Consider the following 115,343-nt stretch of genomic DNA (forward strand, 5'->3'; position numbering starts at 1 on the left):
TTCGGGGAAAGCACCCATCGGCATCGCAAATGCAGCAAAAAAATTGCAAATACCAGTTGCCTTAATTTCGGGTTATGTTGATGAGGATAGTCGCGCACAGCTATCTGAACATTTCTTAGCAATCGGAAGCGTAGCAAATGAAACAGTTACACAGCAAGAATCAATTCAAAATGCAGCGATTCATTTAAGAAGGAGGACGTTTGAAACGGTGCAACAAATCATAAAAGAAATATAGGGTGTAATACAGATTATTTCTAGTAATTTTTTTAGGTATTCTCTTTATCTTACTTAAGATTATTTTCTGGCTTATAAAATTTAATGGTATATAGATATTGGAATAAAAAAGATTAATCATGAATAGCGCCGCCAGTGAATATGTTAATGAAAGAGAATTATCACTAAAGGTGGTGTAGCTATGAATGAGGAAGAAGTAAAGAGTCTACTATTAGAGTTGCAAAGTGGTCAGAAGAGTTGGGCAGAAGTGGCTGAGCATCGTTATGTGTTTTCGATGATGGAGCATATTGGGTCAATAGATGTAGAACTTCGTGATGACTTAATTTATCAAGTATTTTGGAGACTAATTCATAACAGGCATTTATCAAACGAGCTAATGATAGATATGCTTAATACTGCTCTAAGTGACATTTATTTATTTGATGAAATTGGTGGAAATGGTGTGGATAGTGTATTTAAACGCTCCTACACAGCATTATTAATTGCTTTACTATTAAATCAAGATTTACAGCATCCATTTTTGACAGAAGAAATGATTGGAAAAGTGAAGGACAAGTTAGTTACATATTTAGATTTGGAAGAAGATATAAGGGGCTATGTTACAGATAAGGGGTGGGCTCATAGTGTTGTAAATACTGCATATGCAGTTGATGAATTAGTAAAGAACCCAAAATTAAAAGTAGCAGATTATGATGAAATCTTTCAGTCATTAGTGAATAAAATTTTTACTTCAAAAGCAGTGTATCTTTCGAGTGAGGATGAGCGAGTAATCATGCCCATACTTACGATGCTTGAAAATGGATTATCTATTGATATAGCAAAAGGATTTTTTGAGAGGATTCCTCCTTTTTTAGCCAAACAAAAAGAGAAAGCATCTACTAAAAAGTTTGTTATTCTACAAGCCAATTGCAAGATGTTTTTAAAAAGCTTCTATTATATAGCGTCTACAGATAAAAAGTATGCTTTTATCGAAAGAAAGATTGAACGCTGTTTGACAGAAATTAGTTGAGTAATTTTTCATGTAGTAGTTTGTATTGTATTTTAAGTAGAATAATAACTGCATAAATGGTTTGAACAGAAAGCTACTACCTTACATGAACATTTTTCTTATGTGAGATAAAATGCCCATAAGTAAGCGAATACTATCAAAATTAATATAATTAACCTAAAATGCCTACCTGTAATATGGTACAATTATTGAGAAATATATGTTCGGAAGGTAGGGAGTTATGGATTTCAAAGTTTTACTAGCAGGCGGAATAATCGCTAGTACATTAGTGATTTCAGGCTGCTCATCTGGTGAGATAGCAGAGAATAAACAGCAAGATAAAAGTGACGTTGCAGTAAATCGAGACTTAATGAATATCGAAATAAAAGTCCCAGCTTCATTTTATGAAGGTGAAGATATAGATGCAATTATTGCAGATGCAAAGGAAAAAAACAAATATATAAAAGTTGAAAAGAACGGTGATGGTTCTGTGACCTACATTATGTCACATGAGCAGCACGATACTTTGATGAAGGAAATGAAGGAGAATACAGCTTCAAATGTAAAAGAAATTGAAGAAGATTCGGAAATACCTTCAGTTCTTAAAATTAGCTATAACAGTAATTTCTCTGAGTATATAGTAACAGTAGATAAAAAAGAGTTTGAAAATAGCTTCGATGGTTTTGCGGTATTCTCTTTAGGGATTGCGAGTATGTTCTATCAAGTCTTTGACGGAACAGCCGAGGAAGATTTGAAGGTTACTGTCAAAATGAAAGATGCTAAAAATGGTAAAATATTTAATGAAACAATTTATCCAGATGCATTAGATGATATCGGTGAAGAAAATTGAAACCCTTTATAATAGGTCATTAGCAAAGAATTTCAAGCTAATGATCTTTTTGTATTATTGAGATGGAAATGTCGACTTATTTTGAAGAATTCTCATTGGATGTAGTTTGAAATATGCTAGGATAGTAATAATACATAAACTTTTTTTGTGAAAAGGGAGACGATTATTTTGACGATTCGAACGGTAATATTTGATTTAGATGATACTTTACTTTGGGATAAGAAAAGTATTGCGACTGCATTTGAACTTACTTGTAAAAAGGCAGCAGATCAAGTGACAGTAAATCCTTTTGAGCTTGAAGAAACAGTGAGAGAAGCCGCACGTAATTTCTATGCATCTTATCCTACATATGAATATACACAAATGATTGGCATTAACCCATTTGAAGGTCTTTGGGGGACATTTGATGATCCAACAGATGAATTTCAACAATTAAAAAGAGTAGTTCCAACTTATCGTAAAGATTCTTGGACAATAGGTTTAGCTAAATTAGGTATAGATAATGAGGAACTTGGTGCAGAATTAGGGGATTATTTTATCGATGCGCGTAAGCAAAGTCCTTATGTTTATGAAGAAACATTTGAAGTACTGGATACATTAAAAGGGAACTTTAAATTAATTTTATTAACAAACGGTTCACCTAGTTTACAGCACACAAAATTGGAAATCACACCTGAAATCGCTCCTTACTTTGATCATATTGTTATTTCTGGTGATTTTGGTCGTGGCAAACCGGATGCTTCTATTTTTGAACATGTCTTAAAAGTTGCTAACATTCAAGCGGATGAAGCTATTATGGTTGGTGATAATTTGATGACCGACATTTTAGGCTCATCGCGTGTTAATATGCGTTCAGCTTGGATTAATCGTGAAGAAAAAACACCAATCGAAGGCGTTACACCAAACTATGAGATTAAATCATTACGTGAATTAATACCTCTAATTAAAACAATCTAATACTTCAAAAAAGCTGTCTATATTTTATATTAGACAGCTTTTTTGAAGTTCTTTTTAAATAAACAAGTAAAAAAACAACCTGATCCTTTAAAGGGTCGGGTTGTTTTTGAGTTACATGTGAAGTGATTAAATAAGATATAGGAACAAGTGTATCTATGTTTTAAATGTGGATTTCTTTAAAGTAAGAAGTTCAGTTGCAGCCGCTAGACTCTCGGATCGTTTCAGTTGGGCGCACAAAGTCAAAGAGCGACTTTGGCTTCCGTCTTCCAACGACCTCGCAGCTAGACGAGCGTCTTCAGCATTTATTATAAATCAATAGTTTTTGCGTCAAAGATGTTTTCTTGTGCTTTTAGGAAGTCTACGTTTTCGATGTGATTATCTACTGATAACATCATGATGGCATCTCCACCTTGGTTTGAACGACCAACTTGCATTGTTGCGATGTTGATATTTTTTTCTGCTAACAGTGTTCCAACACGGCCAATGGCACCTGGTTTATCAGTATGTTTGATAAATAGTAAGTGGCCTTCTGGTACTACATCGATTACATAATCATCTACTTTTACTATACGAGCACCAAGGCCGTTTAATAGAGTTCCTGTTACTTTATGCGTTTCAGTAGCAGTAACTAATTCCACAGCGATTGAGTTTAAGAAGCCCTTTGCTGTAGTAGTTTTATGTTCGTTAATTTTAATTGTGTTACGTTCCGCTAAGTAACGAGCATTTACGTTATTTACGTGGTTACCTAAATTACGTTTTAATAATCCTTTAATAGTATTATTTGTTAATGGACGAACGTCGAAGTTAGCTAACTCACCAGCGTAGTATAGATTGATCTCTTCAACTGCCGCATCTGATAGGCGAGACACGAAAGCACCTAATTTTTCACCAAGATCGAAGAAAGGCTCGATTTTTGCAATAATGTCTTTAGGAATAGAAGGCATGTTTACTGGATTACGAACTGTACCAATGTTGAAGTAGCTTAAGATATCATGACTTACGTCAACTGCAACTGATTCTTGTGCTTCAATAGTCGATGCGCCTAAGTGTGGTGTTGCAATGACTTGTGGTAATTTTAACAGGCGGTTTCCTACAAATGGTTCTTCCTCCATTACGTCAAGAGCAGAACCAGCTACTTTACCTTCAACGATTGCATCATAGAGGGCTATTTCATCAATGATTCCACCACGAGCACAGTTGATGATACGAACGCCGTCTTTCATTAATGAAAAGATTTCTTTGTTGATCATATGTTTTGTTTCTTTTAATAGGGGTGTATGGACTGTGATAAAGTCAGCTACTTTAACTACATCTTCAACTGAACCGAAGTCTACTCCTAGTTTTTCAGCTTTTTCAGCAGTTAAGAATGGGTCGTAAGCAATAACATCCATGCGATTACCTTTTGCACGGTGCGCCACTTCTTGCCCGATACGTCCGAAACCGATAACACCTAATGTTTTATTTTTTAATTCAACGCCTACGAATTTTTTTCGATCCCAGCGACCCTCTTGTAATGACATATGTGCATGTGGGATATGACGAGCAAGAGCCATAATCATTGCAGTTGTATGTTCAGCAGCAGAGTTAGTATTACCATCTGGTGCATTTACTACGATTATTCCCTTTTCTGTAGCAGCATCAAGGTCGATGTTATCTACGCCAACACCAGCACGGCCGATTAATTTTAAATTATCAGCAGCTTCTATGATGTCACGAGTAACCTTTGTTTGGCTACGAACTAATAATACATCGAAGTCTTTAATTTTAACTTTTAACTCGTCTGGAGTTAAGCCAGTATCAATAACGATATTTAAATCTAATTTTCTTTCTTGGCGAAGAGGGTAAATACCATCTTCGCTTAGTGAATCACTGATTAAAATGTTAATAGCCATAATTAGTTGTTCGCTCCTTCAAGATAAACTTTTTGTGCTGCTGCTATACCTTTTCCAAGCTCAATCTCTTTACCAACTTTAACAAGTGCAATTTCGATTGCTGCCAATGTTTGTAGAACATCTGTTGGTGCACAGTAGCCCATATGACCAACACGGAAGATTTGCCCTTTTAAGTGTTGTTGACCGCCTGCTACAGATAGATTGAAATCAGTTTTTAGTACTTTACGGAATGCTTCAGCATCAAAATCAACTGGTTTCACTGCTGTTACTGTTGGAGAAGCATCAGCATCTGTTGTAAATAATGGAATATCGAGTGCTTTAAATGCTGCACGTGTCATATCACGCATTAATGCATGGCGTTTATATACTTCTTCAAATCCTTCAGCTTCAAGGTTTTTAAGTACTTGTTCAAGACCAAATAGTAAAGATAAAGCAGGTGTGAACGGCGTTGTATCTTTTTCTAAGTTGTCGCGGTATTTTGTTAAGTCTAAGTAGAAGCCCTTTTTAGGGTTAGCTTCGATGACTTTCCAAGCGCGATCACTCACACCGATAAAGTTTAAGCCTGCAGGAAGCATAAATGCTTTTTGTGAACCGGTTACTAGAACATCAATACCCCATTCGTCCATTTTTGTTTCAATGCCGCCCATGCAAGATACACCATCAACGATTACTAGCGCTTCAGATACTTCATGAACTGCTTTTGCTAATTCGTCAACTGGGTTGATAACACCTGTTGATGTTTCACAATAAGTAGAGAATACAGCAGTAATATCTTGGTGTTCTTTTAAGTAATCTTTTACTGCAGTTGGATTTAACGATGTGCCCCATTCAACTGCAAATTCTTCAACATCAATTTGATATGCTTGGCAAATTTTTGTGAAACGTTGACCGAATACACCAGTTGCTACGACTAACACTTTATCACCAGGTTTTACAACATTAACGATTGCAGCTTCTAAACCAGATGTACCGCTACCTGTAATCATAAGAACATCTTGTTCTGTACCGAATACTTTTTTCAAACCCGGTTTAATGTTTTGGATCATTTTAGATGTTTCTGAACCTCGGTGACCAATCATAGGCTGTGCCATAGCGCGCTCTACGCTTGGTGGAATTGGAGTTGGACCTGGAATTCTTAATAATTGATAATCTTGTAACATGTTAAATCTCCTCTCTTATTTGAAAAACAATTAAAGTATTTGAAAATATAAAAAGCCTTCCGTCCCTTACATAAGATTATGTAAGGGGCGAAAGGCTAAATTAACAGACGCGGTACCACCCTTGGGTTACTGTCCACTCTAAAAGGACAGTCTTTGCTATATGCGTAACGTGCATGATTCGTATAGGCATACTTTGGAATGTTCAACCTATCTATTCGGGAGTGGAACCTGCCGCTGAAACCGCTAATTTTCACCAACCATTAGCTCTCTAAAGATTTCAAAATCGGGAAGCATGTCTCCGTCATTATATTTTTTCTGTGTTTTAAATTTAAATCAATATTAATGCTATATTCGGGTAATGTCAACATTGTTTTGAAAAATTAATATAAAATCGATTTAAACGAGGTATAAATTAACCTAAAACCGAATAAATTATAAATATAATAAAGAAAAAGTTCGTGTTACTGGAGAGGACATGTTGATGTGAGAAATTGTGTTTTTGGAACTGATTATAGTGGGGGATTCATTTTAATATGGCGAAGTCATTTTTTTATAAATCTTTACAGAATGCATATTCTAGAAGATTTATGATAGTAGTGTAATAAAGTGAAGCGTTTTCATGAAAAGACATGTCTTTTTAAATTATTGTTCAAAAATAGTGAACTATAGTTTGAAAATTAATTTCTGAAATAGTCAATCGTTCGGAATAGAGTTAATAAAGAAAATCATGAAACTTATAAAATAGGGTGATAGAAACAGCGGATTTATAAAATGATTCTTGACTTTAGTTTTTTGGAATTCTAATTTCTAAGCAATATCTATTGTAAATAGAGGTGTTTAAACATTAGGTGAAGAAATACAATGAAACGAAATATTATTTACTTTATCAGTGGGGGAGGGTGAGAATTATGACTTATGATGTAATAGTCATAGGAGCAGGATTGGCTGGACTCGTTGCTACAGCAGAATTATCGGATCAAGGAAAGAAAGTATTATTACTTGATCAAGAGCCAAAAGCTTCTCTTGGCGGTCAAGCTTGGTGGTCTTTTGGTGGATTATTTCTTGTTGATTCACCGGAACAAAGGCGACTTGGTGTAGAGGATTCAAAAGATTTAGCCTGGAGAGATTGGCTAGGCTTTGCAAAGTTTGACAGAGAGAAAGACGAAGATTACTGGGCTATAAAATGGGCAAAAGCGTATGTTGATTTTGCATCAGGGGAGAAACGCGAATGGTTGCATAGTTTAGGTATAAGATTTTTTCCTGTTGTAGGGTGGGCAGAACGTCAAGGTAACTCAGTTCCTCGCTTTCATATAACATGGGGAACTGGCCCCGGGTTAGTGAAGCCATTTGAGAAGAAGTTAAGGGCCGCTATTAAAGCTGGGCTCGTAGACTATAAACCACGTCATCAAGTAGATGAATTGATAACTTCTATAAATGCTGTAACTGGAGTAAGGGGAAAGATTTTAGTACCTAGTAGTGCTAAACGTGGAGAAGAAAGTGCACGAGGTTCAATAGGCGATTTTGAATATAAAGCGAAAGCAACCATTGTCACGAGTGGTGGAATTGGGGCCAATATCGAGTTGGTACGCAAAAATTGGCCCCAACGTTTAGGGAAGGCTCCTGAACGAATGATTTCTGGAGTACCCGCACATGTAGATGGGAGAATGTTAGGCATTTCTGAACGTGTGGGAGGTCGCATCGTCAACAAAGATAGAATGTGGCATTATACAGAAGGAATTCAAAATTGGAATCCCATTTGGAATAACCATGGAATTCGTATTCTACCAGGTCCGTCATCACTTTGGTTAGATGCTGAGGGGAACCGTTTTAAGGCTCCGAATTTCCCGGGTTTTGATACCCTTGGTACGTTGGAAGCTATTCAAAAAACAGGCTATGATTATTCATGGTTTATATTGACAGAGAAGATTATTGAAAAGGAATTTGCATTGTCAGGTTCAGAGCAAAATCCAGATTTAACTGAGAAAAGTGTAAGGAAAGTGCTCCAACGTATATTACCTGGTCCGACAAAACCTGTAAAAGCATTTATGGAGAATGGAGCAGATTTTGTGGTAGCTAATAATTTAAGAGAATTAGTGGATGGTATGAATAAAATTGCAGGAAATGATCTAATCCAGTATGAACATATTGAAGAACAAATTAAAGAACGAGATGACGAGATAAAAAAGAAATTTACGATGGATTTGCAAGCAAAGGCAATTCAAGGAGCTAGAAATTATATAGGGGATAAAGTCGTTCGTGTTGCTAAACCACATAAACTATTAGACGCCAGTAAGGGGCCGTTGATAGCGGTGCGGCTAAATATTCTAACACGTAAAACATTAGGCGGTTTACAGACAGATTTAGATGGCCAAGTATTAGATGAATCGATGAAGCCGATTGAAGGGTTGTATGCCGCTGGGGAAGTGGCTGGATTTGGTGGCGGAGGCGTTCATGGCTATAGAGCATTAGAAGGGACCTTTTTAGGGAGCTGCTTATTTAGCGGTAGACAGGCAGGGCGTGGAGTTTTGAAAGATATAAAAAATAATAATTTTTCAAAAAATAAAGGTGTTCTGGAGGAAGTAGAGAATATTACTATATGAATAACTGTTCATTTTTAAACAAAGGGGTGTTTTTAATGACATTTGAAACATTAAAACTAGAGAAGAATGGTAGATTGGCGACGTTGACTTTGAACAGGCCAGCCGCTATGAATTCTATGAATGAAGTGATGATGAGAGAATTAGCTGATTGCTTTGAAGCGTTAAATGATGATGGGAATATACAAGTACTTATTATTAAAGGGGAAGGGAAAGTATTTTCAGCTGGTGGAGATATTAAAGCGATGCTGAATGAGGACAACCCGATGGATATTGATGAAGTTATGGTTGATATTACACGCTTTGTGAAGGCAATATATATGTTGCCAATGATAACAATTGCAGCAGTTCACGGGGCATCTGCAGGATTAGGCTTTAGTTTAACACTGGCTAGTGACATTATTATTGCTGAAGAAACTAGTAAACTAGCGATGAATTTCATTGGGATTGGTCTTATACCAGATGGTGCAGGGCATTTCTTCATGAAGGAGCGTTTAGGCACTCCGCTTGCTAAACAGATGATTTGGTCAGGTGACGTATTGACAGGCACTGGAGCAAAAAAACTAGGCTTGGTAGATGAAGTAGTACCTGAAGGGAAAGCTTCTGAACAGGCAAATTTTATAGCACAAAAATTGTTACAATCACCAGTTGCTGCAATGATTGCATCAAAGGAGATCTTGCATACGCAAAAGTGTACAGAGCTAACGAATGTTCTCAAAATGGAAGCAGTTGCTCAATCTAAAATGCGTAAAACAGTAGATCATTTAGAAGGTATTCAAGCATTCGTACAGAAACGTACACCCGCTTTCAATGGACAGTAAAAAAATGCCTTTCACAATTTAACTTTTGTGAAAGGCATTTTCATTATGAATGGAACAATATTAATTTGCCAGCAGCATTTACTAAGCGATGTGTTTGATCTGCCAAACCTTTTTCTTCAACTTGTTGTTGCCCTTGAGTTTTGGCAGTTACATCATCAGCAAATTCCCATGCTTCGTCAAAAAGTGTTTTACCTGATTTTTCGAACGCTGTAAATCGATACGTTTTCATATTCATCACCCTTTTTTATGAATGTGTATTCATTATACTAGAAGAGTCAGAAAAAACATACAAATCAGTAATGGGATTTTAATAGTAATCTATGAGTTATGTTAGAGCTTTTGCTATAAATTACCGGAATTTTGTGATAAAATAAGAACAAATATTCGTATCTGTTGAAGGAGGAAATCATGTCTACTATTCGATTTTTTCATACTGCCGATTTACATTTAGATAGCCCATTTAAAGGGATGTCGGCACTCCCAAAGGAGCGTTTACAGGAACTTCGTAATAGCACATTTGCAGCATTTGATCGATTCATCCAATATGCAGTAAAAGAACGGCCAGATTTTATTGTCATTGTTGGAGATATATATGATGGAGAAGACCGTAGTTTACGTGCACAAGCTCATTTCCAAAAAGGTATGGAACTACTTTGTGACAAGAATATACCAGTCATTTTGAGTTATGGAAATCATGATCATTTGAATGGAAAATGGACACGCTTCGAATTACCTCCCAATGTCTATGTACTACCTAAGCAAACAAAGCAAGTGACTTTACAAATTCGCGAAACTGAGGTTCATATATATGGCTTTAGTTATCCTAATCGGCATGTGACAGAGCCTATGATAAATACATACCCAGTTGCTACAGATAAGGATGCCTTTCATATTGGTATGCTCCATGGAAGCTTGATGGGAAATACAACTCATGATGTCTATGCACCTTTTACAAAAGAAGCTTTACTTTCGAAACAATATGATTATTGGGCACTAGGGCATATTCACTTACGTCAAATAATAAATGTACATCCACCGATTGTTTATTCAGGTAATATTCAAAGCCGCCATCGTAAAGAGCAAGGTATAAAAGGGTTTTATGATGTAGAGATGGAAAAGCATAGCACAAATCTGGATTTTGTACCGACATCGGTGATTGTTTATGATGAATTTGAAGTTAATTGTGAGGGTCTTATACATGCCAATGAAATTTTACAAGCATGTGAAAAGGTGTTGCAGCAATTTCGCGATATTAATGGTGCAGGAGTTGTAGAATTAAAGCTTGAGCAATTAGAGCCTAGCGCAAAGATGTTATTTGAAGAGAGTACTATAGAAGAATGGCTTGAACTGATACGAGAGAAAGAAGAGTTGAAATCTCCTTCCATCTGGGTACAGTCTGTTCACGTCAATTGGCAAGACTTCATAGAATATGAAGCAACTGTTGCGACAGAAGCAGTACTTCATGTTATTGATAATTGGGACGAAATGCAATGGAAGGAAAAGCTAAAAGATCTCTATCAGCATCCTAAAGGTGGCCGTTATTTAAAACCTCTATCTGATTTAGATTTAGAGCAAATCTCAGCGCAAACAAAAGACTTATTTAAAAACTTAGTATCAAAGAAACTTTAACTTTGAAGTAAAGAAGGGAGTGAACAATATGTATATCCACAAATTGGTTATTTTTGGATTCGGGCAACATGAGAATGTAACGATTAATTTGAAACAAGGTATCAATGTATTCTATGGGCTCAATGAAGCGGGGAAAACGACGATTCAGCAATTTATACTTCATATATTATTTGGTTTTCCTCAAAAGAATGCGCAACAGCTCCGCTACGAACCGAAAGCAGGCGGTAAATATGGTGGCCAAGTGCATATAATAGACGATGAATTTGGAAATTGTATTATTGAACGTGTGAAGGGGAAAGCAATAGGGGATGTTACGGTCTATTTTGAAGATGGTACAAGAGGGTATGAGGAGGCGCTAGCGAAAATAGTACATGGCTATAATCGCGAAGGCTTTGAAGCCATTTTTTCATTTTCTGTTCATCAATTGCAACAGCTAGAGTATATGTCTGAGGATGAATTGAGCAAAGTATTATTAGCTTCAGGAACAACAGGTGTTGATCAATTAACTAAACTTGAAAAGGATCTAGATAAGAAAATTGGAGAGCTCTTTAAGAAATCTGGTAAAAACCCAACGATAAATAAGCAGATTGAAGAACTTCGTGAAAGTGATCAAATTCTAAAAGAAGAGCGTAAAAAACTTGAGGAATATGATCCTACTATTTTAAGATTACAGCAAATTACAGCAGAATTAGATGATATTAAATCAACCGAATCTATGCAATTGAAAGAACAGCAGAATTTACATATATTCCGTCAACTCTATCCTCTACTACAAAAGAAGGAACAGTTAGAACAAGAGCTTCATTCTATTTTACAGAAAGGATTTCCGACAAATGGAGTGTATCGTTATGAGTTGTACAAAGACAAAAAAATCGAAGTACAAGCTATATTAAACCAAGTTCAGCAAGAAAAAGAAATAATCCAAAAGCAACTCAAAGTAGGTTTTGATGATGAACGATACCAAAGATTAAAGAACCTCAATGATCAAGACAGTGAATGGCGTGAGTGGAACTCTAAGGTGAAAAGTTTAGAAAATGATATTGAAATACTACAACAAGAAAAAATAGCTCAATATCGATTATTGGGCATTACGGATTATGAACAGCAACAAGCTTTAGAGCAAACGGAAGTTTCTCTTGAACAGGAAGATTATTTTCGTCAATTGGTAAAGCAATTGGAAGAAAACGAAGAACAGTATCGATTTGGTCAACGTACTTTAGAACAGCTTCAAAAGGAGTTAGCAACAGATGAACAAAAATTAGATAATCTTTTTGAACAGCAACCGTCTGACTATGAGATAGAACGAGCAGCCAATTGGTCAGCAAAAATACAAAGAATAGCTGAAGTGAAGGCTACCTTAAATCATGAAGTAAAAGTAACTAAAAGTACAAAATCAGTAAAACTCTTCAGTGTAGCGATTGCAATAATAGCTATTCTAATTGGCATTAGTCAATCTAATTGGCTTGTAATCGCAATAGGTATTATTGTAGCTTTTGCACTATGGTTTATTTTGGACAATGGTACAGTGACAAATGAAGATAATTCTGTAAATAAAGAAGCTCTGCTACGTGAAATTCGCGAATTTGAATCACAGCAATCTGAGATGGAACAACTACTGACAAAAATTCGCCAATTTGAAGATCGTATTACTCTGTTACAAGAACAGTATGATGATAAAAAAGTACAAATGAAAGAAGCTCAACAAGCTGTATCTAAATTCAATATGTATGTCGAACAAAGTGAAGAGCAACTTCAACTTTTTTTAAAGCGTTTTCAAATAAGCGGCTCATTACAACCCGAACTTCTAACAGAGTTATTCAGGCAAGTACGTGAGTTCCAACAAAAAAGCTCAAGTATAATGATGAAAGAACATCAATTAGAGCAACTTTCTGCGCTAGTAAATGAGCGTATAAAGGATGCCTCAGCAGCTTGCGAAATAATCTGTACGAGAGAAAATTTATCAGCTACCGTTCAATCAGTCTATTTCAATATGACTGAACAACAGCAGCTTGTTGTAACAGCTAAAGAAAAACTACAACAATTAGAAAATATTATTGATGAGAAGACGAATTTGCATAAATCTTATACGAATGAAATCTTACATTTATTTGAAGAAGCTGATGTTGAAACAGCCGAGGATTTCTATAGGGCTGACGAACAATTTCAACTTTATAAAGACAATTTCCTATCATTAAAACAAGTAGAGGAACAATTGGCAATGTTCGATGAGGCATCAGTCAACGTTCAATTAAACGATATAGAATCTCAAAATCTACTTGAGCAGATATCAGCTACGCTGCTATCTTTACAAGAGAAAAAAGATAAGTTACTCAGTGAACATGCGGAGCTACAAGCGAAAACAATAGGTCTATTATCAGATGAGAAATATGGTATTCAGATTCAAAGGTTTGAAGAGCAAAAAGCCGCTTTAGCGGAGCAAGCTCGTGAATGGGCTATTAATCAAGCAATTGCAACAGCAATACAAGAAACTATGCGTAACTTAAAGGAAAAAAGACTGCCAGCAGTTTTGCAAAATGCAGAACGATATTTTATACAGTTAACAGGTGGCCGCTATGATACATTAGAGATAAACTCAGAAAGTATTTTTGAAGCAGTTGCTGAGGATGGTATGCGTTATACAATAGATGAATTGAGCCAAGCGACGAAAGAGCAAGCCTATATAGCATTACGATTTGCATTGGCGGATTCATTACAACAATCTGCACCATTTCCGATTATTATGGATGATCCTTTTGTTCATTTTGATCGTTTGCGTATTGGTAACATGGTACAATTAGTTGATAGTATTCAAACGAAACACCAGATACTTTATTTTACATGTCATGAAAATATGATAGATCAATGGTCAAAATCATTCGTCATTCATGTTTCAAATTTAAAAAGTGAAAGGAGATTGACTTCCATATGAATGGTATAGCATCACTTCAAGTCGGAGAGCCAGTCGATCATTATTTATTAATTAAGCAAGCTACAAAAGGCGTTACAACAATGGGGAAACCATTTATGACGTTAATTTTACAAGACAAGAGCGGTAGTATTGAAGCAAAATTATGGGATACAGGCGAAGAACATGAACAACTATATCAATCTGAGGGCATTGTACGTGTTGGTGGAGAGATCCATGATTACCGTGGTAAAGCTCAACTACGTATAAAAGCAATCCGTCCAGTAGCGAATGATGAGGGAGTTTCAGTAGTGGATTTAGTACCATCTGCAGAAACACCAAAAGAGGAATTATTTGAGCAATTGATGCAGTTCTTCTTCGAAATTAAAAATCCACAAATTTCACGCATTACTAGACATATATTAAAAGAAAACCAAGATGAGGTTATGACGTTCCCAGCTGCGACAAAAAATCACCATGATTATGCATCTGGTTTACTAGATCACGTTGTATCGATGTTGAAATTAGGTCGAGCAATTGCTGATTTATATCCGACTTTAAATAAGGATTTATTATATGCAGGTATTATTTTACATGATATCGGTAAAGTAGTTGAGTTATCTGGACCAGTTGCAACATCATATACTGTCACGGGTAATATGCTAGGGCATATCTCGATTATGGTGACAGAAATTGCGAAAGCCGCAGATACACTTCAAATCGAAGGTGAAGAAGTCATGTTGTTGCAACATATGGTATTATCTCATCACGGTAAAGAAGAATGGGGAAGCCCTAAAAAGCCAATGTTGCAAGAAGCGGAGATGCTTCACTACATCGATAATATCGATGCCAAAATGAATATGCTAAAACGTGCATTAGGTAAGACAGCATCTGGTGAATTCACAGAAAGATTATTCCCATTAGATAATCGTGCATTCTATAAACCAACAATTGATTAATAAAATAAAGAAAAAGGACCTTTCAGCGATGCTGAAAGGTCCTTTTTACATACTAAAGAGTATTACTGTTAACAGTTACGGAACAGTCCATGGAATGGTTTATGACATGGCTTATTCATATTGCAGTGACCTGGTCTACCTGGATCACCTGGATCAACTACTACGTTTTCAGTAGATTGTGTGTAGTAATGACGCGGTACATTAACAATGTGTTTTCTGTTTACAGTAACTATTGGATGAATAACGGGAACTTCTCTCTCAACGTAGCAATCATTGAACTGATATTGTGTAGGGCATACGATGGGTTGTTGGCCGTGATTGTGGCAATGACCATGACCATGGCCGTGACCGTGACCGTGACCAAAACCATGTCTGTGGTGATGGTTGTGACATTTCAAAGGAATCACCTCCGTTCTAACTTGTTAACTCTATAACATGCGACAAAGTAAAACATTAAGAGGACAGAGGCCCGTAAAAATAAAAAAATACCTGATCCATCGTAATGGATCAAGTACTTTAATGTTGCTACTTATTTTTCAGTAGTAGTATTTTCATTTAAAAATTGGCTTAGTGCGTCTTTTAGATCTTTGTCTTTAATCTTCACGTCAGCTTCTTTAATTAATTTAGTAGTTGTTTCAATGAATTTATTTTGAGCTGCCTCAGTTGCAGCAATTTTTTGTTTAATATCATTTTTGCTATCTTCTAGAGAAGGAAGGTCTTTAACATCACGCTTGTCCTCTAATTTAATAATGTGATAGCCATGAGTAGATTTAACTGGTTCACTGATTTCGCCTTTTTTAAGAGCGTATGAAGCATCTGTAAATTCAGCAACCATTTTATCTGGGCCGAACCAACCTAGTTCACCGCCTGCTTCTTTAGAACCTGGATCTGTAGAGTACTTTTTAGCAAGTTTAGCGAAATCTTCACCTTTATCTAGTTTAGATTTTACTTCTTTAGCTGTTTCTTCATCAGCAACTAGGATATGGCTTGCTTTTACTTCTGTTTTCATACGATCGTAGTATGCTTCGATTTCTTTTTCAGAAATATTCATAGCTTTTTCTTGTAATAAAAGAATACGGATATAATCTTCTTTGAAATCTTTTTCAGTTAAGCCTTGAGCAGCTAGAGTTTGTTCGTAGCTTTCACCCATTGCTTCTTTTTGCTTTTTGAATTCTGCATCTACTTCTTTATCAGTTATTTTGTATTTATCTTCTAATACACTTTTGATAACTAATGTTTGAAGTGTTTGTGTACCAGCCGCACTCTTCATTTCCTGGTACAGTTGTTCTTTTGTAATATTACCTGCTTTTGATTCTACTACTACTTCGTCACTTGAATTATTTCCACATGCAGCAAGAGCAAGAACAGATGCTGCTAGTGTAAGTGATAATACTGTTTTCTTCATCTTTAAAATCTCTCCCAACTTTAGTTACTTCTAACTAATGTATTTGTAACTATAACACAAAACGATAAAAAAAGAAAAAGGTTCCATATTCATTTAGCCTAAAACCCTAAAACATATATGCATAAGATAGCAAAGAGAAGGGAGGTGTGGGTAATGGGTAATGGTGGTGGATATTCTAATGGTTCAGGATTTGCTTTAATTGTCGTGTTATTTATTTTGTTAATTATTGTTGGCACGGCATTTATTTGCTGAATTTTGGCAATAAGAAAGTCCATTTGCAGTCATGCGAATGGACTTTTTTATTTATTAAATTCATTAATTTGAGGACGGAAGAACTAACTTAATGTTGATAGAACTTAACTTATCCAACAAGCTATTTTCAATGATATAAAATGAATATTGCTTACACAGTGAACAGAATCTCCAAGTAAAATGAGATTAACAAAATAGTAATCAATACATTTATAGTTCGATATATTTTTGGTTGTTTTTCTTCAGGAATTTCTTTTTGCGCACAAAGTGCATACGTCATCCGGTTGATTTGAAATAAATAAAACACCGAGAATAGGACGACAATGGCAATCATCAAGTCTTTTCCTCCCCTCTATCTACATCATAAGCATAACAAACAAAGAACAGAAATGACAAGTTAATCATCATTGGTTAGATGATGGAACTAAAATTTCAAACCCCTTATCTGTTTCTTCAATTAATGCCGTTTTAGGCGAATGTATAAGATGTTTGACATACAATAGGTCAATTAAGCAAAGTCCACAGTGATAAGCCAACAAAATCGAAAAGTAATGTCTAAAGGGTGGAAACATTATTGCGCCAATTATTAAAACTAAGTTCAGTAGAATAAATGGTACGAGCAATGCAAAAACATAACGACTTTTTAAAATGGGCTCATGGATACGCATCGACAATACAGGTAAAAAGCTATATTGTTTCTCAATGGAAAAGCGCAAACTTTTACGATAACTAAATAATGGCATAAAATGTAGCAGCTTATGAGCAGGGTAAATCATAAAAAAGACCAGTAAAAAGAGCGGGAATAAGTGATCTGATAACGGATCTTCTTTAAATATATTTAAAACTATATAAAAAACAGAAAATACGCTAATGACGATTATAGTAGACAATAAAAAAATACGATCATGGCCGTATTGTTTCTGTACATTAATTGTTTTCCAGCAATGCAAGGTTTAGCATCTCCAATTTCAAAATATGATAATCTTCGAAACCTAACATTAATGCTTTTCATAAGGAAAATCAAGTCATTTTATATTAAAAAAAAGATAGCGTTTTCATCCCTGAGTATTGAACATTTGGAGCAATACTCAGGTTGAACTCGTTTTGAATATTATTCAATTTTACGTAATGAACCTTCGAAAATATCCATGAAATCATCCCCATAGATATTACGAATAATAGCCATAAGGTCTAACAATTCAGGGAATTTACCATACATTTCTTTTAAAGGAAGCGAACCTTCAAGAACACTATGCTTCGATTGGTTGTAATTTTCTGTCAATTCAACAAGTAATGACTTACCTTTTTCGGTGAGCTCAACATATGTATTTCGCTTATCGTCATTACGTTTAGAAAATGCAAGCAATCCACGCTCCTCTAAATTTTTAGAGAAATTAAATGCGGTCGATACGTGCATTACACCAAATTTTGCTATATCAGAAATCGATGCGCCTTCAAGATTAGAAGCAATCCATAATACATGGTGCTCATTGATATTCAAATCATATGGTTTAATCCATGCTTGCCAATCTTTTTCAGCAGCTTTCCAAAGGGCCTTCGATAGCTGGGCGATTCTTTGGCTGTAAAGCATAGCTTCACGAACCGTATATAAGTCTTCAGACATAGCTATCACCAACTTTCGCAATTTTCTAACATTATAACATTATTTGTAAATAATAAACAATCGTTTTCCAATATAAAATAGTACAAAAAATATATTTTTATAATAGTTTAATTATTTTTCTCGAAAAATATACTTCTATCGTATAATTTTATTCATTATTTTTTGGATTCTTACGATTTTGGAATTCTGCTAGATGTTTTTCGATTTCTTCAACAGAGCTTTGTAAAGAAGCAATTTCTTGTTGTAGATTCTCTTGAATAGGCGCTGTCTCAGCTTGCCAAGAAGCAAAAGATTCCTTTGATTCTTCAATAACTTTAGGAATGGTTTGTTGAGCTTCATTTTTTATGTTCTCAATAGACCCTTTAATATCAGCTATTCTATTTTGAAGATCCTCTTTAGTAGTTTGCAGTGATGATCTAAATTCTTTACCTGATTGTGGTGTAGATAAAAGAACAGCTACCATACCCCCAATTGCTCCAGTTGTTAAGCCGAGTAAAAATGTAGACGTTTTCATAATATCGTTTCTCCTTCCTAGTTTAAACTATGTATATCCTTCTTTTACTATAATAAAACATGATATCCAATAAAAGAAATTAAAACAAAAATTATTTATTATTTGTAGCTATTAAAAAGAAGGTCATTATCTATAGTATTGTAGATAGTGACCTTCTGAATATATTATTTTTAATATTAATGTTTAGGCATGTGTTAAAGATGTATTAAATTTCGAACGTTTAACCAAATTAATGATGATTGGGTAAATAATAATAAATGCTACGACGTTAATGGCAACAGCAGGTAGTACTACTGTTATGAATAATGCTGTAAATGGAATTTTCGCACCAACAACTAATATTGCTGAGCCTAAGAAAACACTTCCTGAAATTATCGTACCTACACCGGCAAGAACAGCCGATACTGCAATTTTCTGAGCAAACTTTTGTAATAATACAACTGCTGCATAGAAAATAAATGCTGTGACTAATTTGTCGATAATGTTCGGTACAAAACCAGCTGGGAATGTTGAAAATAGGCCTGAAATCACGCCTGTAGTTATTGATAGTAAGAAAACTTCTTTAATACCAGGGAATAATAAGATGCCGATAAACATCATAGTTAGCATGAAGTCTGGCTTCATACCACCATTAATTCCTGGAATCACGACATATAATGCCGCACCTACACCAACTAAAAGTGCCATCAAAACTAAATTCTTCGTATTCATTTCTCATCTCTCCTATAGCTACACTGAGCTCAACTTTTGTTATTTCCTTCCGTATCCTCGTGATCGGAAGCGAAACTTATACATGATATTACAGGTAAATTATCGGGAAATCAATACTATTATATAATAGTATTAATAAGAAAGTTAACCCTTCTTATTTAGATTTTCAATAATTTGTTCAGCTAAATCAGCTAAAATTACTGGCGTATATTCATCTGGTTTTGTGGTCCAAGTAGGTTTAAATCCGTCAGTTTCATCATATCTTGGTATGAAGTGTAAATGAAAGTGAAATACAGTTTGGCCAGCCGCTTCTCCGTTATTATTTACTAAGTTCATGCCAGCTGGGTTGAAGGTATCTTTAATAGCATTAGCAATTTTAGGTGCAACAGCAAAGAGATTCGAAGCTACTTCAGAAGACATTTCAAAAATGTTTGCCACGTGCTCTTTAGGAATTAATAATGTATGACCTTTTGATAGGGGACCAATATCCATAAAGGCATAGACAAATTCGTCTTCGTAAACTTTCATACTAGGAATTGAACCATCGATAATTTTACAAAATAAACAATCGCTCATAAAATACACACCTTTCATCATTTTGCTTTTTATTTTACCATATTGGTAACTGCTAGTTTGCGAAAATTTTGATAAACTGTAAGAAGAATAGGAGTGACGAGGAATGACAGTATTAGAATTACAATCCGTAACAGGTGGTTATACGAGAAAACCTGTTATTCATGATTTATCCTTTACAATTCAACCTGGAGAACTAGTCGGACTAATTGGACTGAATGGGGCAGGGAAAAGTACTACAATTAAACACATTATCGGATTAATGACTCAAAAAAGTGGAGACATTCTTCTAAACGGGATCACAATAAAGGAAAATATGGATCAATATCGTTCCTCATTTTCATATATTCCAGAAACTCCTGTATTATATGATGAGTTAACTTTGAAAGAACATTTAGAATTAACTGCAATGGCATATGGTTTGGATGAACAAACATTAAAAGAACGCTCTGAACCATTATTAAAAGAATTCCGAATGGAAAAGCGATTAAACTGGTTTCCGTCTCATTTCTCAAAAGGAATGCGTCAAAAAGTGATGATTATGTGTGCATTTTTAGTTAATCCATCATTATATATTATTGATGAGCCATTTTTAGGGCTAGATCCTCTAGGGATTCAATCATTATTAGATCACATGGATGAAAAGAAAAAAGACGGAGCATCTATTTTGATGTCTACACATATTTTATCGACGGCTGAAAAACATTGTGACCGTATTTTATTGTTACATAATGGCCGACTTCGCGCACAAGGGACGATGAATGACTTACGCCAAGCATTCAATATGCCAGGTGCAACTTTGGACGACCTATACATCGCGATGACAAAGGAGCAAGATCATGAATAACTTGCATGATGTGTGGCGTACACGCTTCTTTCATTATATAAATGAAGTGCAAAAGTATATGAAATATGTCTTTACGGGGCATATGGCAATCGTACTTGTATTCATCATCGGCGCAGGTGGCTATCAATATAGTGAGTGGCTGAAAACAAATCCAATTGATTTTCCTTCTATATTAGTAACTGCAATCGTAATAGGTTTTCTATTAGCATTCAGTAGTCCTACGACTTTAATCCGTGAGCCTGACCAAGTTTACTTATTGCCACTTGAGACAAAGCTTCCAATTTATTTTAAGAAGGCTCTAAATTGGACATTTTGGTCACAGATTCTTGTCGTTGTTTTACCGTTTATCATAGCCCTACCTATGCTAAAACAAATAGGAAAAGTATCTACAGTGACAATTGGATTAACATTTGTAGTTGTTGTGTTGATGAAATGGTGGAATGTACAAGTCGATTTTGCATTTCGTTGGGCTAATCGAGGACAAGCAGTATGGGGAGATCGCCTTGTAAGAATATTAATTTCTATTATTGTTTTGGCATCAGTGTTATTGATGAACATATGGATGATGATTATTGTTGCTATTCCAGTAATCTATTATGGTTTTACTTGGATGAAACAAAAGACTATGCATCCCTTTCCTTATGAGCATTTCGTAAAACTAGAGCAAAATCGTATGTTGCGTCTTTATCGTTTTGCTAATTATTTTACAGACGTACCTCATATACATGGTAGCATTAAAAGACGTCAGTGGTTGGATGCGCTATATAAAATGGTAGCGTTTAAAAAAGAAAATACACAAGCCTATTTAGTGTTCCGCACTTTTGTCCGTACAGATGACCATTTCTATTTATGGGTGCGTTTAACGGCGATAGCGGGCATAGGTGCTTTTATCATTAATATGCCTGTTGCTGTTGGCGTCTTTTTAGCAGCGCTAGCATTTGCGACGACAATTCAGTTGAAGCAAGCATTAATTTCTTCAACAGATTTTAGTATGTATATGTTATATCCATTACCAACAGTTTATCGTAAACTAGCAGTTCATAAAATTGTTCGAGTGGTAAATATTGTACAAGCAATTATCGTGTTAATTTGTGGCATAGGTAACCCATTATTTTATGTCGGACCTGTGATTATGTTAATCGTTGGCGAGCTTACATTACGAATGACGAAATAAAGAAAATCCTGAGACAGTGTGAATGTCTCAGGATTTTTTTATATATTTTGATAATCAAGTACTGCTGCACCTAACGTTTTAGCAGCAATCAACATTGCTTCTTCACGGAAATCGAATTTTGCATGATGATGAGCATATGCAGTTCCTTCAGGCATTGCACCTGTAAAGAAGAATACACCAGGTACCTTTTCTAGGTAGTATGAAAAATCTTCCCCAACCATAAGTGGAGCGCATTCAAGTACTTCATTAACACCAGGAATATCCTTCGCGATATCAAAAAGGAAAGCAGACTCTTTCTCATGATTGACAACAGCTGGATAGCCCCTAATGTATTCGAATGTGTAGGCGCAATCAGCGGCAAGGCAAGTACCTTTAATAATACGTTCAATTTCAGCTTCCACTAAATCACGGACTTCAGGTAAAAATGTACGGACAGTACCTGACATTTTAGCTTCCCCAGCAATAACATTAAAAGTATCTCCAGCGTGGAAGGAACCAATTGTTACTACAGCCGATTTAATAGGATCAACTCTGCGAGAGACGATATGCTGTAAATTTGTAACGAGTTGTGCACCAATTGTTACTGTATCAATCGTATCTTGTGGCATTGCACCATGTCCACCGCGGCCTTGTATAGAAATTTCGAAGCGATCTGCTGAAGCCATCATAGGTCCTGAGCGATGTTCAATAGTGCCAAACGGTGTTTGTGACCATAGATGTGTACCAAAAACAGCATCGACACCATCCAAGCAGCCCGCTTCCACCATAGGTTTTGCTCCACCAGGCGCTATTTCTTCAGCATGTTGATGAATGATGACATATTCACCAGCTAGCTGATCGCGCATTTCATGAAGTGCTTTTGCAAGTTGTAGTAATGTGGCAGTATGACCATCATGACCACAAGCATGCATAACACCAGCGACAGTTGATTTATAGGGAACATCGTTTAATTCTTGAATAGGAAGTGCATCAAAGTCTGCTCTTAATGCAATTGTTTTACCAGTTTTTCCGCCTTTAATACGTGCAACAACCCCGTTGCCACCAACATTAGCTTCATAAACAACGCCGAGCTGATCGTAAAATTTTTGTATATACTTAGCTGTTTCAGTCTCATTAAAAGAAACTTCAGGATGCATATGTAAATGGCGGCGAATTTGTACCATGTCTTTATAAGAAGCATCTAGTTTATCAAAAAGTTGTAGTTTCATCTGCTATACCTCACTCATAGTTAGTATTATTGATTTGCTTTTATTATAACAAAAAAAGCCGAGCGCTTGACTCGACTTTACTAATTAATCTTCAGTTTCTTCATTTTTTGCAGTGGTATAAGTTGTTACATATGCTTTACTTGTGAAAATGTTACGATTTTCAATACCTACTGCAGCAACTTGATTATCAAAAGCTTCTTTATATGCTTTTGATACTTTCCAAGCTTCAAATGAAGTTGGACCAGTCCATTCTGTTAAGACAATATAAGTTTCGGAATTGAGCGGTTTAAGTAAGCGATATGCTTTGAAACCAGGATCCGAATCAATTACATGCGAACGACTTAAAAAACGATGTTCAAATATAGGACGACCTTCATCTGAAACAGGTAGATGATTCAATACAAAGAAACCTTTATCTTCTAATTCATTAATTGAATCGATTACTTCGTAGCTTCGAGGGGTTTGAAAAACAGATTTTCCCTCTGTCTCATGTAGCAACATAGAGTTGCCAGAGCCATGTAATACAATCATTTTTTCGTTGGGATATTTTTTTCGTAAGCTTACCATAAATTCTGGAGTTCCAGATGTTAAATAAATATTCAATAATAACGCCTCCTATTTAATTTATATGTTCTTAAATATAACCAGTTTCAGTGGCTAGTTGCTCGAGCCGGCGCTTTTATCATTCCTTTGTATATAATATTTAGCCATAGTTTATATCAATTAAACATTATAATGTGCACAATTAATAATTGTATGTTTGATATATCGATAATAAGTAAAATATATTAAAAGAATTTGAGGGTTTTTAGATTGTCAGACATCTTTGTCGAAAAGATGTCAACATTACAAACAATTTCATGACATTTCGGGCGGAAAACTATACAATAACATGGGAAACGACTATAGTGAAAACGGATACGAAAGTCGAAACGAATAACTTTTATATATGAAGGGAATGAATCTATTCATGAGAAAGATTAATGATACGCTTTTACGCGCAGCACGTGGAGAGAGGACAGCCTATACTCCGGTTTGGTATATGCGTCAAGCAGGACGTTCACAGCCTGAATACCGTAAGATTAAAGAGAAATACTCATTAGAGGAAATTACACATCAACCAGAATTGTGTGCTTATGTGACACATTTACCGGTACAAAATTATAATGTTGATGCAGCCATTTTATATAAAGATATCGTAACACCACTACCAGGTATGGGTGTTGATGTGAAAATAAAAGCAGGTATTGGTCCAGTGATTTCAAACCCAATTCGCTCTGTAAAAGATGTAGAAGCTTTACGCGAATTTAATCCTGAAGAACATGTACCATTCGTGCTTGATACAATAAAACTTTTAACTGAAGAACAATTAGATGTACCTTTAATCGGCTTTGCCGGCGCTCCATTTACACTTGCGAGCTATATGATTGAAGGTGGTCCTTCTAAAAGTTACAGCTTAACAAAATCATTCATGGTATCTGAGCCACAAGCTTGGTTCATGTTAATGGACAAGTTAGCGGATATGATTATTGTGGATATTAAAGCTCAAGTTGGAGCAGGAGCTAAGGCATTCCAAATTTTTGACTCATGGGTTGGAGCACTAAGCAAAGAAGATTACCGTATCTTCATTAAACCAGTTATGACAAGAATTTTTAGTGAGCTAAAAGAGTTAGATGTTCCGATGATCACATTCGGCGTAGGTGCAAGCCACTTAGCAATGGAATGGCATGATTTACCGGTAGATGTTGTCGGCTTAGATTGGCGTTTGCCGATTAAAGAAGCGCGCGCTATGGGGATGACTAAACCAGTTCAAGGTAACTTAGATCCAACATTATTATTAGCTGATTGGTCTGTTATTGAAGAACGCACAAAAGCAATTATTGACCAGGGCTTAGAAGTACCGGGTCATATTTTCAACTTAGGACACGGCGTTTTCCCTTCAGTAGATCCAGATGTTTTAAAACGTTTAACAACACTTATTCATGAATACAGTGCAGAGCAAGTTAAAGTACGTTCTTAATAAGTAGTAAATAATTTTTTGAGGTGAATTTACAATGAAAAAAACAATGGGCTTATTAGTTATGGCTTATGGTACACCAAACAACGAAGATGAAATTGAGGCATACTATACACATATTCGCCATGGTCGCAAACCTAGCGAAGAGTTAATCGAAGACCTACGTAGCCGTTATCAAGCTATCGGTGGTATTTCTCCTCTTGCAGAAACAACTCGTAAACAAGCAGCAGCATTATGTGCTCGTTTAAATGAAGTTCAAGATGAAGTAGAGTACAAACTTTATATTGGTTTAAAACATATTGCACCATTCGTAGAAGATGCAGTAGAAGCAATGCATAAAGACGGTATTACTGAAGCAGTTTCCATCGTACTTGCCCCTCACTTCTCAACATTCTCTATTAAATCGTACAATGGCCGTGCGAAAGAAAAAGCAGAAGAATTAGGTGGTTTAACAATCACTTCAGTTGAAAGCTGGTACAAAGAGCCAAAATTCATCCAATATTGGACTGAAAAAATCAATGAAGCGTTTGCTGACATGTCAGAAGAAGAACGTAACACAGCTTGTCTAATTGTTTCTAACCACTCATTACCTGAAAAGATTGTTAAATTAGGTGACCCTTATGCAGATCAACTACATGAAACAGCTGAAATTCTTCAGAAAGAAACAGGAGTAGAACATATGGAAGTGGGCTGGCAAAGTGCTGGTCAAACACCGGAACCTTGGCTTGGACCAGATGTTCAAGATTTAACCCGCGAACTATACAACGAAAAAGGCTACCGTTCATTTGTTTATACACCAGTAGGCTTTACTGCGGAACATTTAGAGGTATTGTATGACAATGACTATGAATGTCGTATAGTTTGTGAAGAATTAGGAGCTAACTATCGTCGTCCAGCTATGCCAAACGATGATCCATTATTCATCGATGCAATGGTTGATGTTATTAATAAAACGTTATCTCAAGCCTAATAGAAAGTGATGATTGATGTGACTGAACAAAAGCAAAGAGTAGCCGTTATCGGTGGTGGGATTTCAGGCTTAGCTGCTGCGTTCTATTTGCAACAAGAGGCTAAAGAGAAAAAACTTCCATTAGAAATAGTACTGATTGAATCTTCTCATCGTTTAGGTGGCAAGATTCAAACTGTACGCAAGGAAAATTTTATCATTGAACGTGGTCCAAACTCATTTATTGATAACAATAATAGTATGGCCAAATTAGTAAAAGACTTAGGTATCGAAGACCAGCTCATTCGAAGTGAAGCAGGTCAAACGTACATTACTGTCAATGAAAAACTATATCCAGTACCAGCAGGGTCAATTTTAGGGATTCCCACAAAGTTATCTTCATTTTTAGCTTCTGATATTGTGTCTTGGAGCGGTAAAGTGCGTGCTACATGTGACCTATGGTTTCCTCGTTCTCGAGTACAAGAAGATCAGCCTTTAGGGAAATTTATACGTAGAAGATTCGGTAAGGAAACTGTTGAGAATATTATAGAGCCGCTTTTATTAGGTATTTCTGCTGGAGATATAGAACAGCTTAGTTTACAAGCAACTTTTCCAGAACTAATTGAAATGGAAAAAGAATATAGAAGTTTAATGACAGGTATGAAAAAGGCACTTTCTGAGACCTCTCATGATGACTCAAAGAGCATTGAAGAGCGTTCATTCCAAACTTTTATAAATGGTCTTGAAACGTTGATAGAGGCATTAGAGGGACGACTAATAGATACGACTATTTTAAAAAGTGTCAAAGTTGAATCGATTGCAAAAGCAGCGCATCAAGTCACATTGTCTTTGAATAATAAGACCTCAATTGCCGCAGACGCAGTAATTTTAGCTACACCACATCTTATAACTCAAAAAATGTTTGCCAAACAAGGTTTATTACAAAATTTACAAGATATCCCACTAGCAACTGTTGCTACTGTATCGATGGCATTTCCCATAGAAGCAATGGATGAAAGTTTTAATGGCTCTGGATTCACTGTTGCGCGTAATAGCGATTTCTCAATTACATCTTGTTCATGGATACATCGAAAATGGCCGGCATTTGTTCCAGAGGGCTATGCTTTATTGGAAGTTTATGTAGGACGTTCAGGTGATGAAGCGATTGTCGATTTATCGGATGGTGAGATTGAAAAGATTGTCTTACAAGATTTAAATAGAGTGACCCCGCTAAAAGGGAGTCCATTATTTACCGTTGTTTCGAGATGGAAAGAAGCTATGCCTCAGTATACAGTTGGTCACACTCAACGTGTAGAATTAGTTAAACAAGAATTATATGAACACTTCCCTACGATGAAGTTGGTAGGAAGTTCTTATGAAGGAACAAGTTTACCTAATTGTGTTGACCAGGCTCGAAGCGCAGTGGATGAGTTATTAATAAAATTATTTGAATAATGGAGTCGTTCTTTTCGTTGGTTTAAAGATACCTACAGAAGAGCGATTTTTTTTGCCATTTTATCAATATATTTATGTAATTCTTGAGGCATACATGACGTCGCGAACTCTGGTTATGTTCCCTTAGAAGAGCGCTTTTGTCATTTCAGAGTGTCCAGTCTCAAGCTCAAGCCCCTTGAGTTCAATTTATCGTGTAGTGAACTTAGGTTATATTTCTTTAGACGATTCTATTCCACATTTCTAATTGTTCACAATTTACTTCCCTTTCTTTCATTATTATTTCACATTTATACAGTATGATGAAAAGGGAAGGGGTGATGGAGTTGAGAAAGCGTGTTACGGTCATCATATTATTTTTCTTATTACTCCTTTTTGGATGTGGAAAGGATGCGTACCCAGCAATTCCAGCAGATACTTCCTTTATCGCAGCAGTCAATATACAGCAGCCTTCAGTCACTTTTGTAAATAAAGATTTAAAGGTTTTTGCTACTTGGCAATTAGAGAAAGCATACACAGGTGCCACTTTGATTGGTCAGCAATATTTACTGCTTTATGGTAACCAGCTAGAGAGTGCGGACGTTTATAATTTAAGTACCGGTGAAGTGGCGTATTCCATTGCAACTGGTGCTGGAGTAACGAATGCCATCTATGCACCAAATAAGAAAATTCTCTACATATCAAATGGCAAAACGAATCGCGTTACGGCTTATACTAATAAAGGCGAGCAAATCGCTGAGCAGAAGGTAGGTAATTATCCGATGTCGATGGTTACCCACGGACAAAATTTATATGTAGTTAATTATAAAGATACAAAACTTTCTGTCCTTGATGCAGAGTCTCTTAAAGTGAAAGATAAGTGGCAAATTCCAAAATCCTCTCACGGGATGATTATTTTAGAAAAAAGAAAAGAACTATGGCTTGGTGGACACGGAGCGGGTATGAAACCGAATACGACTGTCGATATTTTTGATATAAATAAGGGGCAGAAGGATCGTGAACTTTCACTACCAATGATGCCAATTAGTTTTGCGATTGACAATGACCGAATATATGTTGTCAGTCATGGGCAAAGTCAATTATATGAAGTAAATGATGAAGGTCGTGTATTGAGTGCACAAGAAATTGGCGCTAATCCATTTGCAGTGCAACTTTTTGAGCAATATGTCGTAGTAGCAGGGTACGATGATCAAACATTATACTTTATGAAAAATAATGATGTTACAAAAAAAGTGAAAGTTGATAAAGGACCATTTCAATTGATTGTAAGGGAGATGAGCGAATGACATCCATTCTAATTGTAGATGATGAACAAGATATGAGGAATTTAATCCATATGATGTTAAAAAAGTCAGGATTTCAAACACTACAAGCTGAAAATGGCTACGTTGCTATAACAACCCTCGCTCAAGCGAAAGTCGATATAGTATTGCTCGATGTTATGATGCCAGGTATAAATGGCTTTCAAGTATGCGAAGAAATTCGTAAAACTTCGAATGTACCAATCATTTTCCTAACTGCAAAGGATGCAAATGAGGACAAGGTAAAAGGTTTAACGCTTGGTGCAGATGATTACATTGTAAAGCCATTTACATCAACAGAACTTGTGGCTCGAATAATAGCCGTGTTGCGTCGCACCGGAAATGCTCCAGTGGAGGTGCAAGTAAAGCATTTATGTAAAGGGACAATTGATTTGGATGAGGTATCTAGAAAAGTATTTGTAGCAGGAAGTGTAATTCCCCTAACGTTAAAAGAATTTGACTTATTACATTTGTTTATGACAAATGAAAATACGGTTTACACACGTGAACAATTATTAGAGAAATTATGGGGTCTAGATTATGCAGGGGGAACCAGAACGGTAGATACGCATATTAAAACACTTCGATTAAAATTAGGAAAAGAAGCTGGTCAATTTATTCACACCGTATGGGGGCTAGGCTATCGCTTTGAGGTAAGGATATGAAAAAACTGTCCTCACGAATTTGGGCAATGATTTTAATTTTCTTAACACTAACCGTTCTTTTTATGTACATACTAACCCATTTTTTATATGAACGATTGTATGTTAAAGATGCGGAACAGTCGATGATTGAAGTTGGGGAGAAATTGGCAACGATTTATGAAGGCGGTAAAGTAACCGAAGATTTGATCGCGCAAATTGATAATTATAATAATTACTCAGATGTCTCTGTATTTGCTGTTAAGAATCCACGTGAACTAAGTGCTTGTGTACCATTTGATATTGATTACAAAACATTGATTGGTGCAGAGGAGCGGCAGAAACTTTTACAAGAACAAACTGTCACCAAGATGGGATATGAGGAGCGCTTTGATCGGCAAATTATTTCTGTTATTATTCCGCTGACAGATCAAAACCGTTTAGAAGGTATTATTTATATATATTTCCCGTTAGCGAAAATATCGGAATTGGCATCTAAAGAAGTTACTTTTTTATTAGGTAGTGCAGCAGTATTTTTAATAATTGTAGGTTTTGGTATTTATAAGGGAATAGGTCATATTATGAAACCTCTTAATGCGTTGCAAAATGCTGCAGAGAAAATGGCTGAAGGAAATTATGAAATGAGAGTCCAAGTTACATCAAAAGACGAAATTGGCCAGTTATCAAAAACCTTTAACAAAATGGCGACCGCTATTCAACAAAATGATGAGAAGCAAAAGAGTTTTTTAGCTACCGTGTCACATGAATTACGAACTCCTATTAGTTATGTGAAGGGATACGGAGAAGCTATACAAGAAGGGGTAATTCCAGAACAAGAACAGCATGAAACGATTTCCTTAATCGTCCGAGAAGCTAATCGTATGGAAAAGCTGACAAATGAATTGTTACAATTATCACGAGCAACTAACTTATCTGAACCGATTGCATTATTTCCGTTACCACTCGCAGAAACAATTCGTGAGGTAGTGTTATTAACAGAGCAACAAGCGCTTAAAAAGGACATAAAAGTGAATATTGATGTTAGTGAGGATATTATAGTTAATGCAGATGAGGAGAAATTAAAGCAAATTTTCATAAACTTAATTGAAAATGCATTACGTTATTCTAATGAGAAGACATCAATAGAAATAACTGCAGAAACAAATGGACGTTTTGTAAACATTGAAATAGAAGATCATGGCATCGGGATTCCGGCGGAGGATCTACCTCATGTAACAGAGAGGTTTTATAGAGTAAATAAAGCGAGAAGCCGTAGTGATGGCGGAAGTGGATTAGGTCTTTCAATAGTTGATCAGCTTGTTAAATTGCATGAAGGTACTTGGCAAATTGATAGTGAGTTTGGAAAAGGAACAACAATTACAATACAAATACCAATGGTAGAGGAGTTTTAATAATGAAGAAATGGATGATGAGTTTATTAGTAATTATAGGTTTACTTGCAGGATGTAATAATGATGAAAAGAAAGAAGACCATGTGTCAAATAATGAAGGAACAACTGTCGAAGTAAAAGTTGATATTTTAACACCAGAAAAAGTGGAGGCAAATAAAGAGATTGAATTAGCTGCACATGTAACACAAGGTGGAGAAGATGTGAACGATGCAGATGACGTGAAATTTGAAGTATGGGAATCAGGTATGCGTGAAGATGGGCAAATGATCGAAGGTAAACTGGATGAAAAAGGTAATTACAAAGCGACTATCACTTTTGAACATGATGGAGTTTACTACATGCATGCTCACACAAATGCAAGAGGTCTACATGTTATGCCGAAACAAAAAATAATTGTGGGTAATCCAGATATGAGTAAAGTGAAAGAAGAATCAAATGACGGATCGAAAGGTATGGATCACATGAATAAGAATGATGAAGAAGATGAAGAATCGTCTAATGATTCATCAAAATAAAATAGCTCGTTATTTTGTATGGAAAACACTTGCAACTTTCAATTGTTGCGTGTAGAATAAATGACCAGATGACTAAATTAGTTTTCTGGTCATTTTTATTCAAAATGAAAGTTGGTGAGAAACAAATTGGACCGCAGACAAGAAATACTTGAAGCGGCTTCGAAGTCATTTTCTCTTTTTGGGTATAAAGCTACAACAATGGATCAAGTAGCGAAAATCGCGAACGTAGGGAAAGGAACAATTTATACTTTTTTTAGTAATAAAGAAATCCTTTTTCAAGAGATTGTCGTGAAAATGATTCAAGAGATGAAAACGGCAGCAGACGAAGCAATCTCAGCAGAACAACCATTCCAGCAAAATGCACACGCGGTGTTGATGAAAGTATTAGAGTTTCGAGAAGTACATCTTCTGTATGCAAAATTGATAGAAGAAGAAAAGGAACTTAGAACACCTGCAGTGAAACATGTGCTCATTCGAATTGAACAAGAAATTGTTAACTTTGTTGGTGACAAAATTAAAACAGCCATTAGCAAAGGTGAAATTCGGGAATGTGAACCAGATCTAGTTGCATACTTATTATTAAAAGCTTATTTTGGTTTTGTTGCTGACTGGGGAGAAACGCATGATTTTGAACTGTCAGAAGAGAAAATAGCTTCACTGTTTCGAGATACCATTTTTCGAGGTCTCTTACCGTGAGACTCTTTTTTTGAATAAAAATGACTGATTGAGAGATTCGGTCACACAGTTTTGTAGGAGGAATGAAGAATGATTAAGGCAGAGTTTGCGAAAATTCTCCGCACGAAAAAAATGCTGATTGCTATTATCGCAGTTCTTTTCGTTCCTGTACTTTATGCAGGTATGTTCCTATGGGCTTTCTGGGATCCATACGCACATTTACAGGATTTACCAGTTGCTCTTGTCAACAATGACGAAGGCGCTGAAATAGAAGGAGAAGAACAGCAATTAGGTAATGAGTTAGTCGATAATTTACGAGATAGTAAAGAATTTAAATTTGTTGAAGTATCTAAGGCAAAAGGAGAGGAAGGATTAAAGAATCGCGATTATTATATTTTAATTGAAATTCCTGAAAACTTCTCAGAAAATGCTGGTACTTTATTAGAAGATAATCCTGAACAAATGAAAATCATTTATCGACCAAATGAAGGATACAACTTCTTAGGTGGACAAATCGGTAATACAGCAATGGAGCTTGTGCGTGCTGAAGTAAATAAAAAAGTTTCTGCTACTTATGCTGAAACGCTATTTAATAATATTGCAAAATTAGGAGACGGTTTCGGTGAAGCAGCAGATGGTGCTGTAAAACTTGAAAAGGGCTCTAACAAATTAAAAGATGGTGCTAGTCAATTAAAAGACGGTATTGGAAGTGCAGCAGATGGTGCTACTCAATTAAATGATGGTGCTAAAACAGCAGCAAAAGGATCGACAGATTTAAAAAATGGTATTGATTCAGCAGCAGATGGTGCAGGTACTTTAAACCAAGGTGCTTTATCTTTAGCAAAAGGATCTGCAGATTTGAATGCAGGTATTCTATCTGCTAAAGACGGTTCAAGCCAATTACAATCTGGTTCAACAGAATTGAAAAAAGGTACCGAAACTTTAGTGCAAGGTTTAGAAGGAAATACAGCAAATATTAATGCACTAAACGACGGTGCACAAAAAGTAAATACAGGTGTCGGTACGTTAAGTGCAGGATTAGGTCAATTAGCACCAGGTGCACAAAATGTTTCTGCAGGAGTTACGCAACTTGTAGATAGTCTAGGTACTATGACTGAAAAAGTGCCAGCCTTGCAACAGGGCGTTAAGGATACAAAAGATGGAGCTGCTGGTTTAAATGCAGGATCACAAGTTTTAGCAGCGGATACAAAAGAGCTAGTTAATCAAATTAAGGCTATGAATATTTCTGAAGAACAAAAAAGTGCTTTACTTCAATCAGCAGGAAAGATCAATGCAACTGCTACTAAAGTCAGTGAAAATGCTGCTGCGTTAAGTGAGGGAACAGCACAACTAAATAATCAAGTTTCTACTATGAAAATACCTACGTCTGATAAGGCAGTAGAATTAAAACAAGGTGCAGCAACAGTTGCAGCTGGTTTAGATAAAATGAATAAAACAGTTAGTGGAGAATTAGCTCCTGGTACAAAACAATTAGCAGCAGGCACTAATCAATTGGCTTCTAATTGGAGTACATCAATTGCTGGCGCTAAAAAACTAGATGCTGGAGCAGGCCAATTACAAGTTGGCTTAACTGATCTAACTGGTGGTTTCAATAAATTACAATCAGGTTCATCACAATTAGCTGATGGTTCATCACAACTTGCAAATGGTACACAATCATTAACAAGTGGTATGGGTCAATTACAAGATGGTTCTAGTAAACTATCAACAGGTTTAGTCACATTAAGCGGTGGTACTACATCACTTATAACAGGCTTAGATAAACTACAAGATGGCTCAAGTCAATTAAAAGACGGAACATCTGAACTAAAAGATGGTTCTAACACATTACAAGGAAAATTAAAAGAAGCGAATGAACAAGCTGCTGAAGTAAGTGCAACGCAAAAAACTTATGACATGGTCGGTGAACCAGTAGCGGTTGAGAAACAAGAAATTAACGCAGTACCTAACTACGGTACAGGTTTCGCGCCATACTTCTTAGCACTTGGTCTATTTGTAGGTGCGCTATTAATCACAATCGTCTTCCCATTAGTTGAACCAGCGATAAAACCGATTAACGGTGTTTCATGGTTTACTAGTAAAGTAGCTGTTTTGGCAGTTGTTGGATTAATTCAATCATTGGCTGCTGTTGCGATAGTCGTTTGGGGTCTAAAACTTGAACCGGTTAATATGGGTGCGTTCATTTTAATGGCGATAGTTACAAGTTATACATTCCTATCATTAACTCAAATGTTAGTATCAATTTTCTCAGATCCAGGTCGTTTTGTAGCTATCCTAATCTTGATCCTACAATTGACAACTAGTGCAGGTACATTCCCATTAGAATTAGTGCCGAAACCATTGCACATTTTCAATACATTATTACCAATGACATACTCTGTCCAAGGATTTAAAGCTGCGATTTCTACTGGAGATATGAGCTTCTTCTGGACAAATGGAGGTATTCTAGTAGGTTTCATGGTTGTTTGCTTAGCCATTACTTTTGGATACTTTGCATTAATATTTAAAAAACGTCATTCAAATACTGATGCAGTAACTGAATAATATTGAAAAAGGTTAAAGAGCAATATGCTCTTTAACCTTTTTTTGTGAAGTATTTTATGTAAAAAGAAAAAACGAAGAGAGTGGTTCAGGCTCTCTTCGCTTTTCAAAAGTAAGCGATTTAATATAGGTTCATCTCTAAGGTTCAATTAGTGATGAATGTGAGCTATCAATCGAATGGGGAATTCGGTTGATCAATAATTAACGATTAAAGAGAATTGCAATGTTCACAAGTGTTTGAATAGCACTCGCTTTGTTCTTCTATTTTCTCACCGCATACAGTGCATTGTTTTGCGGGTAAATTTTTGAAAAATTCAACGACATTTTCTAACATTGTGTTTCGCCTCCTAAGTAATCTGTTATATTACTGTTTTGTTATTATGTATTGTATTATAACAGAGACATTTATGTCAATACAAAAACCTAATTTTAAGTTAAAATAATTGTTGAGACACGAAAGAGGAGTGAAATGAATGTTTTTTATAGATAATAAAGGTATTACAGATCCACGCATTAACTTAGCCATTGAGGAGTATGCGTTAAAAACGATGGATGTAGAGAAAGATTCTTTTTTACTGTTCTATATCAATCAACCCTCAATTATTATTGGTCGAAATCAAAATACAGTAGAAGAGATAAATACTGATTATGTTGAAGACAATGGCATTATCGTTGTACGTCGATTATCTGGTGGTGGTGCCGTGTATCATGATTTAGGAAATTTAAACTTCAGTTTCTTAACAAAAGATGACGGAGATAGCTTCCAAAACTTTAAAAAATTCACTCAGCCAGTAGTGGATGCATTACAAAAAATGGGTATTAACTCGGAATTGTCAGGTCGTAATGATATTATGGCTGAAGGTCGTAAAATATCAGGTAACGCTCAATTCTCAACAAAAGGTCGTATGTTCAGCCATGGGACATTATTGTTTGATACAGAAATTGATGCAGTTGTTTCAGCTTTAAAAGTGAAAAAAGAGAAAATCGAATCAAAAGGAATCAAATCGATTCGATCACGTGTAGCGAATATTACAGAATTTATGAATGAACCAATGACAGTTGAAGAATTCCGCCTGGAAATCTTAAAATCAATTTTCGGTGGCGAAGAGAACATACAATATTATGAGCTAACTGATGAAGACTGGGCTAATATCTACAAATTATCTGAAGAACGTTACCAACAATGGGATTGGAACTACGGTCAATCTCCAAAATTCAACCTACAACGCTCTCAACGTTTCCCTTCAGGAAGTATTGATGTGCGTTTAGAAGTGAAAAAAGGCGTTATGGAGGAAGTGCATATTTTCGGCGATTTCTTTGGCGTTGGTGATATGGCAGATGTAGAACAAGCATTAGTAGGGAAAAATTATGAACGCAATGTTATTGAGGAAGCACTAAATGCTATCGATGTACCAACATACTTTGGTGGTGTTACGAAAGAACAATTTATACAATTAATTTATTAATTAAATTTGACAGCATAATGTTTGAAATTGCGGTCAAGATGAAGGGGAGAGTGGAATGAATACTCATCGTATATTAATCGTAGAGGATGATTTGAAAATTGCTTCGTTACTTGCTGATACTTTGCGCAAATATCATTATGAAGTAAAAACTGTAGAATCTTTTGATAGCATCCTTGAAGAGTTTACGGCGTTCGATCCTCATCTTGTTTTGCTTGATATTAATTTACCTTCTTATGATGGATATTATTGGTGTCGTCAGCTTAGACAGTTGACGACTTGTCCAATTATTTTTATATCAGCTCGTTCAGGCGAAATGGACCAAATTTTTGCACTTGAAAATGGTGGAGATGATTTCATTACGAAACCGTTCCATTACGAAATCGTGCTAGCAAAAATAAAGAGTCATTTACGTCGGTCATATGGAGAATATGCTACTAAGCAAGAAGAGAGAACTGTAAAACAAGGTCAGCTGCATCTATTTTTAGAACGTATGGAATTGCATACAAAACAAGCTCAAATTCCATTACAAAAAAAAGAATGTGTAATTCTAGAATTGTTGATGGGACAAGCTCCTAAAGTTGTTTCTCGAGAGCAGTTACTAGAAGAGCTGTGGGACGATCAAGCATTTGTAGATGAGAATACGTTAAATGTGAACATGACACGTGTACGAAAGAAGTTGTCAGATTATGAAGTTCAGTCGACGATTGAAACAGTTAGAGGCGCGGGATATAGGTTTGTATTACACTCAGAGGAGTCTTAATAATGCCGAATGTCAGATTATTTCTGAAGGATAATATTACATTAGTCTTTTTTGAAGTGCTATTAGTGTTATTTATTTTAGTGTTATATTGGCTAGACGGCTTCCGAAATGTAGATACAGCAGTGTATTCCATTGTGATTACATTAATATTAACGTTCACATATTTAGCGACTCGTTATATTATGCGTCAATCTTTCTATAAAAAGATATCTGTTAAGCCTAGAGCAATGGAAGATGCATTACAAAAAAATGCAAAAACACCAGAGCATTTGCAAACAGAGATTTTCATCCATACACTTTATAAAATATATCAACTAGAAGTACAGGCTTTATATGCAAAACAAAATCGACATTTACAATTCATGAATCAATGGGTACATCAAATGAAAACACCTCTTGCTGTATTAGAATTACTATTGCAAGAAGATGGTGAATTAGATAAGAAGAGTGTGCAAGAAGAAGTTGATCGTATGAAACGTAGTCTTGAAACAGTATTGATGAATGCGAGAATCGATACGTTTGAAGAGGATATGAAAATCGAACAGGTTGAACTTCGTCAAATGGTGATTGAGGCAGTTAATGAGCATAAACGGTTATTTATTGCGCATCGTGTTTATCCTGATATTGCGATAGATGAAAAACTTATGGTTCCAACTGATTCAAAATGGATGAAATTTATTATTGGTCAATTTATTACAAATGCAGTTAAATATACGTTTGAAGAGGGTAAAAAAATATATTTATCCACGGAAGTTGTAGAAAACCATATTGAACTGACAATTAGAGATGAAGGAATAGGTATACCTTCATCAGATTTGAAGCGTGTAACACGTGCATTTTTTACAGGTGAGAATGGACGTAAAACAGGTGAATCAACAGGAATGGGTTTGTATTTAGCCCAAGAGGTTTGTGATAAATTGGGACACCAGTTATTAATCGAATCTGAGGTTGGGAAAGGGACGAAGATGAAGGTTTTGTTTAACCGTTCGTAGGGCGTTTTCAGTATTTCAAAGGGTTCGGCTTCGGACGCCAGTTGCTCGAGTCCTCGGCATAAGACTGATATAGCGTCTTGTATTCGAGCCTTCCACGCTTGGCGCGCGCCAAAGGGTGTGGATCACGTAACCGTTGTGTCAGGACGACACGAACTTTGGTTACGGAAGGGAGCCGGCCACATTTCATAGAAGGTGAGGTGGATTTGTGTCTATCTTGAAAATTGATGAAGTTACAAAAGTTTATGAAGGAAAAGTTACGCATCGAGCGCTTAATCAGCTGAGTTTTGAAGTAGAGAAAGGCGAATTTTTGGCTGTCATGGGTCCTTCAGGCAGCGGCAAAACGACGTTGTTAAATGTTGTCTCAACGATAGATACACCTACGTCAGGTGAAATCACCGTAGATGGCATTAAGCCTCATGAGTTGAAAAAAAACGAACTGGCTTATTTTCGACGTCGTCAACTTGGCTTCGTGTTTCAAGATTTCAACTTATTACAGATGCTAACGGTTGAGGAGAATATGGTATTACCTTTGACTTTGGATAATATGGATGTTGAGCTAATGGAAGAGCGGGTGCAGAATGTATCCAAGCAGTTAGGCATTCAGTCTATTTTAGAGAAACGTCCAAACGAAATTTCTGGTGGACAAGCCCAAAAGACGGCAATTGGACGAGCTCTTATTCATAAACCATCTCTAATTTTAGCAGATGAACCAACTGGAAATTTAGATTCCAATTCTTCAAGAGATGTGTTAGAGCTGTTAGGCAGAATAAATAAAAAAGAGGGTACGACAATCGTAATGGTGACGCATGATCCAATTGCAGCAAGTTATTGTGATCGTGTGTTATTTATCAAAGATGGTGAGTATTTCAATGAAATCTATAAAGATGATCATCGTCAGACATTTTTCCAAGGAATTTTGAATGTGCTCAGTCTATTGGGAGGTCATGTCGGTGACTTTTCGACAGTTCGCCTACCGTAATGTTATAAGAAATTATCGAGTTTATGCAGCGTTTTTTATGTCGAGCGTATCGTCAGTTATGGTGTTTTTTATTTACTCGATGCTTATGTTTCATCCGAAGGTAGAGGATGAGTTTCTACGGGAAATTGCGTTCCAAGGAATGTTTATCGCTGAAGTCATTTTAGTGCTATTTATGATGTTCTTTTTATTCTACTCGATGCGTGCATTTCTTCAGGCACGTTCCAAGGAATTTGGTTTACTCATGCATCTAGGAATGGAAAAACGTCAGCTAAATAAGTTGGTATTACTTGAGACGATAATTATTGGAGTAACTTCCATTATTCTAGGGATTGTATTTGGTTATGCCTTTGCGAAATTCTTTTTTATGATTGTTCGTGAAATATTACAAATTGATAGCCTTCCTTTGTATTTTTCTTGGGAGCCATTTGCATTAACAATTGGAACGTTTACAAGTTTATTTGTAATCATTACGTTTGTTAGTGTGATGTTCATACGAGATCGTGATGTTATCGATTTACTAAAAGGTTACTGGGGTAATGAACAGACAGCTTCTTATTCAAAATGGCGAGCTATTTTAGGTGTGTTGATATTAATTCTTTCTTATGTGTTAGCTTCATTAACGACACAAGAACGGTTAATGGTTTTATCAGCAATATTACCACCTTTAGCAAGTTTGGGGACGTATTTGTTTTTCACGGATACACTGCAGTGGCTTATGTCTTTTGTACGTGCTCGAAAGAAAATGTATTGGCATAAGTATCGTTTAATAACTGTTTCGGAAGTGTCTGTTATTATGCGAGAAAATGCGCGTATGTTTTTTATCTCTTGCATGGTTTCCACCTTGGCTTTTTTAGCTATGGGTACTCTAATCTCTATGTCGACATTTACTCATCAGTTTCATCGGCTAAATCCATTAGGCCTCGTCTATTCCAGTAAAATAGACAACCCTTATGAAGAAGCACATATTAATGGTTTGACGAAAGAATTAGAAGCTAAAGGACTTTCTTATCATTTAAATAAGTTTACTGTTAAACGTCAAACATCTTCTAATACTCAACAACCGGTAAAAATTATTCGACAATCAGATATTAATCGACTGGCACTTGTATTTGGTTATCCTGTTGTCAATTTGGATCAAGGGGAGGCCATCTTTTTAGCTTACTCTGAGAAGTCTCTGGAAGAATTAAAGAACAAAAAGGTCAGGACAGTTTTACAAGAAAATAGTATTCCACTCTACATCAATTCAGTTTATCCACGTGTTCTTTTTTCCCCTACTGAGCTTGGAACGAATGTCATTGTGATAAATGATGATGATTTCAATTTAATTGATGAAGCAATGGTTGGAGCAAATGCCGAACAGTCCACAAATCACTTGTATGTATTTCATGTACCACAGTGGACAGCTACTAAGAACATTGGAGTAGAGTTAGATGCGATGGTGACAGATGCTTACCTGAATAATCATCAAGGAGAATTACCATTTTACTTTGAGAATTCCGGCTTAGATTATTCATTCATTCGTTCGACTTTTGCATTGTTATTGTTTATTGGCTTATTGGCAGCTTCTGTGTTTTTCTTAGCATCTGGTAGTTTTATTTACTTTAAGTTATATACGGGTTTAGAGCGAGATAAGCAGCAATTTAATGCACTCAGGAGAATGGGGATTACGGAAAGAGAACTACGGAAAATTGTGAATAGACAGTTGATACCACAGTTCTTTTTACCTTGGGGTCTAGCAATGTTGCACAGTACATTTGCATTTATGTCATTACAGGCATTTTGGATAGGTATTGCAGAGCTTTCAATATTGAGGGAAATATTAATCGTTTTAATAGCTATCACTTGTGTTCAATTTTTATATTTCTATTTAATTCGCTGGCGTTATTTATCCCATATTCGCTAATGCTAATTACCTCTAATGTTATAGAACTACGCAAGTCTATCAATTACCTCTGGTGATTGATAGGCTTTTTTGGTGGTGAAAATTCTAAATACTACTTTTCGCTAAAATTAGCTGTTTGTTGTTTTATTTTGTAAATTTTTATATAATGAAGACAGAAATGAATGACTATTCATTCTATTCTAACAAAGGGGAGATGAGTATATGAATTTAGTTTCGGCAGTTCATAAAACATCAAAAGAGCAACCAGAAAAGATTGCGTATCATTTTATGGGGAAAGATACGAATTATGGTGAATTTGAAGAATCAGTTGCACGCTTTGCTTCAGCTTTAAAGGGATTAGGGGTAGGAAATGGGGATCATGTTGCGTTTTTACTTGGCAATGCACCTCATTTTTTAATTTCTTTATATGCAACAATGCGCGTAGGGGCAACTGTAATTCCGATTAATCCAATTTACACACCAGATGAGATTACGTATATTGTACGTAATGGAGATGCAAAAGTAGTTATTGCATTAGATTCTTTATTGCCATTAGTTAAAGTAGGCGTAACTGCATTTCCGAATGTAGAAGCATTCATTGTATGTGAAACTGCTCCTGAAACAGCAGCTAAGTTGACAGAGTTAGAAAGCCCTGTAAAAGAAAAAGTAAGATCATTTTCAATGTTGCTTGCTTCATCTTCAGCAGATTTTGAACCTACAGAATTAAATCCAGAAGATACAGCTATTATTTTGTATACTTCGGGAACGACAGGACAACCCAAGGGTGCTATGTTAACACATAAAAACCTTTTTTCAAATGCGCGTGATGTAGCGGAGTATTTGACTATTTCTCCTGAAGATCGTGTGATTACGGCTTTACCGGTCTTTCATGTGTTTGCCCTTACGGTAGTAGTGAATGCACCACTATTAAATGCGGCAACATTATTGATTGTACCTAGGTTCAGTCCAAAAGATGTATTCGAAATTGCAAGAGAGCATAAGGCTACTGTTTTTGCGGGAGTACCAACAATGTACAATTTCTTATATCAATTCCCAAACGGTAATCCAGAAGATTTCTCATCAATTCGTTTAGCTATATCTGGAGGTTCTTCTTTACCGGTAGCATTGCTACATAACTTTGAAGACAAGTTTAACGTGAATATTTCCGAAGGCTATGGCTTATCTGAGGCATCACCAGTAACAAGTTTTAACCCACTAGATCGTGAGAGAAAGCCTGGTTCAATTGGTACCAACATCGTCAATGTAGAAAACAAAGTATTCAACCAATTAGGAGAGGAATTACCTGTTGGTGAAGTAGGCGAACTTGTTGTCAAAGGTCCTAATGTGATGAAAGGCTATTATAAAATGCCAGAAGAAACAGCAGTAACTATTCGTGATGGTTGGTTATATACAGGAGACCTTGCGAAAATGGACGAGGAAGGTTACTTCTATATTGTTGATCGAAAGAAAGATATGATCATAGTCGGTGGCTATAATGTCTATCCGCGTGAGGTGGAAGAAGTACTATATGCACACCCAGGTATCGTGGAAGCTGCAGTAATAGGTTTACCGGATCTCAATTTTGGTGAAGAAGTCTTTGCGTATGTGGTGTTGAAAGACCCGAATCTAACTACTGAAGATATCTATGAATATTGTCAAGAAAAGCTAGTGAAATATAAAATACCAAAGCAAATTGAAATTATTGAAGAGCTACCTAAAAATACGACGGGGAAAATTTTGCGTCGTTCTTTGAAGGAACATGCTCTAAATAAATAATAAAAAGGAGATGCCTATAAGGCATCTCCTTTCTTTACTTTTTATTTTTATAAATTACCTGATACATAATATAGACAAATAAAATCCATATCGGACCGACAATAAGTGCGATTCGAGTATCTGGGAAGTAAGCCATTAAAATCATGACGAGTGATAAAAAGGCAAGAGCTAAATATGGTCCGACTGGATACATAAATGCTTTATATTTTAGTTTAGATACTTGTGCTTTTGATAATGATTTCCGGAATTTTAATTGAGTAATTAAAATAATTGCCCATGTCCAGATGGCTCCGAAAGTAGATATACTAGTCACCCATACGAATACTTTTTCAGCGACAAAATAGTTCAGCGCCACACCGATTAATAATACGAATGCAGATGCCATAATGGCTGTAGCCGGTACGCCACCTTTACTAATTTTCGCAAATAATTTTGGTGCTTGTTTTTGTTCAGCCAAGTTAAATAGCATACGGCCAGTACTGAAAATACCACCATTACAGCTAGATAATGCGGCTGTTAAAACAACAAAGTTAATAATCCCTGCAGCATAACGTAAACCAATTTTATCAAACATTAAAACGAACGGACTACCTGTAGAGCCTACTTCGTTCCATGGATAAATCGACATGATTACAAGTAATGCACCTACGTAGAATAATAAAATACGCCAAAGAACAGTATCGATTGCTTTAGGAATAACTTTTTCAGGGTTTTTAGCTTCACCAGCCGTAATCCCGATCATTTCGATACCTAGATAAGCGAACATTACTATTGGTAAGGACATGAAAACACCTTGTATACCATTCGGGAAAAATCCACCATGGCTCCATAAATTACTAAAGCCAACAGCAATACCACCATTGCCAATACCAAATAAAATAACACCTAATCCAAGTACAATCATTGAAATAATGGCAAGGATTTTAATGAGTGCAAACCAAAATTCAAATTCACCATAAGCTTTTACAGCAATTAAATTTACCATAACCATGACAATTAACGCTGCTAAAGCCCATAACCATTTTGGAGAATCTGGGAACCAAAGTTGCATATACACGCCAACTGCTGTAATTTCTGCCATACAAGTAACAATCCACAAGAACCAATAGTTCCAGCCTGTTATAAATCCAGCTAGAGGACCTAAATAATCTCTAGCATAGCGACTAAATGAACCGGCAACTGGATTGTTTACGGCCATTTCGCCAAGCGAACGCATAATAATGAAAATAACAGCGCCACCAAGTGCATAAGCAATTAAAATAGCTGGTCCAGCTAATTTTATTGCTCCTGCAGAACCTAAAAATAGACCGACTCCTATGGCGGCACCGAGCGACATCAACGTAATGTGTCGTTGCTCCAACCCACGTTGGAGCTCTGGTTTCTTGTTCATAATGTAAGACTCCTTCGATGCTAATGATAACTCCCCTATATTATCATAAAATTTAATGAATAAAAATCCAGACGCCATGGTAATAAGAAAAAATATGTAAACTCTTTGTCTTTATAAGTAATTTATGGTTACAATACATATATATGTTTGATTAATGCAAATATATTGAAAATTAAAGAGGTTTTCATATAAATGAAAGGGGAGTTTTTTTATGTCAAAGCGTTTATTGAAAGCAGAGGATTTATATGTCTTGCACTCTATCACAAATCCACAATTATCTCCAAGTGGTGAAGAGGCAGTTTTTGTTCGTACAAGTATTGATGAAGAAAAAAACAAATATATAGCGCATTTATTTCATTTAGATATTAAAAGTGGAGCAGTAACGCAGTGGTCGTATGGGGAAGATCGTATTTCATCGCCCACTTGGTCAGCGGATGGGCGAAATGTTGCATTTTTATCGAATCGCAATGAAAAAAATCAAATTTACATTATTTCTAAACATGGTGGAGAGGCGCGTCAGCTTACAACATTAGAAAATGGTGTTTCACAATTCAAATGGTCACCGTGCGGTCAGAGTATTTGGTTTAGTGGCCGACTTAAGGAAGGTAAAAACTTCTCAGATGTAGCTGAAAAAGAAGAAAAGAAAAAGCCAACTGCTTATGTAGTAGAAGGTATGAAATATAAAGCTGATAGTATAGGGTTACTACCTCAAGATAGTTATAATCATATTGGTAAAATTGAAGTAGCATCTGCTGATATTGAATTGTTTACTGAAGGCAATCATAATTACAGCATTGAAGCAGTATCCCATGATGGTAAAAAGTTAGTTTTATCAGTGAATCGTGCAGAAAATAAAGATTTTGATTTCAGTCGGCACCTGCTATTAGTTGATATTGAAACAAAGGAAGAGACGACCATTCTAAATGAAGAAGGTTCTTATGGAGATGCATATTTTTCATATGATGATCGGTACATAGCATTTTATGGTGGTAATCATTCATACAAAAACGCGACACATGGTGCAATTTATATTTACGATACAGAAGAGCAGTATTATAGAAACTTAACTGAAGGTTTTGATGCGCCAATTGGAGATCTTGCTGTTGCGGATCATCAGCAAGGAGCTACTGCACCAACTGTTGTGTGGACGAAAGCGAATGACCTTTATTTCCAAGTCTCTACTATGGGAGATATTCGAGTATATTATGCAACATTGGATGGTGCGATTTATCCAGCAAGTCCTGAAAATGAACATGTTTATGGCTACGATGTTGAGCGTGATGGTTCGTTCGCGCTGTTAGCGATTAGCAATCCTATAATGCCAGGTGAACTTTTTAAATATGATGTGACTACAGGTGAAAGACAGCAAATGACTCATTTCAATGATGCTTTTGTGAACGAGGTTGAACTTGTTCAACCTGAAGCAATTTCTTATAAAAGTTCAGATGGATTTGATGTATACGGTTGGTTGATGAAGCCGGCTCAGTATGTAGAAGGTAATAAATATCCACTAATCGTTGAAATTCACGGTGGACCGCATGCGATGTATGCTAATACATTTTTCCATGAGTTGCAGTTGCTTGCAGCGCAAGGTTATGGCGTCCTTTATGTAAATCCAAGAGGAAGCCACGGTTATAGCCAAGAATTTGTAGATGCCGTACGTGGTGACTATGGTGGTGGAGATTATGCAGACATTATGGCTGGATTAGATGCGGTTATTGCGGATCAGGATTGGATTGATACAGATCGACTTGGAGTTACTGGTGGTAGCTACGGTGGTTTTATGACAAACTGGATTGTAGGTCATACAAATCGCTTTAAGGCAGCTGTTACACAGCGCTCAATCTCGAACTGGATTAGCTTCTATGGTGTATCAGATATTGGTTACTATTTCAGTGATTGGCAAATCGGTACAGATATGAAAGATGTAGAAAAGCTATGGCAACATTCACCGCTTAAATATGCAGAAAATGTGGAGACGCCATTATTAATCTTGCATAGTGAAAAGGATTTCCGTTGTCCAATAGAACAAGCAGAACAACTGTATATTACGTTAAAGTCTATGGGGAAGGAAACCCAGTTTGTGAGATTCCCAGACGCAGATCATAACTTATCTCGAGCAGGATTACCGAATCTACGTATAGAAAGACTTGAGCAAATTACAGGCTGGTTCGAGAAATATTTATAATATTAACGTTTTAGGGTTATATTTGATTTGATGACAAGTCTACAAAGTAAGAATAAGGGTAGTAATTTCTATAAACTAAGTTGTTATGAGTACATTACTTAAAGTAAACAAATAACTTCATAACGAGTGCATAATAAATATAAAAGTTCCGCACGATTTGCGGAACTTTTTATATTTCACAACGTTTATTAAAAGCATACATATTTATAAATCCGTGACAGTATAGTGAGAAAACAGTATGATAAACAAGTGAGAAAAAAAGATTGTGAGTGAATTGAATGATTGAACTTATACAGAACTTATTTAGCTTTATAATGCATATTGATCAACATCTCGTTGAAATAATTCAACAATTTGGTGTTTGGTCATATGGTATTATCTTTTCCATTGTTTTTGTAGAAACGGGTGTTGTAATATTCCCGTTCTTACCAGGTGATTCATTACTATTTGCCAGCGGAGCATTTGCTGCACTTGGAGCATTTAATTTACCGATTCTTCTTTTAGTTTTTTTCGTAGCAGCTGTATTTGGAGATTCGGTAAACTATGAGATTGGACAAAAAGTTGGAACGGCTATTTCACCTAAGAGCTTTTTAGGACGTATTATTAATCAAGACCGTATGCAAAAAGCACAGGATTTCTTTAATAAGCATGGTGGGAAAACGATTATCTTCGCTCGTTTCATGCCATTTATTCGAACGTTCATCCCATTTGTAGCCGGTGCTAGCCGAATGCATTATCGTCAATTTTTAATGTATAACATTATAGGTGCATTCTTATGGGTAGGTATTTGTACATTAGCAGGTTACTTCTTTGGTAATATCCCAATAGTTAAAGACAACTTCTCAAAAGTAATATTAATTATTATTTTTGTTTCAGTTTTACCAGCAATCATTGGTTTATTGAAATCCAGAGTAAAGAAATAAATAATAGTAGTAGAACACTTTAGTTAATTGGCTAAAGTGTTTTTTTATGAAAACCAATTAAAATAGTAAGAATTGTTGGAATTTTTAATGAAAAAGTATTTGGAAGATGGTAATATTGATTTATCTAGAAGACTAATAGTTAAAGGAGTTTGATATCATGGAGAAAATGAATGTTGAAAGCTTTAATTTAGACCATACAAAAGTCGTCGCACCATTTGTTCGATTAGCGGGGCTTAAAAAAGGTGTAAATGGTGATGAAGTTTATAAATATGATATTCGATTTAAACAACCAAACAAAGAGCATATGGAAATGCCTGCGTTGCATTCAATAGAGCATTTAATGGCTGAGAACATTCGTAATCATACGGACCATGTTGTCGATCTTAGTCCAATGGGATGCCAAACGGGCTTTTATTTATCAATGATTAATCATAATAACTTTGATGAGGTACTAGATATTTTAGATAAAACTTTTAATGATGTCTTGGCAGCAACAGAAGTACCAGCATGCAACGAAGTACAATGCGGTTGGGCTGCGAGTCATAGTTTAGAAGGTGCGAAGGAGCTTGCAAAAGAAATGCTAGCGAAACGTGATGAGTGGACACAAATTTTCATAGAAGAATAAACAGAAAGAGGCTGCGTATACTAGCAGCCTCTTTATTATTATTTTCCTGTAAAATTGGGTTTTCGTTTTTCAGAGAATGCATTGAGTGCTTCAATACGATCTTCAGTAGGAATGGTAATTTCATATGCTTTTCGCTCAATATGAAGACCTGTTTGTAAGTCGGTATTCATCCCATGCTTGATAGCAAATTTTGCTTGTTGTAATGCAATTGGACCGTTAGCTAGCATTAACTCTGCGAAGGCGATTGTTTTTGCAAGAAGTTCCTCACGCTTTTCGACTTTAGTCAGAAGACCGTATGCTAGAGCTTCTTTAGCCTGTAATCTTTTTGCAGTTAAAATCAGTTCTAGTGCTTTTGCTTCTCCTATGAGTCTAGGAAGTCGTTGAGTTCCACCAGCCCCTGGAATTATACCAAGGCTCGTTTCTGTTAGGCCGAGTGAAATATCATCTGCGGCAAAACGGAAGTCACATGCTAATGCTAATTCGGTACCCCCACCGAAAGCATAGCCATTAATCATTGCAATAGTCGGTTGTGGTAAATTTTCAATAGCTGAAAAAACCTCACCTATCTTATAGAGATTACGTTTTACACGTTGCTCAGTTAATGTTTTTCGTTCTTTTAAGTCAGCACCTACACTAAAAGCTTTATCACCTGCGCCTGTAAAAATGACTACACGAATATCGGGATTAATACGAATAGATTCAACAACTTGTCCTAATTCAGCTAGTAAATCATAATTGAACGCATTCATAGCCAGTGGTCTATTCAATGTTACAAATGCCAAATGCTCCTGTTGTTTATAAATAAGTGTATCCAATAGAAATTCCCCCTTATAGTGAAAAAATTACTCCCAAATAAACGATAGCATGTCTATGATTTTTCGTCATCTTTGAATTATCATTTCCAGCTATTAACCTTTACTTATTTTATTTATATTTCCAATAAAACGAATAATTTCATTATAAAATACGTATCTTTTTGGAATTAAAGGTAAAATTAAAGGATGAAAGTAATGTGTTGAACTAAATACTTTAAGTAAAATTGCTGATATAATGAAATGGAAATAGATTTTAAAGGAGAAACCATATGGAAGTATTTATTGGTCGTCAACCTATATTTAATAAGCAAAAGCAAGTTTTCGCATATGAATTATTATATCGAAACGGGGCTGTCATGAACGAGTTTCCAGCTATTGATTCGGATAAGGCAACTGTCGAAGTACTGATCAATTCATTATTTTCAATTGGTTTTGATGAGCTTACAAATGGCAAACCATGCTTTATAAACTTTACTGAAAACCTTTTAATGAGTAACATATTTGATCATTTACAACCAGATCAAGTAGTAATAGAAATTTTGGAAGATGTTCCCATTACAGAGAAACTGGTCAAGAAAATCAAGCAATTAAAAAGTCAAGGCTATAAAATTGCTCTTGATGATTTTGAATTGCAAAAAGATGTGACATTATATAATGAATTATTTACATATACCGATTACATAAAAGTAGACTTTCTTCTTACTTCAGAAGAGGAGAGAAAAGAGATAGAGAAGCGCATTAGAAATGATTTCCCCAAAATCATTTTATTAGCTGAAAAGGTAGAGACACTTTCACAATGTCAGATAGCAAAAGATAATGGATATCAACTTTTTCAAGGTTATTTCTTCAAACAACCTCAAATTATCCGAGGTAATGATATTCCAACCAATGTATTACAATATTATCGTGTGATTTCTTTATTACGTGGGAAAGATCCGGATATAGATGATATTACTAAGCAAATTGAGCATGACGTCGCGATGTCATTCAAGTTGTTAAAATTAATCAACTCATCATCTAAACGTAGAAAATCCAAAATTCGTTCAATTAAACAAGCTATTTTATTATTAGGCTTAGCGGATTTACGTAAATGGATATATATTTTAGCGTATCGTGAATCGCAGAAGGATGCCGAGGCAGATATGTATGATGAGCTGATGAAGGCGTCATTATGTAGAGCGAAAATTTGCGAAATGTTAGCCCGTTTTAAACATAAAGAGAATTATTCCGAATATTTCTTAGTTGGAATGTTTTCATTAATTGACGCAATTTTGCAGAGATCTATGAACAGTATTTTATTGCAACTTCCTTTATCAGATAATATTATTGAAACCATTTTAGAAGGTGAAACAGAGATGGCACCATATTTACAAATGGCTATTGCCTTGGATAAGCTAAATTGGGATAAAGTTGCAGAATTAGCGGTTGAAATAGGGATTAGAGGAAAAGATTTATATGCTATATACCAAGAAGCAAATAAATGGTCAGATAATATTCTTTAATGTGAACGAGACAAGTGTGTTAAGAAAAGATGCAACAGTAAAATGAAGATTAAAACAGTTGAATAAGCTTTTTATTTTGGGGAATGCTGAAATAGTGAAATTCACAAAGATGAAACAACTAGACGAAAGCATTGCTGTCTATGTGTTTACAGAGCTTTTTAACGGGTATACCTGTTTGTGTAAGGTTTTAAAAACGTTTTTATTCGGTATAATTAATCTGTAAGCAATACAATGAATGAGGAGGTCTTCAAATGAAAAAAACTCTACTTGCTATGCTATTCGGTTCGGCCCTTGTACTTGGTGCATGTGGTGGTAACGATAAAGCAAAAGAAGAAACTACAAATGAAAAAAATGGTTCGGAAACAGCAGCCGTTGATGCACAACAAATTATCCAATCAAAATGTATTTCTTGTCACGGTGAAAATCTTGAAGGACAAGGTAATTTCCCTAACATTTCAAAAATTGGTGCTACGCTTTCCAAAAAAGAAATTTTAGATGTAATTAATAACGGTAAAAATGGAATGCCTGGGGGACTCATAACAGGTGACGATGCTGATGCAGTAGCTCAATGGTTATCTAAACAAAAATAATATCTATATCAAAACTAGCTTTCTTTAGAGGAAAGCTGGTTTTTTTGTGGATAATACAGAAAGAATAAGAGCAACCCATGGAGCATATGGATTGCTTTTTTTATAAAATTTAGTTGAGGTAAGAGAAGTAATTTTTAACTTCATGGGTAAACGAGCATTTTCTTCGATTACTTCAGTACTTGCCGTAGCTTGACGAACGCACTCAGCAATTAAATTTATGTTAAAATATATTCCAAGTGTTGTTATATTGAAGGGTAGTTTTATGGGAGGAAGTGTTAGTTTTGGATCAAGTATGTACGAAAGATGTTATTAAGATGTTTGACTTGAAGCTTATCAGTGGTCATGAGGGAATTGGTCGACATATATTAACAAGTGATATTTCTAGACCAGGCCTTGAGATGGCAGGCTATTTTACGCATTATCCAGCTCAACGTGTTCAGCTATTAGGAAAAACTGAGCTGTCATTTTTTGATATGTTGCCAAGGGATGTGCAGTTTGATCGAATGAACAAACTTTGTTCACAAGATACACCTGCTATTATTATTTCGCATGACATGGAAGTACCTGAAGCGTTATTTGTTGCTTCTAATGAGCACCATGTACCTGTATTATCAACAAAAATGGCAACAACTCGTTTCTCTAGTATGTTAACGAATTATCTTGAAAGTCAATTGGCTCCTACGACTGCTGTTCATGGTGTCTTGGCTGATATATATGGTATTGGAGTTTTGATTACAGGGAAAAGCGGTGTAGGTAAAAGTGAGACTGCGCTTGAGCTTGTGAAAAAAGGACACCGTCTTGTTGCGGATGACTGTGTGGAAATTCGTCAAGAAGGAGAAAATACATTAATAGGGAATGCACCTGCATTAATACAACATTTACTTGAAATTCGTGGTATAGGTATTATTGATATTATGACCTTATTTGGAGCTAGTGCAGTTAGAAGTCATAAACGCATTTCACTTGTTATTGATTTAGAAGTATGGGATTCTGATAAAACCTATGATCGTTTAGGTTTAGAAGAAGAGACGATGAAAATTATTGATACGGAATTGACGAAGTTAACAATCCCAGTTAAACCAGGACGAAATTTATCTGTTATCATCGAAGTAGCAGCAATGAATTATCGATTGAAAAAACTTGGTGTTAACGCAGCAGAAGAGTTTTCTAAAAGGCTTGATAGTGTGATTGAGTCTAAAGAAAATTGATGTAGGCGAACTTCGTAATTTGGAAGGAGAAGAGTATGGATTCAATATTATTACAAATTAACCCAGTAGCACTTGAGTTAGGACCAATTTCAATTAGATGGTACGGTGTTATTATTGCGACAGGCATTATTATTGCCTTTTTGATTGGGCAACGAGAAATGGTGAAACGTGGATTTCATAATGATTTTTTAACAGATTTATTGATTTGGGCAGTACCAATTTCTATTATTTGTGCCAGAATTTACTACGTGATATTTAAATGGGATTTCTATAGTGCAAATCCTGGTGAGATTATTCAGATTTGGCATGGTGGGATTGCCATACACGGTGCACTAATCGGTGCATTTATTACTACATATATTTTTGCTAAAAAGCATGGGGTTAGTTTTTGGAAGATTGCAGATGTATTAGCACCAAGCTTAATAGTAGGTCAAATTATTGGTCGTTGGGGTAATTTTATAAACCAAGAGGCTTTTGGCGATGCTGTGACACGCGATTTCTTAGAAGGATTGTATTTGCCAAATTGGATTATTGAGCAGATGAATGTGAACGGTATTTACCATCATCCTACTTTCTTATATGAATCACTATGGAATGTAGTTGGTCTCGTATTGTTACTAGCCTTACGAAAAGTGAACTTACGACGTGGTGAAATATTCTTAACTTATATTATTTGGTATTCGTTTGGTCGTTTCTTCGTAGAAGGATTACGTACTGATAGTTTATTAATAGGTGATTTGCGCATGGCACAAATTGTATCATTAATCGGTTTAGTGATAGGTGTTGCACTTTTCATCTACAGAAGAATGAAAGTAAAACCAGTTGTAAAGTATTTAGATAAGTAATATTGAAGAGTAGCGAATGGAACGCTAAAAGAGTTTTAATGGCCAGGCTGAAATTAGCTTGGTCATTAATGCTTATCAGATAGTTGATGAAGCTATATACATTTTTGGGCGGGGCGTTAGAATCCCTAAATTGTCGTTATTTTTAATCGTATTACGACCCCATTCGTTTTTTTGTAGCTGTAACAACACTTTGACGAAGAAATGAAGAAAAGAAAGAAAAAGGAGCCGCATTCGTATGACAAATAGAAAAATTAAAGCACTATTATTCGACTTTGACGGTACTTTATTAGATACAAATGAGCTTATCATACAAACTTTTTTACATGTATTAGAGACTAAATTCCCCGGGAAATATAGCAGAGAAGATGTTTTACCATTTTTAGGGCCATCTTTAAAAGAAACATTTTCAAATGTCGATTTAGAGCGTGTAGATGAGCTAGTACAAGATTATCGAAAATGGAATATTGCTCATCATGATGAACTTGTAAGAGAATTTGACGGTGTTTTAGAAACATTACTAGCACTGAAAGAAGCTGGAATTCGACTTGCGATTGTCTCAACAAAACGACAAGATATGCTATCAAGAGGACTTCGTGTTTTAAAAGCAGAAGGACTATTTGAAGTCATTATTGGTTTAGATGATGTGAAAAATGTGAAGCCAGATCCAGAACCAATTTTATTAGCACTTGAGAAGATGGGTTTACAAAAAGATGAAGTGATAATGATAGGCGATAATACTCACGATATTGAAGGTGGTAAAAACGCTGGAGTAAAAACAGCGGGCGTTGCATGGTCATTGAAGGGTGAAGCATTCTTGGCACAATTCAAACCTGATTATATGTTGCATCATTTGAGTGACTTACTAGAGATTGTTGAGGAAGTCACCTATGAGGAGAACTGAGAGATATCCTGTTGAAGGTGCAAGTTCTCTTTGGCAAATTTATAAAACAGTTTCCTTTTGGAAGGTAGCAAAAACATTCATCGTTATTCAAATAGCGCGTTATACGCCATTTTTATCGATGAAAAACTGGCTGTATCGTACATTTTTGAAAATGAAAATAGGAGATAAGACGGCTTTTGCTTTAATGGTAATGCCAGATACGATGTTTCCCGAACGCATTCAAGTTGGAAGTAATACGATCATTGGCTATAATACGACGATTTTAGCGCATGAATATTTAATAGAAGAATATAGATTAGGCGATGTCATTATTGGGGATCGTGTAATGATTGGTGCAAATTCAACAATATTGCCTGGCATTAGCATTGGAGATGACGCAATTGTCTCTGCTGCAACATTAGTGAATAGAGATGTTCCAGCTGGCGCTTTTGTTGGAGGTAATCCGATGCAAATCATTTACACGAAGGAACAAATGGATGTCAAAAAGTCAGTGAATTCTAAAAACTCATAAAGTTTGTATACTTTATGAGTTTTTTCTATTGACGGCATGTAAGAATTGAGATAAAATACTTTCATGCATCATCACTCTATCACTCTAGTGAACTAAAGTATATAGATTAGGAAGTGTCATTATGTCACCGATTCGAATGTTTGAAAAACCACTTGGAATGCGCGATACGTTTCCAAAGATTTTTGAAAAAAAAGAAGTTGTCAGACAGACCGGTCGAGACTTTCTACAACTGAGAGGTTTTGACTTTATAAAAACACCAACGCTTGAATATTACGATACGGTTGGTAAAGCCTCTGCAATCGTTGAGTCTTCTTTATTTAAGCTAGTAGATAGTCAAGGTAATACATTAGTGCTTCGTCCAGATATGACAACACCAATTGCACGTGTTGCATCATCGAAGTTATTAAAAGAAAAGATTCCATTACGTTTAGCTTATTTTTCAAATGTATTCCGCGCTCAAGAGACAGAAGGTGGACGCCCAGCAGAATTTGAACAAATGGGTGTTGAAATTATTGGAGATCCTTCTGTATATGCTGACGCTGAAGTTTTATTGACGGTGATTGAACTACTAAAAGCATTAGAAGTAAAACAATTTAAGTTAACAATCGGAAATGTAGGTATTCTAAATGCTATTCTAACTCAAAATGTCAGAACAGAAGAGCAATTCAAAGAATTACATAAACTACTTGTAGAAAAGAATATTGTAGGTTTTGAAGAAGCGGTTAAGTTTTTTGAGTTGCCTCAGAAAAACAAACAAACATTATTAACTTTTATTGAAGAAGCGACAGATCTAAATAACATTAACCAAATTGATAAATACTTAATAGAAAAAGATGATTTTATATATATGGAAAGATTGCAAAAGATTTTAGCTATTTCTGAAGTGGAAAAGTACATTTATTTTGATTTCACATTAGCGAGTCATATGAATTACTACAGTGGCATGCTATTTGAAGTATTTGCTACAGGAGCAGGTTTTCCGTTAGGAAATGGTGGACGCTACGATGGATTACTTGATGAATTTGGATCACAGGTTGGAGCAATTGGTTTTGGGTTACGTGTCGATCAACTGTTGGAAGTCATGCCTTCATTTCAAAAGGATCAAGAAGAGGTGCTCGTATTATTTGCGCAGAATGAGTTTCCAAAAGCAGTAGCAAAGGCAGCTACTCTTCGTAAAGAAGGTAAACGCACGACATTGCAATCGATTGAAGGTATAGAGAATATAGCAGTATTTGAGCAACTCTTTTCAAAAGTTGTACGTATTGGGTAAGGAGGAATCGAACATGACTGAATTGACAATCGCAATGCCTAAAGGGCGCATTTTCGAAGAAGCATATGAAATGCTCATTCAAGCAGGTTTTGACTTGCCAGAAGATGTTGAAATATCACGTAAATTAATGATTGAAATTCCATCTGAAAAAATTCGCTTCATACTAGCAAAGCCAATGGACGTACCTACATATGTTGAACATGGTGTAGCTGATATTGGTATAGCAGGAAAAGATGTTTTGCTAGAACAAGGAAGAGCGGTACATGAATTACTTGATTTGAAAATTAGTAAATGTTATATCGCTTCTGCGGGATTACCAAATACTAAGTTAAATGATATTGCGCCACGTATAGCGACGAAATATCCAGCAGTTGCCTCCCACTATTACCGTGAAAAAGGAGAACAAGTTGAAATTATTGGACTAAACGGTTCGATTGAATTAGCTCCAATGATAGGACTTGCTGACCGCATTGTGGATATTGTTTCAACTGGTCAAACCTTAAAAGAAAATGGGCTAGTTGAATATGAACACATTACGGATGTTTCCTCTCGATTGATCGCCAATCCTGTGAGCTATCGCATGAAGAATGAGCGTATTCAAGATCTCGTAAAACGTTTAAAAAAATGTGTGAAATGAGAGAAGGTTTAAACGATGAAGATTCAAAACTTAACAAATAATATAACCTTAAAACGTCCATTAGAGAGCGGCAACGAGGAGCAATTACAAACAGTAAGGGAAGTACTTGCCAATGTTCGTCAAAATGGCGATGCTGCTGTCAAAGGATATGGTGCCAAATGGGACGGTGTTTTGCTCAATGAATTGCGCGTGTCACCAGAAGAAATGTCCGAAGCAGTCAGCAGTATGGATGCACAATTAGTTGAGGATTTAAAAGAAGCTGCATTGAATATTCGAGCATACCATGACAAGCAAAAGCGCCAAGGTTATCAACTAAATCTGGAAAATAATTCATGGTTAGGTCAACGTATTACAGCGTTAGCGTCTGTTGGTCTTTATGTGCCAGGAGGTTCAGCTGCTTACCCATCATCTGTTTTAATGAATGTTATTCCAGCTCAAGTAGCTGGTGTTGAGCGCATCGTTTTAGTTTCACCTCCAGGAAAAGACGGTAAGCTACCAGCTGCTGTTCTAACTGCTGCATCCATTTTAGGGATTACAGAGATTTATAAAATTGGTGGTGCACAGGCAATTGGTGCTCTTGCTTACGGTACAGAATCGATTCAAGCAGTTGATAAAATTACAGGGCCAGGAAATATTTTTGTTGCATTAGCTAAACGTGAAGTGTTTGGTGAAGTAGCCATTGATATGATCGCTGGACCAAGTGAAATTGCTATTATTGCAGATGAAAATGCATATGCAGATGAGATTGCAGCAGACTTATTATCTCAAGCCGAACATGACCCTATGGCATGTGCGATATTAGTTACAACGAGTGAAAGGTTTGCTGAAGAAGTAGCGGAGGAAGTTGAAAATCAGCTAACATCATTACCGCGAGAAGCAATTGCGCGTAAGGCAATTGAAAACTTTGGCAGTATTTATATAGCTGAAACGCTCGCTGAAGCAGTACAAGCGATCAATCAATTAGCACCAGAACATTTAGAAATTGTTACTGACAATGCGGAAGCTGTTGCTGAGCAAATTCGTAATGCAGGCGCTATTTTTATTGGACGCTATAGTTCAGAACCAGTAGGAGATTATTTTGCGGGCACAAATCACGTGTTACCAACAAATAGTACTGCGCGTTTTGCTAGTGGCTTGAATGTTGATGATTTTATTAAAAAAACAAGTGTTGTTTATTATACAAAAGAAACTTGGGCACAAAATTCACCGAAAATAGCTAGGCTTGCCAGATTAGAAGGGTTAGAAGCTCATGCCAGAGCAGTGGAGTCTAGAGGTTGGGATAAAGGAGACGAATCAAGTGGAAGCAACTAAAAAACGTTTTGCAAAAATCGAACGAAAAACAAATGAAACTCAGATTGCAGTAGAAATTAATTTAGATGGTGAAGGGAAATCTACTATTTCAACGGGTGTTCCTTTTATGGACCATATGTTAGATCTATTTATGAAACATGGTTTATTTGACGGTTCTATTACTGCAAATGGTGATACATATATTGATGATCACCATACAACAGAGGATTTAGGAATTGTGTTAGGTCAAGCAATTAAAGAAGCGTTAGGTGATAAAAAAGGTATTAAGCGCTATGGTAACGCATTTGTGCCAATGGATGATGCATTAGCACAAGTTGTTATTGATTGTTCAAATCGTCCACACTTAGAATTCCGAGTAGATATCCCGACAGACAAAGTTGGTACATTTGATACGGAGCTAGTACATGAATTTTTATGGAAATTTGCATTAGAGGCTCGTATGAATGTTCATGTTATTGTTCCTTATGGACACAATGCTCATCATATTATCGAAGCAATCTTCAAAGCGCTAGCTAGAGCGATTGATGATGCGGTATCGATTGATCCACGTGTGAAAGGTGTACCTTCAACTAAGGGGCTGTTAACATGAAAATTGGCATAATCGATTATGGTATGGGGAATTTATTTAGCGTTGAACAGGCTATTAAACGCCTAGGTTATGAAGTTATAGTATCTGCTGACAAAGAAGAGCTATTAGCAACAGATGCCCTTATTTTACCTGGGGTAGGTGCTTTTAAAGATGCTATGAAACGACTACAAGAAACGAATTTAGTTTCACTAATAAATGAGGTGGAAAAAAGCAATATACCCTTATTAGGTATTTGTTTAGGTATGCAGTTATTATTTCAAGGAAGCGCGGAGAATGGCAGTGGTAAAGGACTAGGTATTTTCAATGGGGAGATTGAGCGCTTTGCTGGAATTAATGATGATGGTAGTGCCTATCGAGTACCACATATGGGATGGAACGAACTACAATTTGCTCAACGTCCAGAATGGTTACAAGAAGATGAAATGACAGACAATCGTTTCGTCTATTTTGTTCATTCATACTTCGCAACTAATATGGATCGAGCGGATCTAGTTGCTTTTGCTCATTATGGCAATGAACAAGTGCCAGGTATTGTACAAAAAGGTTCTATTACAGGTATGCAATTTCACCCTGAAAAATCAAGTGAATTCGGTGTACTACTATTGAAGCGGTGGTTAGATGGTGTAAAAAAAGGAGTTGTATTGTAATGAGTTCAATTCAAGTTTTCCCAGCAATCGATATGAGAGGTGGCAAATGCGTACGCCTATTTAAAGGCGATTACGCACAAGAAACAGTGTACGCAGACTCTCCTTTTGAAATGGCAAAAAGCTTTGTAGAAGAAGGTGCAAGCTTTATACATATGGTCGATTTAGATGGTGCTAAAGACGGTGAACGTACACATGCAGCTGAAGTTATACGTGTTGCAAAAAAATTACCAGTGAAAGTGCAAATAGGTGGTGGTATTCGTTCTGAGGAGGATGTACGCTACTATCTTGAAAATGGGGTTCATCGGGTGATTATTGGCAGTCTAGCCATTCGTGAACCAGAGCTTGTTGCTAACTTTATAGAAGAATTTGGTGCAGAACGCATAGTAATTGGACTAGATGCAAAGGATGGCATGGTAGCGACACATGGTTGGCTTGAGACGTCTAATAAGGCTGCAATTGAAGTAGGAAAATATTTTGCTAAGGCAGGCGCAAAATATTTTGTTTTCACTGATATTGCAACAGATGGTACTTTAGCTGGCCCGAATATTCCAGCGAATGTGAAATTAGCTGAGGCAACAAATGCCGAGATTATCGTATCTGGTGGTATCAGTTCACTTGTAGATATTCAGCGAGTAAAAGAAGCTGCACAAAATTCGTCAGTTGCAGGTGTGATTATTGGTAAAGCTCTTTACGCAGGTCGATTTACATTGCCAGAGGCACTTAAGGAGGCGGAATAATGCTTACAAAACGAATTATTCCATGTCTTGATGTGAAGGAAGGACGCGTTGTAAAAGGCGTTCAATTCGTCTCATTACGAGAGGCTGGTGATCCTGTAGAGCTTGCTAAGTTTTATAATGAACAAGGCGCAGATGAGCTTGTTTTTTTAGATATTTCTGCTTCGCATGAAGGACGTGAAACGATGGTTGATGTCGTACGACAAACAGCTTCTACATTAGCGATTCCTTTTACAGTAGGAGGCGGTATTCGAACACTTGAAGATATGAAACGACTGCTTCGTGCTGGTGCAGATAAAGTATCAGTTAATTCGTCTGCTTTGCAACGTCCAGAACTTATTAAAGAAGGCTCCGATTACTTCGGAGCACAATGTATCGTGGTGGCAATCGATGCTAAGTGGAGCGAAGAAGACGGTACTTGGATGGTCTATACGCATGGTGGGCGCAACAAAACGGATTGGCAAGCAGTGGCTTGGGCGAAAGAAGCAGTAAGACTGGGAGCAGGTGAATTATTAGTTACAAGTATGGATCAAGATGGAGAGAAAAGTGGCTTTGATTTACCTTTAACAAAAGCAATCCGTGAAGCTGTCAACGTACCAATTATTGCGAGTGGTGGGGCTGGAAACGCGGATCACTTTTATGATGTTTTACAACATGTAGATGCAGATGCTGCACTAGCGGCTTCTATATTTCACTATAAAGAAACAAGTGTCGCAGAAGTGAAAAATGAATTGCGACAAAAGGGAGTGTTTGTGAGATGATAGAAAATCTCCAATTTAACGAAAAAGGTTTGATTACTACAGTAGTACAAGATGCACAAACGAAAGAAGTACTAACTGTTGCATACATGAACAAAGAATCTTTAGAAAAAACATTAGCGACAGGTGAAACGTGGTTTTATAGCCGTTCTCGTGAAGAACTTTGGAACAAAGGAGCTACAAGTGGTAACACACAAAAAGTGATAGCTATTCGTGCTGACTGCGACAAAGATGCTCTGGTTGTAGAAGTCTTACCAACAGGACCTGCTTGTCATAATGGTACGACAAGTTGCTTTACAGAAACCATAAAAGAAAAAACGGAAAATTTGGGTTCTTTAGAAATTATTACTGAGCTTCGTAGTGTTATTCAAAACCGCGAAAAGGAAATGCCAGAGGGTGCATATACAACTTATCTATTTAATGAAGGTATCGATAAAATTTGTAAAAAAGTTGGTGAGGAAGCAACAGAGGTTGTTATAGCTTCAAAAAACCGCGATGCCGAAGAATTGAAATGGGAAACAGCAGATTTAATTTATCACTTATTGGTTCTATTACAAGAACAAAAGATGGATGTATTTGAAGTTTTAGGTGTACTTCAAAAACGGCATGAGCAACATTAAATATGTTATAATGAAGGATACTAGAGTATAAGGGACGTTTCTATACGTTCCTTATTTTTTTCGGAGGAATTTTTTTGGAGAAAAAACGTAAACTAAAACCGCGAGAAAATGTCGTATCTTTTATTCCAGATGGGAATTTTTATTATAATAAAGCATTACAAGCGTTAGATCGAGAGCAGTTTGATAAGGCGCATAAATACTTACAAAGAGCAGTGGAACTTAGTCCTGAAGATTCACTTATACTTATGCAATATGGTGTTATAAAAATGGAGCTTGAACAGCATGATCATGCTTTAGAGCTATTAAGAAAAGCTCATTCAATTGACCCTGATGAACCGGAAATAGTATTGTTTTTAGCTGAAGTCTCTGCTCATCTAGGTATGTCAGATGAAGCAGGAAAATACGCAAAGCTTTATCTAGAGTTAGATCAACAAGGTGTTTATGCTGAAGAAGCGCTTGAAATTATTGATTTCTCTGAACAGATGAAAGAGCAACCAACATCTGATGAACCGCAAGATTCAGAAGCTGTGTATTTACAAGAAAAAGCTCGCCGTATGATGGAAGAGGGAAATTTTAAAGAGGCCATTGAGCAATTTGAAGAGATTATTCAAGATAACCCTGATTTCTGGGCAGCCTATAATAACTTATCACTTGCTTATTTTTATCTAGGAGAATCTGAACAAGCAAGAGCGTTATTGCATCAAGTGTTAAAAGGGAATTTTGGTAATTTACATGCCCTTTGTAATTTAACGGTCATGGCTTACTACGAAAAAAATAAAGAAGAGTTGGACGAGCTACTTGAGTTATTAGTAAAAATCCAACCATACTCATTTGACCACCGTTATAAATTAGGGGCTACATTAGCTCTCGTTGGTCGTTATGAAGAAGCTTATAAATGGTTACGTAGTTTGCAAAAACGTGGGTTTGAAGGCGATCCTGGATTTTACTTTTGGCTATCCCATGCAGCTTATTTCTCAGGTAGAAAAGCTGTTGGGAAAAGTGCTTGGAAAAAACTATTGGAAATCGATCCTGATAAGGACGGCTTTGAGCCATGGGCACATGAGAGCCGTGTGACAAACCCAAATGCTATCGAGCAAAATCGAGAATTTATCGTTGAAAAGCTTGAAAGTAAATACCGTAGTGACCGATTATTTGGTCTATATTTATTAGGTAAAACAGTACACAAGCAGGAAATTATTGCACATCCAGGTTGGATTGATGTCGATGAATATTCTTCGATGGAAAAACTATTTCTAGCATATGCACTTGAGCATGAATTTGATGCGCAGGATAAAAGTATTCTACCGTTTTTAAGAGCTATGGAAGCTTCAGATATTTTATATATGCAATCGATGCCTATTTCAATGCCTAACACATTTCTATTTCAAATGTGGTTCGTATTATGCGAAAGAGCGTTAGAGGAAAATTATCAATTCAAGAATCCAAAGGCACTTGTAGCAGCAGTGGATTATATGTATAAATCCTCTCGTATGAAAAGTGTTACTAAAAAGTCAGTTGCAGAAGCGTATGGGGTTACAACAACTACTTTGACGAAATATGTGAACGAATTAATACATTTTTTACCTGGATTCGACGCTTAAATGTCGAAATGGTAAGCAGAAATATTGAACGTACACCAGTTATCCTCTACCATGGATATTGAATATAATGAAATGCTTTATACAGATCTAGGAGGAACAGATATGTCAGAAGAGAAAATTTATGATGTAGTTATTATCGGTGCAGGTCCAGCAGGGATGACAGCTGCCGTTTATACTTCACGTGCCAACTTATCTACATTAATGCTAGAACGTGGTATTCCAGGTGGACAAATGGCTAATACAGAAGAAGTTGAAAACTATCCTGGTTTCGATTCTATTTTAGGACCTGAATTATCTACTAAAATGTTTGACCACGCGAAAAAATTCGGTGCTGAATATGCTTATGGCGATGTTACTGAAATTATCGATGGTGAAGAATATAAAACAATTAAAGCAGGCTCAAAAGAATTTAAAACACGTGCCATCATTATTACAACTGGTGCTGAATACAAAAAAATGGGCGTACCTGGTGAAAAAGAACTTGGTGGCCGTGGTGTAAGTTATTGTGCAGTATGTGATGGGGCATTCTTCAAAAATAAAAACCTAGTTGTTGTTGGTGGAGGAGACTCTGCTGTTGAAGAAGGAATTTACTTAACTCGCTTTGCGGAAAAAGTAACAATCGTTCACCGTCGTGATAAATTACGTGCCCAAAAAATCATTCAAGATCGTGCATTTGCTAACGAGAAAATTGATTTTATTTGGAACAACACTGTTAAACAAGTGAATGAAGAGAACGGAAAAGTAGGCAGTGTAACGCTTGTTTCTACTGTGGATGGTACTGAACAAGAATTTGCTGCTGATGGTGTATTCGTATATATTGGCATGTTACCATTAACAAAACCATTTGAGGGTCTAGGAATCTTAAATGAAGCTGGATATATCCCAACAAATGAAGAGATGGAAACAAGTATTCCTGGTATCTTCGCTGCTGGTGACGTACGTGAAAAAACATTACGTCAAATCGTAACTGCAACTGGTGATGGTAGTATCGCAGCTCAAGCGGTTCAACATTATGTTGAAATGTTAAAAGAAAAAATTAGTAATTAATTGCTGATTTTAACGTCTTCTTAACATAGCTGTAACTCATTTGCAATATAATAAGGGTATAGTTGTAAATGCAATAACCCCCTATTAAGATAGATATATTGGTAAGGCTGTTTCGCGGTAATTTGCCGTTTGAAGCAGCCTCTTTTTTATATATGGAGGCTATATTGTTATTGAAAAGGGACTAGATTAGTGAAATCACTGTCCTTTCGGACATATTTTTGTACGCTAAAGGTGTAACAATGTATAATAATGATTATAAGTTTACAATGATTTGGAGTGTCGTGTGTGCAGAGAATAGCAAATTTGATTGTTAGAAAAGATAACAAAGTTCTTTTACTAAAAAAACCACGACGAGGCTGGTATGTTGCGCCGGGTGGTAAAATAGAGAGTGGGGAGTCTATTTTTACAGCTGCTAACCGGGAATTCAGGGAAGAAACGGGGACAATCCCTTTAAACCCGCATTTAAAAGGTATATATACAATGGTGATAAAAAATGATCAAGATATTGTAAATGAGTGGATGCTCTTTACATTTGTTGCAGATGGCTTAGAAGGTACGCCTTATGAAGATACAGTTGAAGGTGTTCTGGAATGGCATCCAATTGAAAGCTTGAACCATTTACCGATGGCTGAAGGAGATCGTACTAATTTATTGTTTGCCGTAAACGAAAAAGGCATGCAATACGGTACTTTTACTTATACAGAAGATTTTGAACTATTAAATGAAACAATTCAAATTTCAACTGAAGGAGATGGCATCAATGCCTAGCACTCAACCGGTTAACGAATTGATCATTATTACAGGGATGTCTGGAGCAGGAAAAACTGTCGTAATCCAAAGTTTTGAAGACTTAGGTTTTTACTGCATCGATAATTTACCACCTGCATTACTACCAACTTTCTTAACTCTAATGAAAGAATCTAAAAAAGAATTTTCTCGTATCGCAGCTGTGATGGATTTACGAGGTGGTGATTTCTTTTCATCACTAATTGATGCATTAGAACAAATCGAGAAGCAAGATTTAGTTGCGACAAAAATTTTGTTCTTAGATGCAGATAACGAAACATTAGTGAGACGATATAAAGAAACACGCCGCTCACACCCACTTGCTCCTGCTGGTGGATTGCCGTTAGAAGGAATTCATCACGAAAGAGAATTACTTGCTGAAGTGAAACAAAAAGCACAATTTATATATAATACATCAAGTATGAAACCTCGAGAGTTACGTGAGCGAATTATTGCGCAATTTTCAGGTGTAAATTCTCGAAGATTCACAGTCAATGTTATGTCATTCGGCTTTAAGCATGGCCTTCCAATTGACGCAGACTTAGTATTTGATGTGCGTTTTTTACCGAATCCTTATTATGTGGAGAGTTTACGCCCTAAAACAGGATTAGAGAAGGACGTATCATCATATGTTCTAAAATATGATGAAGCACAGACATTAATAAAAAAACTGACAGATTTATTTGAATTTATGTTGCCTCTATATAAAAAAGAGGGTAAAACACAACTCATTATTGCATTTGGTTGCACGGGGGGGCAGCACCGCTCTGTTACATTAGCCGAATATTTTGGTGATTATTTGAATAAAGATGTGCCAACGGTTATTACGCATCGCGATATTGCAAAAAGAAAGGGCTAATTCTATGGGGAAACGAAATACGCGTATCGTCATTCTTGGTGGAGGGACTGGATTATCTACTCTTTTACGAGGTTTGAAAAAGTTCCCTATTGATATAACTGCCATTGTGACGGTAGCGGATGATGGGGGGAGCTCGGGTAGATTAAGAGATGACTACGAAATACCGCCACCAGGCGATGTACGAAATGTCATCGCTGCACTATCTGAAGTCGAACCTCTGGTAGAAGAAATGTTCCAATATCGATTTTCAGCATCTGAAGATTTAAGTGGTCATTCACTAGGTAACTTGATGTTAACCGCATTAACTGAGATTACTGGCGATTTTTCGCATGCAATTCGAGAAATGAGTCGTGTCTTAAATGTGCACGGTAAAGTATTGCCAGCAGCAAATCAAAGAATTACCCTTTTTGCCGAGCTAATTGATGGTACAATTGTAAAAGGTGAATCTAAAATTCCGACATTCAATACAGGCATCAAAAGAATCTTTTTATCGCCTGAGGATGTGAAACCGCTACCAGAATCTGTAAGCGCAATCAAAAAAGCGGATATTATTATTATAGGACCTGGAAGTTTATATACGAGTATTTTACCGAATCTGTTAGTGGATGATATTCAAGAGGCCATTATTAGTGCTAAAGGAAAGAAAGTGTATATATGTAATCTTATGACGCAAGCAGGAGAAACACAAAACTTTGCAGCATCAGACCATGTAAAAGCATTAAACGATCATTTAGGGCAACCTTTTATCGAAACGATATTAATTAATAAAGAAGAGGTACCAGCATCTGTAAGAGCGGCTTATAAAGAAGAAGAAGCAGAGCCAGTTTTTTTTGATGTTGGAGTATTAGAAAAAATGGGTATCCAAGTAGTGAAAAAAGAAATTGCTACAACTCATGATGGCGTTGTACGTCATGAAGCCTCAAAGGTTGCTGAATGGTTAGTAGAGTATGCTCATTCTTTTAACAGTGACATAAAAATGATATAAAATCCGTTGTTTTATATAAATCATGATAGAGAGGAGGGTTAATATGTCATTTGCTTCAGAAACAAAAAAAGAATTAACACAAGTTGAAGCAGGCGATACAGGCTTAAAAGCAGAATTATCTGCCCTCATCAGAATGAATGGCTCTCTGTCATTTGCAAACCGTCAACTTAGTCTTGATATTCAAACTGAAAATGCAGCAATCGCACGAAGAATCTATACAGTAATGAAGAGGTTCTATAGTTATAGAGTGGAGCTTCTTGTGCGAAAGAAAATGCGTTTAAAGAAGAATAATGTTTATATCTGCCGTGTGAGAGAAGGGGCAAAAGAAATTTTAGAGGATTTAGAAATTGTCTCTGGAAACTTTTTGTTCAATCATACAATTGCAGAAGGTTTAGTCGATACAACTAGTAGTAAGCGTTCATATTTAAGAGGCGCATTTTTAGCTGGTGGATCTGTCAATAATCCGGAAACTTCCGCGTATCATTTAGAAGTGTATTCGTTATATAAAGAGCATGGTGAGGCACTGGCTGATTTAATGAATAAATTCGATTTAAATGCAAAAACAATCGAAAGAAAAAAAGGATTTGTCACATACTTAAAAGAAGCTGAGAAAATTTCAGACTTTTTAAGTTTAGTAGGTGCACATCAAGCCATGATGAAATTTGAAGATGTGCGTATTGTACGTGATATGAGAAATAGCGTGAATCGACTTGTGAACTGTGAGACGGCTAATTTAAACAAAACGATTGGAGCAGCTGTTCGTCAAGTAGAAAATATCCGATATATCGATCATAGTATTGGGATTGATCAACTACCTGAGAAGCTTAGAGAGATTGCTCGATTACGTGTGGAGTATCAAGAAGTGACATTAAAAGAACTTGGTGAAATGGTATCAGCAGGTACTGTTAGTAAATCAGGTGTCAATCATCGCCTACGTAAAATTGATGATATTGCTGAATCATTGCGTAGAGGCGAAGTGGTTAAACTTTAATGGAATGAAGACGCACGGATAATGAATATATAAGTAATTATAGGAGGAGTAAAACGAATGGCAGAACAACAAGTAGAAGTAAAACTTAAATCAGGACTACAAGCAAGACAGGCGGCTTTGTTCGTACAAGAAGCAAATCGCTACTCTGCGGATGTATTTTTGACGAAAGATAATAAAAAAGTAAATGCTAAAAGTATTATGGGTATTATGAGTTTGGCTGTTGCAAAAGGATCTAAAGTCATTTTAACTGCAGATGGTGCCGATGAAGCACTTGCATTAAATGGTCTAGTAAAACTAATTCAATCTGAGGATTAAATGAATAAAATATAAAAACCGCTATTCTCATCTTACGAGAATAGCGGTTTTTTAGATGTTTATTTAATTTCGTTACGTTCAAAAATTTGATCGATTAGACCATATTCTTTCGCACGCTCAGCTGTCATGAAGTTATCACGATCTGTGTCTTTTGCTATAACTTCGATTGGTTGACCTGTACGTTCAGATAAAATACTGTTTAGTTTTTCACGAAGGAATAAAATGCGTTTTGCAGCAATTTCAATTTCAGTCGCTTGACCTTGTGCGCCACCAAGTGGTTGGTGAATCATCACTTCAGCATTCGGTAATGCAAAGCGTTTCCCTTTTTCACCAGCGGCAAGTAAGAAAGCACCCATAGATGCAGCCATACCGATACAAATTGTTTGTACATTTGGTTTGATGAATTGCATAGTATCGTAGATTGCCATACCAGCTGTAATGCTACCACCAGGACTGTTAATGTATATAGAGATATCTTTCTCTGGATCTTCAGCTTCTAGGAATAAAAGTTGAGCAACAATAGCGTTTGCAACGTTGTCATCGATAGCGCTACCTAACATAATAATACGGTCTTTCAATAAGCGTGAGTAAATGTCATAAGCACGTTCACCGCGGTTTGTCTGTTCAATAACTGTAGGGATTAAGTTCATAAGAATATCCTCCTCAAAAGGTAAATTCAATTTTCCTGTATAAAAGCAATTTGCTTCTATTGCACCTTTATCATACACATTATGGTCAAGGAAGGTCAAATGATTCGAATCCAATAATCCTATGGTTGAATTGTTTTGGTTTCCTTTGTATAATAGAAAAGTCGCAATTGATGAATTGCCCTCGTAGTGTAATGGATAACACATAAGATTCCGGTTCTTAGACTGGGGGTTCGATTCCCTCCGAGGGCGTATATAACTGCACTTTAAACATCTATGTCGTTATTTAAATAGCGACATAGATGTTTTTGTATGATGGGCTCCAATAATGATAATATGCCCAAATCAATAGAATAATAAACTGTCATATAGAAATTAAAAGTCGCTTTAATATTGAAAAGCGACTTTTTGTGTCCAATTAATTACTATTTAATATGTCTAGGTTGTTATTTTGTTTTATAAATAGCCATATAAGATTTGCAATTTCTTGGGCTTCTGCAGCATGTTTAGTACCTTTAAAGCTAGTGTTAAAGGGTAATACAATTGCTTCAATTATATAGTATGGGGTAGTTTCTTCTTGTAAAGATTTTATAAGGCAGGTTGTATATTCTTTACCAGCTTGTAAATCATCTTCAATAAGGCCTTCTGAAAATCCAGTTAGCTGTTCTGCTAAATACTCTTTCGTTACATATTTATGTTTGAAATTCTCATGTAAGTACTTTGCTAAATCACAGCCTAAGAAATGTTCACCTCTCTCAATTTGAGCAGGTAAAACGGCATCTAGCTGTTGAATTACGTATTTCACAATCTGTACTGGGTCTAGAGCATCTTCACGTGTAATTTTCCAAATATGCAACATATGTTGTATCATACCAAAAGTTAGGATGGCAGCATCGTAACAGTGCGGCTTTGATTCTTCTCCATAAATATCGACAATTCTTTTTGCGAGCCAATTTAACTCGTTTAGATGAAATCGCATTACTACTTCTTTAAGTTCTGGTTCACCCGAATGGAAAATCGATTCAAAGATAGGGATTAAATTTTGATCACGGTTTATTTGCATCAATACAGCAATTTGCTTAGCTAGTAAGTCTTTATCTTTTGGATCCTGTCCTATAAGCATCTCATGCTTGCGAACATCCGCTTCTTCGCGACCTTTAGCTATTATTGCGATTAAGCATTCGTTTTTTGAAGCAAAATAATTATAAAAAGTGCCTTTAGAAATATGCGATTCATCTAGAATATCTTGGATGGAGGTATTTTGAAAACCTTTTTCCACGAAGAGCTTTTGAGAGGCAACGATAACTTGACGTTTACGATTGTTCATAACATCACCTATTTTTTCAATTAGTGTACTATCATTCTAACTTGGAAACGCTTTAATATCAATGTTTATAAAATGACAAAATTTTTTAGTTGAAAAAGTTGTACCATGAGTATAAAATAAATCAAGTAAACTTCTATATACGAAATATAATGAAAGTAGAGAGGATATAATATGAATAGTAACGCATTACAGAAAAAGCCACCTTACGCAATGATAGTAATCTTGTTTATAGGTGCTTTTGTTTCTTTTCTTAACAACACATTATTAAATGTGGCATTACCAACGATAATGAAGGAGTTTGATGTAGCGGCTTCTCAAGTTCAATGGCTATCAACGGGTTATATGCTTGTCGGAGGTATTCTAGTTCCAGCAAGTGCCTTTTTTATCACTCGATTTAAAAACCGTCATTTATTTATTACATCAATGACATTATTTTCTATAGGTACAGCATTAGCTATATTCGCTCCAGAGTTTTGGGTACTTATTGCAGCTCGTATGATTCAAGCAGCAGGTGCAGCAGTATTAGGACCGTTATTAATGAATGTTATGTTAACAAGTTTCCCAATTGAAAAACGTGGATCTGTTATGGGTATCTTTGGTCTAGTAATGATTTCTGCTCCAGCTATCGGACCAACATTATCAGGCTGGATTGTAGAGCACTATGATTGGCGTATGTTATTTGAAATCATCTTGCCTTTCGCAATTCTTGTATTATTGCTAGCAATCTTTAAACTAGGCAATGTAATGGAAACAAGAAAAGTAAGCCTAGATGTCTTTTCATTGATCTTATCTACTATTGGATTTGGTTCTTTACTTTATGGCTTCAGTTCAGCTGGAGATAAAGGATGGGATAGCCCAATCGTTTACGGTACAATTATTGTCGGTGTCTTAGGTGTTGCTGCATTTGTTATTAGACAGCTGTTCTTAGAACAACCTTTGCTAGATGTTAGAATCTACAAACACCCGATGTTTGCGCTATCTTCAGCGATTTCAATCGTCGTTTCTATGGCAATGTTCTCAGGTATGATTATTACACCAATTTATGTTCAAACAGTTCGTGGTATTTCGCCTTTAGATGCAGGATTATTAATGCTACCAGGTGCACTTGTGATGGGAATTATGTCACCAATTACAGGTAAGTTATTTGATAAATTTGGACCTAAAGCATTGGCTCTTACTGGGTTAACAATTACTACGATTGCAACATACGAGTTAACAAAATTAACTGCCGATACTAGTTATGGTTACTTAATGTTTGCATATACAATTCGTATGTTCGGTATGTCTATGGTTATGATGCCGATTATGACAAATGGCTTAAACCAATTACCAATGAAGATGAATCCACATGGTACTGCCATGAATAATACGCTACAACAAGTTTCTGGCGCAATTGGTTCAGCTGTATTAATCACAATTATGACAAAGCATACAGCTACTCGTGCAAAAGAGATAGGTTTAGAAATGAAAGAAAAAATGGCTTCAGCTGCGCAATCTGGTAATGTACCAAGTGCAACAGAAATTGCTCAAATGAAAGCTCAAGTTGGTCAACAAGCGTTGATTGATGGTATTAACTTCTCATTCTTTGTTGCAATGGGTATTACGATAGTTGCTCTTATCTTAGCGCTATTTGTTAAACGTGTTCCTGTTAATGGAAAATCAATGAACCCAACTGAAAACACTCAAGAACAAAAAGAAGAAGTTAAAGCATAATAAAAGAAAACGCTCAGTTATGACGTAAAGTCATAACTGAGCGTTTTTTTGTTATTGTAGGCGGGAATTTGGAGCGGGGGCAAAAGCATTTAATAACTCTTGCATATCTTTTCCATCTAATTGAGGTACTTGATAATATTTATGTTTGTTTTGATACAGGGATAATTCGTAAGCCATTTCAATACAGTTCGGTACTGAATCGGCTAGTACACGTCTTACCACCGGGTTAGTTGTTTCGAGGGCAGTCGTTACCTTACATGAAGCGAGCTGTTTATGCCCACCTAGTAAGTAACCTGAAATCATTTCGTCATTCAGCTCAGAAGCGTTTGACATTGGCTTTTTTGGTTGAGATGGTTCTAACCCGTAGATGAAATCATGGTTAAGTTTCATCTGATAACTACCAGTCGGGTGAGATGGGTCACGTCCTGTCCTAAATGACTCAACTGTAATATTGTACTCATCTAAGCTGAAATTGTACTGGCGGTCTAAAATATCCAGTAATTCTGGGTCTTGTACGTGTGGACGCAAAAGTACAGCGTGATTAAGCATAGCAACTGTTTCAGATAATGTTTCGTGCATATCTAAAACTTCGTGGCCACCATGGTTCATCATCGCAGACTGTGGTTGATACATATTACCGGATTCAGTTTGTCCAAATTGGTTATTAGTCAATTGTTTGGCCTCCTTAATGAAATAGCGTTTACCGCAACTGTAGTATGGATTTAAAGCAAAACATTATACGATGAAAATGAAACTTCCAAATGTTTGAAGCGTATAATAAGTCGTATGTTTTTTCATAAGGAAGTAAGGGAAGAATAATTAAAAAATGAGGAGGTCTTTCATTTGAAAAAATTGGTCACACCCTTAATAATAATTGTCGTAATTCTTGGTGTTTTAGCGATGATGATTGTGCCACGCTATAACAAGTTAGTGAATGCGGATGAGCAAGTGGATTCGAAGTATGCTCAAATTGAAAATCAATTACAAAGACGTTTAGATTTAATACCTAATTTAGTGAATACAGTTAAAGGATATGCAAATCATGAAAAAGAGATTATGACGGACATTGCTGAATCTCGATCGAAATTAGCTGGGGCGAATACACCACAAGATCAAGCTATCGCAAATGATGAATTGACTGGTGCATTAAATCGATTATTAGTTGTTGTAGAAAAGTATCCTGACTTAAAAGCAGACGCGAATTTCCGTCAATTGATGGATGAACTCTCTGGAACGGAAAATCGTATTGCTGTCGCGCGTGAAGATTATAATGAAGAGGTAAATAGTTATAATAAATTAAGAAGAGCATTTCCAGGGAACCTTATTGCTGGAATGTTCAATTTTGAGAAAAAAGAATATTTTAAAGCAAATCCTAATGCCAAAGATGCTCCAGCAGTAGACTTTGGTGGAAATGATTCAAAATGAAAAAAATCACTCTTGTACTAGGTGTATTATTTACTTTGGGGTTATTTTTTATAACTTCTGCAACGACTCAAGCCGCAAGTTTACCGAAACCTGAGCAGGATGGGTACGTACAGGATTTTGCAAATGTTGTATCAAAAGACACCAAAGAAGAATTGAATGAGCTATCCAAAAATCTAGAGATTGCAACCGGTGCACAAATTTATATTTTAACTGTAGATACTTTAGGTGGTTTGGATGCTGCATCGTATGGTACAAAAATTGTGCGTGCATGGGGAATTGGAAGCAAAGAAAAGAATAATGGCGTGCTTATTTTAGCAAGCTTTGGTGACGCTGAAGGTGATCGGGATTTACATATTACTGTTGGTCAAGGTCTGGAAGGCGCATTACCTGATGCTAAAATTGGACGGATTTTAGATGAATATATGGTACCGAATTTAAAAGCTGGAAATTATGACGCCGCCTTTAGTTCTGCATATAAACTTATATATAATATCGTTGCAGAGGAATATAACTGGGATGGGACAGTAGACAATCCTGTAAAGCCTGAAGAAGAAGGCTTATCGCCAATAACGATTGTTATCATCGTTATCCTTTTTTTAATCGTATATAGTATGTTTTCAAAAGGTGGAGGTGGATCTGGTGGTTCACGAGGTCGCCGAAGAAGTATATATGATTATGGTGGTGGCTGGGGGAGTTTTAATTCCGGTGGTAGTGGTAGATCTAGTGGCAGAAGTTTTGGTGGATTCAACGGTGGTGGAGGCTCATCAGCTGGTGGAGGAGCAGGGCGTAAATGGTAGATGAAATGGTTTCGCAAAATTGCGGAACCATTTTTTTGTATATGAGTTTTCGATTGGCATGCTCATCGCATAAACTTTATAATTGAGGTGGGGGTGTTGAGAAATGTCATTTCGCTTTGAGCAATCACAAACACAAATTCAAAAGCTAGCGCTAACGCAGGAAATGCGGCAATCATTAGATTTACTGCAATATTCCTCTGAAGAATTACACGCTTTTCTACAAGAAAAACAAGTGGAAAATCCCTTTTTAAAAATAAAAGTAAAATCATCAAAGAATCAACAAACTAAAGATTGGGCAGAATGGACAGCTTCAGCAGAATCAGATTCAATTCAAAGTTCTATTATGGATCAGTTATTAAACCAATCCTTATCTCCTGAATGTAAAAAAGCTATCAATTGGTTAATTAATGATTTAGATGATTTTGGCTTCTTAACAAGTACAGATGAAGAATATTCTAAATGGCTAGGTCTGAATATTCCTACTATAAAACAGGCTAGACAATACATATTACAGTGCGAACCAACTGGCATTGGCGCTTGTTCGATGTCGCAATGTTTATTATTACAAGCAGAAAAAGGGCAAATGGATGAGGTCGTTTGCAATATTTTATCCAATTATTACACATTATTTATTGAGAAAAGGTGGCAGGAGTTAGGGCGTATTTCTAACTATTCTTTAAAACAAATCCAACAAGCAGCTGATGCAATTAGTACGTTGAATCCATCACCTATAGACTATTTAAGAACACCTAAAACAGAATATATAATTTCAGAAGCAGACGTTTTTATGGAAAATGGTAAATTGTTAATACGATATTCCAAAGAAGCATTTCCTTCTGTCGAGTTAGATGAAGAGTATGTTAAGCAAATCCAGGGAGATCAAGATTCATTTGCTTATATTAATGGAATGAAGGAACAGGTACGTATTATAGATAAGCAATTATTGCTAAGAAAAGAAACTCTGCGCCTAGTTATTCAAGAAATCGTTAAAAAGCAATCAGCATTTTTTTCAAAAGGCTACGACGCCATTGTTCCTTACACAATGACAGAATTAGCTACAAAGCTAGAGTTACATGAGTCGACGATTAGCAGGACAATTAAAGAAAAATATATTCATACTGCATTGGGTACATTACCATTACGTAGATTTTTTTCACAGCGGTCAACGATGGTCAAGGACGAAGATGTTTCTGTAGATCGTGTCAAAACACAGTTACAACAATTAATTCAAGCTGAAGATAAAACAAAGCCATTATCTGATCAAGCAATAAAAAGTTTGCTCGAGCAACAGGGATGGGTATTATCAAGACGTGTCATAGCGAAGTATCGGGAGCAATTAGGTATACTTGCTTCAACGAAACGAAAAAGGTTTGAGTAATGAGGTGAGTAGATGAACATTAAATATTATAGTCGTCCGGGTTGTGGGCTTTGTGAAGAAGGGATAGAACTATTAAAGATAGTACAAGAAGATGTTCCGTTTACAATAGAAGAAATTAATATTGAAACAGATGATTCATTGCATGAGCGATTTATGTTAATGATACCGGTTGTTGAAAAGAACGGAGAAATTGTTCAATATGGATTGCTCGATTATGTAACTTTATTAGAGGGATTAGCTATTGAAGAGGGGTAGTTACCCTCTTTTTTAGCAAAAAAAGTTGATTTATAATTCACTTTTTAGTTGCGAATTTTGAAAGGCAATTGTATACTATGTGCAGGAAATAAATTTTTTTACCCCAAGTGGGACAAAATTATAACCAGTGGGACAATAATTAACCCACCGCTGATGGAGGACGTAATAATATGTATACATTATCGGAGGCACAATTAAAATTACTACCCGAAATGTCAGACATCCTTCAAATCAGATATCGACTTCTTCAAACGATTCAGATGATGGGTCCGATTGGCCGTAGAGCATTAGCTGAGCAGCTATCAGTTACTGAGCGTGAAGTGCGTAAGGAAACTGATTTGTTAAATGAGCAAGGATTGATATTTACGAGCCGTTTAGGTATGAGTATTTCGGATAGTGGGCAACATGTACTCAGTAAACTAAAATCTCTCGTACATGAATGGTCAGGAATATCATCATTAGAAACTATACTCACAAGACAATTCAAAATTCAAAAAGTAATCATTGTACCGGGCAATAATGATATTGAGCCTTCTGTCAAAACATTAATGGGTACGGAAGCTGCGAATGAGCTAGAACGTCTAGCGAATGGTAAAAAAACTGTAGCTGTCACTGGTGGAAGTACTGTTAGTGCAATTGCTGAAAGTTTAACTCCATCGAATAAATTTTCACAATTACAGTTTATAGCAGCTAGAGGCGGTATTGGTGAAGAAATGCAGTTACAAGCAAACACCATTGCATCTGTATTTGCTAGTAAAACAGGTGGTACTTATCGTACGTTGTATTTACCGGAATATTTAAGTGAAAATGCTTATTCTACAATGATGCAAGAACCTATTGTGAGAGAAATGATGGATCTATATGAACAGACTGATATTGTCATACATGGTATCGGTTCTGCAGAGGAAATGGCTGTTCGCAGAAATTCATCACCTGAAGATTTACAAGCGCTACAAAGTTTTGGAGCAGTCGGTGAAGCTTTTGGTTATTATTTTGATGAAACGGGTAAAGCAGTACATAGAATTCGTACTGTTGGTATCCAGCTGGAACAAGTTCACAAATGCCCGTCTATTTTAGCTGTAGCGGGAGGAACTTCAAAGGCTAAAGCAATTCTTTCGTATATTAAAAACCCTGCAGCGCAAACTATTCTTATTACGGATTTAGGCGCAGCAGAAGAAATGATTAAATTACTTAAGTAATTACAAAAATGGAGGAATAGAACATGACTTTAAAATTAGCTATTAACGGATTTGGACGTATTGGACGATTAGTATTTCGAAATGCGGTACAGCATGAGAATATTGAGGTAGTAGCAGTAAACGATTTAACAGACGCAGCGATGTTAGCTCATTTGTTAAAATATGATTCCGTACACGGTATTTTAGATGCAGAAGTATCTTCTGAAGGCGAATACCTAATTGTTAATGGTAAGAGAGTACGTGTTTATGCTGAAAAAGATCCAGCAGTTTTACCTTGGAAAGAACTTGGAGTCGATATTGTTATCGAGTCTACAGGACATTTTGTTAAAACAGAATTAGCAAGCAAACATCTTGAAGCAGGTGCTAAAAAAGTTATCGTTTCTGCACCGGGTAAAGGTAGTATGCCAACATTTGTTATGGGTGTAAACCATAAAGAATACAATGCTTCAGAGCATAATGTTGTTTCAAATGCATCTTGTACTACAAACTGCTTAGCACCAGTAGCAAAAGTATTAGATGAGAAGTTTGGTATTAAACGTGGAATGATGACTACAATTCACTCATATACAAATGACCAACGCATTTTAGACTTACCACATTCTGATTACCGTCGTGCACGTGCAGCTGGTGAATCAATGATTCCTACAACAACAGGTGCTGCAGTAGCAGTTGCAAAAGTTTTACCTAATTTAAAAGGCAAACTAGACGGTATGGCTGTACGCGTACCAACTCCTAATGTATCTTTAGTTGACTTAGTAGCTGAATTAGACAAATCGGTATCAGTAGAAGAAATTAATGCTGTATTAAAAGAAGCTTCAGAAAACGAACTAAAAGGTATTTTAAATTTCACAGATTTACCACTAGTTTCAATTGATTATAATGGTAATAAAGCATCATCAACAATTGATAGCTTATCAACAATGGTCCTTGAAGATAACCTAGTTAAAGTACTATCTTGGTATGACAATGAGTCAGGATATTCTGCTCGTTGTATCGACTTAGCGCTTTACATGTATGATCAAGGTTTGTAATAGAAAAACCGTAGCCTTTATGAACCCGAGCGTTTATAATGTATTAGGGTAAAAGGAGAAGGGTTTACTCTTCTCCTTCTTTTATTCCTATAAAGAGTAAGTGCTTGCCTACTAGTACTATTGGAATGAATTTTTCGAAGGTATTGTCGAATAGCCTATTGTATTATCAAAAAATTATAAATAAGATGCTTGTTTCACATAGTTGGAAAAGCAATATAAACAATTGGAGGAGGCTCTCTTCATGTATCAGAAGAAGACGATGAATGATGTAGAAGTAAACGGAAAGCGTGTTTTTGTGCGCGTAGATTTTAATGTGCCTATGGAAGATGGTAAAATCACCGACGACACTCGTATTAGAGCAGCACTTCCTACAATTTCTAGCCTAGTTGAAAAAGGTGCTAAAGTAATTTTAGCTAGTCATCTTGGACGTCCAAAAGGTGAAGTGAAAGAAGAGTTACGTCTAACTGCAGTTGGTAAACACCTAGCTGAATTGCTAGGAAAACCTGTTACAAAATTAGACGAATCAATTGGTGAAACGGTAGAAAAAACGGTAGCAGAAATGGAAAATGGTGACGTTGTATTACTTGAAAACGTTCGTTTCCATGCTGGAGAAGAAAAAAATGATGCCGACCTTGCAGCAAGCTTTGCTAAATTAGCAGATATTTATGTGAACGATGCATTTGGAGCAGCTCACCGTGCACATGCAACGACTGCGGGAATCGCTGAATATATCCCATCTGTTTCGGGCTTATTAATGGAGAAAGAGCTTGATGTATTAGGTAAAGCTTTATCTACTCCAGAACGTCCATTCACGGCGATTATTGGCGGAGCGAAAGTAAAAGACAAGATTGGTGTAATTGAAAATCTTTTAGAAAAAGTAGATCACTTAATCATTGGTGGCGGTCTGTCGTATACCTTCTCTAAAGCACAAGGTTATGATATCGGACAATCTTTACTAGAAGAAGATAAAATTGAGTTAGCTAAATCATTCATCGAAAAAGCGCAAGCTAAAGGTGTGAAATTGCATATGCCTGTCGATGTAGTAGTTGCGGATACATTCTCTAAAGACGCAAATACAAAAGTAGTTGATATCGATCAAATTCCTTCTGATTGGATGGGGCTTGATATTGGTCCTAAAACAACAGCAAACTATGCAGATGTTATTAAAAACTCTAAGTTAGTTATTTGGAATGGACCAATGGGTGTATTTGAAATGGACGCTTTTGCGAACGGAACAATGGGTGTGGCACAAGCTATGGCAGATACTGTTGCCTACACTATTATCGGTGGAGGAGATTCAGCCGCAGCAGTCGAAAAATTCCATGTAGCAGATAAGATGAACCACATCTCAACAGGTGGCGGTGCATCACTTGAATTTATGGAAGGCAAAGCCCTACCAGGCGTTGTCGCATTAAACGATAAATAATGGAGGATGATTCACATGCGTAAACCAATTATTGCAGGTAACTGGAAAATGTATAAACACTTAAGCGAAGCTGTAGAATTTGTAGAGGCAGTAAAATCATCAATCCCAAACAAAGAAAAAGTGGACTCAGTTATTTGCGCTCCAGCTTTATTTTTGCCAACACTTGTCGAACAAGCTAAAGGCTCTAATTTGGCGATTGGTGCTCAAACAATGCACTTTGAAAAAGAGGGCGCCTTTACAGGTGAAGTAAGTCCTTCTCAACTATCAGACATTGCTGTTTCTTATGTAGTTTTAGGCCACTCTGAGCGCCGTGAGTATTATAACGAAACGGATGCAGCAGTTAACAAAAAAGCTCATGCAGCATTTGAATATAGCTTAACTCCAATTGTATGTGTTGGTGAAACTCTAGAAGAGCGTGAAGCTGGAAATACAGTTAAAAAAGTAGCTGGTCAAGTACGTGTAGCGCTTGAAGGATTATCAACAGAGCAAGTAAAACAAACTGTTATCGCTTATGAACCAATTTGGGCAATCGGTACAGGTAAAACGGCAACTGCAGAAGATGCAAATGAAGTTTGTGGAGCGATTCGTGCTACTGTTGAAGAAATTGCTGGCGCAGAAGCTGCTGCTGCAATTCGCATTCAATATGGTGGAAGTGTGAAACCTGAAAATATTGTGGAACTACTAACAATGGAGCATATTGACGGGGCTCTTGTAGGTGGAGCAAGCTTACAATCAGATTCATATTTGAAACTTTTGGAGGCGGGCGCAAATGCCTAAAAAACCTGTAGCACTTATTATTTTAGACGGTTTAGGTTTACGTAGTGAAGTGTTCGGAAATGCTGTAGCACAAGCGAAAAAACCAACATTCGATCGTTTATGGAATACGTACCCTCACTCAACTCTAATTGCTTCAGGTGAAGCAGTCGGATTACCAGATGGCCAAATGGGTAACTCAGAGGTTGGCCATTTGAATATTGGTGCTGGTCGTATTGTGTATCAAAGTTTAACGAGAATCCACAAGTCTATTAAAGATGGTGACTTCTTCGAAAACGATGCATTAGTGCAAGCAGTAAAACATGCAAAAGAGAATAATACAAAACTACATTTAATGGGCTTACTTTCTGATGGCGGTGTACATAGTCATTATGAGCACTTATTCGCGCTATTAAAGCTAGCTAAGAAATATGGTTTAGATGAAGTTTATATTCATGGTTTCTTAGATGGTCGTGACGTAGCACCAACATCAGCAGTTTCTTATATTGAAGAAACTGAACGTCAAATAGCTGAAATCGGTGTAGGGAAATTTGCATCAATTAGTGGCCGTTACTATGCAATGGATCGTGACAATCGTTGGGATCGTATAGAAAAAGTGTATCAAGCACTTGTCGATGCTAAAGGAGAAGAAGCAAGTTCTGCAAAAACTGGTGTGCAAAATTCATATGCAAAAGATATTAAAGATGAATTTGTTGTACCTTTTGTCGTGAAAGAAAACGGCAAACCTGTTGCAACGATTGAATCAAATGATTCAGTCATTTTCTTCAACTTCCGCCCTGACCGAGCGATTGAACTTTCAAAAGCATTTACGAATCCTGCATTTAGTGGTTTTGAATTAAGTGGAAAACATCCTACTGATATCGTATATGTAACGTTCAAGCATTATAGTGATGAAGTAAATGCTAAGGTTGCGTTTGAAAATGATAACTTGGTCAATACTATTGGCGAAGTCATAGCAAATGAAGGTTTAACTCAACTGCGTATTGCTGAAACTGAGAAGTATCCTCATGTCACATTCTTTATGAGTGGTGGACGTGAAGAGAAATTTGCAGGTGAAGAGCGTATTTTGATAAACTCGCCAAAAGTAGCGACATACGATTTAAAACCTGAAATGAGCGCTTATGAAGTAACTGATGCATTGCTAGCAGCGATTGAATCTGATGCATTTGATGGCATTATTCTCAACTTTGCTAATCCTGACATGGTTGGACATAGCGGTATGCTAGAACCAACGATTAAGGCAATTGAAGTCGTTGATGAGTGTTTAGGTAAAATTGTAGATGCAATCATTGCAAAAGGCGGCGCAGCAATTGTAACTGCTGATCATGGGAATTCTGACGAGGTTACTACTTTGGAAGGTCAACCGATGACAGCTCATACAACAAACCCTGTTCCAGTAATCGTCACAAAAGAGAATATCGTTTTACGAGATGGTGGAATTTTAGCCGATTTGGCTCCAACCATGTTAAAATTACTTGGAGTGGAACAACCACTTGAAATGACAGGAAAACCATTATTTTAAAACTGAGGAGAGTTAAAACAATGCCAATTATTACAGACGTACAAGCTCGTGAAGTATTAGATTCACGCGGTAACCCAACAATAGAAGTAGAAGTATTCACAGAAAGCGGTGCATTTGGTCGTGCAATCGTACCATCTGGTGCATCTACAGGGGAATATGAAGCAGTAGAATTGCGCGATGGCGATAAAGGTCGCTACCTTGGAAAAGGTGTTTTAAAAGCAGTTGATAATGTAAATAACGTCATTGCACCTGAATTAATCGGTAACTATGCTGTACTTGATCAAGTATCAATTGATAACAGCATGATTGAATTAGATGGTACTGAAAACAAAGGTAAACTTGGAGCAAATGCTATTCTTGGTGTATCTTTAGCAGTTGCACATGCAGCAGCAGATTATTTAGGAGTTCCTCTTTATCAATATATCGGTGGTGTGAATGCAAAACAATTGCCAGTACCGATGATGAACATTTTAAATGGTGGCGAACACGCTGATAACAACGTAGATATTCAAGAATTTATGGTAATGCCTGTAGGCGCTGAATCTTTCCGTCACGCATTACGTATGGGTACTGAAATCTTCCACAACTTAAAAGCTGTATTAAAAGAATCTGGACATAATACTGCAGTGGGTGATGAAGGTGGCTTCGCGCCAAACCTTTCTTCTAACGAGGAAGCACTTGCTACAATTATGACAGCAATCGAACGCGCTGGTTACAAACCAGGAGAAGAAGTATTCTTAGCAATGGACGTTGCATCTTCTGAACTTTACAGCAAAGAAGATGGTAAATACCACTTAGATGGTGAAGGTGTTGTTAAAACTTCTGAAGAGATGGTTGCATGGTACGAAGAAATGACAAATAAATATCCAATCATCTCAATTGAAGACGGCTTAGATGAAAATGACTGGGCTGGTCATAAATTATTAACAGAACGTATTGGAGAGAAAGTACAACTTGTTGGTGATGACTTATTCGTAACAAATACGAAAAAATTATCACGTGGTATCGAAGAAGGCGTTGGTAACTCAATCCTAATTAAAGTTAACCAAATTGGTACTTTAACAGAAACTTTAGATGCTATTGAAATGGCTAAACAAGCAGGCTACACAGCTGTTATCTCTCACCGCTCAGGTGAATCTGAAGATGCAACTATTGCTGACATCGCAGTAGCTGTAAATGCTGGTCAAATCAAAACAGGTGCACCTTCACGTACTGACCGCGTTGCGAAATATAACCAATTACTTCGCATCGAAGATCAACTACACTCAACAGCAAGATATAATGGCTTAAAATCTTTCTACAACTTAAAAAAATAAGTTAGAAATTTACTTAAGCCCTAAATAACAGAGAGCTATTTCACTGTCGCAATTAGGACAGTAGAAATAGCTCTATTTTTTCATAAGGTAGTCGTCAAAATTGTATGGAAATGTTAGAATATAACTTAAGCGCTAGTCTATATACAGGCTACATAGCATGATTGAATTAGAACAACGTTGTCATTACGTACAGTTTTTGGTAAGATAAGACTGTTGTGATGTTTCGAATCAGGAGGTGGAACATATGCATACTGTGATTATGACACTATTAATCATTGTTTCTCTTGCATTAGTTGTCTTAGTATTATTACAATCAAGTAAAAGTGCAGGTCTTTCGGGAGCCATCTCTGGTGGAGCTGAGCAACTTTTTGGTAAGCAAAAAGCTCGAGGCATGGACCTTATTTTGCACCGCATTACGGTAGTATTATCAATTTTATTTTTTGTACTAGCTTTAGCTATTGCGAAAATTTAATGAGCGATATTTGAACCGCCTGACCACCATATGGTTAGGCGTTTTCTTTTATAAAAGCATATAATTAATAATAGAACACTTACATACATGAATTGTATTATTAATGGAGGTTTGCTTCATGGAAGTTTTAATGTCACAGCCTTTCTTTTTTAAAGCAGGTCCACGTGCAGTTTTACTGTTGCATGGATTTACTGGGAATTCTTCTGATGTGCGAATGTTAGGGAGATTTTTGGAGAAAAAGGGCTATACTACGTTTGCTCCTCATTATAAAGGCCACGGTGTACCACCAGAGGAACTAATCCATACAAGACCATCAGATTGGTGGGAAGACGTTCTACAGGGATATAATACTTTAAAAGAAGCTGGTTATGAAGAAATTGCAGTTGCTGGTTTATCTTTAGGTGGTGTATTTTCACTGCGTTTAGGGTATACACTACCTATTAAGGGGATTGCGACAATGTGTGCACCAATGTCAATGCACACTACGGATTTAATGTTCGAAGGTGTGTTGAAATATGCACGTGACTTTAAAAAGTTTATTGGAAAAAAACCAGATGAAATCGAGCAAGAGATATCTGAACTGAAGCAACAAGGGATGCCTTCACTTTCAGAATTACGAGAACTTGTTTATCAGGTTCGTAATCAGATTGATCTAATCTATGCTCCAATATTCGTTGCCCAAGGATTATTAGATGACGTGATTGATAAAAATTCAGCACAAATCATTTATGATCAGGTGGAGTCCAATGATAAAGCTATAAAATGGTATAAAGAGTCTGGGCACGTTATTACTCTTGACAAAGAGAAAAAACAATTACATGAAGATATATATGCTTTTTTAGAAAAACTCGATTGGCAAGAGTAAAAATGGCATTCTTCGCAAACGCTATTAGAAGGAGGGAAGAAAGATGAACAATCAAGAATTATCATTACAAGAACGATTATTAAGTTTCATGAAGGAAGAACAATATAAGCCGCTTACTGTTGCCGAATTGGAACAACAATTTGGTTTTAAAGATGCGGATGAATTTAAAGAACTAGTGAAAACACTAGTAAGAATGGAACAGCAAGGGCAGGTAGTACGTTCTAATACGAATCGTTATGGTACGCCAGATCGTATGAATTTGTTAAAAGGACGCTTCATCGGTCATGCAAAGGGGTTTGGCTTTGTTGCACCTGAAGAAGCAGGAATGGATGATGTGTTTATACCGCCAGATGCCCTTAATGGTGCATTAAATGGTGATACGGTATTAATCCGTGTATCTAAAACAACTTCTGGAGATCGACGAGAAGGTAAAATCATTCAAATTGTAGAAAGAGGAACAACGAAGGTTGTCGGCGTCTTTCAAGCAAATCGTGGTTTTGGCTTTGTAGTACCAGATGATAAGAAATTATCAATCGATTTCTTTATCGCAAAAGGAGACACTCTCGGCGCGATGGACGGCCATAAAGTAGTCATTGAAATTACTGGATGGCCTGATGATAATCGTTCAGCAACAGGAATTGTAACGCAAATTTTAGGTCACAAAAATGACCCAGGTGTTGATATCTTATCGATTATCCATAAACATGGTATCGCTATCGACTTCCCAAAAGAAGTGATTGATGCTGCATCAGCTATTCCTGATGAAGTAACACAAGCAGATTTAGAAGGTCGTATTGATTTACGTGATCAAATGATTGTCACAATTGACGGTGAAACTGCAAAAGATTTAGATGATGCTGTTACTGTGACAAAAAATGATGATGGTACGTATAAGCTAGGCGTCCATATCGCTGACGTAAGCTACTATGTAACAGAGGGTTCAGATCTTGATGAAGAAGCGTATGATCGTGCTACTAGTGTGTATTTAACAGACCGCGTTATTCCGATGATTCCGCATCGTCTATCAAACGGTATTTGTTCATTAAATCCACAAGTTGACCGACTAACGTTATCTTGTGAGATGACGATTAATGGTAGTGGTGAAGTAATAGGACACGAAATTTTCCAAAGTGTCATTAATACGACTGAGCGTATGACTTATACAGATGTTTATAAGATTTTAGAAGAAGATGATGAAGAGTTAAAAGAACGTTATGCAAATCTTGTTCCTATGTTTAAGGATATGGGTGAATTAGCGCAAATTCTACGCAATAAACGTATGGATCGTGGTGCTGTAGACTTTGACTTTAAAGAATCTCAAGTACTGGTAGATGAAAATGGTTGGCCTACAGATGTTGTATTACGTGAACGTACAGTCGCAGAGCGTCTAATCGAAGAGTTTATGTTAGCAGCCAATGAGACAGTTGCAGAACATTTCAAATGGATGGATGTACCTTTCATTTATCGTATTCACGAAGATCCTAAGCCAGAAAAACTTCAACGATTCTTTGAATTTGTAACAAACTTTGGGTTAGTGATTAAAGGTACTGGTAACACAGTCCACCCACGTGCATTACAAGAGATTTTAGAATCAGTTGATGGATTACCTGAAGAACCTGTTATTTCGACTATGATGCTTCGTTCTATGCAACAAGCAAAATATAGTGCGGAATGTTTAGGACACTTTGGTTTATCTACAGAGTTTTACACACACTTTACATCTCCAATCCGTCGTTACCCGGACTTAATTGTTCACAGATTGATCCGTACGTACTTAATAAACGGTGACGTTTCATCTGCTACAATTGCACACTGGAATGCTATAATGGATGAAATTGCACAGCATACGTCTGAGCGCGAACGTCGTGCAGTCGATGCAGAGCGTGATACAGATGCACTGAAAAAAGCACAATATATGGCTGATAAAATTGGTGATGAATTTGAAGGTATCATTAGTTCAATTACAAACTTTGGTATGTTCATCGAATTAGAAAACACAATTGAAGGTCTTGTTCATATAAGTAATATGACAGATGATTACTACCGTTTTGACGACCGTCAAATGGTGATGATTGGCGAACGTACCGGTCGTATTTTCCGTATTGGTGATGGTGTAGAAATTAAAGTTAAGGCTGTCAACGTTGAAGAATCAGCTGTTGATTTTGAAATCGTCGGTATGAAACGCGAATTCGGCCGTACTCGTAAAGAAGCACCACGTGTCATTCATGCGAAGAAAAAAGAGGGCACTAGAGATGGCAGAGGAAAAGGCAGAAGCGAAAGTGGAAGCGGGAGCGGAACTCGAAAACCAAGTGGTGCAAAAGTGAATGGTAAAACACGCAAGGAAGAGCGTAAAGCTTCCGGTAAAAGTGGTAGCCAAAAGAAAAAGTTCTACGAAGGTATTGCTAAAAAGAAAAAAGGCAGCAATGGTAAAAAGAAAAATAAAGAGAAGCGCTAGTCGCTTCTCCTCTATTTAATGAGGTGAATGATAATGGCTAAAGGGTCAGGAAAAGTTCTGGCACAAAATAAAAAGGCAGGACATGATTTCTTTATAGAGGAAACGATCGAAGCAGGAATGGTATTACAAGGAACAGAGATTAAGTCAATTCGTAACGGTAGAGTGCAATTGAGAGACTCATACGTCCGCGTCAGTGGTAATGAAGCTTGGATCTCAAACATGCACGTTAGTCCATATGAACAAGGAAATCGTTTTAATCATGATCCATTACGTTCACGTAAATTATTGCTTCATAAAAGACAAATTGCTGAGCTAATTGGTAGAGTTAAACGTGACGGTTATACTATCGTACCGCTGAAAATGTACATAAAAGACGGTTATGCGAAATTATTAATCGGTGTCGGTAAAGGTAAGAAAAACTACGATAAACGTGATGACCTACGTAAAAAAGAAGCAAAACGTGATATGGAACGTACATTCAAGGCAAAAAATCAAATCTAATTGAGATGCTCAAACTTGAAGTTTCACCAATTTTGCCTTATAATTTATAAAGTAAACAAGCCAGTATAAATACTTTTTCTAAAAGTATTTCCGAACGGCCTTAAGACATTTATTGTCATAAGGATCTCTAAGGCATTTAACTACAAGTAGTAGAAATACCTTGTAAAGCCTATATTAAGGGGACGTTACGGATTCGACAGGGATGGTCTGAGCTTGAGTTGCGCGTCGGAGGTCTCGGCTTCGTCATCAACGGAAGTTATATAATAACTGGCAAACAACAAAACAACTTAGCTTTCGCAGCGTAAGCTGATGAAACTGCCTGTCTATTCTATCGCCCATGTAGCATAGCTCAGGCTCACTTATAGTGGGATACGGTTACTAGTGCCACTTGAGCTAGTAACAAGAGCTTCCCAAGTTAGCGCTCACGATGCCTGCTTGCTGGCTAATGATGCGTGAATCCTAAATAGGCAAGATACACGCGTAGAAGCTTGAGTATTGGAGTTTCTGGACGCGGGTTCGACTCCCGCCGTCTCCATATTACGAAATCTTATGATTTCATAGAGTGTCAAAATCCTTGATATGATAGGGTTTTGACACTTTTTTCGTTTCATACAGTTTCATTGAATGTCTTATAAAAATAGTCAATTTATAGTCAAAAAATAGTCAGTGACTCAACCTTCTAAATAGCTCACGAACTTTTGAATAGCGCCTTCTTTTGCCTTTTTCGTAACGTGTGTATAAATGTCTAAAGTAGTCTTTACGTCAGAGTGACCTAGGCGATCCTGAACTTCTTTAATACTAGCTCCAGCTTCGAATAATAGTGAGCAGTGTGTATGACGTAAGCCATGTGGAGATACACGCTTGAACTGATATTTCTTTTGTACACTATACATCCATTTTTGTACTTGCGCAGGTTGAAGAAATTCGTTTTTAGTGTTGCTAAATATCAACTGATTCTGTTTCATAGTATTAATCCCAAGTTTTATATATTGCTGCTTCTGATGCTTATTCCATTCTTTCAAGATCAATAAAGTTGTTTCATCTAGTTTTATTGCGCGTGGCTTGCCGGTTTTGGTTGTTTTTAAATAAAGTTGTGTTTGTTTACCACGACCAATTGCTTTATTGATTGTGAGTTCACTTTCAACAAAGTTTACATCATTCCAGGTTAATGCTAATGCCTCACTTTTTCGTAAACCTGTATAAGCAATTAAACGTAATAGGGCATATGCCTTAAAGTTAAGATGCTCTTTTGACTTTTCTAGAAATGTAATTAGCTCATCTTTAATATAAAAATTTTCGCTGCCTTCTTCTACACTTTCAGTAAAGGCTTTCTTTACTTTGGTCTCAACATGAGTGAATGGGTTAGTTTGAATAAAGCCATGTACAATAGCGTAATCTAAAACTTTTTTTGCATAGGATTTAATTGTACGCGCTTTTTGAACTTTTGTAGCCCATTCATTGTAATGTTTTTGGCAAATAGCAATCGTGATTTTTTCGATACGATAATTGCCCATAGCAGGTAAGATATGATTTTTGAAGTAGCCAGCTGTTTTAACAAACGTACTTTCTTCTACAGTTTTTTCATATTGGTTAATCCAAAGATTGTAAACTTCCTGGTAGGTTTCTGCGCTCTTTTGTTTGAATGTTCCTTCAGATACTTGAAGTTTAATACGTGCTAATGCGAGCTCTGCTTCTTTTTTTGTTTTAAAACCACGGCGTGTAGTGTTTTTAGCTTTTCCTGTTAGTTCATCTGTTCCTAAAAATACACGAAACATATATAATGTTTTACCATCTTTATTTTGATAACTTTTGATAGGTGAAGAATTATTTTTTTTCATATTGATCCTCCTAATATCGTTGCGGGGGCAAGATAAAAAGAAAGGATTAATCCTCACAGTTATAATATATAATTTAACTGGGGAAAAATCCTCTTGTAGAACTTGATTAAGAGCTGTATTCTTCTAAAAAGCGATCGATTTCTTTTTTTGCTACTCGTTTTATGCCCTCAATTTCGCATACTTTTAAGCCAAGTAAACGAAATTTTTTGAATGTATTGTATGAGACGCCAGCGTAAATAGCTGCTTCTTTTAACGAGAACCATTCCTTTGGAAAGGTGAATTCATATCCTTGATTCAATTAGTCCACTCCTAGCGTTTAATTTATAGTATTTTAGGTATTATTTAGTTAATAACTGATTGAATTTATCATAAGTTTGTCTACCATTGGTATTGTATTTCTTTTTAAGTTTTTCAAGCAAATAATTTTTTTGTCTAGTATCTTCAACAGAAATATATTTTTTCTCTAAGTCATTATAATTTTGCATTTCAAAATAATCTTGAGTGATAAATTGAACGAAAGTAATTCTCCTTTGAAGTTGTCCAAATGAATCTACCGTTTTTTTATGTCTGAAAATTTCATCATAAAATTGTTTTGGGCTATATGGAGAAGTGATGATGAATATATCAATCATTAGAGATTTATCAAAAAAACGGCTTGGAGCTTTGGGGTTTTCTCCAAAAGGATCAAGCATTTTCAATAAATCATCATAATTAAAAGTAGTTGGTCTCAACTCATCCAAAATCACAAGATGTTCGCCATCATAATGTTGAAAACTATCCCTAGATGAACCTGTAATGAAATATTTTACATTTTGTTCATCTGCATATTTTTTAGCTAGAGCTGTTTTTCCAGTTCCAGAACTACCATATATCCATATAACTGTTATCGGTTCATTTTTACTTTTCTGCTCTTCTAACCAAAATTTGGATTTTTGTTCTTGTACCTGCTGATAGACATCATTGATCTGCTTTTTTGCCTTAGCAAATTGTGAACCTGTCAAATTTAAGATAACTTCATCTTTTGATAGTTCGCCAGCTCCTAATTGATCAAGCAAACTTTTAATAATTTCACTATCTTTCATTTTAATTTTCTGTTCAATTTTTTTTGTTATATCACTCATCAATGCAGGATAATCAAAATTAGCTTTTACTTCCTCAAGCTGATATTGATATTTACCTTTTGCTTCTTTTGTTTGATGAACAAGGTAAGAGTAAGCATTGTTAACATTTCCTCTCCACTGTTGAAAGGATGATATTTGTGGTTCATTTAAAACCTTTGCAAGTCTTTCTAAACTCCTTTGGTTTTCAAACTGTAATACTACATGAACGTGTTTTTCAATCGAGTCGCCTTCTTCATTCACATCTTTATCATGTATAATTGCAGCAATTTTTAAAGGTTCCAAACGTTCTACCAAAGATTTTACGATACTATTTAGTGTCTTCCGTTTAATAGACGATGGCAAATGTGAAAGTTGTTGCTGATACATTACATTAATTGCTTTGGGCTACCCATTTGACTATCTCCCTTAACTGTTATTTTGCCAGATTAAATAACACTTCTTGATAAATTTTAGCTATCATTAAATTTGAATAAAAAGACTGTGAATTACCGACATCATTGGTTTTGCTAGAATTTTTGGCTATCTACTAAGCGGTGGTATAACAAGCCCTACCACCGCGTTAAATATAGATTTCTTTATATATTTGGCTATTAAATTTGATAATTTATCTTTTGTGGTGCTTTTTTGGCTTTTCGTTCCGAGCCAAAGCACCACGAATTTATTTTCGTTTTGTACCAATGAGCCATAAACTTAATTTATTACGTTCAAAAGTTGAAATAATGTACTCAGGGTACAAACTTGAAATATGCTCTTTTATTTGCTCCTCATACTCTTTAAGAATTTTTTGCGATTGTGCTTCTCTGGGAACTTTGATAAACAGATTTAATTCTTTATAAGTTAAGTCAAGCACACACTTATTTACTGAACGATTGAACCTTGAAATTGATAGGTTCTCCGATTGGGATTGTCTATCTGTATCACTCATTGGAATTTTTTGATGTTGCTTCAAGAATCGTCTGAATTGAAGAGTTCCGACAAAAGATTTTCCTAAATTGATTAGGGAATCATTGAAGATTCTCTTTATAATTTCTTGAAAAATCAAAACGACTAATAGAGTTGGAAGCAGAATGTTAACTATCTCTACTGTTCTAGAAGCAAGTTCAATTCCGTAAAGAATCTGACTTACAAATGGGATATTTTTATCTATCTTTAACCACATTCCATATAGGATTTTTAATAGTATTGAAAACACAATACTTAGGGAAAGTAGTAATGCTAAAAACTGAATTAAATTGTAGATTCTCATGAAATAAGTTTTCTTCATCAAAAAATCCCTCTTTCCGTATAAAACGTTGGTGTAAGAAGTGGCAAAACTTGATAGGGATGTTCACTATTAATAATTTGAATCAGTCCTGTTCCTTTGCCAATTGGAATTACAATTCCCTCAGGGTTCAAATCAGGGAACAAGAATTGAATAGTTTTGCTGCTAATATTGCCAATCTGAACTAGCACGTTTGCTTGTTCTCGTACACTCACAGGGACAGCATTAAAATCAAAGCGTTGAGAAACAAGAACTAAATGACATCGTGTTGCACGTCCTAGTAGTGCAATAGAACTTAATAACGACATGAATGAATCCTTGATTTGCTTATTCACACCCTCTGATAAAGCTAGAACTTCATCAATCACAACGGTTAAATGTTTAAATTCATGTGTTGGATTTTCATATAAAATTGTTTGTCTTTCATAAATGATACTCAAGACTGAACTTAAAGCATCGTTTACTTGACTGACAAAATCACTTTTCGAGCGATTGCTTACAGGGTGTATCACAGGGATATTATGTGTTCTTGCCCATCTTGAGGGACTATCAAATTTAGGATCAACAATAATTAACTCAGACATGGAATTCAAAACTTCTAATAGATAGGTTAAAAAGTAAGATTTCCCACTACCTGAGTTTCCTGCTATGACTATTCCAGTTACCTTGTTATAATCAACACATAAATTTTTCATAATTTTGATTTGATTAGCTTTATTTTTTAGTATATATTCCGTCAGGTTTGATATAACTAAACGCTCACTAATTCCCTTGAACCAAGGAAAGAATAAGGCTCTTTGGACATGAATATCTTCTGTTTTTATTGGTACAAAATAAGCAGAATTTTGTTTTAAGAGAGTATATCTGGGATAAAGACTGGCATTTGCGATAATAAAAATCTTTAGATACAGTTCATCATCAATTAAATAACCCGCAGGAGTGCGGGGGACGAATAAAAATCCATCCTCTTGGACCTCAACAAAAAATGAATTTGTGTAAGTCGATTCTCCATTCATTGAGAGAGCCATATTAAGAGCTTGACTCAGATATTTTTCAATTTCTGTTTTATTCATTATTTCACGACTTTCAAACCATCAGCTTTAAAATAAACATTGGTACGAATCTCAATCCCTTGTAGGTTTTCAAATTCCACAATAGAAAGAAATGGGGGAAGTTCAGGCTTTTTATCAAATTTAACAGTGAATGGGTTGAGTCCTTCTTGCACAAACCAAAGTTTATAACCTTTGATGGTGTCGGTGCGTTGTTTATCAACATACTCAAATTGTGTTTCAATAAATGTAGTTGCACATTTTGCTGGTACATTTGTTACGATAAATTTGCGAGCAGTAGCTTCTGAATATTGACTGGATTGTGTAAATGCTGTTTTCATAATAAAAACCTCCTGTATGATAGAATTAGGAATCAGCAACTTCCTAACTTGCGAACTAAACGATTTGCAACTCGTCTAGTTAAATAGTTATCAAAGTCTTGCTGAACTTTGATAACCTTAGTTTATGATATTTATATTTATACTTGGTTGTCATTGAGGATGTAATTTTATATGAATTTACAAACAAATCTATCAACAAATTTAGACACAAAAAAAGAACAGAAATATTTCTGCTCTTTACACATCCTATTTTGCGAATTTCCCCAATTCCTCATCAGTTAATAGTTTTAATAGATTATTTTGAATATCAATAAATTTTTCAATGGATTCATGAATCTCTTCATTCATCTTTTCTTGTAATCGTTGAATAATTTGACTATTATTCGTGAAATACCCTGGAATATTTTGATTCTCAAAATGAATATTTTCATACCATTGTTCAGTAGCTCCCCATATCTCTTCTTTAGAATTGTAGCCTGAAACTTCAAATATAGGACCTTCTTCAAATATTGGTGTGTCTTCGAGTGTTCGTCCAACACCTCTTGTATTGATAACTCGACTTAAGAGTTCGTCAACTTCAATTTCTCTAGTGAAATTAACTTCAGGGACTTCTTTTAAAATTATTCCATGCTTTAAAAATTTAGCATTAAGTTCTGAATCAGGTAATTCAGACTTTTGTATTATTTCAAAGGCTTCTTCTATTAGCTTCGTTCTTTCTTCTATTTCCTGATTGGATAGCTTCTTTGATTCAAATCCATCAAAATTATTAACATATATTTTATAATGCTTCTCCCTTGTTGTTTGTATTGGAATGGTATTCTGAAATGATTTAGATAAATCTTCGTTTAAAAATTCATCTATCAAATTTTTAACCATAAAACCAATTTTGAAAACACCATTATTTTTCAATTTCTCTACTACATCGGGAACAATTATCTTTTTGAACTGCTGAATGAGCCATTGATTAACCTTTGAATTTATACTTGAATATTTAAAATCTTCAAAAAGGTTATCTAATATCTCAGCTCTAAATGAACGAATAAATTTTTCTCTACAAATTAACCATAATTTATCACTCATGTCGTAGAGGTCAATTACAATGCTTTCATTAATTGGCTTAGTTCTAAAATCACGTTCAATATTGATAAATTTCCCATTAAAAAGCATTTGACGATCGAATTCTTTGCTTACGACATCCATAAAAATTTCATTGCTTTTAAGAAAGTTATATCGCATTAAGTAAAATTCAGCGAAAGCTTCAGCCATTGATATTGAAGACTTTTGAAGCTCTAAATCAAAATTATCTATATTGTCATATAAATATGAATCAGTAGCTAGGTTTTTGAGGCAAATTAATCTAAATGATTGTTCAAAAATCAATAATAATGTCTGTTCAAATTCATCTGTATTTCCAAAAATTATTTCTTCCGAAGATTTACCAAAAGCGTTAGTATAGTCAAAAAGAACTGTTTCAGTAATAAAGTTGCCACTTTTAGGAATTACTGCTTTTTCTATACGACTAACAGAAGATTTATCAGATACTTTTTCCATTGAAAAATTATATTCTTCTCGCAACTTTTTACATCGCTCTGCAATTAAAGGTGCTAAACTTTTTTCTAAATCAATCATAAAATTCCTACTTTCTATTCTTTTAAAGATTATTCAATAAATAATACAGTGACTTGTATTGCGTTTCCTGTAACGATTGCTTCTCCATACCCTAGGTTTGGTATCGATTGATGGGAGCTTTTATCCAGTGTTGGCATTGTATTTTCTAAATCTTTTTTATTAACCAAGTGATGAGTCATATAGTTATGTGTTTGAGAAAGATGTCAGCAGGTCTTTGAATAAATAAAGTAAGATAAAAACCGGAATTCGGTCCTTCTTTTATAACTTCTTCAAACACTGATAGTTTATAATATTGCCCATCATTTTTGAATTCAACATTTAAAAAATTATGAACTTTGTTAATAATTAAATGTTTACTTCTTTAAATAAATTAATATTTATTGTTCATAATATTCCCACCCAAAAGTAATCGTTATCAGTATTATACTGTAATTTACCAATTCTTATTTTCTATACTAGAAAAATCATAAATTTGAATTAACTATTCAATTTCATCCAAAGACTATATACCTTTCTTTCGGATTTTCAATTTTTCCATTTGCTGTTGGAACAGAGATTTGTAATTGCTTATCTGCAAATCTATGATGTATGACTGTTTCTAATTTTCGACCACTAAAAATTAATGAGAATGTCTTTTTCTTGATGATGATTTACAAATAACAACCCTTGATCTTCAAAATGCAGTAGAATCGAACGTTGTAATAGGACATCTACAAGATGCTTAGTAGCAACCCATTTATTTACCTCCTTCGCACGAATTAAGATACGCAACAATGTTTTATTCATCGTTTTCACCTCCTTTCAATGCTGACGTTCTTCTTCTCACTACGTCCTTTTTCGCTGGAAAACAAAAAAGCCGCTACATATCCAAATGGATACATAATGACTTATGTATAGAGGGGGGCATGAAACAGAGGTGCCCCCTTTTGATATATCCATGACTAGGTACATAGGAAAAATAAATAAAATCTTCCTATAGTAACTCGATTAAATAATATACTAATTATTTTAAAACTTTTGATATGTTATCATTGGTTTTAGATGAAGTAAATAATTTACATTTTGTGAGGAGATGAATAGAGAATGTCGGATGAAAGAGTTTTATATCATTTAAGAACAGGGAGTGATCAATTAGAAGGGCTTAGTTTCTTAGATCAAAAAGGACAAGTTAAAAAGTTATTAAATGACTGTCTAATGAGTAAAAATTTGAATATTCTTATAGGTTCGGGTTGTTCAGTACCCGCTGTACCTTTAATGGGAAGTACATTTAATAAAATTAAAGCAGCTAATCAGGATTTATTCTTAGGAAATTTTGATGGTGAGTCTTCTGATATTGAGGGCTATTTAAATTGGCTTAATACAGGTATTAAGTTCATTGAAGATTACCCGGAATATGGTGGAAAATATACTAATTTGGAAAAATATAAAGGTTCATTTTTAACTACCAAACAAGCATTATTAGATACTATACCTAGAGAATACAATGAGGTTAATAAGGTTCAAGAGGAAGTGAAAAAGAATTATATTACCTTTTACAACTTATTGTTTTCAATCAGAGGTATAAAAAACTATTCTCCAGCTAATATTTTTACTACTAACTATGATTTATTTAATGAAGTTGCTCTTGAATCATTATCTATCCATTATACAAATGGCTTTAGGGGGAATGTAAAACGAATTTTTGATCCTACCGTGTTTCAATTAAGATTAGTGGACGATCAACATCGGTATAAAGACAGATGGAGTGTTATTAGAAACTATGTAAAACTATACAAAATTCATGGTTCGATAGATTGGTATTTTGATAATGACGAAGTAGTGCAAAAAAGTCCAAATGCAGATACTGAAAATGTTGTAATTTATCCTACAATTAATAAACATTTTGAAACTCAACAAACACCCTATTCAGAAATGTTTAGAGCATTATCTATTAGTTTACAAAAGCCTGATTCTACATTATTAATTTTAGGTTATGGATTTCCTGATCAACATATCAATCAATTGATTTCGCAAGCTTTATCAAATGAAGACTTTTCATTAATTATTTTTGGAAATAAAGAGGAGTCTAATGTAGCAACATTTTTACAAAGTCATCAGCATAAACCTAATTTACATTTTATTGGGGGTACTGTAAATAATGATGGCGATGGACATCATTTCTCAAATGTTTTTAATTATATGGTAGGTGACTTAGTTGAATAGAAAATGGATAGGACACATAACAAAAGTATTTTTTAATAAAATTGTTTTCGAAGTGCCGAACCTTGAAAGTTTGCGGTATAACTATTTGGGTGATTTGTATATAGGTAGAGGTTTAAATGATTACATCACAATTTTCAATGAGGTAAATAAACGATATATATTCCAAGTAATTGGTCTATATGAACAAGAAAAGCCATACTTAGAAGCGGAAGAATCTAAATTTAAAGAAAAAGCTTATTTTGAAGCAATACCTATTGGAGAAATAACTAATAATGGATTTGAATATGGTCTGGCTTCTTTTCCGATGATAAGTGAAGATGTTTATTTAACATCTATGGAAGATTTGGAAAAAATATTTCATTCAGATAGTGAAGCCTTAACAATAACTTTAGGTGAACTTTCAACTAACGATTATTTACCAAGTATCAATATTAATAAACTTTTAACTACGCATATGAGTATTTTGGGGAATACAGGTTCAGGTAAGTCAACAACTATTAGAAAGCTATTATCAGAGTTGGTAAAATTACAAGGTAGAGAAGTTGATATTAATCAAATGAATTTTTTGATTTTCGATATACATAATGAATATCAAATTTTTTCTGATGAATACGTGAATCAACTTTCGATTAACGAAATAGCTATTCCTACCGAGACACTTACAACAGAAGATTGGATTAACCTTGTTCAGCCTTCTTCAGCAGCTCAACTTCCAATATTAATGAATGGCTTACGCATGGCTAGTTTATTGAAAGATGGTTCTGAACATAGTTTATGGATTAGAGCATACAGTGCCCTAGAACTCTATAATAACCAGCAGACTGATGCAGTTACTAAAAGAGCAAAAATTGTAGGGTTATTAGAAAAATTACAGTCTCCTGAAGTTGCCGCAACAATTACTTCGTATAATGCACAATATGGAAATTTTACAAATGGCGGAGAAATTAGATTCAAACAAGAAATTAAAGAATATATAGTTCAAAGCTTTGGTTATGAATATGAACAATGCCAAGAGCAATTAATAAAATTATTGTCAGAGGAGACAATCGAGGTTCAATCAATCAAAGATTTATGGTTAGGAATTGAATTAGTAATCTTATTGGAGGAAGCAAAAGGGAATGCTCAAATTAGATCTTATTGCTCTACTTTGATAACTCGTATTGAAAATATTATTCATACTTATTCTAAAACTTTATTTGATTTATCCCCTCCAAAGAAGGCTAAGTTTGAAGAAATGATGAAGTTTGAAAAAGGATTTACAGTAATAGATTGCTCTACTATGGAGGATTCAGATTTATTATTTTTTAGTGGGTATTTACTTAAAGAAGTTTTTAATAGGCAAAAATCAATAAGAAATAAAAGGTCATATGTTGATAGTGCCTTTCACTTTATTTTAGATGAAGCTCATAGATATCTGTCTGAAGCTAACACTGAGGATTCTTTGAAATCACTGAAAATTTTCGAAAGAATATCAAAAGAAGGAAGAAAGTTCGGCTTATTCTTAATTGTAGCGAGTCAACGTCCAGGTGAGCTATCGAAAACCGTATTGTCACAATGTAATAACTTTATACTTCATAGGATTCGAAATAATATCGATTTAGAACAAATGAGAAAAAGTATCCCATATTTAAACGATATGCAGTTATTTAGATTATCCTATTTAAGAACTGGAACAGTCTTAGCGGTAGGAGAAGCATTTTCAGTTCCGATGGAGCTAAATATACGAGGGAAAGAATATGGATTCTATTCTGAGACTGTAAATTTAAATAAGTTATGGATTAGTGGTTAATTATATTGTTTTGAAACCTTTTTATATAAGGTTGATTAAATTATTAAGTGTGATAACGTAAAATAAATTCAATATTTTTGAGAGGGTGTTTTTTTATGGATTTTAAGGAAATGATTTATCATATTTTAAATGGTGAAGCTGTTCTATTTTTAGGAGCAGGATTTTCTAGAGAGGCTACTAATATTATAGATACTGAGATGTCAGATGCTCAAAAATTCAGTGATAAATTAGCTGAAGATATGGGTCTTGATGAAAAAGATTCATTAGATATTATTTCTGATATTTATCTACAACAGGTAGGTGATGATGAGGATGAGTTAATTCATCGTAAGCAAGAATTAGTTAGAGTTATTCAAAATTTGTTTTATACAAAAAAAATAACTGAAGTTCAAAAGGAAATCTCGTTATTACCTTGGAAAAGAATTTACACTACTAATTATGATGACATAGTTGAGTATGCACATAATTTTAATATAAGAACATATCATTTGAATTCTCCTATGAAAGAGATATTAAAAGATAAATCTATAGTTCACCTTAATGGATATGCTAGAACTGTAAATACAGATAAAATTGATAACCAATTTAAATTAACTACTCGTAGTTATTTATTAACTGATTTTCAGAAAAGTCCTTCTAAACAAGCTTTCGATCATGATATAAAGACAGCAAAAGTAATAATAATAATAGGAGCCTCATTTAGGTATGATTTAGATATTCAAAGATTACTTTACAAATTCCCTAATATTAAACAAAAAGTATTTTTTATTGAAAGGGAAGATAAAGTATTCACCCAGGTCGAAAAAAATAAAAAGAATTTAATTGGAGATATAATTCAAATTGGAATGGAAGGGCTAGTACAAAAGGTTGAAGAAGAAAAGAAAGACTTTATAAAGTCAACTGAAAATGAAAAATTTTTAAGCTTTATTAAACTTTCTACAAAGTTCAATACTGAGTTTGAAGAATTGAATGAAGAAAATATTTGGGATTTGTTGATAAATGGTAATTTAGATGAAAGATTACTTTATCTTCATAAAAACGAGGGGAAATATTTAGTAAATCGAAAATGGATTCAAAATATTATAATGGACTTTGAATCTAAAGATATGAAAATCGGTATCATTCATTCTTATTTAGGGAATGGTAAATCAATACTATCTAAGCAGATAGCTTATGAATTAGTTGATAAAAAGCAAGTATTTGAATTTATAGGTTATGATTATGATTGGGAATTAGAGTTAGAAAAAATAGCTAATATGCAGAAGGAAGTTATCATACTTGTTGATGATTACCAAAACAATCTAGACTTTATTTTTAAAGCTATTAATCTTACAGGTAGTAACGTTAAATTATTACTAAATTGTAGGACTTCTATTAATTTAAGTGTTTATCATAGAATAGAAGAAAGATTGTCAAGCTCTCTTAATATCAAGGAATATGATATCAATGTATTAGTAGAGGAAGAAATAATTAATTTTGCTAAATACTTAAAAGATAGAAATTTTAGAAATGTTTTTGGCAAAAATGACGAAGAAATAATCAGATTTATTAAAGTAGATTGTAGATCTAATTTGGTAAATATTTTAATTGATCTTATAAATTCCCAAGAGATTAAAGAAAGAGTCAATGGTATCATAAATCCAATTTTGAAAAATGATGCTCAAAAAGAATTGTTATTAGCAATTATTATAAATAATACTTGTCAACTAGGATTAAAATTCGATGAATTAGTTACGATTTTAGAGTCTGATTTGAATTTTACAGCTTTAATAAGAGATAAAAACCTTCAAGAAATAGTGAATTTTCATGATAATAAAATTTTAATCAAATCTTCAATCTTAGCTAAATATATACTACATTCAAATGATTTTAATAGTGAATTAATGAAAATTATTGAAAAAATAGCAGTTAATGCATACTTGATTAATGAGTATAAGTGCAAAAATATACGTGAAAAATTAATATCTTTATCAAATATAAGGGAATTAATTTTTCAAAATAAAAGGGTAAGTACATTGCAAATAAATAAACAAATTCTGAGTTTATTTGAGGGCTTGAAAGATTACAAAGAGTTTAAAGGTAATATATTCTTTTGGCTACAATACGCTATGGCATGTATAGATTCAAAATCTTATTTGAGGGCAGAAGAGTATTTTAGTAATTCTTATAATCTAGCAACAAAAGCTAATGGTTTTAATACCTATCAAATTGATACTCAGTATGGAAGGTATAAATTAAGTAGATGTATTAATGAAGATAATCTTGAAAATTCAATTGAAAGTCTTAAAGAAGTGCAAGCATTATGGCTAGGAGCAATAAAAATGAAAAAAGAAAGATCAGATTATGTATTTAAGCAATTTCAACTATTGGAGGTATTTGTTAATAAATTTTCTCGAAAATGGAAAGATAGTGACATTACTTATGTAATCTCACTATTAAATTATTTAGAGAAAGTTGTTAATCAAACTAAAAGTAGAGATAAGCAAAGGACTTTACATCTAATTGGGAATTGTAAGAAAACTGTGTTCAAAGCTGCTGTGCAAGCTTAAATTTCAGCTGAAGTAGAGACTTATCTAATATTAGTTTAATCAAACGTAGTCAAAAACGTAGTCAAAAAAATCAATTGCCCCCACAACTATTGATATATCAGTACTTTGAGACGGTTGGTTCGACTCCCGCCGTCTCCATATTTAAATTTAGCAGTAGAAATGCTGTTAAATCAACGTTTAAACAAAGTTAGGGTGATTTGATAGGAGTTATACTCTTATTGAATTGCCCTTTTTTGTTACTAAAGGAAATTACATTATTTATATGAAATCTGTTTATAAACCTTCTGATTCCAATTTGAATTAGGGGGTTTTTTATTGTCTAAAAATAGGAAGCACGGCGTTATGCTATTGAAGAAATACAATCGAGAGTCATTAAGGGTAATAAAAGTTGGACGCCTATAAGCTTTGGAATGGAAGTTGTATTTAAACAAATGCAGTTAACGGTTAATAGACCGCGGACAATTCCTGTATTTCAACAATTGGATAAAGGATAACTTTTTAAGGTGAAAGCCTTCTACGAAACAAGACGACTAGAAACCTCGTCAAGCACTACGACGCTGAATGATCGTAGTTACTTATTGTCTATTACTCTTTTTTTGAGTTTTAGACAGTAGGTAACAATTCTGAGCCTATTTCCTGTTTGCGCAGCTATTCTGCAGAATGGGGTTTATTTGTCAACCTATAAATATTCGAAGAGTAAAAGATTTTTTAGCAATTGGATAATAAGAGATGTATGTGACTTAGTCTTAGACAAACTTACTTACTAAGTTAAAATTTAAATAAATGAGCCAAACGAAATAACTTAAAATTATAGCCCATTTCAGATTGTATAGGATTTCAAACAATATAATATAATATTACATTTATACTAAATATTTACAAATTCGTTATTATGATATAAAATGTAAGATGTAATAAAAATTAGGGGGTATAAAATTGAAAAAATTAATTAGTATTTTATCTATCTTTTCTATTTTTTCTTTACTTGTGTTATTAATCCCAACGCAAGCTGATGCTGCATCAACTGGTACGGGACCATACAGAAAGGCATTATCAAATTCAGGTTATTCGTGGATGTCTACAAATGTTTACATACCTGGTGGGAATGACGTACGTTATGGTAATACTACTGACACAGGTTATATTTATTTAGGTGGACATAATGGTTCGGTAGAAGTAGATGCGGGATTACAACATAGTCCAACACTAGATAATTGGGCCCCGTTTATTTCTGTGAATGGTACTCGCCCTTCAAGTGGTACGTCAACAACTCGTTTTAAAAGTGGACAAACTGTTTTTATGAAGTTTTATGTAACATCTGATAATACTGTGGAGCTTAGTGTAAGTGGAATTGCTACAGATGGGGTTAAGCGTACAGTTGTGTTAAATGCTACTGCAAAAGGATGGAAAAAAAGTGGAACAGGCAATTCATTAAAACGTGTAACGTCAATTGCACAAATTGGTGGAGATAATTTTGCTTCTAAATCTTATATGAAAAATGTGTATTGGTCAGACGCTACAATAGGAACAAGTTCTACTTCAAATGCAGTTTGGTCTGGAGTACATACGAATTCTTTCAATAGCTATCAAGCACCTTATGTATCAGTTCAATATGTAAATCAAAGTCAAGAAACTGTAAACATAAATTTAAACTAGAAAATTATTAATCATGCTAATGAGGCTGGTATTCCACTGCAGAAAAAGAAATCGCATAAAAAAGCGAAGTAAATAAAAAGAGCGCCTAGCTTTATGCGAAGGCACTGAAAAAGTCCATAAAATGAATTTTAGCCATGGCGGAAACGATTAATCGTTTCTGCCATGGCTTTTTCTCCGAGGCCGTTAATTTCACTACGAGGGAAAGATCAAGTTGGTCATAGCAATGCCACTGACAAAGTCCATATAGTATATAGAAGATAGCCCATTCTCGCTAAATTCGAGGATGAGCTATCTGTTTTTCTGTATAATAGATGTACTAATTCCAGGTAGTGTTTTCGACGAAATTTTGTTTCTATAGTGGTCGCAATGTATTGTTATCCGTTTGCATGTCCAATTAATTACTACTCTCTATTTTTGAGTTATCAGATGTCGAAGTTGTTGAACGCTTTAAATATTCCTGAGATATGGCGTCAGAAGAGCCCGCCAATTAATAAAATTTCACAACATCTTCAAAAGGTAAGAATGTTCTTTCTCCTGGTTGTTCGTTTGGCTCACCAAATGGCATTTGTGCTACTAGGCTCCATTCTGCTGGGATATCCCAAGTTTGTTTTACTTCATCATCAATAATTGGGTTATAGTGCTGCAATGATGCACCGATTCCTTCAGCAGTTAATGACATCCATGTTGCGTATTGCAACATTGCACTGCCTTGATGAGACCAAAATGGGAATTGTTCTTTATAAGATGGTGCATTTTCTTGCATTGTTTGTATTGTTTTTTGGTTTTCGAAGAATAGTACTGTTCCTACTCCATCGCGGAACCCTTGTAATCTTTCTGCAGTTGCCTCAAAATTCTCTGCTGGTACACGAGAGCGAAGTGTTTCTTTTACGATATCCCAAAACTTGTCATGTTCATTTTCCATTACTACAACGATACGTCCACTTTGCATATTAAATGATGTCGGAGCATATAAAGCTGTTTTTAATAGTTCACTGATTCTTTCTTTTGTAATGTTTTCATTTTTTTTCACCTTACGAATAGAACGACGGTTAATAATTGCTTCTTTTAAGTTTGTTGTAGTTACTGACATTTTAATTCCTCCAAATAAGTTTAATTTTAAAATAATATATAAACACATAGATTTTTCTGACAGAGCAAGCAGTTATTTAAAGTAAGGAAATACTTACAAAACTCAACTGTAGTTTAAATCTAGTATTAGCAATTCCCATTTATATCGCATTGCATGCCATCAAAGTCACTTGTTTGCTTTTTTTTTTAATTCCTTATCAATGACTTGAGCTAATCTTTCTTTGCTGGCTAATCCTTGAATCACTTCATCACCAATAATAAACGTTGGCACAGCCATAATTTGCGCTTCTTCATAAGCGTGAGTTAGAGCTTTTTGATGAACCTCGCGATATTTGCGTGATACTAAAGCGTCCTTAAAATCATCCATAGACAAACCAACTTCACCTGCTAAATTTGTTAATACTTCTACGTTCTCTATGTTTTGCTCCTCTTGGAAAAACGCAGTAAATACTCTATGGTGAAATTCATTTCCTTTTCCATGTTCTTTTGCGAAATGACATCCTTCAAATGCCAAGTTGGTATATGGGTGTGGAGAAACACGTGGTAAACGCATGTCAACTCCTAGTTTTTTTGCAGTAGGTAGGATAAAGGAATCCCATGAACTTAATTTATCAGGTTCTTTCCATGGATCGATTTTAGAATGTGGACTTGGACGTAATTCAAATGGCATCCATTCTACTTCTACGTCTTTTTCCTTTACAATCTCATCTAAAGGACCTTTACCTAAAAAACAAAATGGGCATATAAAATCCGAATAAGCTTTAATTTTTACAGTCATCGTATATTACCTTCCTTTTTTAGTAGTAATAGTACAATGTTGTAACAAACTAAGTTACAACATCTTTAAAAAAATATAGAAATCATAAATATTCTTACACTTTTACAGAGTATAATGTATTTTATTTTGTAGTGATGTTTCTATTTAAGATAAATAAAATATGAACAGCAATTGAAAATCGACTACTATTAAAAATTTAACCTCTCTGTTGTAACTATTATAGTTACAGCTTTAACAAATGTCAATTATTTATTTTTGTGTCTATATAGTTGTTAGTGATATAACTCTTATTGTAGGTTATAAAAAAGAATGATTCGATATGGAGAAAATAAAAAAGTATCCATTAGCGAGATTAAATAGAGCACAAATAGAGAAAGCTGTAGCCACAATTAAAACCAACGAACAAGGAAGGTTAGGTGGCTACCGATGGAATTAGAGAAAAAACTATATTGCTACAACTGCAAGGAAGAAACAGTGTATCAAAAAAGACGTAATAATAACACGTATATGGAAAGTCATTGCAGGGAATGTGGTTGTTTTGAATGGCAGAATAGAGCAGTAGAAAGTGAAGTAAAGAAATGGGCAGAGTATAATTTAGTAAAAGGAATACCGAACTTTGAAGAAGTACAGAGAATTATTTAATCGAATAGCTTAAATCCAGGACAGCATGTTTTTTATCTTTAAAATATATCTGCTAAATAAACATCCCACTTAAATTAATACTTTTAAGAAGGCTCAGAGTGTACAAAAGGCATCGAGAAGTCAATTCTCATTGCCTTTTGTCTTTTTTACATTCTTTTTTTAGGTTTAAACAATAGGATAATTCATTTAATTAACCGTACTTTTCAATAACCTTCCCACTATTAAGCTGCTCGCCATGTCTAAGTGACGAGCTTAATTATTTTCCTTATCTCAAAAATACTGTTTATAGTAGGCTGTCATAGTTACACATTCAGTTGATTGGAGCGGAGTGCGGCGACTCCAGCGGGAAAAGCGGGATAGTCGAGACCCTAGACTAAGCATAGCGAAGGAAGCGGCTCGGCCCCGCCCGCGGAAAGCGTCCGCACGCAGCGGAAATCAACGGCCTTATTCATACATATGTATTGTAAAAAGAAAAAGGCTGTAGACAAACTCTAAATTCTTCGAGTTTGTCTACAGTATGAGCCTTCCTAAATTAACTTTTAAGAGGGCTTAAAGTCCTTGGGTAATTGGAAGCGCTATTATAAAAATACTTATTGTCAATGGGTGAGAAAATACATACAATTAGACAGAACGGAGGTATTTCTACATGAAAAAAGCTTATTTAGCCAACAGTCTGTTCAGTTTAGGCAATCTATTTGTTAATGGACTTCAGAATGGTGAAATTGCTACTACGAAGCAAGAAGTAACCGAGGCTTTCAAAATGCATTACTCTCCATAATTTTAATGGTTATTTACCTTATTATTCTTTCAAAATTACTAGGTTACCATTAAAAAGGAGTTTATTTAGATTATGTGGTTTTTATTTGCAATATTAACATGGCTCTCATGGGGAGCAGCGAACTTATTTTATAAAAAGGGCTCAGATACAAATGACAAAAATAGTCATATTAAAATAACGATTATGGTTGGTCTTGTTATGGGGATTCACGCAACGATCTATATGTTCGTGAAAGGTTTAGAATTCCATCCACAAGATATGTTAACGTATTTGCCTGTTTCAACATTGTATATTGTTTCAATGGTTTTTGGTTATGTTGGGTTACGTTATTTAGAGTTATCCATTGCAGCACCAGTGCAAAATGCTTCAGGTGCGGTTACAACGATTTTACTATATATGTTCTTTCCACAAGAAGTTACTTGGATACATTTTGCAGGTATCATTGCTATTACAGCCGGCGTTATTTGGATTGCTGTTATTGAAAAACAACAGGACGATGCATTATTACGTTCTCAAAAAGTTAAAATTGAACGTAAATATCAATTTGGATTTTTCGCAATGTTATTCCCGATTTTATACGCATTAATAGATGGGGTTGGAACTTTCGCTGACGGTATCTACTTAGATGAGTTAACAATTATGACTGAAGATGCTGCTCTACTAGCATATGAATATACATTCTTTATAGTAGCAGTTGTATGCTTTATCTATCTTCGCTTCTATAAAAAAGTTAAATTCAATGTATTTAAAGAGCGTGATCGTACATACGCAGCAGTTTTAGAAACTATTGGTCAGTTCTTCTATGTGTACGCAATTTCAGCATATGCGTTTATTTCCGCGCCAATTATTTCATCATACTGTATTTTCTCAATTATACTATCGCGTATTTTCTTAAAAGAAAAACTAACAAAGAAACAATACTTCGTCATTGCAATTATTATGCTAGGTATTGTCATCCTTGGTCTTGCTGACGAATTATAATTGTAAAACGTCAATCGAAAAATCGATTGGCGTTTTTTTGTTTTGAACAATAATAAGAATAATTTTTTGTCCTAAAACCATAGTTATAAATCCTTTCTATTTTCGCTTACCAAAATTAATAACGAATGCACCGATGCATCGCCATGAATTTAAAATTACGAGTACATGTTCTGACGTGTCTTTGGGAACAATGATATCAAGGTAACCGTCTTTATACTAAGAATCATAATCGATAGTATTCCAGCTCTTTGTTATTTTCTCGATGGCATTATATTTTTTAGGCTAAACTGCAACGCCACCATCAAACATCTTTTTCATTAGATAAGCAATTTGTTTAGGCGAAAAGAGTACATAGAGTGTAAATAGTAATAGGATCGTTGTGAAAACGAAAATGCCTGTCCGATGTTTCTTCAATAGAGTGACCGGTTTTCCTTCTATCAATCTGCAATCTATTATGGCATAATTTGTCGTGGGCTTCGAATGCTGTTCTATTGAAAATAGGATTTATAAATTTTTTGAGGTGAAACATAAATGTATAAGAGAAAACGACTTTTACAAGGAATACTTGTAATTTCAGCATTAGAGATGCTGTATTATTATTTTATAGGGAAACAATATCTTTTCATAAATGGTCTTGGGGATATGCCTTTTTACATTATTGGCGGTAATGCATTATTATTTGTAGCTTACTTTATATTGGTTGAGAAAAGTAACATTAGAAAAAAGAATGCACTTATCATTATTGCCTATGCACTTTTAATCATAGCTCCGTTCTATTTCCAAAAGCATGTACCGAGTTTTAATGTAGATGATGCAACGCAAATTATTTCGCGAACTGAGGGCGGGAAAGTTGTGAAAGACCGCAAATTTAGCGGGACGATTGTCGACTATTCTGGACTAGAAGTATATATTATTACGCTTGAAAAGGATAAAGAAGTTTCGCGTTATGCATTTGATCCATATACTGAAAAATATTATGCATTTGCGAATTAGAAATGAGGTTTGACAGTGGCAGAACATAGTTTTCATTTGACTGCAAATTGGCCAGGTGGTCGTAATGATGTCGGCACAATCGCATCAGGTCAATTACAAACAAAAGTATCTATTCCCCATGAAATGGACGGGCCAGGAATTGGCACTAATCCTGATGAGATGCTGTTAGGCGCTGCTGCGACTTGTTATATTATTACATTAGCTGCAATGCTTGAACGATCAAGTATTAATGTAGAGAGCCTATCGATGCAATCTGAAGGAATCGTTGATGTAACGAATGGCGTCTTTACGTATAAGAAGATTATTCACAAACCAGAAATCACCTTATCAAGCGGCACAACGGTACGAGATGCTAGTTTAACGCAAAAGCTTGCAGAAAAAGCAGAAAAAACATGTATGATCAGTAAGGCAATACAAGGGAATGTTGCACTTGAATTGCAAGTGCATTTAAAAATAGAAGAGTAAGATGAGCTGCTAAGTATTCGTTAAAAATCGATTACTTAGCAGTTTTTTTATGAATTGAGAACATATCAGCTTAATTTACTTTTGTTTAGGCAAATCCCATGAGGTCTTTCACATGATGAGTATTTTCTTTTGTCGTTAGCATTTCAAGCAATAGGAACGCGACATCAAAAGCAGTACCTGGGTTTGATGATGTTATGATATGGCCATCTTGAACAATTCTCTCATTTTGTACATTTACGCCAAAATTCTTTAACTGTTCTTTTCTTATACTTGTTGGGTGATCGTAAGTTGTAGCTTTTCTATTTGTTAAAATGCCACTTTTACCAAGTGCTAACGATGCTACACAAATACTAGCGATAGGCTTTTGTCTTGCATCAAAATGACGGATTATGTTAGAAAATGATTCACTAAATGCATCGTTATAAAAGCCTGCCTCTTCAAATCCTCCTGGAATAGCTAATGCGTCAAATTCGTCTAATTGAATGTCATGAATCGTTTTTTCAGGGACGACATTGAAATTCCATGTGCAAGTTAATTTATCTCGAAGACCGACTGTCACAACCTCAGTCGAGCCGTCGCCTTCCCATTTGTTCCAACCAAGCACATCTGTAAATACGCTAGCCTCTACTGCTTCAAAGCCATCTGCTAATAACAATAATATTTTTTTCATTTCTTAAATCCCTCCAATACCTTTATTTTAATTGACCAAATAAGTGGATTACATGAGTTGAAAAAGGATATATCTTTAAATGGATTTATATTATAAGGATTTTGAGTTATTCTATTTAATAAAAAAAGGTGAGTGGAAAAATGGATCAAATAGATAAAAAGATAGTAAGGGAATTACAGTTAAATGCCAAAATTTCTATGAAAGAATTAGCAGAAATCGTTCATTTATCGGCTCCGGCAGTTATAGAGAGAGTTCGAAAGTTGGAAGAACAGCAAATAATTGAGGGTTATCATGCGAGTGTTGCATTGAAAAAAATAAATCGTCCAATGCGTGCAATTATTTTGTTCGAGTCAAAGGACTGTAAAGCATTAGCGAATTTTTGTCATAATCATCCTGATGTACTTGAGTGTTACAGAGTGGCGGGCGAGATTAGTTATATTGTCAAAATAGCAACGCATTCTGTAGAGAGTTTAGAGCAATTTATTGATGACTCCATGCAATATGGTACACCTTCAACAAATATTGTATTATCATCGCATGAAAAGAAGGTAATAGAACCATTTATAGTGGAAGAGAAATAATTAAAGGAGTGTCATCGTAAGTAAATTTTTCTTGAAGTTTTAAGCGTTCGGTAAAAAAGGTACTATTTAGTCTCTATCATAATCCTGTATAAAAAATAAAGAAACTAGATAAAAGTTTATTGTTATTCAGCAACTTTATCCTGCTAAAATACTACATTGATAGCACATGAGAAATTTTTACTTTTTTACAAAAAGTACTTAATTTCAGTCTGATTTTATGTAGAATGAATGTAGTATATTAGGGAAATTTCTTATTCAGTTCGTCTTCTTGGTTGTTCATAAAAGGCGAAAAGTTTACTGGAATTTTCACGATGATAAAGAGGAAGTGACTGTTGAATGATTATATTAGACGGAAAGAACTTATCATTGGCGGATTTAAATGTCATTCTAAATGAGAACGTCAAAGTTGAATTAGATAATGATGCGATAGAACTTGTTAAGAAAAGCCGATTAGCTGTTGAGAAAATTGTACGTGAAGATCAAACTGTCTATGGTATCAATACAGGTTTCGGTAAGTTTAGTGATGTGAAAATTGCAGAAGAAGATACACGACATCTTCAACTCCATTTAATCCGTTCACATGCTTGTGGTATAGGTGCGCCTTTTGCTGAAGTCGTTTCTCGAGCAATGGTCGTTCTTCGTTTGAATGCATTGTTAAAAGGTTTTTCAGGTATTCGAATAGAAGTTCTAGAACGTCTTGCGTATATGGTAAATAACCGAATTCATCCCGTCATTCCACAGCAAGGGTCGCTTGGTGCATCGGGTGATTTGGCGCCATTATCACATTTAGCTTTAGTACTAATTGGTGAAGGTTATGTTTGGCAAAAGAATGAGCAAGTACCAGCGGCTGATGTTTGGCAAACTCATAATTTGGAACCGATTACATTAGAGGCAAAAGAGGGATTAGCATTAATAAATGGTACCCAAGCAATGACAGCTCAAGGCGTTGTCAATTATTTAGCAGCAAGTAAATTGGCTTATGACAGCGAATGGATTGCAGCAATGACGATGGAGTCTTTATTTGGAATTGTCGATGCCTTCCATCCAGCGGTTCATGAGGCGCGTGGCTATCAGGAACAAATGGACGTTGCAGAACGTATGCGTAATTGGTTAGCTGGTAGTCAATTAGCGACTAAACAAGGGGAGAAGCGAGTGCAAGATGCTTATTCTCTACGTTGCATTCCGCAAATTCACGGGGCTAGCTGGCAAGTACTCAACTATGTGAAAGAGAAGCTTGAAATTGAAATAAATGCTGCTACGGATAATCCGCTTATTTTCGATGATGGTGATACAATTATTTCAGGTGGGAATTTTCACGGTCAACCCATCGCGTTTGCAATGGATTTCTTGAAAATAGGTATGGCCGAATTAGCAAACGTTTCTGAACGTCGAATTGAACGTCTCGTAAATCCTCAGTTAAGCGAAGGGTTACCGGCATTTTTAAGCCCACAACCAGGTTTGCAATCTGGAGCAATGATTTTACAATATGCAGCAGCAAGTCTTGTATCTGAAAATAAAACATTGGCGCATCCAGCATCCGTAGATTCTATTCCATCTTCAGCCAATCAAGAAGATCATGTCAGTATGGGAACAATAGGTTCAAGACATGCTTATCAAATAATTGAAAATGCTAGAAGAGTGTTAGCAATAGAAGCTATTTGTGCAGCACAAGCAGTTGAATATAGAGGCGTAGAGAAAATGTCTAAAGCGCTTTATACTAAATGGCAAGAAGTGCGCGCAGTTGTTCCTACAATTAATGAGGATCGAATTTTTAGCGAAGATGTAGAAAAGCTCTCTGATTGGTTATCACCAATCAATCATTAAACAAACATAAAAACGCGTCTATTTAGTAGCTATTAGTTGCTAATAATAGACGCGTTTTTATATGAATTAGATGACACCATTAGGGCGATCTAAAGTGACTAAATGGGCATCTTCGTTTTCATGACCCTGTATTAAATCTATTAAAATATTGGATCCAAGCATGCTATAAACTGTACCGTTCCCTCCATATCCTAGTAAATAGAAATGGTTGGGCTGATTAGAATGCTCACCGATAAATGGTAAATTATCGATTGATTCACCGAAAGTAGCACCATACATATATTCAGCCTCTATTAGTTCGTGGGGGAATAGCTTTTGTAGCTCGTCCACTAACTTATCTGCGTGCTGATGGACAATGTTATCTGTTGAAGGTGCTTCAGGAGAATCCTCATCTAATCCACCTGCGATAATTCGATTATCAACAGTAGTACGAAGGTAAAGATAAGGGCGTTTTGTTTCCCAGATGAGTGCGCGCTTATACCAATTGTTTAATGATTTCATTGGTTTTGTCACGATAGCATAAGAACGATTTATCTCAGCACCTTGTCGCTTCCCGAATGGTAATGGTTCATAACCAGTCGTATAAATAACCTTTTTCGCACATAGTTCCTCTTTCGATGTATGAACAGTAATGATCCCTGTCTCTTCATCTTGGGGAGTATCTAGAACTTCAATTCCTTCCAGTAAATGTACTCCTTCTTCTTGCAGTTTTTCCAATAACCCTAGAACAAATTTATAAGGATTTATCTCTGCATCATTTTGAGTAACTATCGCACCTGGTTTTTGAAAGGGCATATGATTTATTATTTCTTTAGCTGTCCAAAATTCACAAGGAAAGCCATTAGAAGATAACGCTTCATATTCCTTTTGTAGTCTTGATACATCTTCCTGCGAACTTGCATAGTAAATACTCGGTCTACGTATAAAGTCCGCACGATCCTGTAAAGTAATGGCGATTTCTTCAAGTTGTTCGATTGCTTGATAGCAAAGTTTATAAAAACGAATGGCATTTGCTTCACCAATTTGTTGTGCAAGCTCATGCAACATAATATCATTTGAAAATTGTAGCAAACCTGTATTTGCAGCAGTACTACCTGTACCAAACGGTCTTTTATCAATTATCGCTACTTTTAAACCTTCTTTAGCGAGTGTATATGCAGTTAATGTACCTGACATCCCACCACCAACAATAATAGCATCATAGCAATCTGACTTTTCTACCGGTAGCACTTTAAAACGTTTAGTAACTGTTGTTGGCCAATATAAAGAACCTTCATGTATATGCACTTTTTAATACCCCCTTACAAAGCTATTCATATTTACCCATAGAACGCACAACATAATCATTCTATCTAGATATTTGTTATAATGAATGCTTGATAGATATTAAATTGAATAGATTGAGAGGATATATATAATGAATGAGCAACCACATATTTTAGTAGTAGATGGAATGGCACTGTTATTCCGTTCGTTTTTTGCAACAGCCCCGATGAACCAATTTTTTAGAAAAGAAGACGGTACACCGACAAATGGAGTACAAGGTTTTGCACGTCATGTTTTGACTGCACAATCGATGATGAAACCGACTCATTTGGCAGTATGTTGGGATATGGGAGTACACACTTTCCGAAATGAGCTATTTGATGGCTATAAAGCAAATCGTCCGAGTCCACCAGATGAATTGAAGCCACAGTTTGATATGGCGAAGGAAGTATCCGAAATGATTGGCTGGAAAAATTTTGGTGAAGTAGGAATGGAAGCAGACGATACAATTGGTTCAATCGTTGAAAAATGGAAGAATGATGCGAAGATAACAGTTGTCAGTGGCGATAAGGATTTATTACAGTTATTAAATCCTTCAACTACTATTGCCTTAACGAAAAAAGGTTATACAGAATACAATGTCTATGATGTTCAACGTTTTGAGGAAGAATATGCAATTGCACCTGCATTATTTGCTGATGTTAAAGCATTTATGGGCGATTCAAGTGACGGTTATCCTGGGGTTAAAGGTATTGGTCCTAAAACTGCTTTGAGCCTCATCCAAAAATATGGAACAGTGGATGGTGTTTTAGCTGCGATTGATGAGCTTAAACCAGCACAACGTTCGAAAATCACAGAGTATGAAGAAATGTTAAGGTTGTCACATCAACTAGCAAAAATTCATACAGAAGTACCTATTCATGCAACAATTGATGATTTATCATTGCCGTTACTAACGCAAGAGAAGCTTGATCAATTAACGATGGACGGTTATTCACTGATTTCACGCCATGCAAAATCATTATTCCCGAACGGTTAAAGGCGTCATTTTTACAAAGTTAAGTACTTTTTGATTGGCTTTATAAGAGACTTCGCTTATTTGACTATCACGATTTTGTCCACCATTATCATGGATAATGAGAATGACATCGTTCTCAACCTCTTCATAACCAATGAGCGGTACCCAGTGATAGGCGTATTTGGGCTTTAAGTAAAAATGAAAAGAAAAATATTTATCAAACTTCATTGCAACCGGTCTTCCCGCGCGCAATTCAAACAAAGCATCATGAAAGCTACAGCTTTGAATAGACCAATCTGGCCCAACTATTTTCCGCATATTATGAATGAAGCGGTATTTAAAAAGGCCAATTGGTGTTGTTCCTAGCTGTTTATAAAGCTGATTGATGCTTTTTGTTTTTTCATGAGGTAACAGATAATCTAACATGATAGCAGCGGTTGTTGGTCCACATGCAGAATTTCGGAATTTTTTAAGCACATTATCGGCATGTTGGGATTGCCCATTTACAGGTAATTGAATGCGCATATAATTCGCCTCCATAAAAAGAATGTATGAATCTATACGAGATAGGATTCCGCTTGTAGATACCCATAAGAAAAATACAAACCTATCTCTAGTTACAATATATGAAGCGTTAGTTTAATCATTAATATAACAATCATGGATATGGGTATGTAATTGTTAGAACTTTTCATGAATAGAATACATAGTATATTACAAAATGTATAAGAAAAAACGGATAGACACTAACTTGCTTTCCATTTTTGAACTTGCCAAGTACAATTGGCGAGTTTCTTTAAATTCACAACAGCAAAAGTAAGCATCTTCTGCATGGACACTTTTTAAGACCTCTTAAGGTTGGCCACCGCAACCTCAATTTTCTCCATAAGATGTTCTTGGGTACTAGTTGATACAAAGCAATCATTTCAATTTGATTTCTTTCGAGATTTTTTTATTTCCCATCAACTCAAAAGATTTATGTATATTACATGTGTAGTTGATTGGAGCGGAGGTGGCGACTCCTGGGGGAAAAGCGGGGCGACGAAGCGACATGGCGCCCGCCCGCGGAAAGCGTCCACCGTAGCGGAAATCAACAGTCCTATCTATTTATTTTTTAAAACAAAAAGACTGTAGACAAACTCGAAATTCTTCGAGTTGTCTACAGTCTATCTGTTAAAAAATGTTACGCATTTGCCTTTTGTGCTTCTAAGAATTCAGTTACTTGAGCTGGTGATTTAGCATTTGCACTGTGAAGGTGCGCTAACTTTTCGCCTTCTTTGAAGATCAGTAAGCTAGGAATACCCATAACATCATACTTTTCAGCAAGTTCTGGAAGCTCATCGCGGTTCAATTCATACCAATCATATTGATTGTATTCTTCGATAATAGGGTCGATGAACATGTCCATGCGTGTGCAATCAGGGCACCAGCCAGCGTGGAATTTTACGATAACAGGTTTTGCTGTCGAAGTAGTTTCAGTAAATTGTTCAATAGTTGTAATTGGTTTCATAAGTAAATCCCTCCTATAAAAATAGTGTACACGTTTTTTGGTGACGCTGAAAGCAACTTGTTTTAAAAAAGGTGATGATAGTATTTTTAAGGGATTAAAACAAAATTTAATCCATATATTTGTAAAATATGTGAATTTGATTATTGCGAAAAAACAGAAAATAGTCTAAACTAAGAAGCAGATAAGGAAGTTTTATTTTTTTTATTCTTAAAATGAATGAGCATTCATTCAAAAAGGGGAAAAGGGAGGATTTGCTCATGGCTTATCAAATAAAAAAAGCAGCTGTATTAGGTTCGGGGGTAATGGGTTCGGGGATCGCAGCCCATTTAGCAAACATTGGTATTCCAACAATTTTGCTTGATATCGTACCAATGGAATTGACTAAAGAGGAAGAAGCAAAGGGGCTTACTTTAGATAGTTCGGTCGTACGTAATCGATTCGCAGATACGGCATTACAAAAGCTTTTGAAACAAAAACCAGCACCATTAACTGCAAAGAAAAACTTAGCGTTATTATCAGTTGGGAACTTCGAGGATGATCTTGAAAAACTAAAAGAAGTGGACTGGATTATAGAAGTTGTCGTTGAAAACTTAGCTATTAAAAAGAGTTTATATGAAAAAATTGATATAGTTCGTCAACCTGGCACAATTATTAGTTCAAATACATCTGGCATTAGTATTGATGCAATGGCTGAAGGTCTTTCAGAAGACTTCCAAAAGCATTTCCTAGGCACTCATTTCTTCAATCCACCACGCTATTTGAAACTGCTTGAAGTAATTCCGGCAAAGAATACTTGTCCTGATGTAGTGGCATTTATGAAGGAATTTGGAGAAGACAAACTAGGAAAAGGTGTCGTTCTAGCAAAAGACACACCAAACTTCATCGC

The 115,343-nt window shown here is 35.5% G+C and carries 112 protein-coding genes, 1 tRNA gene, 1 other RNA gene, 1 pseudogene and 1 other annotated feature (2 of these 116 cut by a window edge); of the genes and pseudogenes, 81 read left to right on the forward strand and 34 right to left on the reverse strand.

What is annotated here, in order from left to right:
* From BK137_RS12435 to BK137_RS12450, 4 genes are all read left to right on the forward strand, one after another.
* Positions 1-235, forward strand: the final stretch of a protein-coding gene (locus tag BK137_RS12435; RefSeq protein ID WP_038189034.1) for a glycerate kinase. 899 nt of this gene lie to the left of the window's left edge; the window shows 235 of its 1,134 coding nt (coding positions 900-1,134); its start codon lies off the left edge, out of view; the stop codon is at positions 233-235.
* Positions 236-415: 180 nt separating this feature from the next.
* Positions 416-1,243, forward strand: a complete 828-nt coding sequence (locus BK137_RS12440; protein WP_051448810.1) for a DUF2785 domain-containing protein — start codon at positions 416-418, stop codon at positions 1,241-1,243.
* 220 nt (positions 1,244-1,463) lie between these two features.
* Positions 1,464-2,072: a hypothetical protein gene (locus BK137_RS12445; protein WP_038189033.1), complete on the forward strand. Its 609-nt coding sequence runs from the start codon at positions 1,464-1,466 to the stop codon at positions 2,070-2,072.
* A 168-nt stretch (positions 2,073-2,240) separates the two neighbouring features.
* Positions 2,241-3,029 (forward strand): HAD family hydrolase, encoded by a 789-nt coding sequence (locus tag BK137_RS12450; protein ID WP_038189032.1) that lies wholly within the window; start codon positions 2,241-2,243, stop codon positions 3,027-3,029.
* Between the two features lie 305 nt (positions 3,030-3,334).
* Here the strand turns inward: BK137_RS12450 and serA are convergent, their stop codons facing one another.
* Positions 3,335-4,921, reverse strand: coding sequence for a phosphoglycerate dehydrogenase (gene serA / locus BK137_RS12455; protein ID WP_038189030.1), 1,587 nt, complete (start codon positions 4,919-4,921; stop codon positions 3,335-3,337).
* Positions 4,922-4,923: 2 nt separating this feature from the next.
* Complete coding sequence (locus BK137_RS12460) at positions 4,924-6,081, reverse strand: pyridoxal-phosphate-dependent aminotransferase family protein (protein ID WP_038189029.1); 1,158 nt, start codon at positions 6,079-6,081, stop codon at positions 4,924-4,926.
* Positions 6,082-6,161: 80 nt separating this feature from the next.
* Positions 6,162-6,395: a binding site (T-box leader), on the reverse strand.
* A 594-nt stretch (positions 6,396-6,989) separates the two neighbouring features.
* Here BK137_RS12460 and BK137_RS12465 point away from each other — a divergent pair.
* Together BK137_RS12465 and BK137_RS12470 are read left to right on the forward strand one after the other, a co-directional pair.
* Positions 6,990-8,681 (forward strand): FAD-binding dehydrogenase, encoded by a 1,692-nt coding sequence (locus BK137_RS12465; protein WP_051448809.1) that lies wholly within the window; start codon positions 6,990-6,992, stop codon positions 8,679-8,681.
* A 35-nt stretch (positions 8,682-8,716) separates the two neighbouring features.
* On the forward strand, positions 8,717-9,499 hold the full coding sequence (locus BK137_RS12470) for an enoyl-CoA hydratase (RefSeq protein WP_038189027.1): 783 nt from the start codon (positions 8,717-8,719) through the stop codon (positions 9,497-9,499).
* A 43-nt stretch (positions 9,500-9,542) separates the two neighbouring features.
* On the opposite strand, the gene BK137_RS12475 is transcribed toward BK137_RS12470, so the two are convergent.
* Positions 9,543-9,728 (reverse strand): YhzD family protein, encoded by a 186-nt coding sequence (locus tag BK137_RS12475; protein WP_038189025.1) that lies wholly within the window; start codon positions 9,726-9,728, stop codon positions 9,543-9,545.
* A 179-nt stretch (positions 9,729-9,907) separates the two neighbouring features.
* Here BK137_RS12475 and BK137_RS12480 point away from each other — a divergent pair, with 179 nt between their 5' ends.
* Genes BK137_RS12480 through yhaM form a run of 3 tightly spaced genes read left to right on the forward strand, consistent with a single transcriptional unit; the run spans position 9,908 to position 14,992 of the window.
* Entirely contained in the window at positions 9,908-11,128 is a 1,221-nt protein-coding gene (locus BK137_RS12480; protein WP_038189023.1) for a metallophosphoesterase family protein, read from the forward strand.
* A 28-nt stretch (positions 11,129-11,156) separates the two neighbouring features.
* Positions 11,157-14,057 carry an ATP-binding protein gene (locus tag BK137_RS12485; RefSeq protein WP_038189014.1) on the forward strand — a complete coding sequence of 967 codons (2,901 nt, stop codon included), beginning with the start codon at positions 11,157-11,159 and terminating at the stop codon, positions 14,055-14,057.
* On the forward strand, positions 14,054-14,992 hold the full coding sequence (yhaM, locus tag BK137_RS12490; protein ID WP_038189011.1) for a 3'-5' exoribonuclease YhaM: 939 nt from the start codon (positions 14,054-14,056) through the stop codon (positions 14,990-14,992). Before BK137_RS12485 ends, yhaM begins: the two co-directional genes overlap by 4 nt.
* A gap of 68 nt (positions 14,993-15,060) precedes the next feature.
* Here yhaM and BK137_RS12495 read toward each other — a convergent pair whose 3' ends face one another.
* Together BK137_RS12495 and BK137_RS12500 are read right to left on the reverse strand one after the other, a co-directional pair.
* Positions 15,061-15,390 carry a hypothetical protein gene (locus BK137_RS12495; protein ID WP_327192209.1) on the reverse strand — a complete coding sequence of 110 codons (330 nt, stop codon included), beginning with the start codon at positions 15,388-15,390 and terminating at the stop codon, positions 15,061-15,063.
* Positions 15,391-15,521: 131 nt separating this feature from the next.
* On the reverse strand, positions 15,522-16,397 hold the full coding sequence (locus BK137_RS12500) for a peptidylprolyl isomerase (protein ID WP_038189009.1): 876 nt from the start codon (positions 16,395-16,397) through the stop codon (positions 15,522-15,524).
* A gap of 153 nt (positions 16,398-16,550) precedes the next feature.
* Here BK137_RS12500 and BK137_RS12505 point away from each other — a divergent pair, with 153 nt between their 5' ends.
* Positions 16,551-16,649 carry a YjcZ family sporulation protein gene (locus BK137_RS12505; protein WP_076034466.1) on the forward strand — a complete coding sequence of 33 codons (99 nt, stop codon included), beginning with the start codon at positions 16,551-16,553 and terminating at the stop codon, positions 16,647-16,649.
* 151 nt (positions 16,650-16,800) lie between these two features.
* Here the strand turns inward: BK137_RS12505 and BK137_RS12510 are convergent, their stop codons facing one another.
* From BK137_RS12510 to BK137_RS12535, 6 genes are all read right to left on the reverse strand, one after another.
* Positions 16,801-16,983: a hypothetical protein gene (locus BK137_RS12510; RefSeq protein WP_370588357.1), complete on the reverse strand. Its 183-nt coding sequence runs from the start codon at positions 16,981-16,983 to the stop codon at positions 16,801-16,803.
* Positions 16,984-17,053: 70 nt separating this feature from the next.
* Positions 17,054-17,599, reverse strand: a complete 546-nt coding sequence (locus BK137_RS12515) for a DUF3267 domain-containing protein (RefSeq protein WP_038189003.1) — start codon at positions 17,597-17,599, stop codon at positions 17,054-17,056.
* A 161-nt stretch (positions 17,600-17,760) separates the two neighbouring features.
* Positions 17,761-18,279 carry an HTH-type transcriptional regulator Hpr gene (locus BK137_RS12520; protein ID WP_051448815.1) on the reverse strand — a complete coding sequence of 173 codons (519 nt, stop codon included), beginning with the start codon at positions 18,277-18,279 and terminating at the stop codon, positions 17,761-17,763.
* A 142-nt stretch (positions 18,280-18,421) separates the two neighbouring features.
* Positions 18,422-18,787: a YtxH domain-containing protein gene (locus BK137_RS12525; protein WP_038188999.1), complete on the reverse strand. Its 366-nt coding sequence runs from the start codon at positions 18,785-18,787 to the stop codon at positions 18,422-18,424.
* Between the two features lie 183 nt (positions 18,788-18,970).
* Positions 18,971-19,498, reverse strand: coding sequence for a tryptophan transporter (locus BK137_RS12530; protein ID WP_038188996.1), 528 nt, complete (start codon positions 19,496-19,498; stop codon positions 18,971-18,973).
* Positions 19,499-19,642: 144 nt separating this feature from the next.
* The gene (locus tag BK137_RS12535; protein WP_038188993.1) at positions 19,643-20,074 is read right to left on the reverse strand and encodes an HIT family protein; all 432 of its coding nucleotides are present in this window, start codon (positions 20,072-20,074) and stop codon (positions 19,643-19,645) included.
* A gap of 103 nt (positions 20,075-20,177) precedes the next feature.
* On the opposite strand from BK137_RS12535, the gene BK137_RS12540 reads away from it, so the two are divergent.
* Both BK137_RS12540 and BK137_RS12545 read left to right on the forward strand, forming a co-directional pair.
* Positions 20,178-20,918, forward strand: a complete 741-nt coding sequence (locus tag BK137_RS12540; RefSeq protein ID WP_038188991.1) for an ABC transporter ATP-binding protein — start codon at positions 20,178-20,180, stop codon at positions 20,916-20,918.
* Positions 20,911-22,092 (forward strand): ABC transporter permease, encoded by a 1,182-nt coding sequence (locus BK137_RS12545; RefSeq protein WP_038188978.1) that lies wholly within the window; start codon positions 20,911-20,913, stop codon positions 22,090-22,092. The genes BK137_RS12540 and BK137_RS12545 overlap by 8 nt, the downstream gene beginning before the upstream one ends.
* Before the next feature lie 38 nt (positions 22,093-22,130).
* On the opposite strand, the gene BK137_RS12550 is transcribed toward BK137_RS12545, so the two are convergent.
* Together BK137_RS12550 and BK137_RS12555 are read right to left on the reverse strand one after the other, a co-directional pair.
* Positions 22,131-23,300 (reverse strand): M20 family metallopeptidase, encoded by a 1,170-nt coding sequence (locus tag BK137_RS12550; protein WP_038188976.1) that lies wholly within the window; start codon positions 23,298-23,300, stop codon positions 22,131-22,133.
* Between the two features lie 84 nt (positions 23,301-23,384).
* On the reverse strand, positions 23,385-23,903 hold the full coding sequence (locus BK137_RS12555) for an antibiotic biosynthesis monooxygenase family protein (protein ID WP_038188974.1): 519 nt from the start codon (positions 23,901-23,903) through the stop codon (positions 23,385-23,387).
* Positions 23,904-24,270: 367 nt separating this feature from the next.
* On the opposite strand from BK137_RS12555, the gene hemE reads away from it, so the two are divergent.
* The 9 genes from hemE to BK137_RS12600 all read left to right on the forward strand — a co-directional run bounded on the left by hemE (position 24,271) and on the right by BK137_RS12600 (position 34,824).
* A complete protein-coding gene (gene hemE, locus BK137_RS12560; protein WP_038188971.1) occupies positions 24,271-25,320 on the forward strand; it encodes a uroporphyrinogen decarboxylase in 1,050 nt (349 codons plus the stop codon).
* A gap of 34 nt (positions 25,321-25,354) precedes the next feature.
* A complete protein-coding gene (gene hemH, locus BK137_RS12565; protein WP_038188966.1) occupies positions 25,355-26,287 on the forward strand; it encodes a ferrochelatase in 933 nt (310 codons plus the stop codon).
* Between the two features lie 9 nt (positions 26,288-26,296).
* Positions 26,297-27,718 (forward strand): protoporphyrinogen oxidase, encoded by a 1,422-nt coding sequence (hemY, locus tag BK137_RS12570; RefSeq protein WP_038188964.1) that lies wholly within the window; start codon positions 26,297-26,299, stop codon positions 27,716-27,718.
* A gap of 323 nt (positions 27,719-28,041) precedes the next feature.
* Positions 28,042-29,001, forward strand: coding sequence for a YncE family protein (locus BK137_RS12575; RefSeq protein WP_051448808.1), 960 nt, complete (start codon positions 28,042-28,044; stop codon positions 28,999-29,001).
* On the forward strand, positions 28,998-29,681 hold the full coding sequence (locus tag BK137_RS12580; RefSeq protein ID WP_038188953.1) for a response regulator transcription factor: 684 nt from the start codon (positions 28,998-29,000) through the stop codon (positions 29,679-29,681). Before BK137_RS12575 ends, BK137_RS12580 begins: the two co-directional genes overlap by 4 nt.
* Complete coding sequence (locus tag BK137_RS12585) at positions 29,678-31,069, forward strand: sensor histidine kinase (protein WP_038188950.1); 1,392 nt, start codon at positions 29,678-29,680, stop codon at positions 31,067-31,069. The genes BK137_RS12580 and BK137_RS12585 overlap by 4 nt, the downstream gene beginning before the upstream one ends.
* 2 nt (positions 31,070-31,071) lie before the next feature.
* The gene (locus BK137_RS12590) at positions 31,072-31,584 is read left to right on the forward strand and encodes a FixH family protein (RefSeq protein ID WP_038188947.1); all 513 of its coding nucleotides are present in this window, start codon (positions 31,072-31,074) and stop codon (positions 31,582-31,584) included.
* 126 nt (positions 31,585-31,710) lie between these two features.
* A complete protein-coding gene (locus BK137_RS12595) occupies positions 31,711-32,280 on the forward strand; it encodes a TetR/AcrR family transcriptional regulator (protein WP_038188944.1) in 570 nt (189 codons plus the stop codon).
* A 69-nt stretch (positions 32,281-32,349) separates the two neighbouring features.
* A complete protein-coding gene (locus tag BK137_RS12600; RefSeq protein WP_051448807.1) occupies positions 32,350-34,824 on the forward strand; it encodes a YhgE/Pip domain-containing protein in 2,475 nt (824 codons plus the stop codon).
* A 205-nt stretch (positions 34,825-35,029) separates the two neighbouring features.
* Here the strand turns inward: BK137_RS12600 and yhfH are convergent, their stop codons facing one another.
* Positions 35,030-35,155, reverse strand: a complete 126-nt coding sequence (gene yhfH / locus BK137_RS12605) for a protein YhfH (protein WP_076034471.1) — start codon at positions 35,153-35,155, stop codon at positions 35,030-35,032.
* A 139-nt stretch (positions 35,156-35,294) separates the two neighbouring features.
* On the opposite strand from yhfH, the gene lplA reads away from it, so the two are divergent.
* The 6 genes from lplA (at position 35,295) to BK137_RS12635 (ending at position 42,676) form a co-directional block, all read left to right on the forward strand.
* A complete protein-coding gene (gene lplA / locus BK137_RS12610; protein ID WP_038188941.1) occupies positions 35,295-36,287 on the forward strand; it encodes a lipoate--protein ligase in 993 nt (330 codons plus the stop codon).
* 55 nt (positions 36,288-36,342) lie between these two features.
* Positions 36,343-37,047 carry a response regulator transcription factor gene (locus BK137_RS12615; protein ID WP_038188939.1) on the forward strand — a complete coding sequence of 235 codons (705 nt, stop codon included), beginning with the start codon at positions 36,343-36,345 and terminating at the stop codon, positions 37,045-37,047.
* A gap of 2 nt (positions 37,048-37,049) precedes the next feature.
* The gene (locus BK137_RS12620; RefSeq protein WP_038188936.1) at positions 37,050-38,039 is read left to right on the forward strand and encodes a sensor histidine kinase; all 990 of its coding nucleotides are present in this window, start codon (positions 37,050-37,052) and stop codon (positions 38,037-38,039) included.
* A 205-nt stretch (positions 38,040-38,244) separates the two neighbouring features.
* Entirely contained in the window at positions 38,245-39,018 is a 774-nt protein-coding gene (locus BK137_RS12625) for an ABC transporter ATP-binding protein (RefSeq protein ID WP_038188932.1), read from the forward strand.
* Complete coding sequence (locus BK137_RS12630) at positions 38,990-40,921, forward strand: ABC transporter permease (protein ID WP_038188929.1); 1,932 nt, start codon at positions 38,990-38,992, stop codon at positions 40,919-40,921. The genes BK137_RS12625 and BK137_RS12630 overlap by 29 nt, the downstream gene beginning before the upstream one ends.
* A gap of 201 nt (positions 40,922-41,122) precedes the next feature.
* Entirely contained in the window at positions 41,123-42,676 is a 1,554-nt protein-coding gene (locus BK137_RS12635; protein ID WP_038188926.1) for a fatty acid--CoA ligase family protein, read from the forward strand.
* 34 nt (positions 42,677-42,710) lie between these two features.
* On the opposite strand, the gene BK137_RS12640 is transcribed toward BK137_RS12635, so the two are convergent.
* Positions 42,711-44,066, reverse strand: a complete 1,356-nt coding sequence (locus BK137_RS12640; protein WP_038188924.1) for an amino acid permease — start codon at positions 44,064-44,066, stop codon at positions 42,711-42,713.
* 211 nt (positions 44,067-44,277) lie between these two features.
* Between BK137_RS12640 and BK137_RS12645 the strand changes: the two genes are divergently transcribed.
* The 3 genes from BK137_RS12645 to BK137_RS12655 all read left to right on the forward strand — a co-directional run bounded on the left by BK137_RS12645 (position 44,278) and on the right by BK137_RS12655 (position 47,802).
* Entirely contained in the window at positions 44,278-46,254 is a 1,977-nt protein-coding gene (locus tag BK137_RS12645) for a S9 family peptidase (RefSeq protein WP_038188921.1), read from the forward strand.
* Positions 46,255-46,535: 281 nt separating this feature from the next.
* Positions 46,536-47,177, forward strand: coding sequence for a DedA family protein (locus BK137_RS12650; RefSeq protein ID WP_370588356.1), 642 nt, complete (start codon positions 46,536-46,538; stop codon positions 47,175-47,177).
* 157 nt (positions 47,178-47,334) lie between these two features.
* Complete coding sequence (locus tag BK137_RS12655; protein ID WP_038188916.1) at positions 47,335-47,802, forward strand: S-ribosylhomocysteine lyase; 468 nt, start codon at positions 47,335-47,337, stop codon at positions 47,800-47,802.
* 38 nt (positions 47,803-47,840) lie between these two features.
* Here BK137_RS12655 and BK137_RS12660 read toward each other — a convergent pair whose 3' ends face one another.
* Positions 47,841-48,617 carry an enoyl-CoA hydratase-related protein gene (locus BK137_RS12660; protein WP_038188914.1) on the reverse strand — a complete coding sequence of 259 codons (777 nt, stop codon included), beginning with the start codon at positions 48,615-48,617 and terminating at the stop codon, positions 47,841-47,843.
* Between the two features lie 269 nt (positions 48,618-48,886).
* On the opposite strand from BK137_RS12660, the gene BK137_RS12665 reads away from it, so the two are divergent.
* The 21 genes from BK137_RS12665 to BK137_RS12765 all read left to right on the forward strand — a co-directional run bounded on the left by BK137_RS12665 (position 48,887) and on the right by BK137_RS12765 (position 67,324).
* Positions 48,887-50,119 (forward strand): EAL and HDOD domain-containing protein, encoded by a 1,233-nt coding sequence (locus BK137_RS12665; protein ID WP_038188910.1) that lies wholly within the window; start codon positions 48,887-48,889, stop codon positions 50,117-50,119.
* A 251-nt stretch (positions 50,120-50,370) separates the two neighbouring features.
* The gene (gene cccB, locus BK137_RS12670; protein WP_038188907.1) at positions 50,371-50,709 is read left to right on the forward strand and encodes a cytochrome c551; all 339 of its coding nucleotides are present in this window, start codon (positions 50,371-50,373) and stop codon (positions 50,707-50,709) included.
* A gap of 281 nt (positions 50,710-50,990) precedes the next feature.
* Entirely contained in the window at positions 50,991-51,917 is a 927-nt protein-coding gene (gene hprK / locus BK137_RS12675; protein ID WP_038188904.1) for an HPr(Ser) kinase/phosphatase, read from the forward strand.
* A gap of 35 nt (positions 51,918-51,952) precedes the next feature.
* Positions 51,953-52,762: a prolipoprotein diacylglyceryl transferase gene (lgt, locus tag BK137_RS12680; RefSeq protein ID WP_038188901.1), complete on the forward strand. Its 810-nt coding sequence runs from the start codon at positions 51,953-51,955 to the stop codon at positions 52,760-52,762.
* A 235-nt stretch (positions 52,763-52,997) separates the two neighbouring features.
* Positions 52,998-53,663, forward strand: a complete 666-nt coding sequence (gene ppaX / locus BK137_RS12685; RefSeq protein ID WP_038188898.1) for a pyrophosphatase PpaX — start codon at positions 52,998-53,000, stop codon at positions 53,661-53,663.
* Entirely contained in the window at positions 53,650-54,174 is a 525-nt protein-coding gene (locus BK137_RS12690) for an acyltransferase (protein WP_038188895.1), read from the forward strand. The genes ppaX and BK137_RS12690 overlap by 14 nt, the downstream gene beginning before the upstream one ends.
* 121 nt (positions 54,175-54,295) lie before the next feature.
* Complete coding sequence (locus BK137_RS12695; RefSeq protein WP_038188892.1) at positions 54,296-55,444, forward strand: ATP phosphoribosyltransferase regulatory subunit; 1,149 nt, start codon at positions 54,296-54,298, stop codon at positions 55,442-55,444.
* A 13-nt stretch (positions 55,445-55,457) separates the two neighbouring features.
* Positions 55,458-56,081 carry an ATP phosphoribosyltransferase gene (hisG, locus tag BK137_RS12700; RefSeq protein ID WP_038188889.1) on the forward strand — a complete coding sequence of 208 codons (624 nt, stop codon included), beginning with the start codon at positions 55,458-55,460 and terminating at the stop codon, positions 56,079-56,081.
* A gap of 15 nt (positions 56,082-56,096) precedes the next feature.
* Positions 56,097-57,392: a histidinol dehydrogenase gene (gene hisD / locus BK137_RS12705; protein ID WP_038188885.1), complete on the forward strand. Its 1,296-nt coding sequence runs from the start codon at positions 56,097-56,099 to the stop codon at positions 57,390-57,392.
* Entirely contained in the window at positions 57,331-57,981 is a 651-nt protein-coding gene (hisB, locus tag BK137_RS12710; RefSeq protein WP_081730133.1) for an imidazoleglycerol-phosphate dehydratase HisB, read from the forward strand. The genes hisD and hisB overlap by 62 nt, the downstream gene beginning before the upstream one ends.
* The gene (hisH, locus tag BK137_RS12715) at positions 57,978-58,628 is read left to right on the forward strand and encodes an imidazole glycerol phosphate synthase subunit HisH (RefSeq protein ID WP_038188879.1); all 651 of its coding nucleotides are present in this window, start codon (positions 57,978-57,980) and stop codon (positions 58,626-58,628) included. The genes hisB and hisH overlap by 4 nt, the downstream gene beginning before the upstream one ends.
* Positions 58,628-59,365: a 1-(5-phosphoribosyl)-5-[(5-phosphoribosylamino)methylideneamino]imidazole-4-carboxamide isomerase gene (gene hisA, locus BK137_RS12720; protein WP_038188877.1), complete on the forward strand. Its 738-nt coding sequence runs from the start codon at positions 58,628-58,630 to the stop codon at positions 59,363-59,365. Before hisH ends, hisA begins: the two co-directional genes overlap by 1 nt.
* Positions 59,365-60,123, forward strand: a complete 759-nt coding sequence (gene hisF, locus BK137_RS12725) for an imidazole glycerol phosphate synthase subunit HisF (RefSeq protein WP_038188874.1) — start codon at positions 59,365-59,367, stop codon at positions 60,121-60,123. Before hisA ends, hisF begins: the two co-directional genes overlap by 1 nt.
* Complete coding sequence (gene hisIE, locus BK137_RS12730) at positions 60,120-60,740, forward strand: bifunctional phosphoribosyl-AMP cyclohydrolase/phosphoribosyl-ATP diphosphatase HisIE (protein ID WP_038188871.1); 621 nt, start codon at positions 60,120-60,122, stop codon at positions 60,738-60,740. The genes hisF and hisIE overlap by 4 nt, the downstream gene beginning before the upstream one ends.
* A 74-nt stretch (positions 60,741-60,814) precedes the next feature.
* Entirely contained in the window at positions 60,815-62,341 is a 1,527-nt protein-coding gene (locus BK137_RS12735; RefSeq protein WP_038188868.1) for a tetratricopeptide repeat protein, read from the forward strand.
* A 102-nt stretch (positions 62,342-62,443) separates the two neighbouring features.
* Positions 62,444-63,388 carry a thioredoxin-disulfide reductase gene (trxB, locus tag BK137_RS12740; protein WP_038188865.1) on the forward strand — a complete coding sequence of 315 codons (945 nt, stop codon included), beginning with the start codon at positions 62,444-62,446 and terminating at the stop codon, positions 63,386-63,388.
* A 285-nt stretch (positions 63,389-63,673) separates the two neighbouring features.
* Positions 63,674-64,156, forward strand: coding sequence for an NUDIX domain-containing protein (locus BK137_RS12745; RefSeq protein ID WP_038188863.1), 483 nt, complete (start codon positions 63,674-63,676; stop codon positions 64,154-64,156).
* Entirely contained in the window at positions 64,149-65,033 is an 885-nt protein-coding gene (gene rapZ / locus BK137_RS12750; RefSeq protein WP_038188860.1) for an RNase adapter RapZ, read from the forward strand. The genes BK137_RS12745 and rapZ overlap by 8 nt, the downstream gene beginning before the upstream one ends.
* A gap of 4 nt (positions 65,034-65,037) precedes the next feature.
* Complete coding sequence (locus BK137_RS12755) at positions 65,038-66,018, forward strand: gluconeogenesis factor YvcK family protein (RefSeq protein ID WP_038188857.1); 981 nt, start codon at positions 65,038-65,040, stop codon at positions 66,016-66,018.
* A gap of 43 nt (positions 66,019-66,061) precedes the next feature.
* On the forward strand, positions 66,062-67,009 hold the full coding sequence (gene whiA, locus BK137_RS12760; RefSeq protein ID WP_038188854.1) for a DNA-binding protein WhiA: 948 nt from the start codon (positions 66,062-66,064) through the stop codon (positions 67,007-67,009).
* A 57-nt stretch (positions 67,010-67,066) separates the two neighbouring features.
* Positions 67,067-67,324, forward strand: a complete 258-nt coding sequence (locus BK137_RS12765) for an HPr family phosphocarrier protein (protein ID WP_038188851.1) — start codon at positions 67,067-67,069, stop codon at positions 67,322-67,324.
* Between the two features lie 59 nt (positions 67,325-67,383).
* On the opposite strand, the gene clpP is transcribed toward BK137_RS12765, so the two are convergent.
* A complete protein-coding gene (gene clpP / locus BK137_RS12770; protein WP_038188848.1) occupies positions 67,384-67,974 on the reverse strand; it encodes an ATP-dependent Clp endopeptidase proteolytic subunit ClpP in 591 nt (196 codons plus the stop codon).
* Between the two features lie 177 nt (positions 67,975-68,151).
* Here clpP and BK137_RS12775 point away from each other — a divergent pair.
* A tRNA-Arg gene (locus BK137_RS12775) sits at positions 68,152-68,223 on the forward strand.
* Positions 68,224-68,389: 166 nt separating this feature from the next.
* On the opposite strand, the gene BK137_RS12780 is transcribed toward BK137_RS12775, so the two are convergent.
* Positions 68,390-69,298 carry a TetR/AcrR family transcriptional regulator gene (locus BK137_RS12780; RefSeq protein ID WP_038188845.1) on the reverse strand — a complete coding sequence of 303 codons (909 nt, stop codon included), beginning with the start codon at positions 69,296-69,298 and terminating at the stop codon, positions 68,390-68,392.
* Between the two features lie 171 nt (positions 69,299-69,469).
* On the opposite strand from BK137_RS12780, the gene BK137_RS12785 reads away from it, so the two are divergent.
* The gene (locus BK137_RS12785; RefSeq protein WP_038188842.1) at positions 69,470-71,011 is read left to right on the forward strand and encodes a DHA2 family efflux MFS transporter permease subunit; all 1,542 of its coding nucleotides are present in this window, start codon (positions 69,470-69,472) and stop codon (positions 71,009-71,011) included.
* Between the two features lie 51 nt (positions 71,012-71,062).
* Here BK137_RS12785 and BK137_RS12790 read toward each other — a convergent pair whose 3' ends face one another.
* Entirely contained in the window at positions 71,063-71,683 is a 621-nt protein-coding gene (locus tag BK137_RS12790) for a spore coat protein (protein ID WP_038188839.1), read from the reverse strand.
* Positions 71,684-71,854: 171 nt separating this feature from the next.
* Between BK137_RS12790 and BK137_RS12795 the strand changes: the two genes are divergently transcribed.
* From BK137_RS12795 to ssrA, 15 genes are all read left to right on the forward strand, one after another.
* Positions 71,855-72,436, forward strand: coding sequence for a LemA family protein (locus BK137_RS12795; RefSeq protein ID WP_038188837.1), 582 nt, complete (start codon positions 71,855-71,857; stop codon positions 72,434-72,436).
* Positions 72,433-73,233, forward strand: coding sequence for a TPM domain-containing protein (locus BK137_RS12800; RefSeq protein WP_038188828.1), 801 nt, complete (start codon positions 72,433-72,435; stop codon positions 73,231-73,233). Before BK137_RS12795 ends, BK137_RS12800 begins: the two co-directional genes overlap by 4 nt.
* A gap of 103 nt (positions 73,234-73,336) precedes the next feature.
* Entirely contained in the window at positions 73,337-74,611 is a 1,275-nt protein-coding gene (rpoN, locus tag BK137_RS12805) for an RNA polymerase factor sigma-54 (protein WP_038188825.1), read from the forward strand.
* Positions 74,612-74,623: 12 nt separating this feature from the next.
* Positions 74,624-74,866: a glutaredoxin family protein gene (locus BK137_RS12810; RefSeq protein WP_038188823.1), complete on the forward strand. Its 243-nt coding sequence runs from the start codon at positions 74,624-74,626 to the stop codon at positions 74,864-74,866.
* Positions 74,867-75,036: 170 nt separating this feature from the next.
* On the forward strand, positions 75,037-76,065 hold the full coding sequence (locus BK137_RS12815) for a sugar-binding transcriptional regulator (protein ID WP_038188820.1): 1,029 nt from the start codon (positions 75,037-75,039) through the stop codon (positions 76,063-76,065).
* Positions 76,066-76,088: 23 nt separating this feature from the next.
* The gene (gene gap, locus BK137_RS12820) at positions 76,089-77,096 is read left to right on the forward strand and encodes a type I glyceraldehyde-3-phosphate dehydrogenase (protein WP_038188817.1); all 1,008 of its coding nucleotides are present in this window, start codon (positions 76,089-76,091) and stop codon (positions 77,094-77,096) included.
* Between the two features lie 241 nt (positions 77,097-77,337).
* Positions 77,338-78,522 carry a phosphoglycerate kinase gene (locus BK137_RS12825; RefSeq protein ID WP_038188814.1) on the forward strand — a complete coding sequence of 395 codons (1,185 nt, stop codon included), beginning with the start codon at positions 77,338-77,340 and terminating at the stop codon, positions 78,520-78,522.
* Between the two features lie 15 nt (positions 78,523-78,537).
* Entirely contained in the window at positions 78,538-79,299 is a 762-nt protein-coding gene (gene tpiA / locus BK137_RS12830; protein WP_038188812.1) for a triose-phosphate isomerase, read from the forward strand.
* Positions 79,292-80,818 (forward strand): 2,3-bisphosphoglycerate-independent phosphoglycerate mutase, encoded by a 1,527-nt coding sequence (gene gpmI / locus BK137_RS12835; protein ID WP_038188810.1) that lies wholly within the window; start codon positions 79,292-79,294, stop codon positions 80,816-80,818. Before tpiA ends, gpmI begins: the two co-directional genes overlap by 8 nt.
* 20 nt (positions 80,819-80,838) lie before the next feature.
* A complete protein-coding gene (gene eno / locus BK137_RS12840) occupies positions 80,839-82,134 on the forward strand; it encodes a phosphopyruvate hydratase (protein ID WP_038188806.1) in 1,296 nt (431 codons plus the stop codon).
* 244 nt (positions 82,135-82,378) lie between these two features.
* Positions 82,379-82,606, forward strand: coding sequence for a preprotein translocase subunit SecG (gene secG, locus BK137_RS12845; protein WP_038188803.1), 228 nt, complete (start codon positions 82,379-82,381; stop codon positions 82,604-82,606).
* A gap of 118 nt (positions 82,607-82,724) precedes the next feature.
* Complete coding sequence (locus BK137_RS12850) at positions 82,725-83,471, forward strand: alpha/beta hydrolase (protein ID WP_038188791.1); 747 nt, start codon at positions 82,725-82,727, stop codon at positions 83,469-83,471.
* A gap of 43 nt (positions 83,472-83,514) precedes the next feature.
* Positions 83,515-85,926, forward strand: a complete 2,412-nt coding sequence (gene rnr / locus BK137_RS12855) for a ribonuclease R (protein WP_038188788.1) — start codon at positions 83,515-83,517, stop codon at positions 85,924-85,926.
* 33 nt (positions 85,927-85,959) lie between these two features.
* Positions 85,960-86,427 carry an SsrA-binding protein SmpB gene (gene smpB, locus BK137_RS12860; protein ID WP_038188785.1) on the forward strand — a complete coding sequence of 156 codons (468 nt, stop codon included), beginning with the start codon at positions 85,960-85,962 and terminating at the stop codon, positions 86,425-86,427.
* A gap of 178 nt (positions 86,428-86,605) precedes the next feature.
* Positions 86,606-86,965, forward strand: a transfer-messenger RNA (tmRNA) gene (ssrA, locus tag BK137_RS12865).
* 133 nt (positions 86,966-87,098) lie between these two features.
* Here the strand turns inward: ssrA and BK137_RS12870 are convergent.
* From BK137_RS12870 to BK137_RS22310, 9 genes are all read right to left on the reverse strand, one after another.
* Complete coding sequence (locus tag BK137_RS12870; RefSeq protein WP_038188783.1) at positions 87,099-88,265, reverse strand: site-specific integrase; 1,167 nt, start codon at positions 88,263-88,265, stop codon at positions 87,099-87,101.
* Between the two features lie 106 nt (positions 88,266-88,371).
* The gene (locus BK137_RS12875; protein WP_038188781.1) at positions 88,372-88,563 is read right to left on the reverse strand and encodes a hypothetical protein; all 192 of its coding nucleotides are present in this window, start codon (positions 88,561-88,563) and stop codon (positions 88,372-88,374) included.
* A gap of 40 nt (positions 88,564-88,603) precedes the next feature.
* Positions 88,604-89,752 carry a Rep family protein gene (locus BK137_RS12880; protein ID WP_051448806.1) on the reverse strand — a complete coding sequence of 383 codons (1,149 nt, stop codon included), beginning with the start codon at positions 89,750-89,752 and terminating at the stop codon, positions 88,604-88,606.
* A 292-nt stretch (positions 89,753-90,044) separates the two neighbouring features.
* Complete coding sequence (locus BK137_RS12885) at positions 90,045-90,650, reverse strand: hypothetical protein (RefSeq protein ID WP_038188778.1); 606 nt, start codon at positions 90,648-90,650, stop codon at positions 90,045-90,047.
* A complete protein-coding gene (locus tag BK137_RS12890; protein ID WP_038188776.1) occupies positions 90,650-91,720 on the reverse strand; it encodes a cell division protein FtsK in 1,071 nt (356 codons plus the stop codon). The genes BK137_RS12885 and BK137_RS12890 overlap by 1 nt, the downstream gene beginning before the upstream one ends.
* On the reverse strand, positions 91,720-92,037 hold the full coding sequence (locus BK137_RS12895) for a hypothetical protein (protein ID WP_038188773.1): 318 nt from the start codon (positions 92,035-92,037) through the stop codon (positions 91,720-91,722). The genes BK137_RS12890 and BK137_RS12895 overlap by 1 nt, the downstream gene beginning before the upstream one ends.
* Positions 92,038-92,283: 246 nt before the next feature.
* Positions 92,284-93,666: a hypothetical protein gene (locus BK137_RS22300; protein ID WP_076066852.1), complete on the reverse strand. Its 1,383-nt coding sequence runs from the start codon at positions 93,664-93,666 to the stop codon at positions 92,284-92,286.
* A gap of 29 nt (positions 93,667-93,695) precedes the next feature.
* The gene (locus tag BK137_RS22305) at positions 93,696-93,833 is read right to left on the reverse strand and encodes a hypothetical protein (protein ID WP_155981201.1); all 138 of its coding nucleotides are present in this window, start codon (positions 93,831-93,833) and stop codon (positions 93,696-93,698) included.
* A gap of 445 nt (positions 93,834-94,278) precedes the next feature.
* Positions 94,279-94,452, reverse strand: coding sequence for a hypothetical protein (locus BK137_RS22310; protein WP_155981200.1), 174 nt, complete (start codon positions 94,450-94,452; stop codon positions 94,279-94,281).
* Between the two features lie 297 nt (positions 94,453-94,749).
* On the opposite strand from BK137_RS22310, the gene BK137_RS12905 reads away from it, so the two are divergent.
* The 4 genes from BK137_RS12905 to BK137_RS12920 all read left to right on the forward strand — a co-directional run bounded on the left by BK137_RS12905 (position 94,750) and on the right by BK137_RS12920 (position 101,862).
* The gene (locus tag BK137_RS12905; protein ID WP_051448805.1) at positions 94,750-95,868 is read left to right on the forward strand and encodes an SIR2 family protein; all 1,119 of its coding nucleotides are present in this window, start codon (positions 94,750-94,752) and stop codon (positions 95,866-95,868) included.
* Positions 95,861-97,657: an ATP-binding protein gene (locus BK137_RS12910; protein WP_051448804.1), complete on the forward strand. Its 1,797-nt coding sequence runs from the start codon at positions 95,861-95,863 to the stop codon at positions 97,655-97,657. The genes BK137_RS12905 and BK137_RS12910 overlap by 8 nt, the downstream gene beginning before the upstream one ends.
* A gap of 95 nt (positions 97,658-97,752) precedes the next feature.
* On the forward strand, positions 97,753-100,206 hold the full coding sequence (locus BK137_RS12915) for an SIR2 family protein (RefSeq protein WP_038188770.1): 2,454 nt from the start codon (positions 97,753-97,755) through the stop codon (positions 100,204-100,206).
* Between the two features lie 936 nt (positions 100,207-101,142).
* A complete protein-coding gene (locus BK137_RS12920; protein WP_051448803.1) occupies positions 101,143-101,862 on the forward strand; it encodes a YrpD family protein in 720 nt (239 codons plus the stop codon).
* A 487-nt stretch (positions 101,863-102,349) separates the two neighbouring features.
* Here BK137_RS12920 and BK137_RS12925 read toward each other — a convergent pair whose 3' ends face one another.
* Together BK137_RS12925 and BK137_RS12930 are read right to left on the reverse strand one after the other, a co-directional pair.
* The gene (locus BK137_RS12925) at positions 102,350-102,952 is read right to left on the reverse strand and encodes a nitroreductase family protein (protein ID WP_038188760.1); all 603 of its coding nucleotides are present in this window, start codon (positions 102,950-102,952) and stop codon (positions 102,350-102,352) included.
* 125 nt (positions 102,953-103,077) lie between these two features.
* Positions 103,078-103,729: pseudogene (locus BK137_RS12930) on the reverse strand (DsbA family oxidoreductase).
* Positions 103,730-104,155: 426 nt separating this feature from the next.
* Between BK137_RS12930 and BK137_RS12935 the strand changes: the two are divergent.
* The 5 genes from BK137_RS12935 to BK137_RS12950 all read left to right on the forward strand — a co-directional run bounded on the left by BK137_RS12935 (position 104,156) and on the right by BK137_RS12950 (position 107,588).
* Positions 104,156-104,371, forward strand: a complete 216-nt coding sequence (locus BK137_RS12935; protein WP_038188755.1) for a hypothetical protein — start codon at positions 104,156-104,158, stop codon at positions 104,369-104,371.
* Positions 104,372-105,017: 646 nt separating this feature from the next.
* On the forward strand, positions 105,018-105,149 hold the full coding sequence (locus tag BK137_RS22820; protein WP_268746470.1) for a hypothetical protein: 132 nt from the start codon (positions 105,018-105,020) through the stop codon (positions 105,147-105,149).
* Between the two features lie 72 nt (positions 105,150-105,221).
* A complete protein-coding gene (locus BK137_RS12940) occupies positions 105,222-106,130 on the forward strand; it encodes an EamA family transporter (protein WP_038188754.1) in 909 nt (302 codons plus the stop codon).
* A gap of 531 nt (positions 106,131-106,661) precedes the next feature.
* The gene (locus tag BK137_RS12945) at positions 106,662-107,123 is read left to right on the forward strand and encodes a hypothetical protein (RefSeq protein ID WP_038188748.1); all 462 of its coding nucleotides are present in this window, start codon (positions 106,662-106,664) and stop codon (positions 107,121-107,123) included.
* A 15-nt stretch (positions 107,124-107,138) separates the two neighbouring features.
* Positions 107,139-107,588: an OsmC family protein gene (locus BK137_RS12950; RefSeq protein ID WP_038188745.1), complete on the forward strand. Its 450-nt coding sequence runs from the start codon at positions 107,139-107,141 to the stop codon at positions 107,586-107,588.
* A gap of 85 nt (positions 107,589-107,673) precedes the next feature.
* Here the strand turns inward: BK137_RS12950 and BK137_RS12955 are convergent, their stop codons facing one another.
* The gene (locus BK137_RS12955; protein WP_038188743.1) at positions 107,674-108,258 is read right to left on the reverse strand and encodes a DJ-1/PfpI family protein; all 585 of its coding nucleotides are present in this window, start codon (positions 108,256-108,258) and stop codon (positions 107,674-107,676) included.
* A gap of 140 nt (positions 108,259-108,398) precedes the next feature.
* Between BK137_RS12955 and BK137_RS12960 the strand changes: the two genes are divergently transcribed.
* Together BK137_RS12960 and hutH are read left to right on the forward strand one after the other, a co-directional pair.
* A complete protein-coding gene (locus BK137_RS12960; protein ID WP_038188740.1) occupies positions 108,399-108,839 on the forward strand; it encodes an Lrp/AsnC family transcriptional regulator in 441 nt (146 codons plus the stop codon).
* A gap of 336 nt (positions 108,840-109,175) precedes the next feature.
* Positions 109,176-110,663: a histidine ammonia-lyase gene (gene hutH, locus BK137_RS12965; protein ID WP_038188737.1), complete on the forward strand. Its 1,488-nt coding sequence runs from the start codon at positions 109,176-109,178 to the stop codon at positions 110,661-110,663.
* 66 nt (positions 110,664-110,729) lie between these two features.
* Here hutH and BK137_RS12970 read toward each other — a convergent pair whose 3' ends face one another.
* Positions 110,730-111,950, reverse strand: coding sequence for an NAD(P)/FAD-dependent oxidoreductase (locus BK137_RS12970; RefSeq protein ID WP_038188723.1), 1,221 nt, complete (start codon positions 111,948-111,950; stop codon positions 110,730-110,732).
* Between the two features lie 130 nt (positions 111,951-112,080).
* Here BK137_RS12970 and BK137_RS12975 point away from each other — a divergent pair, with 130 nt between their 5' ends.
* Positions 112,081-112,968, forward strand: a complete 888-nt coding sequence (locus tag BK137_RS12975; RefSeq protein ID WP_038188719.1) for a 5'-3' exonuclease — start codon at positions 112,081-112,083, stop codon at positions 112,966-112,968.
* On the opposite strand, the gene BK137_RS12980 is transcribed toward BK137_RS12975, so the two are convergent.
* Both BK137_RS12980 and BK137_RS12985 read right to left on the reverse strand, forming a co-directional pair.
* The gene (locus tag BK137_RS12980) at positions 112,951-113,472 is read right to left on the reverse strand and encodes a C39 family peptidase (RefSeq protein WP_038188717.1); all 522 of its coding nucleotides are present in this window, start codon (positions 113,470-113,472) and stop codon (positions 112,951-112,953) included. The genes BK137_RS12975 and BK137_RS12980 overlap by 18 nt on opposite strands.
* 658 nt (positions 113,473-114,130) lie before the next feature.
* Positions 114,131-114,457, reverse strand: a complete 327-nt coding sequence (locus BK137_RS12985; protein ID WP_038188714.1) for a thioredoxin family protein — start codon at positions 114,455-114,457, stop codon at positions 114,131-114,133.
* A 257-nt stretch (positions 114,458-114,714) separates the two neighbouring features.
* Between BK137_RS12985 and BK137_RS12990 the strand changes: the two genes are divergently transcribed.
* A protein-coding gene (locus BK137_RS12990) for a 3-hydroxyacyl-CoA dehydrogenase/enoyl-CoA hydratase family protein (RefSeq protein ID WP_038188712.1) crosses the window boundary here: on the forward strand, positions 114,715-115,343 show its 5' end (the start). Its footprint extends 1,756 nt past the window's final position; 629 of the gene's 2,385 nt are visible here — the first part of the coding sequence; it begins with the start codon at positions 114,715-114,717; its stop codon lies beyond the right edge, outside the window.

Source organism: Viridibacillus arenosi (assembly GCF_001955655.1).
GTDB classification, from domain to species: Bacteria; Bacillota; Bacilli; order Bacillales_A; family Planococcaceae; genus Viridibacillus; species Viridibacillus arenosi.

Coding starts and splice junctions, on each gene's coding strand:
- BK137_RS12440 (WP_051448810.1), top strand. CDS start 416: ATGAATGAGGAAGAAGTAAAGAGTCTACTATTAGAGTTGCAAAGTGGT.
- BK137_RS12445 (WP_038189033.1), top strand. CDS start 1,464: ATGGATTTCAAAGTTTTACTAGCAGGCGGAATAATCGCTAGTACATTA.
- serA (WP_038189030.1), bottom strand. CDS start 4,921: ATGGCTATTAACATTTTAATCAGTGATTCACTAAGCGAAGATGGTATT.
- BK137_RS12460 (WP_038189029.1), bottom strand. CDS start 6,081: ATGTTACAAGATTATCAATTATTAAGAATTCCAGGTCCAACTCCAATT.
- BK137_RS12465 (WP_051448809.1), top strand. CDS start 6,990: ATGACTTATGATGTAATAGTCATAGGAGCAGGATTGGCTGGACTCGTT.
- BK137_RS12470 (WP_038189027.1), top strand. CDS start 8,717: ATGACATTTGAAACATTAAAACTAGAGAAGAATGGTAGATTGGCGACG.
- BK137_RS12475 (WP_038189025.1), bottom strand. CDS start 9,728: ATGAAAACGTATCGATTTACAGCGTTCGAAAAATCAGGTAAAACACTT.
- BK137_RS12480 (WP_038189023.1), top strand. CDS start 9,908: ATGTCTACTATTCGATTTTTTCATACTGCCGATTTACATTTAGATAGC.
- BK137_RS12485 (WP_038189014.1), top strand. CDS start 11,157: ATGTATATCCACAAATTGGTTATTTTTGGATTCGGGCAACATGAGAAT.
- yhaM (WP_038189011.1), top strand. CDS start 14,054: ATGAATGGTATAGCATCACTTCAAGTCGGAGAGCCAGTCGATCATTAT.
- BK137_RS12500 (WP_038189009.1), bottom strand. CDS start 16,397: ATGAAGAAAACAGTATTATCACTTACACTAGCAGCATCTGTTCTTGCT.
- BK137_RS12505 (WP_076034466.1), top strand. CDS start 16,551: ATGGGTAATGGTGGTGGATATTCTAATGGTTCAGGATTTGCTTTAATT.
- BK137_RS12510 (WP_370588357.1), bottom strand. CDS start 16,983: ATGATTGCCATTGTCGTCCTATTCTCGGTGTTTTATTTATTTCAAATC.
- BK137_RS12525 (WP_038188999.1), bottom strand. CDS start 18,787: ATGAAAACGTCTACATTTTTACTCGGCTTAACAACTGGAGCAATTGGG.
- BK137_RS12530 (WP_038188996.1), bottom strand. CDS start 19,498: ATGAATACGAAGAATTTAGTTTTGATGGCACTTTTAGTTGGTGTAGGT.
- BK137_RS12535 (WP_038188993.1), bottom strand. CDS start 20,074: ATGAGCGATTGTTTATTTTGTAAAATTATCGATGGTTCAATTCCTAGT.
- BK137_RS12540 (WP_038188991.1), top strand. CDS start 20,178: ATGACAGTATTAGAATTACAATCCGTAACAGGTGGTTATACGAGAAAA.
- BK137_RS12545 (WP_038188978.1), top strand. CDS start 20,911: ATGAATAACTTGCATGATGTGTGGCGTACACGCTTCTTTCATTATATA.
- BK137_RS12550 (WP_038188976.1), bottom strand. CDS start 23,300: ATGAAACTACAACTTTTTGATAAACTAGATGCTTCTTATAAAGACATG.
- hemE (WP_038188971.1), top strand. CDS start 24,271: ATGAGAAAGATTAATGATACGCTTTTACGCGCAGCACGTGGAGAGAGG.
- hemH (WP_038188966.1), top strand. CDS start 25,355: ATGAAAAAAACAATGGGCTTATTAGTTATGGCTTATGGTACACCAAAC.
- hemY (WP_038188964.1), top strand. CDS start 26,297: ATGATTGATGTGACTGAACAAAAGCAAAGAGTAGCCGTTATCGGTGGT.
- BK137_RS12580 (WP_038188953.1), top strand. CDS start 28,998: ATGACATCCATTCTAATTGTAGATGATGAACAAGATATGAGGAATTTA.
- BK137_RS12585 (WP_038188950.1), top strand. CDS start 29,678: ATGAAAAAACTGTCCTCACGAATTTGGGCAATGATTTTAATTTTCTTA.
- BK137_RS12590 (WP_038188947.1), top strand. CDS start 31,072: ATGAAGAAATGGATGATGAGTTTATTAGTAATTATAGGTTTACTTGCA.
- BK137_RS12600 (WP_051448807.1), top strand. CDS start 32,350: ATGATTAAGGCAGAGTTTGCGAAAATTCTCCGCACGAAAAAAATGCTG.
- yhfH (WP_076034471.1), bottom strand. CDS start 35,155: ATGTTAGAAAATGTCGTTGAATTTTTCAAAAATTTACCCGCAAAACAA.
- lplA (WP_038188941.1), top strand. CDS start 35,295: ATGTTTTTTATAGATAATAAAGGTATTACAGATCCACGCATTAACTTA.
- BK137_RS12615 (WP_038188939.1), top strand. CDS start 36,343: ATGAATACTCATCGTATATTAATCGTAGAGGATGATTTGAAAATTGCT.
- BK137_RS12620 (WP_038188936.1), top strand. CDS start 37,050: ATGCCGAATGTCAGATTATTTCTGAAGGATAATATTACATTAGTCTTT.
- BK137_RS12635 (WP_038188926.1), top strand. CDS start 41,123: ATGAATTTAGTTTCGGCAGTTCATAAAACATCAAAAGAGCAACCAGAA.
- BK137_RS12640 (WP_038188924.1), bottom strand. CDS start 44,066: ATGAACAAGAAACCAGAGCTCCAACGTGGGTTGGAGCAACGACACATT.
- BK137_RS12645 (WP_038188921.1), top strand. CDS start 44,278: ATGTCAAAGCGTTTATTGAAAGCAGAGGATTTATATGTCTTGCACTCT.
- BK137_RS12655 (WP_038188916.1), top strand. CDS start 47,335: ATGGAGAAAATGAATGTTGAAAGCTTTAATTTAGACCATACAAAAGTC.
- BK137_RS12665 (WP_038188910.1), top strand. CDS start 48,887: ATGGAAGTATTTATTGGTCGTCAACCTATATTTAATAAGCAAAAGCAA.
- cccB (WP_038188907.1), top strand. CDS start 50,371: ATGAAAAAAACTCTACTTGCTATGCTATTCGGTTCGGCCCTTGTACTT.
- lgt (WP_038188901.1), top strand. CDS start 51,953: ATGGATTCAATATTATTACAAATTAACCCAGTAGCACTTGAGTTAGGA.
- ppaX (WP_038188898.1), top strand. CDS start 52,998: ATGACAAATAGAAAAATTAAAGCACTATTATTCGACTTTGACGGTACT.
- BK137_RS12690 (WP_038188895.1), top strand. CDS start 53,650: ATGAGGAGAACTGAGAGATATCCTGTTGAAGGTGCAAGTTCTCTTTGG.
- BK137_RS12695 (WP_038188892.1), top strand. CDS start 54,296: ATGTCACCGATTCGAATGTTTGAAAAACCACTTGGAATGCGCGATACG.
- hisG (WP_038188889.1), top strand. CDS start 55,458: ATGACTGAATTGACAATCGCAATGCCTAAAGGGCGCATTTTCGAAGAA.
- hisD (WP_038188885.1), top strand. CDS start 56,097: ATGAAGATTCAAAACTTAACAAATAATATAACCTTAAAACGTCCATTA.
- hisB (WP_081730133.1), top strand. CDS start 57,331: ATGCCAGAGCAGTGGAGTCTAGAGGTTGGGATAAAGGAGACGAATCAA.
- hisH (WP_038188879.1), top strand. CDS start 57,978: ATGAAAATTGGCATAATCGATTATGGTATGGGGAATTTATTTAGCGTT.
- hisA (WP_038188877.1), top strand. CDS start 58,628: ATGAGTTCAATTCAAGTTTTCCCAGCAATCGATATGAGAGGTGGCAAA.
- hisF (WP_038188874.1), top strand. CDS start 59,365: ATGCTTACAAAACGAATTATTCCATGTCTTGATGTGAAGGAAGGACGC.
- hisIE (WP_038188871.1), top strand. CDS start 60,120: ATGATAGAAAATCTCCAATTTAACGAAAAAGGTTTGATTACTACAGTA.
- trxB (WP_038188865.1), top strand. CDS start 62,444: ATGTCAGAAGAGAAAATTTATGATGTAGTTATTATCGGTGCAGGTCCA.
- rapZ (WP_038188860.1), top strand. CDS start 64,149: ATGCCTAGCACTCAACCGGTTAACGAATTGATCATTATTACAGGGATG.
- BK137_RS12755 (WP_038188857.1), top strand. CDS start 65,038: ATGGGGAAACGAAATACGCGTATCGTCATTCTTGGTGGAGGGACTGGA.
- whiA (WP_038188854.1), top strand. CDS start 66,062: ATGTCATTTGCTTCAGAAACAAAAAAAGAATTAACACAAGTTGAAGCA.
- BK137_RS12765 (WP_038188851.1), top strand. CDS start 67,067: ATGGCAGAACAACAAGTAGAAGTAAAACTTAAATCAGGACTACAAGCA.
- clpP (WP_038188848.1), bottom strand. CDS start 67,974: ATGAACTTAATCCCTACAGTTATTGAACAGACAAACCGCGGTGAACGT.
- BK137_RS12780 (WP_038188845.1), bottom strand. CDS start 69,298: ATGAACAATCGTAAACGTCAAGTTATCGTTGCCTCTCAAAAGCTCTTC.
- BK137_RS12785 (WP_038188842.1), top strand. CDS start 69,470: ATGAATAGTAACGCATTACAGAAAAAGCCACCTTACGCAATGATAGTA.
- BK137_RS12800 (WP_038188828.1), top strand. CDS start 72,433: ATGAAAAAAATCACTCTTGTACTAGGTGTATTATTTACTTTGGGGTTA.
- rpoN (WP_038188825.1), top strand. CDS start 73,337: ATGTCATTTCGCTTTGAGCAATCACAAACACAAATTCAAAAGCTAGCG.
- BK137_RS12810 (WP_038188823.1), top strand. CDS start 74,624: ATGAACATTAAATATTATAGTCGTCCGGGTTGTGGGCTTTGTGAAGAA.
- BK137_RS12815 (WP_038188820.1), top strand. CDS start 75,037: ATGTATACATTATCGGAGGCACAATTAAAATTACTACCCGAAATGTCA.
- gap (WP_038188817.1), top strand. CDS start 76,089: ATGACTTTAAAATTAGCTATTAACGGATTTGGACGTATTGGACGATTA.
- BK137_RS12825 (WP_038188814.1), top strand. CDS start 77,338: ATGTATCAGAAGAAGACGATGAATGATGTAGAAGTAAACGGAAAGCGT.
- tpiA (WP_038188812.1), top strand. CDS start 78,538: ATGCGTAAACCAATTATTGCAGGTAACTGGAAAATGTATAAACACTTA.
- gpmI (WP_038188810.1), top strand. CDS start 79,292: ATGCCTAAAAAACCTGTAGCACTTATTATTTTAGACGGTTTAGGTTTA.
- eno (WP_038188806.1), top strand. CDS start 80,839: ATGCCAATTATTACAGACGTACAAGCTCGTGAAGTATTAGATTCACGC.
- secG (WP_038188803.1), top strand. CDS start 82,379: ATGCATACTGTGATTATGACACTATTAATCATTGTTTCTCTTGCATTA.
- BK137_RS12850 (WP_038188791.1), top strand. CDS start 82,725: ATGGAAGTTTTAATGTCACAGCCTTTCTTTTTTAAAGCAGGTCCACGT.
- rnr (WP_038188788.1), top strand. CDS start 83,515: ATGAACAATCAAGAATTATCATTACAAGAACGATTATTAAGTTTCATG.
- smpB (WP_038188785.1), top strand. CDS start 85,960: ATGGCTAAAGGGTCAGGAAAAGTTCTGGCACAAAATAAAAAGGCAGGA.
- BK137_RS12870 (WP_038188783.1), bottom strand. CDS start 88,265: ATGAAAAAAAATAATTCTTCACCTATCAAAAGTTATCAAAATAAAGAT.
- BK137_RS12880 (WP_051448806.1), bottom strand. CDS start 89,752: ATGTATCAGCAACAACTTTCACATTTGCCATCGTCTATTAAACGGAAG.
- BK137_RS12885 (WP_038188778.1), bottom strand. CDS start 90,650: ATGAAGAAAACTTATTTCATGAGAATCTACAATTTAATTCAGTTTTTA.
- BK137_RS12890 (WP_038188776.1), bottom strand. CDS start 91,720: ATGAATAAAACAGAAATTGAAAAATATCTGAGTCAAGCTCTTAATATG.
- BK137_RS12895 (WP_038188773.1), bottom strand. CDS start 92,037: ATGAAAACAGCATTTACACAATCCAGTCAATATTCAGAAGCTACTGCT.
- BK137_RS22300 (WP_076066852.1), bottom strand. CDS start 93,666: ATGATTGATTTAGAAAAAAGTTTAGCACCTTTAATTGCAGAGCGATGT.
- BK137_RS22310 (WP_155981200.1), bottom strand. CDS start 94,452: ATGAATAAAACATTGTTGCGTATCTTAATTCGTGCGAAGGAGGTAAAT.
- BK137_RS12905 (WP_051448805.1), top strand. CDS start 94,750: ATGTCGGATGAAAGAGTTTTATATCATTTAAGAACAGGGAGTGATCAA.
- BK137_RS12915 (WP_038188770.1), top strand. CDS start 97,753: ATGGATTTTAAGGAAATGATTTATCATATTTTAAATGGTGAAGCTGTT.
- BK137_RS12925 (WP_038188760.1), bottom strand. CDS start 102,952: ATGTCAGTAACTACAACAAACTTAAAAGAAGCAATTATTAACCGTCGT.
- BK137_RS12935 (WP_038188755.1), top strand. CDS start 104,156: ATGGAATTAGAGAAAAAACTATATTGCTACAACTGCAAGGAAGAAACA.
- BK137_RS22820 (WP_268746470.1), top strand. CDS start 105,018: ATGAAAAAAGCTTATTTAGCCAACAGTCTGTTCAGTTTAGGCAATCTA.
- BK137_RS12940 (WP_038188754.1), top strand. CDS start 105,222: ATGTGGTTTTTATTTGCAATATTAACATGGCTCTCATGGGGAGCAGCG.
- BK137_RS12945 (WP_038188748.1), top strand. CDS start 106,662: ATGTATAAGAGAAAACGACTTTTACAAGGAATACTTGTAATTTCAGCA.
- BK137_RS12955 (WP_038188743.1), bottom strand. CDS start 108,258: ATGAAAAAAATATTATTGTTATTAGCAGATGGCTTTGAAGCAGTAGAG.
- BK137_RS12960 (WP_038188740.1), top strand. CDS start 108,399: ATGGATCAAATAGATAAAAAGATAGTAAGGGAATTACAGTTAAATGCC.
- hutH (WP_038188737.1), top strand. CDS start 109,176: ATGATTATATTAGACGGAAAGAACTTATCATTGGCGGATTTAAATGTC.
- BK137_RS12975 (WP_038188719.1), top strand. CDS start 112,081: ATGAATGAGCAACCACATATTTTAGTAGTAGATGGAATGGCACTGTTA.
- BK137_RS12980 (WP_038188717.1), bottom strand. CDS start 113,472: ATGCGCATTCAATTACCTGTAAATGGGCAATCCCAACATGCCGATAAT.
- BK137_RS12985 (WP_038188714.1), bottom strand. CDS start 114,457: ATGAAACCAATTACAACTATTGAACAATTTACTGAAACTACTTCGACA.